Here is a 115,012-nt window from a genome sequence, read left to right as displayed (position 1 = left end):
GGGCTGATGTTTGCCGCCGTTTCATTCGAATTCGAGCAACCAACCGAACAATTTGGAGATTTTTTCATGGCTATTTTGCGTACTCGTCATTCGCGGATCGCCGCTGCGGTACTTGTCGTCGTCGCGGCCGGGCTTGGTGCGTTCGGCGCGATGCGCGTGAACGCAAGCAGTGCCGACAAAGCGCAGGCGCCGCTGACGGAAGTGGACGTGGCTGGGGTGCTGTCGAAGACGGTAACGGATTGGCAGAGCTATTCGGGGCGTCTGGAGGCGGTGGAGAAGGTGGAGATCCGGCCGCAGGTGTCGGGCACGATCGTGTCGGTGAATTTCAAGGACGGCGCGCTGGTGAAGAAGGGCGACGTGCTGTTCGTGATCGATCCGAGGCCGTATCAGGCGGAGGTCGACCGGGCGGCGGCGCAGCTGGCGGCGGCGCAGGCGCGCAACGGCTACGCGCAAAGCGATTGGCAGCGCGCGCAGAGGCTGATCACCGACAACGCGATCGCCAAGCGCGATTACGACGAGAAGCAGAACGGCGCGCGCGAGGCGATCGCGAACCTGAAGGCGGCGCAGGCGGCGCTGGAGGCGGCGCAGATCAATCTGGGCTACACGCGGATCGTCGCGCCGGTGTCGGGGCGGGTGTCGCGTGCGGAGATCACGGTGGGCAACGTGGTGTCGGCGGGGGCGTCGGCCGCGCCGCTGACGACGCTGGTGTCGGTGTCGCCGATCTACGCGTCGTTCGACGCGGACGAGCAGACGTATCTGCAATATATCGGCAGTGCGAAGGATGGGCGCAAGGTGCCGGTGGAGCTGGGGCTGGCGAACGAGAGCGGCTATTCGCGGCAGGGCGTGATCGACTCGGTGGACAACCGTCTGGATGCGTCGTCGGGGACGATCCGGGTGCGCGCGCGCTTCGACAATGCGGACGGGGTGCTGGTGCCGGGTTTGTACGCGCGGGTGAAGGTGGGCGGCAGCGCGCCGCATGCGGCGCTGCTGATCGATGATGCGGCGATCAACACGGACCAGGACAAGAAGTTCGTGTTCGTGGTGGATCAACAGGGGCGGGTGTCGTATCGCGAGGTGCAGTTGGGCGCGCAGCACGGCAATCAGCGGGTGATCGTTGGGGGATTGTCGGCGGGGGACCGGATCGTCGTGAACGGCACGCAGCGCGTGCGGCCCGGCGAGCGGGTGAAGGTGCATCTCGTGCCGATGACGGGCGGCGATGATGCGGCTGCGGCTGCGGCGGCTCCTGCGTCGGGTGCCGCGCAGCAACGTGCGCAGAACGCTCAGAGCAACGCGCGCGCATAACGCGCAGGCGCGCTCAATCAGATAGAGCTTCCCATGAATATCTCAAAATTCTTTATTGACCGGCCGATTTTTGCCGGGGTGCTGTCGGTCATCATTCTGCTTGCCGGGTTGATCGCGATGTTCATGCTGCCGATTTCCGAGTATCCGGAAGTCGTGCCGCCGTCGGTGGTCGTCCACGCGCAGTATCCGGGCGCGAACCCGAAGGTGATCGCCGAGACGGTTGCATCGCCGATCGAGGAGCAGATCAACGGCGTCGAGGACATGCTGTATATGCAGTCGCAGGCAAACAGCGACGGCAACATGACGATTACCGTCACGTTCAAGCTCGGCACCGATCCGGACAAGGCGACGCAGCTCGTGCAGAACCGCGTGAATCAGGCGTTGCCGCGCTTGCCGGAAGACGTGCAGCGGCTTGGGATCACGACGATCAAGAGTTCTCCGACGCTGACGATGGTCGTGCATTTGATCTCGCCGGACAACCGCTACGACATGACGTATCTGCGCAATTACGCGTTGATCAACGTGAAGGACCGGCTGTCGCGGATCCGGGGCGTCGGCCAGGTGCAGTTGTGGGGCGCGGGCGATTACGCGATGCGCGTATGGCTCGATCCGCAAAAGGTCGCGCAGCGCAATTTGACGGCCGACGACGTCGTGAAGGCGATTCGCGATCAGAACGTGCAGGTCGCGGCGGGCGTGATCGGCGCATCGCCGACGCTGCCGGGCACGCCGCTGCAATTGTCGGTGAACGCGCGCGGGCGGTTGCAGACCGAAGAGGAGTTCGGCGACATCGTCGTGAAGACCGCGCCGGATGGCGCCGTCACGCATTTGCGCGATATCGGGCGGATCGATCTCGATGCGTCCGAGTACGGGCTGCGTTCGCTGCTGGACAACAAGCCGGCCGTCGCGATCGCGATCAATCAGTCGCCGGGTGCGAACTCGTTGCAGATCTCCGACGAAGTGCGCAAGACGATGGCCGAGCTGAAGCAGGATTTTCCGGCAGGCGTCGACTACCGGATCGTCTACGATCCGACACAGTTCGTGCGTTCGTCGATCAAGGCGGTTGTCCATACGCTGCTCGAAGCGATCGCGCTCGTCGTGATCGTCGTGATCGTGTTCCTGCAGACGTGGCGTGCGTCGATCATTCCGCTGATCGCCGTGCCGGTGTCGATCGTCGGCACGTTCTCGCTGCTGCTGTTGTTCGGTTACTCGGTCAATGCGCTGTCGTTGTTCGGGATGGTGCTGGCGATCGGGATCGTCGTCGACGATGCGATCGTGGTCGTCGAGAACGTCGAGCGGAACATCGAGAGCGGACTGTCCGCGCGCGAGGCGACGTATCGCGCAATGCGCGAAGTGAGCGGACCGATCATCGCGATCGCGTTGACGCTCGTGGCGGTGTTCGTGCCGCTCGCGTTCATGTCGGGCCTGACAGGTCAGTTCTACAAACAGTTCGCGATGACGATCGCGATCTCCACGGTGATCTCGGCGTTCAACTCGCTGACGCTGTCGCCCGCGCTGTCGGCGATTCTGCTGAAAGGGCACGGCGACAAGGAGGACTGGCTCACGCGCGCGATGAACCGCGTGCTCGGCGGTTTCTTCCGGGGCTTCAACAAGGTGTTCCATCGCGGCGCGCAGAACTATGGGCGCGGCGTGCGCGGCGTGCTGTCGAGAAAGGCGGTGATGCTCGGCGTGTATCTCGTGCTGGTCGGCGCTACCGTGATGGTGTCGCGGATCGTGCCGGGCGGCTTCGTACCCGCGCAGGACAAGGAATACCTGATCGCGTTCGCGCAGCTGCCCAATGGCGCATCGCTCGATCGCACCGAGAAGGTGATTCGCCAGATGGGCGAGATTGCGCTGAAGCAGCCTGGCGTCGAGAGCGCGGTTTCGTTCCCGGGGCTGTCGGTAAACGGCTTCACGAACAGCTCGAGCGCGGGCATCGTGTTCGTCACGCTCAAGCCGTTCGACGAGCGGCATGGTAGCGCGCTGTCGGCCGGCGCGATCGCGGGGGCGCTGAATCAGCAATACGCGAACATCAAGGATTCGTTCGTTGCGGTGTTCCCGCCGCCGCCGGTGCTCGGTCTCGGCACGCTCGGCGGCTTCAAGATGCAGATCGAGGATCGCGGCTCGGTCGGTTACGCGAAGCTCGCGGATGCGACCAACGATTTCATCAAGCGCGCGCAGCAAGCGCCTGAACTCGGGCCGTTGTTTACGAGCTATCAGATCAACGTTCCGCAACTGAACGTGGATCTGGACCGTGTCAAGGCGAAGCAGCTCGGCGTGAACGTGACGGACGTGTTCGACACGATGCAGGTGTATCTGGGCTCGCTGTACGTGAACGATTTCAACCGGTTCGGCCGGGTGTACCAGGTGCGGGTGCAGGCGGACGCGCCGTTCCGCCAACGCCCGGACGACATCCTGCAATTGAAGACGCGCAACGCGGCGGGGGAGATGGTGCCGTTGTCGTCGCTGGTGACGGTGTCGCCGACGTTCGGCCCGGAGATGGTGGTGCGCTACAACGGCTACACGGCGGCGGACATCAACGGCGGGCCGGCGCCGGGCTTCTCGTCGGGGCAGGCGCAGGCGGCGGTGGAGCGGATCGCGGCCGAGACGCTGCCGCGCGGGGTGAAGTTCGAGTGGACGGATCTGACGTATCAGCAGATTCTGGCGGGCGACTCGGCGTTCTGGGTGTTTCCGATCAGCGTGCTGCTGGTGTTCCTGGTGCTGGCGGCGCTGTACGAGAGCCTGACGCTGCCGCTGGCGGTGATCCTGATCGTGCCGATGAGCATCTTGTCGGCCCTGACGGGGGTGTGGCTGACGCAGGGGGACAACAACATTTTCACGCAGATCGGGCTGATGGTGCTGGTGGGGCTGTCGGCGAAGAACGCGATTCTGATCGTGGAGTTCGCGCGCGAGCTGGAGCATGACGGCAAGACGCCGCTGGAGGCGGCGATCGAGGCGAGCCGGCTGCGCCTGCGGCCGATTCTGATGACGTCGATCGCGTTCATCATGGGGGTGGTGCCGCTGGTGCTGTCGACGGGGGCGGGCGCGGAGATGCGGCACGCGATGGGGGTGGCGGTGTTCTTCGGGATGCTGGGCGTGACGGGCTTCGGGCTGATGCTGACGCCGGTGTTCTACGTGGTGCTGCGCACGCTGGCGGGGGGCAAGATCCACGTGGCGGGCAAGGATGCGGCGGGCTACGGCGTGCCGGCCCCGGATGCTTGAGGACAAGAAGATGATGCAAGGCAACAAGGACAAGACTGGGCAGACCCGCGTGGCGGGCATGGCGAAGCTGGCGGCGGCGAGCGGGCTGCTGGCGGGGCTGCTGGCGGGCTGCGCGGTGGGGCCGGATTACCAGCGGCCGGAGGTGCAAACGCCGGCGGCGTTCAAGGAAGCGCCGGCGCTCGAGCCGGGCGAGCAGGCGGGCACGTGGAAGGAGGCGGAGCCGGCCGACGGGGCGCATCGGGGCGAGTGGTGGACGGTGTTTGGGGACCCGGTGCTCAACGCGCTGGAGACGCAGGCGCTGGCGGCGAACCAGAACCTGAAGGCGGCGGCGGCGCGGGTGGAACAGGCGCGCGCGGCCACGCGCGCGGCGCGCTCGCAATGGTTCCCGCAGGTGGGGGTGGGCTTTGGGCCGGTGCGCGAGGGGCTGTCGTCGGCGTCGCAGTTTCAGCCGTCGGGGACGGGCCCGCTGACGACGACGCTGTGGCGGGCACAGGGCACGGTGTCATACGAGGCGGATCTGTTCGGGCGGGTGAGCCGCGACGTGGAGGCGTCGCGGGCGGATGCGGCGCAAAGCGAGGCGCTGTTCCGCTCGGTGCAGCTTGCGCTGCAGGCGGACGTGGCGCAGAACTACTTCGAGCTGCGGCGGCTGGATGCGGACCAGGATCTGTACCGGCGCACGGTGGAGCTGCGGGAGGAGGCGCTGAAGCTGGCGCAGCGGCGCTTCACGGAGGGCGATATCAGCGAGCTGGACGTATCGCGGGCGAAGAACGAGCTGTCGACGGCGCAGGCCGACGCGGTGGGGGTGGCGCGGCGGCGGGCGGCGTCGGAGCACGCGCTGGCGATTCTGCTGGGCAAGGCGCCGGCGGATTTCGCGTTCGTGCAGACGCCGCTGGTGCCGGTGACGGTGCGGGTTCCGGCGGGGTTGCCGTCGGCGCTGCTGGAGCGGCGTCCGGACATTGCGGCGGCCGAGCGTGCGATGGCGGCGGCCAATGCGCGGGTGGGGCTGGCGAAGTCGGCGTACTTCCCGAAGCTGGATATCACGGGCGCGTTCGGCTATGAGGCGGCGACGCTGGGGAATTTGTTCATGTGGTCGAGCCGGACGTTCCTGCTGGGGCCGTTTGCGGGGACGGTGCTGACGCTGCCGGTCTTCGACGGAGGCCGTCGCAGCGCGGGGGTGCAGCAGGCGCGTGCGCGGTACGACGAGCAGGTGGCGGCGTACCGGCAGCAGGTGCTGGTGGCGTTCCGGGAGGTGGAGGACAATCTGTCGGATCTGCGGTTGCTGGATGAGCAAATTCGCGCGCAGAGCGACGCGGTGAATGCGTCGCGGCGGGCGGCGAAGCTGTCGCGCACGCAGTACGAGGAAGGGCAGGTGAGCTATCTGGAGGTGATCGACAGCGAGCGCTCGGTGCTGGAGTCGCAGTTGCAGGCCAATCAGTTGACGGGCGCGCAGGCCGTCTCGACGGTCAATCTGATTCGTGCGTTGGGCGGCGGGTGGGGCGAACCGGCCAAGATCGGCGCCGACGGCGTGAAGCAGCCGCAGGTGGCGGCGCGTTGAATCCGCAACGACGGTGAGCGTCCGGCCGATATCGAATGCGCCGGGCGCGGCGCGCGATGACGTGTTTCGTCATCGCGCGTCCGAAGCAAAGATAAAAGCGCGGCAAACGTGGCCGAAAACCGCGATCCTCGAATTGGTGATCGTGACGGTGTGGCAGAGGACGCGGCGATTTCGTCGGAGACCAAACCGCCGAGCGGAGAGCCTGATCGCCGCTACCGGCGGAGCCGAGGCCGATTCAGCCTGGCTCGGGTAGAGACGATCGAATAAAAAAAGCAGTCCCCGCGTGGGGCACGGAGACTGCTTAACCGTCTGCATCCGAGGGCCAAAAAACTTCGCAGACGGGATTGCAACCGCGCGAGCGATGCTCGAATGTACGATTGCCGCAGCAGTTGAACCTGCGCGACACATGCATCTATCAAGCAATGATGGCAACGCTCGCAAGAATTTCACCGCTTGAGCCATGCCCGGTACGCTTGCGCCGGGCACGGCTCATTTCAAGCATTTTATGCATCCGGCAGCACGCTGCATCTTGTCGAAGCCGGTTTTGATCCGCATACGGTATCTTGCTGCAGTACGTACCGTTTTGTACAGCTTAGTTCATGCGCGCGATGTGCGTGCCGTATCGGAAAGTATGGACGTTTCGCCGGATACGCGGCTCGCAAGCGTCGTGGCGGCCGTGCTCGCATAGACGTTCAGCGCCGTTCTGCCCATATCGAAGAACGCGTCGACGCCGAGAATCAGCAACACCGCGTCGGCCGGCAGCCCGATTGCCGCCAGGATAGCCGTGATCGCGACGATCGCGCCCGACGGGACGTTCGCCGCACCGTCGATCGTGATGATCGTCAGGACTGCGATCGTGATCATCAGCGGCCAGCTCCAGGCGAGGTGATACGCGTCCGCGAGGTAGCAGACCGCGAGCACGGTATAGAGCACCGCGCCGTCCCGGTTGAAAATATAGGACAGCGGCAATACGGTCGATGCGACCGCCGGCGGCACGCCCATTTCCGTCAGCTTTTTCAGATGTACCGGAAACGTGATTTCGGACGAGCGCGTCGTAAACGCCAGAATCAATGGTTCGCTGACCTGACGGATCACGGCGCGCGGCGACCGTCCGCCGAGTTTGATGACGGCCGTAAGCCCGATCGCGAGCAACGCCATTCCCAAATACGCAATGCCGAGCAGCTTCGCGAGCGGCGCCATCGCCGAGAGCCCTTTCGATGCGAGAAGCCCGGCGATCGCGGCGAAGATGGCGATCGGCGACAGCGATACGACCCATTCCGTCAGCTTGAAGAACGCGGCGAGCATCGATTCGCAGACGGCGACGAACGGCCCCGCGCGATCTTCGACGGCCGCGAGCGCGGAGCCGAGCAACACGCCGAACACGAGCACCGGCAGCGAGTTGCCGGCCGCGAGCGCGCCGACGATATTTTGCGGGATCAGATCGGTCAGGAACTTCATCCAGTCGATGCCGGAGGCGAGGTTTGCCGGCATCGATGCCGTTTGCGCGAGGCTTGCGCCCAGGCCGGGCCTGAACGCCGCGTTGAGCGCGACGCCCAGCGCGGCGGCGAGTGCCGTCATCGCGATGAAGAACACGAGGCTGAGCGCGGTGGTCCGGCCGAGCCGGCCGCGCTGTGTACCCGCGCGAAACGCGCCGAGCGTCACCGACAGCAGGATCAACGGCAGCACGACCATCTTGATTGCATGGCCGAACAGCGTCGAGAGAAACGAAAGATCCTTGCTGGCGGCCGGTGCGAGCAGGCCGAAAACGGCGCCGAGCACGAGGCCCAGGATCATTTGCAGCGGCAGCGGAACGATTTTACTGGGCATTATGGTCGTTTTGAGCGCGTATCAGTCGGATTCTATCTGGCGTGCCGTCGATCACGTGTTGCCACATCAGGCGACGAGCGGCTTCGGCATCGCGTGCATGGATGGCGATGTAGATCTCCAGATGCTCGCGCGTGCCGCGCCGCACGGTTGTCGAATCGTCGCGCGGCAGTTCGTTGAGCGCATGGGTTTGCGCGCGCAGCAGGCGGTAAGTCGACCACAGCCGGTCGTTGCGTGCGGCCTTGAAAATCTCGTCGTGAAAGACCCAGCCGACTTTCTGCTCGGTCATGATATCGGCATTGTTTTCGTCGATGAAGCGCCGCATCTGCTCGGATGCGCGCGTCATTCGCTCGGTCGGCCCGTTCTGTGCGGCGAGATACGTGGCCGTGCTTTCGAGCGCGAGACGGAATTCGTAAATTTCGCGAAGATCGTCGCGCGTTGGTTCGTTGATGTACGTGCCGCTCTTGTCGATGATATTGACGAGCCCCTCCGACGCGAGCAATTGCAACGCACTGCGTACCGGCATTTGGCCGACGCCAAGTTCGTGCGCGAGACCGCGGTGGGAGATTTTCTGCCCCGGCGAGAGTCGGCCGTCGAATATTCTCGACCGGATTGCGTCGTAGGCGCTGCCCGTATCAGAAGAGATTTTCTCCATCATCATTATCTGTGATCGCAGTTTATATGGTTGGATTCAAAACGCGAGCTGCATGGAGTTAGATTAGCTGTATCCTCAGAAGTGAACAACAACTATTTTTTTGCGGACAAATCGTTTTACCGAATTAAAATGAGCGCGTTCTATTTTCTAGATGTCGCTGATGTCCTCTGACCTATCTCGCCATTCTCTCGCCGCGGTATCCGCCGAATCGGTATGGCCGCTCAGGGCCAAGGTTCTTTTGGATGGGGACGAGAACGCGAGCCGCTTTGCCGCCGATAGCGACAACGCGACGTTGCATCTTGCAATCAGCGTGTCCGGTGAGATCGTCGCGGTTTCGACGATCTGCCGCGAAGCTTTCCACGACATTGGTTCAGACCGTGCATGGCGGCTGCGAGGCGTTGCAGTCGAGTCCGCTTGGCAGGGGCACGGTTTCGGCAAACGCTTGATGAACGCGTGCATCGATCATGCCCGCCGGAATGGCGGCAAGGTCGTTTGGTGTACCGCCCGTGAATCGGCACGCGGGTTTTATGAGTCGCTCGGTTTTGTTGCATCGGAACAATCGTTGATGATCGCGGCGCGGCCGGACATGGCGTTTTACGAAATGCGTCTGCTGTTGCCCCAAGCCGGGCGCCTCGACGCGGCCCGGTAGACTCTTTTTCCGTCTTCTATATCGTCTGCCGCGATTTACTTTGCGAAATCGCTTCGTAGACCGTCCCCGCATGCGGTTCTATTATCGACCGCAGTTCATCTCCGCATGAAGCCGCCGCACTGGCGCGCGTTCCCCGGCACCGTTCGTTTGCGAATCCCGAAAGAGAGCACTCCATACCATGCTGTTTTGCCTGTCATTTGCGCGCGCTGCCCGGCGCGCTTCGCGTGTTTTCGCGGCTATGTTCGCGACCGTCGTGTTCGCCGCACCACTTGCACACGGTGAGACCGCGACGCTGAAAGTCGGCACCGCGACGAGTCCGCAGATCGAAGCGTTGAAGATTGCCGCGCGGGAGGCGAAAGCGCAGGGGCTCGACGTGAAAATCATCGAATTCACCGATTGGAACACACCGAACGCCGCGCTCGCGAACGGGGACATCGACGTCAATTACTTCCAGCACATCCCATTTCTCGAGAACGCGAAGAAGCAAGGCGGCTACGACTTCGTCGCGATCGCGCCGGGCACGATCATGAAAATCGGCCTCTATTCGAAGAAAGTCAAAAGCTTCGACCAGCTAAAGGATGGTGCGACGGTTGCGATTGCGAACGATCCCGTCAACGGCGGCCGCGGTCTGTTGCTGCTGCAACGCGCGGGCCTTATCAAGCTGACGCCGGGCGTTGATTATCGTGCAACGACGCGCGATATCGTTTCTAATCCGAAACATCTGAAAATTGTTCAACTCGAGGCGTCGCAGCTTGCGCGCTCGCTCGACGACGTCGATCTCGCGCAAGGCTATCCGAGCTTCATCAAACTCGCGGGCACCGCCGATCCGAACAGCGCACTGTTGTTCGACGGCCTGGAGAACAAACTGTTCGCGCTCCAATGGGTGGTTCGGGCGCAGAGCGTCAACGATCCGCGCATCCGCAAGTTCATCTCCATCTATCAGCATTCGCAAGCAGTCCGCAAGGCACTCGACAATGCATTCGGCACGCTATACGCCGTTGCGTGGTGACGCGGGAGCGTGCAATGACGAAGAAAATTCTGCTGAACGCGTTCAACATGAATTGCGTCGGCCATATCAATCATGGCCTGTGGACGCATCCCCGCGACCGCTCCGCGCACTATACCGATCTCGATTACTGGGCCGACCTCGCGCGCACGCTCGAGCGCGGCAAGTTCGACGGGATTTTTCTTGCGGATATCGTCGGCGTGTACGACGTGTACGGAGGCAGCCCCGGTATTTCGTTGCGCGAATCGATCCAGGTGCCTGTCAACGATCCGATGCTGCTCGTGCCGGCGATGGCGCAGGTCACGCAGCATCTCGGCTTCGGCGTGACCGCGAATCTCACTTATGAGCCGCCATACCTGTTCGCGCGGCGGATGTCGACGCTCGATCATCTGACGAAGGGGCGCGTCGGCTGGAATATCGTCACCGGCTATCTTGACAGCGCGGCGCGCGGGATGGGGCTCGCGAAGCAGATCGAGCACGACGATCGTTATGCGCGTGCCGACGATTACATGGATGTCGTCTATAAGCTATGGGAGCAGAGCTGGGACGACGATGCGGTGATCCGCGACGCGCGCTCGCGTGTGTTCGCGCAGCCGAACAAGGTGCGGCGTGTGCGCCACGACGGACCGTACTATTCGATCGATGCGATTCATCTGAGCGAGCCGTCGATGCAGCGGACGCCAGTGCTGTATCAGGCGGGCGCGTCGGCGCGCGGCGTCGAATTTGCCGCGAAGCATGCCGAATGCGTATTCGTGAACGGGCAGAGCAAGGCAACCGCGCGCTCGGCCGTGGCGGACATTCGCACGGCAGCCGAGCGGATCGGCCGGGACCCGGCATCGATCAAGATCTTCGCGGGGATTTCCGTCGTCACGGCCGAGAACGAGCGGCTCGCCCGCGAGAAATTCGATGAATATCGGCGCTATGCGAATCCGGAAGCGGGGCTCGCGCATTTCGCCAGTTCGACCGGCATCGATTTTGCGCGCTACGGCCTCGATGAGCCGATCGCACATATGAAGACCGATTCGATTCAATCGGCGCTCGACGCGATCTCGAAGAAGAGCGCCACCGGGGCGTGGACCGTGCGGCGCATGCTCGATCAAATGTCGATCGGCGGACGCTATCACCCGGTCGTCGGCTCGCCGTCGCAGGTTGCGGACGAGCTGGCCGCGTGGATCGACGAGACGGGTATCGACGGCTTCAATCTGACGCGCACGGTGATGCCCGAATCGTTCGAGGATTTCGTCAATTGGGTTGTGCCGGAACTGCAGAATCGCGGACTGTATAAAGAGGACTACGACGCTTGCGCGCCGACGCTGCGCGGCAAGCTGTTCGGCTCGGGCGCGCGGCTGCCGGACTGGCATGCGGGCGCGCGGCATCGGCCCGGCCGCGCATATGCGGCCGAAAGAGCGTAATGCATCCAGGAGGTGAGCCGATGCCACAACTGATCGATTCGCTAGGCTTCATCGAACGTTCGGCGGCCGCGCGATACGATGCGGCGCCTGCCGCAGTGGGCGCGGGCACGTTGCTGCCGGGGGCGGCCGTGTCGTTCGAACACGCGAGCAAAGTATTCCAGGGCGCGCAAGGGCCGGCGGCGGCGCTGCGCGACGTCACGCTCGAGGTCGCGCGAGGCAGCGTGTTCGGGGTGATCGGCCGAAGCGGCGCGGGTAAATCGACGCTGCTGCGCCTCATCAACGGCCTCGAGCGGCCGTCGTCGGGTGCGGTGCATGTGAGTGGCGTCGATGTCGGGGCGCTCGATGAGCGCGGGCTCGTCGCGTTGCGGCGCCGGATCGGCATGGTGTTTCAGCACTTCAACTTGTTGTCTGCGAAAACAGTTGCCGAGAACATCGGATTGCCATTGAAGATCGCAGGCGTGCCGAGGGCGCAGCGGGCGCGCAAGGTCGACGAGCTGCTCGACCTGGTCGGCCTCGCGGCGAAGCGCGACGCTTATCCGGCAAGCCTGTCGGGCGGCCAGAAGCAGCGCGTGGGGATCGCTCGCGCGCTCGTGCACGATCCGGATCTGCTGTTGTGCGATGAGGCGACGTCCGCGCTCGATCCCGAGACCACGCAGTCGATTCTCGCGCTGTTGGCAAGCATCAATCGCCGGCTCGGACTTACGATCGTATTGATCACGCACGAGATGGAAGTGATTCGCGCGATATGCGATACGGTCGCGGTGATCGAGCACGGCGAACTGGTCGAGACGGGGCCGGTATGGCGGGTGTTCGGTGATCCTCAACATGGCGCGACGCGCGCGCTGCTGCGCACGGTCGTACACGATCTGCCGGCCGATCTTGCCGCGCGCGTGCGTCCTCTCGCGCTTGGCGCGGCGCTGCCGCAGGGCGCGCAGCTTCTGCTCGACGTCCGTTACACGGGCGCGGACGGCGGCGAGCCGGATCTCGGGGCGCTGACGAGCGCGCTGGCCGCCGGCGCGCAACAGGCCGTGCGTTTCGTGCATGGCGGGCTCGATCGGATTCAGGGGCGCGCGCAAGGACGGCTCGTGATCGCCGCATCGCTGGCCGCGGATGGTGCGGTGGGGCCGGAGCGGATCGCGGCCGCGCTGGCCGGAGCACGGCGGCACGCGAGCCGCGTGGAGGTGCTGGGCTATGTCTGAACTTTGGTTTCCTGAACTTGGAGATGCGATTCGCGACACGCTCTGGATGGTCGGAGCGTCGGCATTTGTCGCCGCGCTGATTGGCGTGCCGCTCGCGCTCGTGCTGGTCACGAGCGCGCCGGGCGGCATCTATGAGCGGCGTGCGTTGAACGCAGCGCTCGGTTCGCTCGTCAACGCGTTTCGTTCAACTCCGTTCATCATTTTGCTCGTGGCGCTGCTGCCTTTTACGCGTTGGGTGATCGGCACGACGATCGGCGTTTGGGCGGCGATCGTCCCACTGTCGATCGCGGCGATTCCGTTTTTCGCGCGGATTGCCGAAGTGAGCCTGCGCGAAGTCGATAAGGGGCTGGTCGAGGCCGCGCAGGCGATGGGCGCCGAGCGGCGCCATATCGTTTGGCACGTATTGCTGCCGGAAGCGCTGCCGGGGATCATCGGCGGCTTCACGATCACGGTCGTCGCGTTGATCGGCTCGACGGCGATGGCGGGCGCGGTCGGCGCGGGCGGGCTTGGCGATCTGGCGATCCGCTATGGCTATCAGCGTTTCGATACGACCGTGATGACAACGGTCATCGTCATCTTGATCGCGCTCGTCACCGCAGTGCAATTCACGGGCGACCGGATCGTGCGGCGGCTGACCACGCGCAGGTGAATGCGAGACCAAGTGGAGATGTTGCATGCCGCCGGCGTTTGCGAGGATGCGTAAGGCCAGGTTGGGCGACATCGGAGAGATCCCGAAAAAGCTCACCATCGGGAAGGGTGGATTGCATCGGACCCGCGAGATTGGCCGCGGGTTCGCGTCAGCCGCAGCCTGCCGGATGTATCCGGATACGGCCGTGCACATATCGTGCGTCGCACGGCGCAGCAGGTAGCAGTTTCGCGCCGCCGTGCCGTTCGCTGGCACTCCGTTCGTTACCGGCGACAGCCTGCTCCTTACCACGGAAACTTCCGTATGAATGATCCAAGAAGTCTGTCTGCTTTTTTCACCGGAACGCAAACCGCGCCGCGCACGGTGGCCGAATTGGCCGACATGCTGCGCGCAAGCGCACCTGAACGTGACCGCGCGGGCGGCCATGCCGCGCGCGAAAAGCGTTGGATTGCCGATGCGGGGTTGCTCACGCTCGCGGTGCCGCGCGAATTCGGTGGTCAGGAGGCCGAATGGCCGCTGATCTATCAAACGATTCGCGCGCTCGCTCGCGCGGACAGCGCGCTTGCCCACTTGCTCGGCTTTCAATATCTGCAGATCGTCAGCGTCGATGTCTGGGGCAATGCCGCACAGCGCGAGCGCTATTTGCGCGGCACGGTCGAACATAACTGGTGGTGGGGCAATGCGGTCAACCCCCTCGATACGCGGCTTGCCGCGCACGCAGCTAGCGACGGCGGCTATTGGCTCGATGGCGTCAAAGGCTTTTGCTCGGGTACGCGCGGCTCGCAGCAGATGACGGTGTCTGCGCACGATCCGTCAACGGGCAAGCCGATCTTCGCGGTCGTGCCGACCGATCGGGACGGAATTGTGGTGCACGACGATTGGGATCCGATCGGCCAGCGGCAGACCGATAGCGGCAGTGTGTCGTTCGAGCGGGTGCGGGTCGAGCCGCAAGAAGTGTTGCATCGATCCGAAGCGCCGCCGACGCCGCGGGCGACGTTGCGCACGCTCGTATCGCAACTCGTATTGACGAATCTTTTCGTCGGCATCGCGCAGGGCGCGCTTGCCGAGGGGCGCGATTACGTGCAGCGGGCCGGGCGGCCATGGGTGCAGTCCGGTGTGGAAAGGGCGGTCGATGATCCTTACACGCTGCAGCGTTTTGGCGATATGCGGGTGCACGCGGTGAGCGCCGAGGCACTGGCCGATCGCGCTGCGCAGGCGTTACAGGCCGCATGGGCGCTCAAGGATGCATTGACGGCCGAAGGCCGCGCGCAAACGGCGCTGGCGATATCGGAGGCGAAGATCGTCGCCCAGCGTGCCGCGCTCGAGGTCGGCGAGGCTTTATTCGATGCGTGCGGTGCGCGCGCGAGCGCCGCGTCACTTGCGTTCGATCGTTTCTGGCGCAATGCGCGCACGCATACGTTGCATGATCCGCTCGACTACCGGCTGCGCGACGTCGGCCGTTATGCGTTGACGGGAGCACTGCCGGAGGCGTCGCTTTATACGTGAGCGTAACCGTGATCGAGGCCAGCGAGCTACGTGCCGCGGTTCGAAGCAAGCGGGCCGGTACAGCGTGCCGGCGTGTCAGGTATGCGCTTGCGCGCCGCTCTGCCGGGGCGGTGCTCGGGTCGACGCCGGCTGACGCATGGGCGCGGGTTCATTCGACCGAGCGGCTCGTTACGAAGCGTGACGCGAATGCTTCGAACGCATCGACGTCCGCGCCCGGTATGGGGGCCGGCGTATCGTTCGGGCTGGCGGCGCCCATCTGAACCAATTGGCAGTCGATCAGATGCCGTGCGCTCGGAAACTTAGACATCCTGGGCATGCGGTAGCGCAGCCTGAACAGCCTGGGCAGCACGCCGGGCGGTTTGCGCAGATCGTCGATTTTCTGTACCGTCGCATCGAACCAGAAACGCGACCACGCCGCTTGCTTGTCGCTGCGCGGCGCGGCGATGAACTCCGCCAGCACGAGCAGAATGTATGGAATGTCGCGCTGCGCGAGCGTCGGCCATGCCCATAGCTTCAATACGTCCGCATGCTCGATCGCGTGCGTGAAGCGCGCGATGCCGAAAGCCGAGGCTGTTTGCCGAATCGTGTGCAGATGCCGTTGCCACGACTGGAAAAAGGTCGCGCGCTGACGCCGGCCGCGTTCGTCGAGCGGCGGGCCGACCTGGGCGGCAAGCGGATTCGGTAGCGTGACATTGACGAGCGGGCAGCGCGCATGATTGCCGGTCAGGTGCGCGAAGCGGCGTGTGTGCGAACGGCCGCGCAATTGCACGATGTAGACTGCCTCCAGGCAGAGCGGACAGCGCGCCCACCCGTGCGGGACGGGATCCATTCGACAGAAATCGTCGATATGGATCAAGCGATCCTCGACCGGGTGCAGCGCATATTCGAGCATCGGCCGTGCTTTCATATCGGTGCCGGTTGGACCGGTGCGCGGCGCGGCGCGTCAACGCACGCGCCGCCGATCGGCCGCGACGATCAACGGGTTATCAACGGGATCAGCCAAGGTCGGTAGTATCCCTAATCAGACACGCGCTATATGACAGCTTGATGTGCATGAGCTGACGTTTCGTTTTCGCGGCACGGCGCGCCGCCGACGAATGCCGCCAATTCAGCGATCGGCGCCGAGTGACGCGCGCAGCGTATCCATGAGCCGCTGATAACGCGCTCGGATTTCGTCGCACGATGCGATGTTCTCGCTCGAGAATCGCTCGGACCACGCGGGCTGCCACGGATGTGTGCCGTGGCTGATCCGGTCGCCGTCGGCGCTCGTGATCGTCGATTTGATCCGCGCGTCGCGGCCTGCGCCGGAATGCGTGTCGAACAGCGCGTCGAGATAGGCTTGATACGCGCGGTAGACGTCATCGCCAAACAGATGGCGGTAGACGTGGATCGTTTGATCCAGTTCGCGCTTCGTGCGGATCACTTCGTCGGGCGTGATGTCCTTCCACGGGCCGACCCACGTGTAGAAACATAGCAGGCGATTGAGGCGCGGCGCGATGGTATCGTAGATCGCGAGCCGTTTTTCGATCAGCTTTTGATTCGTCCACTGAACGAATTCGAGCTGTTTGAGCCGGCGGCTGATGACCCAGCCGAGCGCGGTGACGGACAACGGCGTCAGGATCTCGACGCCCAGCTTGAGGACTTCCAGCGAATTCCATGGATTGTCCGGTGTCGGCATGCGTGCTCCTGGTCGAAAGGCCCACTATAGTCGATTCGGATTGGCCGTTGCGATGCGGTTTTTACGGCGGCTGAATCCCGCGCATCTTCTGATGCCCCGAGCGATAAACGGGCCGCGTCGCCCGTCATGTGTTGTGGCCGCGGGCTCATGTGCGTCTGTCGTTCAATGGACCGTTGCGGCAAGCGGATACGCCCGCCCATCATCAGATCGGCCGTTCAATCGATTGGCATAGCTGGCCGAGCATTGAATCTGCCCGCCGATAAGTTAAATGCCGGATTGCGTCGGCTGTGCGCGCGTATGGGAAAATCCCGAGCCGTGCCCTTTTTATGGTTCCACCATGCTGACCCCTGCCCGTACACCCGCCAGGAAGCGCGCCTCGCGCGGCACGCTCGGCAAGGAAGACTGGATTGCTGCCGCGACCGATCTGCTGATCGATGGGAGTGTGGAGGCGATACGGGTCGAATCCTTGGCCAAGCGGCTGCGCATTACCACCGGCAGCTTTTACTATCATTTCAAGGATCGCGACGACCTGCTGGCACAAGTGCTCGAGAATTGGCGCGAATGGGCGACTGCCCAGACCATTCGTCAACTGCAAGTAGGGCAGGCCGATCCTCGCCGAGTCATCGAGAACATGCTCGAATTGCCGTTTCATGGTTCGTCCGCGCGGCGTGCATCGATGATCGAACTTTCGGTGCGGATTTGGGCGAGGCAGGACGAAAGCGTTCAGCGCGTCGTCGACGCTGTCGACAAACAGCGCTTGGCTTACGCGCAGCGGTGTTTCATGGCATTGGGGTTGACGCCGTCGAAGGCGCGAGGCAAGGCATTCGCAACGTACAGTTATTTGATTTCACAGTCGATGCTGTGGCATGTCGGCGACGCGGCATATAAGAAAAAGATGCGCGAGTACATGCGTGAGGTCCTGCTCGGCGACATTTGACGGCTGAGCCCGGTAGGGCGGCGGTGTGGTGCCGTCTGTTGCAAGGCGAGGAGAAACTTGTCGAGATGAGCAACGGCGGCATTTGCGGCGCCTTTCACGAGTGCGAAGTGCGAGTATCGATTGATCGAGGCCTGGCGGCTCGCGTTCGCAGATCGGCTCGGTTATTTCGCGCCCGTTGAAGCAGCGCCAACATGATCGTGATGGCGCGCAACTCGTTCGAGGTTGCGCCGAGCGCTCAACCGCGTCACGGTTTTGATGCACGCAACCGGCGCATTGACCTGAAGAATTTCGAGTTCGCCGGCGATCGCTCGCTCGCTGCGCTGTTCGTGAACATCGAGCGGCACGAGTACGAGCAGCCGCTTCTTTTTGCCGTGCGTCGACCCATCGATAGCAGCGCCGGCCGAGCCGCGCCCGCAAGCGGGCGCGATAGCCGGCGCACTTCGGTATGGGCGCGGGTGTAACGCGTTGATATGAAAGAGGTTTGGCTCCGGGTGCAAAGTTTTGCTACAACCTTTTGCTTGGAGTGGCCGCCAAGACCTCCTATTCTGGCGCATTTACGAGATAACGGGCCGCCACGCCAATGCGCGGCTGCATCGATTGGCTACGAGGAGGTCACGCATGACGCGTTCCGTCGATTCCGGCATCATTTTTGTCGCGCGTTTGTTGCTTGCGTTGCTGTTTCTGTGGGGCGGCGCGACGAAACTGCTGGGCTATGGCGAGTTCGCCGGTTATTTGCGGGGGCTTGGCGTGCCGTATGGGCAGATCGTCGCGCCTGCGGTCGTCGCGCTCGAGGGGCTGTCCGGGCTGCTGCTCGTCGTGGGCTACAAGGTGAAGCCGCTGGCGCTGGTGCTGGCGTTCTACACGATCGCGACCGCATTGGTTGCGCACAATTTCTGGGATGCGACCGATCCTGTGCTGCAACACGACATGGTCATCCACTTCTGGAAGAACGTCGCGATTGCCGGCGGCTTCCTGCTGCTGTTCGTGACGGGCGCGGGCGGTGCGAGTATCGACGGCTTGCGGCGGCCGTCGTCGCCTTATGGCCATTTAAGGTAATGCGCCCGATCCGGGGGCGGGCGATTGGGATGGGCGGCGCGCGCCGTGGCGAATGCGAGCCTGGTGCGGCGCGCGGGCGGCGCAAGCAGGGTGCAACGCATCGTTGAATCTCCTGATTGGCGCGGTGGCTTCGCGCGCTGCCGCATCGAACGTCAATCTTCAAATTGGAAAACGGCCGGCGGTTAATGGCCGACGCGCTCGTGCTTAGAACGCGATGTTGGTGCGCAGTCCGACGACGAACGTGTTGCGCAGCGGCTGCGCAGGATCGGCCGGGTTCTGGCCCGCGCCCGCGTTGAACGTGTATTGCGCATCCACCTGCAATTGCCACCACGGCGCGAGTTGATACTGATACGTCGCCTCGAGCGCCGTTTCGCTCGTGCGCACGCCGTAAGGGCCGCCGGTGAAGCGCCGAAAGTCCTGATCGAGCGCGCTCGCGTGCGAGCCGACCTTGATGTACGTGACGGCGAGTCCGGCGCTGTCGTTATCGCGGCCTTCGAACGGCGCTTTCAGCACGATGCCCGCGTTGGCGGCCACGCTGACGAGGTTGCGCTCGCCGGGCGCGGCCATCACGCGCGCGAATACGCCGAGGCTTTTCGCGCCGGCGGGATCGGGGCGCCATATCATCTGGTCGGCGACCGCGTAGACGCTGTAATTGCCGTGATGCGGGCGCGCTACGCCTGTGGATGCCGGGTCCGCAAGCGACAGGCCGGCGTTGTCGGTCTGCTGGTCGGCGAAGCGGCCGTTGTGATACCAAACCCCGATCTTGTACGTGCCCGGCAGCCCGCCCGGTTTGCCGGTGTCCATTTCGCCGTCGGCCGGCTGGTTCAGCGCATATTGCAACTCGCCGATGAACAGCGTGCCGTTGTGCAGGTTGAAGTTCGTGCCGCTCAGGTTGTTCGGGTTGTTGCCGAGCGGATCGCCGTCGAACACGCCCGCGAGCGCGGTGAGCGACGGCGTGATCTTGCCGCGCAAGCGCACGCCGAGCGCCGACAGCGGATATGCGGGGCCGCCGTTGGGCATGTCGTATGACGGCAGCGCGGGCCAGCCGAACATCGTGTTGACGAACGTCTGCGCGTACTGGCTGACGATGAATTCCTGATCGAGACTTTGCTGGCCGATCTTCACGTCGACGCGCTGGCCGAGAAACGATTGCTGATACCACAGTTCCCAGAGGCGCGTCGTGTCCTGCGCCTCGATGCCGCTCGCGGTGTTCAGCGTGCCGAGGTTGGATTGGCTGAGGTTGCGGCCGTGAATTTGCAGCGCGCTCGCGTTGAACGTGCCGCCGGGCAGGCCGAACGCCTTTTGCGTATCCACGGTGAAGGTCGCGGTCGTGAGGCCGTCGTAGGTGCCGCCGCGGTGCAGGCCGCCACGCAGGTTCGCCAGATATTCGCTGGTTTCCTGCAGGCCCAGCGTGATCCCGTATTTGCCGAGCCAGGGGCGCAGCCCGCCGATGTCGCCGAGCAGCGTCTGGCGCGTCCATATGCTCGTCCATTGGGCCGCCGGCTTCGCGCTGATCGCCAGATTGGCCTCGGGCGCTTCGGGCTGCGCGTCCGGCGACGTGGCGGCAAACGCGGCCGAGCTGAACAGCCATGCGCACACGGCGGCCGCGCGGCGAGCGGTTGAGCGGGGGCGATGGTGCGTGAAGCGCCCGGCGGGCAACGCGAATAGCATGACGTTTCTTCCTCTTCGTCCTTTTGATCGTGCGAGCGGAGCGCGGCCGCGCGATGCGCGACGCAGGGTCGGCAATACGCGGAAAACGGCCGTGGTGCGCGCGCATCGTATGCAGGGTCGATATTGATGTCAATAAAAATGAGAATGATTCTCGTACATATTGCGTTCGGCAATGATATTTCTTACAAATCAAATACTTGACAGTCGAAATCGAAGGGAAAATGAAATATTAGAAGTAACAAAAGGGGCGGTGAGGCGGAATGATGCGTTCGACGAAACAAGCGCGGCCGGTTCAGCGGCGACGCGAATCGTTTCGAATGCGGTGATCGCGGTGGCGCCACGCCGCATTGCGCCACTGCGCCGCTGGAGCGGATGCCGGCTCGCGCCGATGCCCGCCGGCCGGGCGCGCATCCCGTCTCCGGATCGGCGCTGCGACATTGTCAGCCCGTCGCCGCGATTCGGCGGCAAGTGGGTGCTATGAGGCCGCTTCAGACGCTGGCCACGGCAGTACCTGAGAAAATGGGCGGTTGGTTGTCCGAAAGTGATCCCAGTAGAATCGGCGCGGTGGGTTCAACCCGCATTGGCAACCGAATACGGCTTTTCACTGTGATCACCACTCTCGAGCAACTGCAGGCTGGGCAACTGTTGGGTACGAGGCGGCTCAAGCTCGCTTGCGGCCTGACCGAATTTCCGCGCGAGATATTCGATCTTGCCGACACGCTGGAGATCCTCGATCTATCCGGCAATGCGTTGTCGACCCTGCCCGACGATTTGCCCCGGCTGCGCAAATTGCGCATCCTCTTTGCGTCCGACAACCGGTTCACGGCGTTGCCCGACGTACTCGGCGCATGCACGCAGTTGAGCATGATCGGATTCAAGGCGAATCGCATCCGCGAAGTCTCGGGTCGAGCGCTTGCGCGCCAGCTTCGCTGGCTGATCCTCACGGACAACGAACTGGAAGCGCTGCCAGCGGAAATCGGCCACTGTGCGTTGCTGCAGAAATTGATGCTCGCAGGTAACCGGTTGCGCGAATTGCCGGACGAGATGTCCGCATGCACGCGGCTCGAACTCGTGCGCCTGTCCGCTAACCGGCTAAACGCGCTGCCTGAATGGCTGATGCGCTTGCCGCGTCTCGCGTGGCTCGCGTATGCGGGCAATCCGCTTGGTCAGGCGCTGGAAACGGCGGCGTCGCACGATGCGTCGATTGCCGATATCCATTGGAATGCGCTGACGCTGGAGCAGAAGCTGGGTGAAGGCGCGTCGGGCGTCATTTACCGGGCGACGCTGCTGCATGGCGGCGGCGCAGCGCCGCGGCCGGTCGCGGTCAAGCTTTTCAAGGGCGCGGTGACGAGCGACGGCCTGCCGGATTGCGAAATGGCCGCTTGTATGCGCGCCGGCAGTCATCCGCATCTGATTCCGGTGATCGGCAAGGTAAAAGGCCATCCAGCCGATGCGCACGGCTTGGTGATGGAGCTGATCGATCCGGCATTCGCCAATCTTGCCGCGCCGCCGAGCCTGGAATCCTGCACGCGGGATCTTTATGCGGCCGACGTGCGATTCGATCCGGCCACGGTGTTCGAGATCGCGCACGGCATTGCTTCGGCCGCCTGCCATCTGCATCGGCGAGGCATCATGCATGGCGACCTGTATGCGCACAACATCCTGCATGGCGGCGCGGGGCGTGCGCTATTGGGCGATTTCGGCGCGGCGTCCTTTTATGACGCCGATGACCGGGAACTCGGGCTGGCGCTGCAACGGCTGGAGGTTCGGGCGTTCGGCTATCTGCTCGACGAACTGATCGAGCGGTGCGATGCCGTCCATGCGGGCGACATGGGCGAACTCGACGCACTCGTTGCGGCGTGCTTGAACGAAGACGCGCAGCGCCGGCCGCCGTTCGATGCGATCGTGCGTGCGTTGCTGGATTGGAAGAACGCGCGGTTGCCGGCGCGCAGCAACGGCCGCGCTGACGCGGCCGCGCGCCCGCAGCCGCGATGAAGTCATGGCGCGACGGCGTTCGCGTGGCCGCGCTTACTTCGATTTCATCTCATTTCTCGCACTGCACGTCCTGTTTGCGCACGGCGATGATCGCCGGGTATGTGCCGTGGTCGAGATCGACACGCGCGACCACGGCGATCGTATCGTTGTCGATCACGTCGTACACGCTGACGCGTTCGCGCCGAAAGGTCGTAATGCCGGTGCAGGCCGACGCGCGGCCTTCGTCGGAAACCCGGCATTGGAGCGGATTGTCCGCCAGGTAGCGATATTGATCCTTGAAGCGGCTCGCGAAGTATTCGTGAACGCTTCGCGCGGCGCCGCCGACGCCGGTGACATAACCGATCGCGCACGGCAGCTCGGCGGTGCTGTCGCCGGAAGTATCGGCCAGCGCGGTTGCGCTGGCGGTTGCGATGGCGGTTGCGATGGCGGTGGCAAATATCGAAACGAGGAAGGATTTCATGACGCGATTACGGTTGTCGTGGCGCAGTGCTGGATTGTAGGGGATCTGGTGGATCGACGAGCGCCGCATTGGGGCGAGGCCGGGCGCTTGTCGCGGCTCGTCGGCGGGCTTTCGGCATGCCGTATCGGCATTGCTTGCGGGCGGCGGATGAAGCTCGATAGTTATGCCGTATTCAAACAGGCGGATATTTTTGTCGAATGAACTATTCGACCGGATTGAATAAGTCGCAAACATCAGCGTGAGCTATGATCCATTTTGCTTGAGCGATGAGTGGGGCCGGGCTCGGGATCTGCGGTAGAAAATGTTCTTTTTTGCGTCTAATTATTTTGCGTGCGATGAAAAATAAAATATACGAATGGGCCGATATCCGTGATGACTTCAAGGAAATTTTGATCGTCGGGAATGGGGGAAGCATTGCCGTTCACGAGGGGTTTCGTTATTCGTCGCTATTCGAGACGGCAAAAAAACATGGGTATATATCGGAAGGCGTGCGTGATGTGTTTAATCATTTCGAAACGAACGATTTCGAATTTGTGCTCAGGCGTCTTTGGCATGCGAAGCTCGTCAGCGATGCGCTCAAATTGGAGAGCGAAAGAATATCGGAGGCTTATGAACTCGTTCGCGGCACACTGATCAAGACGATCGCGCATGTTCATGTCGCTTATGAGGATGCCGAACCTCATCTCGGCGCCATTGCGCGCTTCATGTCCGGCTTCCGGACTGTCGCGTCGTTGAATTACGATCTGATCGTATATTGGGCAGCGATGGTCGGAAACGACGAGATCGCCGGGCATCAATTCAAGGACGGCTTTGTCGAACACGATGGCACGGCGTTCACGTCCAATTGGCGGCGCTTGCAAGTGCCGCGCGGCGGACGGAATACAACGATGTTTTTCTATCCGCATGGCAATCTCGTTTTGAGCCGGCGATCGCGCGACGAGGAGCGGAAGATTCGCGCGCGAGCCGGGAAAGATCTGCTCAACTCGGTATTGACCGCATGGGAGACGGGGCAGGGCACGCCTCTTTTCGTTTGCGAAGGCGTAAGCGAGCACAAGATGCGCGCTATTTCCGCTTCGGTCTATCTCCAACAAGTGTTCCGCGAAGTGCTATATCAGCCGGAGGCCGTGGTGGCAATTTACGGCTGGAGCATGAATAAGCAAGAGGAACACATCATCAGGCAACTGGACGCGTGCAAGCCGGTCAGGGTTGCGGTTTCGGTGCGCAACGGCAATCAACAGTACATTCAACACGCCTATGAAATCTTCTCGAAAATGGGCGTGGTCGATATTCGATTTTTTGATTCGGCGAGCGCCGGTGCGTGGAATGTTCCCGAGCAATCCTAGGATAACGATGGCCGGGCGCGCCCGGCCGATGTGGTGCGTTGCGTCGGCTGGCGGCGTAACGCAATAAGCGGGCGCCGGGCGGTGCGCCAGCCGGCCGAACCCGAAGATGGCGGCGTGAGGCGCGCGCGCGTGGCACTGCGGCGGCGTGCAGCCGCCTTCCGCCATTTCACACGTCTATTGCGCGTCTTTCGCGAACAACACGGCTGCCGCGCCGAGCACGCAGATCGCCGCGACATACCACGCGGGCGCGAGCGGATTCGACTTCATCAGCAGCGACACGATGACGGGCGTCATGCCGCCGAACACCGCATACGAGACGTTGTACGAGAACGATATGCCGGAGAACCGCACGACCGCCGGGAAACTCTTCACCATCACGAACGGCACCGCGCCGATCGTGCCGACGACGAAGCCCACGAGCGCATAGAACGGCACGAGCCGCGTCGCATCGGCCGCGAGCTGGCCGAACAGCGCGTAATAGCAGAAGGCGAGCGCGAGACCGCCGGTCGACAGCACCGCCTTCGCGCCGAACCGGTCGGCGAGCGAGCCTGCGCTAACGCAGCCGGCCACCAGACACAGCGTCGCGACGCTGCTGGCGAACAGCGCATCCGCGGGCGCAATGTGAAACTGCTTTTGAATGAGCGTCGGCGTCATCAGAATCACGACGACGATTGCCGCGGACAGCATCCACGTCAGCAGCATCGACACGATCACCGCGCGGCCGTGATCGCGCAGCACCGCCTTCAGCGGAATCTCGGCCGCGAGCGTCTTTCTGGCCTTCATCTCGGCAAACACCGGCGTTTCGTGCAGCCAGCGGCGCAGATAGACGGAGAAGAGGCCGAACACGCCGCCGAGCAGGAACGGCACACGCCATGCGAACGCGCTGACTTCGGCCGGCGAGAAGTGGCGGTTGACGGTGGTGGCAACGAGCGAGCCGAGCAGAATGCCGGCGGTCAGGCCGGAAGTGAGCGTGCCGCACGCGTAGCCGATCCGCTGCGGCGGCACGTGTTCGGAGACGAACACCCACGCGCCCGGCACTTCGCCGCCGACGGCCGCGCCTTGCAACAAGCGGAACAACAGCAGCGCGAGCGGCGCGGCCAGACCGATGCTGTCGTAGGTCGGCAGCAGGCCCATCAGCAGGGTCGGCACCGACATCAACAGCACGCTCAGCGTGAACATCCGCTTGCGGCCGACGAGATCGCCGAAGTGCGCCATCACGACGCCGCCGAGCGGCCGCGCGAGATAGCCGGCGGCGAAGATGCCGAACGTCTGCAACTGGCGCAGCCAATCGGGGATGTCGTGTGGAAAGAAGAGCTGGCCGATCGTGGGCGCGAAGAACACGAAGATGATGAAATCGTAGAACTCGAGTGCGCCGCCCAGTGCGGCGAGGCTCAGGGTTTTATAGTCGCTGCGCGTGAGGGCACGCGGGGCGGCGCTCGAAACGGCGCTCAGGTCGGATGCAGGCATGGTTGGGCGATCAGGATTCGAATGATTGTGTACCGCGCGGACCGCAGCCCGGCGGCGGGTCTTGTCGTCGGACAGACAGTGCAACGCGCGGGATGGCGCACGGGACACGAACCGCGCGACGCCGGATGGGCGCCGCGCGGAGACGAACTGACGCAATGCCGGCGATTCTACAGGACGGCGGCGCGTGCGAATGCGGCGGTGCGGCAAATGCGGTGTGCCCGCGTCCCTACCGCTTCGATTCGACATCGGTGGAGAGTCTTTCCGGTGCGAATGCGCTCACTTGGCTGACGAAAGGCGAGAGCAAACGATCGGTGGCCCAGTTGCCAGCGGCGGCGGCGCTACGATCGTTCGCTTGCGGCGGGCGTCATCGGGGATCGTAGCCACTCTCGCCGCGGAGTGAGCATGGGAACCGCGGCGCTGATGGGTTGTTCATCCGGTGCCTGGAACAATAGCAGCCGGACGGCATTGCGCCGGCGCACGAGCGCTAACGAAACACGACGCGTCGGCCAGCGCTGTGAACTCGCCGTCCGGATGCGCGCCGAACGCGGCCGGGACGCCGGCATCGTTGTCGTGCGGCGCAGGACGGGGAAGCGTCATATCGCGGCCAGTCTGCATCCATTACCGCCGCCGTGCGACAAGCCGATGCACCCGCTTGCCGGAAGACCGGTTGACTGCTTCGGCATCGAGCAGGAATTCGGCATCGCCAAGGCCCTCCCTGACCCGCGCCGCGTCGAACTTCGCATAGAGGCGGCCAGCGGCATCGCGGGTGGAAGCCGACTCCGCGACTCGCCAGCTCAGATACAGCGTCCCCGCTGGCCTGAGCAGTTCGAACAGACGCGCACAGGCCCCGGCAACCTCCTCAGGCGGCAAATGCATGAGCACGGTTTCGCACAGCACGTTGTCATACTTGTCTTCGCCGATGGCCTCCAGCGCGGGCAGCGCGGCGCGCTTGAAAACCAGCGACGGGAAGGCGTTCGCGGCTTGCGCCAGCAGCCCTTCGGCTGCGTCGTAGCCTACCGCGGGAAAGCCGTGATCGTTTAGCCACGCGACGTCGCGGCCGGTGCCGCAACCGATGTCCGCCGTTTTGCCGCCTGGGGTGAAATAGCGCTGCAGGAGCGCGTACATGTCAGCCGGCGGCGGCTGGTCGCGCCACTCGGCCGCGAATCGGCTCGCGCCGCTCGAATAGGCTTCGATGGTCTGTTCGTCCATAGCCAATGCCTCCGATCAACAGGTGACGATGCCGGCCCGGTACGCGGTTGGATGCGGGATGGCGCGCTCGGCCGCATGGCCGTGATCATGGCGGTCGCCGCGTTGGGATGCAGCAGTAGTAATTTAGGCGCATGCCGTCCGGCGGGGAAGGCAAGTCGTTATCCCGGTATGGCTTATGACAGGTTTTGATTCGGCTGTCGCAGCAACCGTCGTAGCCCAGGCCGCCGGCCATGACGGAGCGCGTGCCGGCGCCGGGCCGATTGGGCACGGGCAGGGTTCTGTCCGTCTTTTTATCGGGATCGCACGCACACGGGCAGCCGGCAGCCGCGATGCGAACCGCCGGCGTTGCGATGCTCCGGCGTGATGGCGCGGTCAATGGCGCGTGCATGCGCGCCGGACCGCCCGTGATGCCCGAGCGCGCATGCCGCCGCATGTGACGATGATCTTTGACGGGCGCAGCCGGGTGCACGCACCTAACTCGCTGCGTTCGCTTCCCGTGTCTGCCGCGGTTCGGCGGCGCCGTCGAGCCGGCGCGGCACGTTCAGCGGATTGCCGTCGCGCAGCGCGTCGGGCAGCAGCGCATCCGGCACGTTCTGATACGAAACGGGGCGCAGGAAGCGCTCGATCGCACGTGCGCCGACCGACGTCGTGCGCACGTCCGACGTCGCCGGAAACGGGCCGCCGTGCACCATCGCGTGGCCAACCTCGACGCCCGTGCCGAAGCCGTCGATGAGGATGCGCCCCGCCTTGCGTTCGAGCGTTGGCCGCAACGTGCGGAACAGCGGCGCGTCGCCGTCGCCGAGATGCGCGGCGATCGTCAGCTGGCCTTCGAGCGAGCGCAGCGTGCGATGCAGCGTGTCGAGATCCGCGCAGCGGACGATCAACGACGCCGGACCGAATACTTCGTCGCGCAGTTCGGCGTGCGACGCGAACGCCTGCGCCGACGTCGCGAACAGCGCCGCGCGTGCCTGATGCCGGTCCCCCGCGATGCCTTCGCCAAGCTGTTCGAGCGCATCGTGCGATGCCAGCCGCGCGACGCCTTCGACGTAGCTCGCGTGAATGTGCGGCGTCAGCATCGTCGCGGGCGCGGCGGCGGCAACCGCGCGGGCCGCCGCGCGCTCGAACGCGCGCAGCGCCGGGCCGTCGATACCGAGCACGAGGCCGGGGTTCGTGCAGAACTGGCCCGCGCCGAGCGTCAGCGACGCAACGAACTGCTGCGCGATCGCATCGTGCCGCGCTGCGAGCGCGCCCGGCAGCAGCAGCACCGGATTGATCGCGCTCATTTCCGCATAGACGGGGATCGGCTCGTTGCGCGCCGCCGCGATGTGCATCAGCGCGAGGCCGCCGCGCCGCGAGCCGGTGAAGCCGACCGCCTTGATGCGCGGATCGGCGACGAGCGCCTGGCCGATCTCGTAGGATGAGTCGAACAGCAGCGAGAACACGCCGTCGGGCATCCCGGATTCGCGCGCGGCCGCCTGGATCGCGCGGCCGACCAGCTCCGACGTGCCCGGATGCGCGCCATGGGCCTTGACGATCACCGGGCAGCCGGCCGCGAACGCGGCTGCGGTGTCGCCGCCCGCGACCGAGAACGCGAGCGGAAAATTCGATGCGCCGAACACCGCAACCGGCCCGATTGCGATATTGCGCAGCCGCAAATCGGCGCGCGGCTGAGGCTGACGGTCGGGGCGGGCGGGATCGATCCGCACGTCGAGAAAGCCGCCGTCGCGCACGAGTTGCGCGAACAGCGCGAGTTGACCGACCGTGCGTGCGCGTTCGCCTTCGAGGCGCGCGCGCGCCAGCCCTGTTTCGGCGGCGCAGCGCTCGATCAGCGCATCGCCGAGCGCGACGATTTGACGGCCGATCGCATCGAGGAACGCCGCGCGGGCTTCGAGCGGCGTTTCGCGATAGGCGTCGAATGCATCGTCGGCAAGCGCGCAAGCGCGGTTCAGATCGCGCAGGCTCGCGCCGCCGAATGCGGGCTCGATCGGCTCGCCGGTGGCGGCATGGATGGCGCGAAACGAGCCGTTGTGTCCGGGCACCGCGGATTGACCGATCAAAAGCTGGCCTGTGAGTCGCATGGTTTTCCTCGAAAAAGGGCCGGCCGGGTATCGTCTGCCCGGCCGTCAAACAAAAAACGGTGAATCGGCAGGAGAGCCGCGTATCAGTGCTCGTCGTCCTCGAGCTGCAACTTCGCGCGCGGCACCCCGGTATGCGCGCCCCAGTAATAGATGACGAGCGCGATCACCGCGACGGCGCCCGTGTCGTAAGGGTGCGCGAGACGGCCGGTGCCGCCGAATCCGCCGAGATACGATACCGCGATCATCAGCGCGTAGAACGCGATCAGCCACAGCGACGAGCGCACCTGTTCGGCCAGGCTCAACTGCTGGGTGGGCACCCAGCGGCGGCACGCAAGGTAGATCGCGTACATCGCGATCTGCAGGCCGAGCAGCCACGACACCGTGCTCCAGCCCGACCAGTAGACGATCAGCGCGGCAATCACGAACGATGCCGGGCCGGTGAGCGCGAACGCGCTCGCGCGGAACGGCCGCGGCAGGTCCGGCGCGGTGCGGCGCAGCGCGGCGACCGATACCGGCGCGAGCGCATAGCTCAGCACGAGCGCGGCTGATACGGTGTTGATCAGCGCTTCCCATGAGGGGAACGGCAGCGTCCAGAAGATCGCGAGGCCGAACGTGAGCCACAGCCCGGCGCGCGGAATGCCGGAGGCTTCATCGACGCGCGTGAAGACCTTGAAGAACGTGCCCGTCTTCGCCCAGCCGTAGACTACGCGCGGCGTCGCGTTCATATAGATGTTGCCGCAGCCGGACGGCGAAATCATCGCATCGGCGACAACCATGTACGCGAGCCAGCCGACGCCGAGCGCAAGCGCGATGTCGCGGTACGGCAGCGAGAACGCGTGGCTTACATCGCGCCAGCCGTGCGCGAGCGCCGCGGCCGGGATGCTGCCGACGAACGCGAGCTGCAACAGCACGTAGATCAGCGTCGACAGCACGATCGACAGAATCAGCGCGATCGGAATCGTGCGCTGCGGGTTGCGCACCTCGCTCGCGACCGACACGATCGGCGTAAGCCCGAGATACGCGAAAATGATGCCGCCCGCCGACACCGCCATTTCGATGCCTTGCAGGCCGAACGGGGCGAAGCCGTGCGCGGTCAGATTCGCGGGCCGGAAGAACGTGAACAGCACCGCGATCACCGAGAGCGGCACGATGAACTTGAAGATGCTGATCACGTTGTTCGCCTTCGCGAACGTCTTCACGCTCGAATAGTTCAGGTAGAAGAAGAAACAGAGCAGCGCGGCCTGCACGAGCCAGCCGAGCGTCGTCGGGTTGCTCGATCCTTCGGCGGTGAGCCCCGCAAACCACGCGGCCGCATACTGGCGCGCCGCGACGACTTCGATCGCGATCAGGCTCGAGAACGCGATCAGTGTGATCGCGCCCATCAGGTAGCCGAGCAGCGGGCCGTGCGAGAACACCGGATAGCGAACCACGCCGCCCGCGCGCGGCAGCGCGGCGCCCAGTTCGCAGTAGACAATGCCCAGCAGCAGCACCGCGAAGCCGCCGATCAGCCAGGACAGGATGCCTGCCGGCCCCGCGATCGTCGATACGTGGCTCGCGGCGAACAGCCATCCCGATCCGAAGATCGCGCCCAGCCCGATGAACGTGAGATCGGTCAGCGAAAGCTGCTTCTTGAATTGGCCTCGGCTCGCGCCGGACGGCGCGGCAGGGGAAAGCGGTATGGATGGTTGCGCGTTGCCTTGGCTTGGCATGGGCTTGTCTCCTGATGTCTTCGTTTTGATGCGTGCGGCGGCTGCCGCTGGCGCGCGCCGGCTGGCGGACGAATCGGCGAGCGGGCGCGTGCTGACGCAATGCCGGCGCGAGCGGCAAACGCGTCGCTGCGCTCGCGCGGCGGCCGCCCGCGCCGGCCCGGCCGGCTCACCGCCGAGCGGCTCACCGTCTCGGGCAGGCCCGGCTGCTGCGGCGCGCCATTACATGCAGACGACTTCGCGCGGTAACGGGCCGGCGGCCAGCAACCGGCGTTCGCCGCTCAAAGACCGACGTCCGGCAGCGCCGGGCGATTCGCGAGCGCCTGCGCGACGATCGCCTTGACCTCGTCGAGCGCTTGGCCTTGCAGCGCGAGGCGCGGCGGGCGCGTGAGCGCGCTGCCGCGGCCCATCAGCTCTTCGCACAGCTTGATGCACTGGACGAGATCCGGCCGCGCATCGAGGTGCAGCAGCGGCATGAACCACCGGTACAGCGCGAGCGCCTCCTCGAAGCGCTTCTGCTTGGCAAGGCGAAACAGCGTCTCGCCCTCTTTCGGAAACGCGTTCGACATCCCCGATACCCAGCCTTGCGCGCCGAGCGCAATGCTTTCGAGCACCACGTCGTCGAGCCCGGCGAACAGCACGAAGCGATCGCCGAGCGCGTTGCGCAGATCGATGAAGCGGCGCGTGTCGCCCGACGAATCCTTGAAGCAGACGATGTTGTCGCAATCCTGAAGCGCGATCAGCACGTCGGGCGTCACGTCGTTCTTGTAGACCGGCGGGTTGTTGTAGACCATCACCGGCAAATCGGTGCTGGCCGCGACCGCGCGGAAGTGCGCGGCCGTCTCGCGCGGCGTGGCCGAATAGACGAGCGCGGGCATCACCATCACGCCGTCGACGCCGGCGCGCGCCGCCTCGCGCACCGTGTCGCAGGCGAACTGCGTCGTGAATTCGGCGATGCCGGCGACCACCGGCACCTTGCCGCCCGCGGCATCGCGCGCCGCTTCGATCACCGCGCGTTTTTCCGACGTGCTCAGCGACGTGTTCTCGCCGACCGTGCCGCAGACGACGAGGCCCGACACGCCGTCGTTCACCAGGTTTTTCACGACGCGGTGCGTCGCGTCGACGTCCAGTGAAAAGTCCGGCTTGAACTGGGTGCTGACGGCGGGGAACACCCCGCTCCATTGAATGGCATGACCGCTCACTGAAAATCTCCTGAGTTCGAATGGAATGGCCGACGCAAACCGTCGGTGAGGCATCCAGTATTGCCGTCGAAAAGCCGTGGCGCTTGAGGCTTTTCCAACCGTGAAAAGATGAAATCGGCACAGCCGCCCGCTTGTGCCGATTTCGTCGCGCGCATCATCGAAAACCCACAAGCGGCCGGACGTCCGACGCGGGAAGCTATGCATCTTTCTACCTCGAATCGACGCAATATGAAGCGCATCCACATCATCGATTCGCATACGGGCGGCGAGCCCACGCGCGTTGTCGTAGACGGTTTTCCGGCGCTGGGCGACGTGCCGATGGCCGAGCGTCTCGCGACGCTCGCGCGCGAGCACGACCGCTATCGCACCGCGTGCATCGTCGAGCCGCGCGGCAGCGACGTGCTGGTCGGCGCGCTGTTGTGCGAGCCGGTCTCGGCCAGCGCCGCGGCGGGCGTGATCTTCTTCAATAACGCCGGTTATCTCGGCATGTGCGGGCATGGGACGATCGGCGTCGTGCGCACGCTGCATCATCTGGGCCGTATCGCGCCGGGCGTGCACCGGATCGAGACGCCCGTGGGCGACGTCGAAGCGACGCTGCACGACGATCTGTCGGTCAGCGTGCGCAACGTGCGCGCGTACCGGTACCGGCAGGGCGTCGTCATCGACGTGCCGGGGCACGGCACGGTGACGGGCGATATCGCATGGGGCGGCAACTGGTTTTTCCTCGTCAACGACCACGGCCAGCGCGTCGCGGCAGACAACGTCGCGGCGCTGAGCGCCTACGCGTCGGCGCTGCGTGCGAGCCTCGAGCGCGCGGGCGTGAGCGGCGAGGGCGGCGCGTTAATCGACCACATCGAACTGTTTGCCGACGACCCCGAGCACGACAGCCGCAGCTTTGTGCTATGCCCGGGCCTCGCTTACGACCGCTCGCCGTGCGGCACCGGCACGAGCGCGAAGCTCGCGTGCCTAGCCGCGGACGGCAAGCTCGCGCCCGGCGCGACATGGCGGCAGGCGAGCGTGATCGGCAGCGTGTTCTCGGCGAGCTACGCGCCCGCCGAAGGCGGCGTCGTACCGACCATCCGCGGCCGCGCGCATCTGAGCGCCGAGGCGACGCTCTTGATCGAGGACGACGACCCGTTCGGCTGGGGCATCGTTTCGTGAACCTCGCGCATGATTCGCAGGCCGATGTCGTGGTGATCGGCGCGGGCATCGTCGGTGCCGCGTGCGCGCACGAATTCGCGCTGCGCGGGCTGCGCGTGCTGGTCGTCGACGACGGCCGGGGCGGCGCGACCGGCGCGGGGATGGGCCACCTCGTTGCGATGGACGGCAGCGCCGCCGAACTGGCGCTCGCGCATTACTCGATCGGGCTGTGGAACGCGCTGCGCGATGCGATGCCCGAGGCGTGCGCATACCGCAATTGCGGCACGCTGTGGCTTGCAGCCGATGCGCACGAAATGGATCTCGCGCGCGCGAAGCAAGCCGCGCTTGCCGAGCACGGCGTGGCGGGCGAGCTGATCGGGCGCGCTGCGCTCGCCGCGCTCGAACCGATGCTGCGCGCGGATCTCGGCGGCGCGCTGAGGATTGCCGGCGACGGCATCCTGTACGCGCCCGCCGCCGCGCAATGGCTGTTGTCCCGGCTGCCGGGCGTGACGGTGTGTCGCGCGAAGGCGGTGGCCGTCGAAGGCCCAAGCGTGACGCTCGACGGCGGCCGCACGCTGCGCGCGGCGCACGTCGTCGTCGCGAACGGCGTTGCCGCGCGCGAGTTGCTGCCCGAGCTGCCGCTCGTGCCGAAGAAGGGGCATCTGGTGATCACCGACCGCTATCCGGCGCGGGTGTCGCATCAACTCGTCGAGCTGGGTTATGCGGCGAGCGCGCACGCAAGCGGCGGCACGTCGGTCGCATTCAATGTGCAGCCCAGACCCACCGGTCAGCTGTTGATCGGTTCGTCGCGGCAGTTCGGCACCGACGAGCCGGGCGTCGAGATGCCCGTGCTCGGACGGATGCTGCGCCGCGCGATCCATTATTTGCCCGCACTCGCCGATCTCAATGGCATCCGCGCATGGACGGGCTTTCGCTCGGCCAGCCCCGACGGCTTGCCGCTGCTCGGCGAGCATCCGTCGCAGCCCGGCCTGTGGCTCGCGCTCGGGCACGAGGGGCTCGGTGTGACCACCGCGCCCGGCAGCGCGCGCGTGCTGGCCGCGCGAATGTTCGGCGAGCGCGCGGCGATCGACGTCGAGCCGTTTTCGCCGGGGCGTTTCCTGCCGACGCCGGGCATCGCGGCAAGCGGAGCGTTGCAATGATCATTTATCTGGACCGTCGCGCGCTGGCCGTGGCCGACGGCATGACCGTCGCGGCCGCGATTGCGCTGAGCGGCGACGATACGGCCCGCACATCCTGCAGCGGCGCTGCGCGCGCGCCTTTTTGCGGGATGGGGATTTGCCACGAATGCCGGGTGACGGTCGATGGGCGGCGCATGCTCGCCTGTCAGACGCTTTGCCGCGAAGGCATGCAGGTGGAGCGAACGAGATGACGAACGAACATCGCAGCGTCGATGTGGCGATTATCGGCGCGGGGCCGGCGGGGCTGGCGGCGGCGCGGGCTGCCGTGCGCGGCGGCCGCACGGTCGCGGTCATCGACGACAATCCGCGCGCGGGCGGGCAGATCTGGCGGCAAGGGCCCGCCGCCGTGCTGCCGGCGCGGGCCGCCGCCGCGTTCGGCGTGTTGAGCGAGCCGGGTGTGCATTATCTCGCGCTCACGCGCGTCGTTGCCGCGCCTCGGCCCGGTGCGTTGTTGCTGGAGGACGCGCAGCGCGCGCTGCTGCTCGACTACCGGGCGCTGATTCTGTGCTGCGGCGCGCGCGAACTGCTGCTGCCGTTTCCCGGCTGGACGCTGCCCGGCGTGACGGGCGCGGGCGGCTTGCAGGCGCTGATCAAGGGCGGCTTGCCGGTGCGCGGCGAGCGCATCGTGATCGCGGGCAGCGGGCCGTTGCTGCTCGCGTCGCTCGCGACGGCGCGGACGGCGGGCGCGCAGGTGGTCGCGCTCGTCGAACAGGCGCCGCGCGCCGCGCTTGCGCGCTTTGCGCTGTCGCTCGCGGCGGCGCCGGCGAAGCTGGTGCAGGCCGTGCATTTGTCGCGCGGCTTCGTCGGCACGCGCTACCTGACGGGCAGCGTCGTAGGCGCCGCACATGGCGACGCTCGCGTGCGCGCGGTCACGATCGAGCGCGGCGGTGCGCGCGAAACGCTCGATTGCGACCGGCTCGCATGCGGCTACGGCCTGGTGCCGAATGTCGCGCTCGCGCGCGCGCTCGGCTGCGATGTGCGCGATGGCGCGATCGCGACGCACGGCGCGCAGCGCACGTCGGTCGAGCGTATCTATGCGGCGGGCGAATGTACGGGAGTGGGTGGCGTCGAGCTTGCGCAGATCGAAGGGGAACTGGCCGGGCTTGCCGCAAGCGGTGCGGATGCGACGCCCGCCGGCCGCCGGCGGGCCGCCGCGCTGCTGCGCCGCCGCGATGCGTGGCGGCGTTTCGCGGCCCGCGTCGCCGATACGTTTGCGCTTGGCGCTGCCGCCCGCGCGCTGCCGCCTGACGACACGCTGTTGTGCCGCTGCGAGGATGTGACGATCGGCGCGGTGCGCGCGCATGCATCGGCGCGTGACGCGAAGCTGGTGACGCGCTGCGGGATGGGCGCGTGCCAGGGGCGGGTTTGCGGCGCGGCAGCGCACGCGTATTTCGGCTGGGACGACGCGACGCCGCGCGAGCCGTTCTCGCCGGCGCGAATCGGCAGCCTGGCTTGCGATGACGCCCGCGCCGAAGCTTGACGCCGGCCGGCTGCGTCGCGTCGAAATGCCGTGCGCAGCCGCAAGCGGATCACGGCCGGAGGCGGCTGCTTCGGTCGCCGCTTCATCGCTGCTGTGACGGCTCCTATAATCGACGCCATCCGTGTCCCGATACACGAGTCTTCCATGATGACCTTGCTTGCCGTGCCGCCTGCAACCTCGTCCGCCATCCGGCCGGACGACACATCGGACAATACGAGCGACGACGGCTTCGCCGCGCTGCTTGCGCACTTTACGCAGCTCGAACCGGTGTTCGATGCGCTTCCCGACGTCGCGTTCTTCGTCAAGGACGCGCATGCGCGCTATGCGCTGGTGAACCGCACGCTCGCGCAACGCTGCGGCTACAAGGACAAACGCGCGTTATACGGCAAGACCGCCGCCGAGGTCTTTCCGATCCGCTTCGGGCGCAGCTATGCAGAGCAGGACCGCGCGATCATCGGCGGCGGCCGGCCGCTTGCCGACCAGCTCGAATTGCATCTGTACGCGGGCCGAGAGCCTGGCTGGTGCCTGACCTGCAAGGAGCCGCTGCGCGATGCGCGGGGGCGCATCGTCGGCATCGCCGGGCTGTCGCGCGATCTGCGCGCGCACGAGAGTTCGCACCCGGCCTACAGCCGCATCGCCGACGTGGTGCGCCATATCCACGAGCATTACGCCCAGCCGCCGAACCTCAAGCATCTTGCGCAAATGGCGGGGATGTCGGTCGCGCAGCTCGAACGCTATTTCCACAAGGTATTTCATCTGACCCCGCGGCAGATGCTGCTGAAAGCGCGCCTCGATGCCGCGACGGCGTTTCTCGTCACGCACGACAAGGTCACGGACGTCGCGGCGCTATGCGGCTATACCGATCACAGCGCATTCACGCGGCAGTTCAAGGCGACGGTGGGGGTGACGCCGACCGAGTATCGGCTTGCATTGCAGGAGGGCGGCGCGTAGGCGGGCGCATTTCAGGAGGGCAGCGCGTAAGCGGGCGCATTTGTTCCGCGCGCCGGGCTTCGGGCCGGTGTGCGCGGCGATGCGGGAATTCAGATTCGACGGGCGCCGCCGCAGGCCGGAAAGATCAGCGGTAGCCGAGGCCCTTGAGCACGGCCGTGCCGTTTTCCGTCAGACGAAAAGCGGGCGACGAATCGGCATCGGAACTGATTCGTTCGACGAGACCGGCTTCCTGCAGCGCAGGCAGCTCGGGTTTGGCGTTTGCGCCGATGGGCGCGTGCAGCATGATCAGCAGCGTCGCGATTTCGTGATGGCTCAGCAGGCGGCGCAGCATGGTTTTCGATTTGGCGGGGGGCGCGGTGGTTTGGCCCGCGGCAGACGTATTGTCGACAGGGGTCATTCCATTCTCCTATGCGAACATTGGGACGGATGATGCCGTGGCTTTCTTAAGCGATGCTTAAAGCGCCCGTGAAAGGGCGGGGCTGTGCCAAACCGCGTGCTCTGACCAAAGCGAATTCGGGTTGCACCGAGGCTGGCGCGTCGGCGCCTGCTGTGCCGCGGGTGCTGTCTCGGGCCGGCCGCACGCACCATCGACGCAAGCGGGGCCGGGGTGTGCGGTGCAGTACGGTTTCAGCCCGAACGGCCGTGTCGAAATCGTAGGACGAAAGTGAGGCGAAGCCGGATGCGTCGCGTAGCATTTCGCGTCCAGCGTCCAGCGTCCAGCGTCCAGCGTCCAACGCCAACGCCAACGCCAACGCCAACGCCAACGCCAACGCCAACGCCAACGCCAACGCCAACGCCAACGCTCAGCACCCAACGTTCAACACCGGCACGCCCTACGCGCACCGCCAGCGCCCCCCGTCCGTAGCAGGCCGGCTCGACAGCGAAGGTGCCGCCAGACGCGGCACTCATTGCCCATGCCGCGCCCGCGACTGGCTCACTTCCTGCGCTGGGCCTGCGCGGCAAGCCGCACCGCCGCGTTTGCCGCGCCGTAGCCGTCGTAGCCGCCGCGCCGCTCGACAAGCTCGAACGAAAAGCGGTTATCGACCAGCTCGGTATAGGCATGCAGAAATTCGCCCCCCGTCTCGTCGCGGTCGTACAGCAAATTGTGCCGGCTCAAATGTTCGATCGTGTCGTCGGGCAGCGCGTAGCGCGCCGCGAGATCGTCGTAGTAATTGCGCGGAATCCTGAGGAACGGCACGCCGTCGGCCGCGAATTCGGCGATGGCCGTGGCGATGTCGTCGGTGCGGAACGCGACGTGATTGAGCCCCGAACCTCGATAGCGATGCAGCGATTCGACGAGCGCCGTGTGCCGGTCCACCGACGCGTTGAGCGCGATGCGCACCGAGCCGTCCGCGTTGCGCACCGCGCGGCTTCTGACGAGCCCGTAAGGGTCCGGCACCAGCCAGTTGCGTTCAGCCTCGAAGCCGAACACGGTCTTGAAGAACAGCACCCAGGCGTCGAGCGCGTCGGCGGGCAGCGCGAGGCAGACGTGATCGATGCCGATGATCGGGCCGACTTCGCTGGGGCCGTCGATGTCGGTCAGCACGAAATCCGATTCGTAAAGCGTCGGCGCGCCGGGCGTTTCGTCGACGAAATATTCAAGGCTGCCGTCCGGCGCGCGCACGCCCGGCACGACGCGCTCGTTTGGGCCGACGCGGCCCGAGAACGGCGCATAGCCGTAGCCCGCCGCGCGTTCGAGCGCGCGCCGCGCATCGTCGACGCGAAACGCCGCCGCGCATAGCGATAGTCCGTGCGCCTGGAAGAACGCGTCGGCGAACGAATCGCGCTCGGCGTTCAGCACGATCGACGCCGCGCCATGCCGATACAGCATCACGTCCTTCGACCGATGGCGCCCCGCGAGACGAAAGCGCAGCTTGTCGAGCCAGCCGGCCACGTTGCTGGCGGCGGCCGCGTCGACCGCGAATTCGATGAACTGCACGCTGCTATGCGCGGGCGCGGGCGGCGGCGCGAACAGCGGCGGCAAGTCCGTTTGCTTTGATGTTCGTTCTGATGTTCGTGAATGCGCCGGGGCGTGCGGCGAGGCCTGCGCTGCCGCTGCCGCCGCCGATGCGTTCAACGATGATGCGTCGGGCGCCGGTCTGCCCGCTTCGGCATTCGATTCCCGAATCAACCGCGCGCGCGTCATCTCCTCGAGATAGAGTAGCGACCGGTAGCCGTCGGATGCCGTCGCGGCGGTCGGCGCCGCGCGAAATCCGTCGTTGAAGATTTCGAGCGACAGCGGCCCGTCGTAACCCGATTCGATCACGCGGGCGGTGAAGCCGGCGACGTCGAAATCGCCCTGGCCCGGAAACGACCGGTAGTGACGGCTCCATTCGAGCACGTCCATCGCGAGCCGCGGCGCATCGGCAATCTGGACGAACGCGATCCGTTCGCCCGGAATCTGCGCGATGCCGTCGGGCGAATCGTCGAGCGCGAGCGTGTGGAAGCTGTCGAGCGCGAGGCCGAGGTGCGGATGATCGACCGCGTCGATGAGCTGCCAGGCGTGTGCGTAGGTCTTCACGGTACGCGCCCAGGCGAGCGCTTCATAAGCCACGACGACACCCGCCTGTTGCGCGGCGATGGCGAGTGCGCCCAACTGGTCGACGAGCAGCGCGTGGTCGTCGAGCGTGTCCGGCGACACGCTGCTGCACAGCAGGATGCGATCCGTTCCCAATTCATGCATCAGATCGAATTTGCGCTTCGCGCGCTCGAGATTGCGCACGAGCCGCTCGGGCGTCACCCCTTCGAAATCGCGCAGCGGCTGAAACAGCACGATCGACAGGCCGAGATCGGCGGCGATGCTGCGCACGTCGGCGGGCGAGCCGTCGAAGTACAGCAAGTCGTTCTCGAAAATTTCGACGCCGTCGAAGCCCGCCGCGCGAATTGCGCTGAGTTTCTCGACGAGCGTGCCGGACAAAGAGACGGTGGCGATCGAACGTTGCATGGTTGGATTTCCTGCTGGCAAATGACGAAGCGTGCCCGCGCCGGGGCCAGGTTACGATTATAGGAACTAACTAGATGGTACAAATTATAGAAAACCCGGACAGACGCTGCACGCGTATGCGTGCACACTGACGTCCAATGCCGAGGACGCGGCTCGGGCCGAGCGCCGCGGCTGATATACATACGTTGCTGTTTTTGCCGGAGAGTCATACATGAGCAAGCCGAAGGTGCTGGTTCTAAACGGGCCAAACCTGAACCTGCTGGGAACGCGCGAGCCGCATATATACGGCTCGCAAACATTGCAGGACGTCGAGCGGCTTTGCGCGGACGTCGCGCATACGCTGGGCCTCGCGCTGGAATTCCGGCAGTCGAATGCCGAGCATCAGTTGATCGACTGGTTGCACGAAGCGCGCGAGCGCGTGCAGGGCATCGTGATCAATCCGGCCGCGTACACGCATACGTCGGTCGCGCTTGCCGACGCGCTCACGGCGCTCGGCAAGCCAGTTATCGAAGTGCATATCTCGAACGTCCACCAGCGCGAAACGTTCCGGCACCATTCGTTCGTGTCGGCAGTCGCGCACGGGGTGATCTGCGGCTGCGGTACGCAAGGCTACGCGTTCGCGCTGCAGCGGCTCGCGACGCTGCTCGTCCGGGAGACCGCGCAATGACTGCACGCTCGTTTTTGATCGGGCTGATCGGCTCGGGGATCGGCGCGTCGTTGTCGCCCGCGATGCATGAGGAGGAAGGGCGCCGGCAGGGCTTCAATTACGTCTACCGCCGCATCGATCTCGACGCGCTGCGCTTGTCGGCCGATGCGTTGCCAGATCTGTTGACGGCCGCCGAGCGGATGGGCTTCGACGGCCTGAACATCACGCATCCGTGCAAGCAGCGCGTGATCGGCTGTCTCGACGAACTGTCGGCCGACGCGGACGCACTCGGCGCGGTCAATACGGTGCGCTTTGCCGACGGACGGCGCATAGGCTACAACACCGACTGGTCGGGCTTTGCGAAGGCATTCGCGAGCGGGCTGCCGGGCGCGTCGCTCGAGCGCGTCGTGCAGCTTGGCGCGGGCGGCGCGGGCGCGGCGGTGGCGCACGCGGCGCTGACGATGGGCGCGGCGGCGCTCACGCTGTTCGACATCGATACCACGCGTGCGCAGCAACTCGCCGGGCAGTTGCAGGCGCGTTTTCCGCACGCACAGGTCAGCGCGGGCGATTCGCTCGGCCACGCGCTTGCCGCCGCGAGCGGCCTGATCCACGCGACGCCGACCGGCATGCTCAAGCATCCGGGGCTGCCGCTGCCCGCCGGGCTGCTGCGCGGCGAGCTGTGGGTGGCCGATATCGTCTATTTTCCGCTCGAAACCGAATTGATCCGCACCGCGCGGGCGCTCGGTTGCCGCACGTTGCCGGGCGGCGGCATGGCGGTGTACCAGGCGGTCGATGCATTCGAGATTTTCACGGGCCGTGCGCCGGATGCGGCGCGGATGCTCGAGCATTTTCAGGCGCTCGTGCGCCGCTGAAAATCCGCCGCCGGACAGCGGACTCAGAGATCAGGCCGCTTGCAGGCTTGCTGAGGACGCAAGCCGCGCCGGGACAGGCGGGCTTTCCGGTGTGCGTCCGGCGGCCGCCCGGCGGCAACCGATGTTGCATTCAATCGAAGATATAAGGAGACACTGATGCCGCAGCCAATCCACCCCGACGTCACATCTGCCTCATCCGCCCGCGCCGGTGCGAGTGCGGTGCAGCCGCGCTCGAACGCGCGCTATCGGATTCTCGCGCTGCTTGCGATCGGCACGATGATCAATTATCTCGATCGCACGGTGCTGGGCGTGGCGGCGCCGGGGCTGACGAAGGAGCTCGGGATCGGCGCTGCTGCGATGGGCGTGATGTTTTCCGCCTTCTCGTGGACCTATGTGCTGTCGCAGGTGCCGGGAGGGCTGCTGCTCGACCGCTTCGGCAGCAAGCTCACCTATTACTGGTCGATGACGCTATGGTCCGCGTGCACGCTCGCGCAAGGTTTCGTGCATGGCGTCGCGCCGCTCCTCGCGTGCCGGCTTGGCCTCGGCGTGACCGAGGCGCCGTGTTTCCCGACCAACAGCCGGGTCGTCGCGACGTGGTTTCCGCAGCAGGAGCGCGCGATGGCCACCGGCACTTATACGGTCGGCGAGTACGTCGGCCTGGCGTTCCTGAGCCCCGTGCTGTTTGCGTTGATGGGCGCGTTCGGCTGGCGCTCGCTGTTTTGGGCGGTCGGCGGCGTCGGCATCGCGTTCGGCCTCGTTTGGTGGAAGTGCTATCACGAGCCGCGCGATCATCCGCGCGCGAACGCAGCCGAGCTTGCTTATATCGATGCGGGCGGCGGCCTGGCGCAGCAGCCGGCATCGCGCGCGCAGCAGCCGTTCAGTTGGCGCACGGTCCGGCAACTGCTCGGCAAGCGGCAGCTCGCGGGCATCTGCATCGGTCAGTTCGCTGGCAACTCGACGCTCGTGTTCTTTCTCACGTGGTTTCCGACCTATTTGGCCACCGAGCGCCACCTGGGCTGGCTGAAAATCGGCTTTTTCGCGGTGCTGCCGTTCATCGCGGCCTCGGTTGGCGTGATGTTCGGCGGCATGCTGTCGGATTGGCTGTTGCGCCGGGGAAAATCGGCGAATGTCGCGCGCAAGCTGCCGATCATCGCAGGGCTGCTGCTTGCGTCGACGATCGTGCTCGCGAACTACGTGAAGAGCAATGAAGCGGTGATCGCGATCATGTCCGTTGCGTTTTTCGCGCAGGGAATGGCGGCGCTCGGCTGGACGCTCGTATCCGATATCGCGCCGCAAGGGCTGCTTGGCGTCACCGGCGGCGTGTTCAATCTCGCGGCCAATCTCGCGGGCATCGTCACGCCGCTCGTGGTCGGCTTTATCGTCGCGGCGACTGGGTCGTTCGTGGGGGCGCTTGCGTTCATCGGCGTGGTGGCGCTGATTGGCGCGCTGTCATACATCTTCGTCGTCGGCGAGATCAAGCGGATCGTGCTGTAATCCGCGTCGTCGAGCGCCGGCCGCGGTGCCTCGCGGCCGGCGCTCGACATGACACGCCCGCGCGCATGCAATTCAGACGAGCCGGCCCTGCATCAACGCAGCCTGATCCCAAGCGTATCCAACGCCCGTCCGATCGCCGCCACCGCGTCACGAACCTCCTGCACGCCGATTGCGCCAATGCACGCGACGCGAAACGTATCGGCCGTCGTCAACCGGCCCGGATACAGCAAATAGCCGGCTTCGCGCACCGCCTTGTATAACTCGTGGAACGAGTAAGCGTGATCGCGCGGCGCGTGAAACGTCGCGATCACCGGGCCTTGCGCGCGCGCGTCGAGAAACGGCTCGAAGCCGAGTCCGCGCATGCCGTCGATCAACACGTGGCAGTTCTGCGCATAGCGCGCACCGCGCGCCGGTTGCCCGCCCTCGGCGAAGAACTGATCGAGCGCCGCGCGCAATGCGGCCAGCACGTGCGTCGGCGGTGTAAAGCGCCACTGCGACGTGACGCGCATATACGTGTACTGATCGTGCAAATCCAACGCAAGCGACGGCGAGCGTCCCTCGCAGCTTCTCAACAGCGTGCGCCTCACGATCGCGAAACCGATGCCGGGCACTCCCTCGACACACTTGCCGCTCGCCGAGATCACCGCGTCGATCGGGCTGTCCGCGAGCGCGATCGGCAGCGCGCCGAACGAGCTCATCGCGTCGACAATCAAATGCTTGCGATGTCGCCCGCATATGGCGGCGATTTCGTCGAGCGGATTGACGATGCCCGCACTCGTCTCCAGATGCACGAGCGCAACGTGCGTGATCGACGGATCGCGCGCGAGCGCCTCGTCGAGCGCTTGCGCGCACACCGGCTCGTGCTCCGCGAACGCCAGCTCGACGTGCGCAATGCCAAGCCGGGTCAGGATGCGTGCGATCCGGGCGCAATACGCGCCGTTGTTCGGCACCAGCACGCGGCCGTCGCGTGGCACGAGCGTGCCGAGCGTCGCCTCGACCGCGAATGTGCCGCTGCCTTGCAGCGGCACGCAGACGAATTCGTCCTGTCCCTGCGCGATCCGGACGAGATCCGCGCAGACGCTGCGGGTCATCTGGGTGAAATCGACGCCCCATGCATCCCAATCTCGCAACATCGCCTCGCGCGTGGCGTGCGACGTCGTCAGCGGGCCTGGAGTCAGCAAAATGGGATCGGATGCATGCATTGCCGGGTGGTTCCTTGTTCGATAAAAGGGGCAGCAGAATCGGTCGGGGCTTGTGCGGTATCGCGGGAAAACGTGCGGCCGTTCTGAATTTGAAGTGCCTTCACGGGGCTGTCATCGAACGTTGTGATGCTTACGTTTTTTGCGAAAACCGCAGCCTTTGGCTGTTTGCGGATCACCCTACAGAGAGGCGGAGATGACGCATTCGAATTCCCCGTGCCGCGGCGCTTGGCGCCGCCTCGTGCTGGCAGCCGGCGCGGCGATGGTGTTGCAGGGTGTCGCGGTAAAGGCGCAGGCGGCCGCGGTCGTGCTGTATACGGCCGACGGTCTCGAGAACCTGTATCGCGACGTGCTGCCCGCGTTTGAAAAACAGGCGGGCGTGAAAGTCAACATCGTCACGGCGGGCAGCGGCGAGGTGGTGAACCGCGCGAACGTCGAAAAAGGCTCGCCGAAGGCCGACGTGATCGTCACGCTGCCGCCTTTCATTCAGCAGGCGGGCCAGCTGGGCCTATTGCAACCGTACCAGAGTGTGAATTACAAGAATGTGCCCCAGATCGCAAAAGCGGAAGACGGCACCTGGGCAACGTTCGTCAACAACTATTTTTCGTTCGCGATCAACCCGGCCGTCGTGAAAAGCCAGCCGAAGACGTTCGCCGATCTGCTACATCCCGATTACAGCGGCAAGCTCGCGTATTCGAACCCGGCGACGGCGGGCGACGGAATGGCCGTGATCATTCTGACGAGCGCGCTGATGGGCGAGGACAAGGCATTCGACTATCTCGCGAAGCTCGAGCGCGGCGTGAAGTTCCACACCAAGGGAACGGGTTATCTGAACGTGCTGCTGTCGCGTAACGAGATCGCGGTGGCCAACGGCGATCTGCAGATGGATCTCGACGACGCCGAGCACGGCGGCCTGTCGATCAAGCCGGTCTTCATCGCCGCGAAGGAAGGCGAGCCGCCGACGACGTTCCAGCTGCCTTACGCGATTGGTCTGATCAAGAGCGGCCCGAACCAGGACGCCGGCAAGAAACTGATCGACTACCTGATGTCGGCCGACGTGCAGGCCAAGGTGCCGGACATGTTCGGCATCCCGGGCCGTACCGACGTGCCGCTCGCCGGCAAGAACGGCGAAGCGGTCAAGCGCGCGATCGCCGGCGTGAAGCTGATTCCGGTCGACTGGAACGCCGTGATGGCGAAAAAGCCGGTTTGGACCGAGCGCTGGAAGAAGGAAGTGATCGGCGATTCGGGCAAGCAGACCGAAGTCGTCAAGCCGAAATAAGCGGCGGCCAAGCCGAAGGACGAATACCGGTGGATACTGCGAGCTTTTCGCCTCCCGGCGCGTTCGGCGCGACGCAGCCTCAGGCAGCGCCGCGCACGGGCGCGCCGGGCGGCGTGCATATCGGGCACCTGAGCGTGCGCTACGGCGCGCGCACGGTGCTCGACGATCTATCGCTCGATATCGGCGCGGGCGAACTGCTCGCGGTGCTCGGTCAAAGCGGTTGCGGCAAGACCACCTTGTTGCGTTTCATCGCAGGCTTCGTGAAGGCGGATGGCCTGAGCGGCACGCTGAGCGTCGCCGGCCGCGATCTGACGCACGCGCCGCCGCATAAGCGCAATCTCGGCCTGTTGTTCCAGAACTATGCGCTGTTTCCGCATCTGTCGGTGTTCGAGAACGTCGCGTTCGGGCTGCGCGCGCGACGCATGGCGTCCGGCGAGATCGCGCGGCGCGTGACAGATGCGTTGAAGCTCGTGCAATTGGGCGATGCCGGACATCATTTGCCCGCGCAGTTGTCGGGCGGCATGCAGCAGCGGGTGGCGCTTGCGCGCGCGCTCGTCATCGAGCCCGATGTGCTGCTGCTCGACGAGCCGCTGTCGGCGCTCGATGCGAACCTGCGCGCATCGGTGCGCAGCGAATTGAAGGCGCTGCACGAGCGGCTGCCGAACTTGACCGTCGTGTGCGTGACGCACGATCGCGACGATGCGCTCGTACTTGCCGACCGCGTGTTGCTGATGCGCGAAGGGCGGATCGCGCAACTCGGCACGCCGCAGCAGCTCTACGACACGCCGGCCGACGGGTTTGTCGCACGTTATCTCGGCGCGGCGAATCTGCTGCCGCCGAGCGTCGTGTTCGCGCTCGGCGATGCTCGCCACGACATGCGTGACAAGGTCGCATGCGTGCGGCCCGAGCGGCTGACCGTGCGCCCGTTGGGCGAAGGGCGGCTGCACGGGACGATCGCATCGGTCGAATGGCATGGCGCGGCGTTGTCGCTGAGCGTCGTGCTCGATGCCGCATGCGACGAGCCCGTGCTCGTCATGCAACAGCGCGGCCGCGGCCATCCGCCCGAGCGCGGCGCGCGCGTGTCGCTCGATTGCGAGGCGGACGATGTCGTCCTTATCGCACCCTGAATCGCACGCGGCGCGCGCCGCCGTAGGCGAGCGCGCCGATGCTGGCCGCCTGCGCGCGTCGGCCGCCGAACACGATGCGGCGGCGCGGCGCCGCGAGCGCCGCGCGAACCTGCGCGTCGTCGCGCTCGCGGCGCTCGTGCTCGGACCGCTCGTGCTGTATCCGCTCGTGCGTCTGGTACTGCTGAGCATGATCGACTCACACGGGCCGACGCTCGCCGCCTATCGCACGTTCTTCTCGAACCATGACGTCCGCGACGTGCTTGGCACGACGCTGTGGGTGCTGTTCCTGAGCGCGGGCACGGCGTCGGTGACGGGCGTGCTGCTCGCGACGCTGCTGTTTTTTCGGCCGTTTCCCGGCGCATCGATTGTGACGCGCTTTCTGGAGCTGTATGTCGCGTTTCCGTCGTTTCTCGTCGCGTTCACGATGATTTTTCTGTACGGCTCGCAGGGCTCCGTCAGCATTGCGCTACAGCGTCTGTTCGGCCTCGACGCGCCCGCGCTCGATTTTCTGTTCGGCACGGGCGGCGTGATTCTCGCGCAGACGGTGTTCTACACGCCGTTCGTCGTGCGTCCGGCGCTCGCGTCGTTCGCGACGCTCGATCCACGGCTCGTCGAGGCGGCGGCGAGCCTGGGTGCGAACGGATGGATGCAGGCCCGGCGCGTCGTGCTGCCGCTTGCGTGGCCCGGAATCGCAGCGGGGGTGATCCTGTGTTTTTTGCTGACGTTGAACGAATTCGGCATTCTGCTCGTGCTGGGCAGCGCGAAACTCGTGACGCTGCCGGTGGCGATCTACAGCAGCGCGACGGTCGATCTCGATCTGCCGGCAGCGGCGGCCGGCTCGGTCGTGATGCTGGCGATCTCGCTGACGCTTTATGCGTTGTACCGGCGGATGAGCCGGCGCGCGAATGAAGGCGGGCGCCATGCGGAGTGACGAACGTGCCCGCGCGGCGGTATTGGGCGACGGCAGCGTGACGGCCGAAAATCGTGCGTTCAGCGCCGTGATTTCGCGGGGCCATTGCGCGATGTCGTCGGCAGTCCGCGCGGATATCCCCGCGGCATCCCCAAGATGGCGGCAACCGCCGATGTTTGTCCCGCCGCCGCCATGTCGCGGCGGGAATCCGTTATTTGCTGAAGCACGCGCCCGAGGCGGCGTGGCCGTGCCGAGAGAGGAGCGAGATGCCGGCTGAGTTTTCGTCGCGCCGCATCGCGGTGCCGCGCCGAGAGCCACGCTGGACCGATGCGGCGGCGCGTCTTGCGTCGCGTGCGCTCGTCATATTTGCCGCCATTGCCTGCTGCTGGCTGTTCGTGCTGCCCGTTGTCGTCGTTGCGCTGTCGAGCGTGGCCGCGCAATGGTCGGGCACGATACTGCCCGCCGGCTATAGCTTGCGCTGGTATGAGCGCCTCGGCCGGCCCGAATTCGACGCGCTTGTCGCGAGCCTGGAAATCGGGCTTGGTGTGGCCGTGCTCGGCACGGCGCTCGGGATCGCGCTTGCGCTCGCGCTCGAAGCACGCGGCCGGCGCGGGATCGGCGCGTTCGTCGACGCGCTCGTGATGTTGCCGAACGGCGTGCCGAGCGTCGTGCTCGGGCTCGCGGTGCTGATCGCGTATCACACGAAACCTGTCGATTTGTCGAGTTCGCCCGCGATCGTCGTGCTCGTGCAGCTTGCGCTGGTACTGCCGTTTTGTTACCGATGCGCGGCGGCGGCGCTGCGTCCGGAATTGACGGTGTTGCGCGAGGCGGCGGCAAGCCTGGGCGCACCGCCCGCGATGGTGTTGTTGCGCGTGCTGTTGCCGCAACTCGTGCCCGCGATCCGCGCGAGCCTCGCGTTGGGTTTCGCGCTGTCGCTCGGTGAGCTTGGCGCGACGCTCACTGTCTATCCGCCTGGATTCGCGACCGTGCCGATCGTCGTGATCGGCGATGTCGAGCGTGGTTACTACCTGCCCGCATCGGCGTTGTCGCTGCTGCTGCTCGGCACGTCGCTCGTCGCTCTTATCGCGATCGCGGCGCGCGCGCCGCGATCGCGGCGTTGAGACGCGAAGGATGTATCGAAAGAAGTCCGCCCGGAAGGCGCGGGAAATACAAGAAGCGATCGGCGCCCAGGCCTGCCTGTCATCAAACCTGAACCGATGGCATGACGGCCGGCGATCGCGCCGATGTTCGATCGCGTGCCTTCACGCCGAGTCGATGGCAGCAAGCCGACGACGGGCTTCGCGAGCGTGTCGTCAATGAGTCGCGCACAGAAAGAGAAAGGGCCGCTGCGAGGGCGCATGCGGGCGGCGAGCCAAATTCGCTGAGCGGCGTGCGAAGCGAGCCGCGGCGGGGCTTGCACGCGTCGCCCGCACGAACTGCGATAGCTATGTGTGATGTGCGGCTGCCATTGACAGCCCATGCCGGCGCGGCGGGGCCGGCGGGGCGAACCCTCGCCCAATCCAATGCGTCGACGGGCTCGCCATCGTCAATATGACGAGCCGCCGCGCTCCGCCTGTTTCGCCGTCCGGGCGGAACAGACGGGCGGAAGATGCCTTAATGGAAGTGCGGCTGCGACGCAGACGCATCTTCCGGCATCTCCGCATGGACGATCTCGCCGAGCGGATCGGCATACAGCGGCACGCCGCAGTCGTCGCAGTATTCGGGCTCGAACCGGCCTGGGTGGCGGCGGATATCGGTGATGCCCGCTTCCTTCAGCAGCGTCACGATTTCCTCGAGCGGCCCGTCGACAGGCGCTTCGGACTCGAGCGTCGCGTCGTCGGCGGCCGCGTCGCCGTTCTCCCTGCCATACAACGGCCAGACGACGCCATAAATCACATCGTTGCTGCCGCGCCGGGTGAAGGCAACCCGATATTCGTCGATCCGGCGCTCGCCAAAGCCGGCGATCACGGCGCGCAAGTCCTGCGGCGTGGCGCCTGTCGTATCGAATAGATAGCGGATCGCCGTGCGCACGGTATGCGGGCGGATCCGCTCGTCGGCATCGCGGCAGGCGGAATAATAGGCATCGGGTAGCAGGCACTCGAATTCACAGCCGGGCAGCGCCGCCGTCAAATTCGCACCGCCTTGCGCCGACCATTGCTCGAGGCACTGGCCACGCTCGAGGCGCGTGCCGTGTTCTTCTTCCTGCCAGCGAAAGAGCGGTGCGCCGACGGGTGCGGCCGCCACGGCAAGCAGGAAGCGCGGATCGGCGAGAATCGGCGAGGTTTCAGGCAAGTCGCCGAAGTTGAGCTTGACCGGGTGATTGCCGAGCGCCGCATGAGCGAGTTGCTGCGCGAGTCGATAGGTTTCGACGTGGTGACGGGGCAACTGGTCGATGCTGTAAAGAAACGGGGCCATGGCGACGAGCGTGCCCTGCGCGAGCACGTGTGCTTGCAGATGAGTACGCAATAGGTCGGCGATCTCGGCCTTCAACGCGCCCGACGGAATCATATAGCGAGTCCACGCGAGCACGGGAATGGCAACGAGAAGCGCCTCGTATGGCTTGCCGTCGACCTCGACGGCAAGCGATTCACTATGCGTCTCTGCCATGTCGGCGAGCGCGCCGTAGGCGTCCGGATGATTCTGCTGAAGGTGGTCGAGCGCGGCGTCGAGGGTGGTCTGGTTGCCGTTGCGCACGATCTTCGCGAGCAGAGCGTCGAGCTTGGCTTCCCAGAAGCGATCTTCGACGCGGCTACCGGACGCGAACAGCGCGAGCGACAAGCCGACCAATTTGTCGGCATCGGGGGGGAGGCGTTTAGCGGTTCGCTGGCGCATAGATAGACATAATTGGATGCGAGGAACCTGTCATTTTAGTCTGTTCCGTGAGGGTGCTGCGGTTTACGACTTTCTGGCCGAAGCGTCACATGGGGGGCGGTGACTGGATTGCCTGAGAGAAAAAAATTTCGAGATACGCTTGCATGTAATGAATCTTATGACTAGAATCACGCCTCTTTCGCTGAAACGGAAACGGACAGCGGGGGAGAGAGAAGGAAGCGCAGCCGACTGCTAGAGAGGGAGTTGAAGCGGTAGGCGTAGCGAGTCAGGAAGCGGGACCCGGGTTTGCGACGACGAGATGGATAAAAAGTTGTTGACGGACGAAGAAAAGGGGTTCATAATTTCGCTTCTCTGCTGCTGACAACGCAGCGCTGCTGAGCGGGCAGGAAAGCTTGGCAGAAAATGCTCTTTAACAATGAACAGCCGATAAGTGTGGGCGCTTGATGGAAGCGGACCTGGTTTTACCGGGATAAGCAAAAGTATCAAGAGTCTCACACTAAAGTAAGTCAGGTTAATGAAGAGATTCATAACCTGTCAGCTTTGAGTGAGCGACCGGTTCTACGGAACCGAAAACAGTAACAGGCATTGAACTGAAGAGTTTGATCCTGGCTCAGATTGAACGCTGGCGGCATGCCTTACACATGCAAGTCGAACGGCAGCACGGGCTTCGGCCTGGTGGCGAGTGGCGAACGGGTGAGTAATACATCGGAACATATCCTGTAGTGGGGGATAGCCCGGCGAAAGCCGGATTAATACCGCATACGATCTACGGATGAAAGCGGGGGACCTTCGGGCCTCGCGCTATAGGGGTGGCCGATGGCTGATTAGCTAGTTGGTGGGGTAAAGGCCTACCAAGGCGACGATCAGTAGCTGGTCTGAGAGGACGACCAGCCACACTGGGACTGAGACACGGCCCAGACTCCTACGGGAGGCAGCAGTGGGGAATTTTGGACAATGGGGGCAACCCTGATCCAGCAATGCCGCGTGTGTGAAGAAGGCCTTCGGGTTGTAAAGCACTTTTGTCCGGAAAGAAAACCTAATGGCTAATAACCGTTGGGGATGACGGTACCGGAAGAATAAGCACCGGCTAACTACGTGCCAGCAGCCGCGGTAATACGTAGGGTGCGAGCGTTAATCGGAATTACTGGGCGTAAAGCGTGCGCAGGCGGTTTGCTAAGACCGATGTGAAATCCCCGGGCTCAACCTGGGAACTGCATTGGTGACTGGCAGGCTAGAGTATGGCAGAGGGGGGTAGAATTCCACGTGTAGCAGTGAAATGCGTAGAGATGTGGAGGAATACCGATGGCGAAGGCAGCCCCCTGGGCCAATACTGACGCTCATGCACGAAAGCGTGGGGAGCAAACAGGATTAGATACCCTGGTAGTCCACGCCCTAAACGATGTCAACTAGTTGTTGGGGATTCATTTCCTTAGTAACGTAGCTAACGCGTGAAGTTGACCGCCTGGGGAGTACGGTCGCAAGATTAAAACTCAAAGGAATTGACGGGGACCCGCACAAGCGGTGGATGATGTGGATTAATTCGATGCAACGCGAAAAACCTTACCTACCCTTGACATGGTCGGAAGCCCGATGAGAGTTGGGCGTGCTCGAAAGAGAACCGGCGCACAGGTGCTGCATGGCTGTCGTCAGCTCGTGTCGTGAGATGTTGGGTTAAGTCCCGCAACGAGCGCAACCCTTGTCCTTAGTTGCTACGCAAGAGCACTCTAGGGAGACTGCCGGTGACAAACCGGAGGAAGGTGGGGATGACGTCAAGTCCTCATGGCCCTTATGGGTAGGGCTTCACACGTCATACAATGGTCGGAACAGAGGGTCGCCAACCCGCGAGGGGGAGCCAATCCCAGAAAACCGATCGTAGTCCGGATTGCACTCTGCAACTCGAGTGCATGAAGCTGGAATCGCTAGTAATCGCGGATCAGCATGCCGCGGTGAATACGTTCCCGGGTCTTGTACACACCGCCCGTCACACCATGGGAGTGGGTTTTACCAGAAGTGGCTAGTCTAACCGCAAGGAGGACGGTCACCACGGTAGGATTCATGACTGGGGTGAAGTCGTAACAAGGTAGCCGTATCGGAAGGTGCGGCTGGATCACCTCCTTTCTCGAGCTTACCGCGAAGTGAAGCGCTCACGCTTATCGGCTGTTGATTAAGACAGACTCAGGGGTCTGTAGCTCAGTCGGTTAGAGCACCGTCTTGATAAGGCGGGGGTCGTTGGTTCGAATCCAACCAGACCCACCAAGTTGTCTGGACAAGGAAGCCTGAGAGGTCTCTGTATGGGGGCATAGCTCAGCTGGGAGAGCACCTGCTTTGCAAGCAGGGGGTCGTCGGTTCGATCCCGTCTGCCTCCACCAATCCTCAATGCCAAGGGTTTGCTGAACCGATCAGCGAATGCTTCGCATTGGCGATTGAGCCAGTCAGAGTGATGCAGGCAACTGTATCGGCTGTCGTTCTTTAACAATCAGGAAGAAGTAAGTAATTTGGATAGCGGAAGCGTCTTATGAGATGGACGTGGAAACTATCCGGGTTGTGATTGTATCGATGTATCTCAAGATGATTCGAACTTCATTGTTCGGCTCAATTTGGAATACGGCACAACGCGAGAACTCAACCTGTAACGAGACAGACTCGTTATAGGGTCAAGCGAACAAGTGCATGTGGTGGATGCCTTGGCGATCACAGGCGATGAAGGACGCGGTAGCCTGCGAAAAGCCCCGGGGAGCTGGCAAACAAGCTTTGATCCGGGGATGTCCGAATGGGGAAACCCACTCCTGATGGAGTATCCATGACTGAATCCATAGGTCATGTGAGGCGAACGCGGTGAACTGAAACATCTAAGTAACCGCAGGAAAAGAAATCAACCGAGATTCCCAAAGTAGTGGCGAGCGAAATGGGAAGAGCCTGTACTCTTTATTTGTATTGTTAGCCGAACGCTCTGGAAAGTGCGGCCATAGCAGGTGATAGCCCTGTAGGCGAAAACAGTATGAAAGAACTAGGTGTACGACAAGTAGGGCGGGACACGTGAAATCCTGTCTGAAGATGGGGGGACCATCCTCCAAGGCTAAATACTCGTGATCGACCGATAGTGAACCAGTACCGTGAGGGAAAGGCGAAAAGAACCCCGGGAGGGGAGTGAAATAGATCCTGAAACCGCATGCATACAAACAGTCGGAGCCTCGTAAGGGGTGACGGCGTACCTTTTGTATAATGGGTCAGCGACTTACGTTCAGTAGCAAGCTTAACCGAATAGGGCAGGCGTAGCGAAAGCGAGTCCGAATAGGGCGTTCAGTTGCTGGGCGTAGACCCGAAACCAGGTGATCTATCCATGGCCAGGATGAAGGTGCGGTAACACGTACTGGAGGTCCGAACCCACTAACGTTGAAAAGTTAGGGGATGAGCTGTGGATAGGGGTGAAAGGCTAAACAAACCTGGAAATAGCTGGTTCTCTCCGAAAACTATTTAGGTAGTGCCTCGTGTCTCACCTTCGGGGGTAGAGCACTGTCATGGTTGGGGGGTCTATTGCAGATTACCCCGCCATAGCAAACTCCGAATACCGAAGAGTGCAATCACGGGAGACAGACATCGGGTGCTAACGTCCGGTGTCAAGAGGGAAACAACCCAGACCGCCAGCTAAGGTCCCCAAATATGGCTAAGTGGGAAACGAAGTGGGAAGGCTAAAACAGTCAGGAGGTTGGCTTAGAAGCAGCCACCCTTTAAAGAAAGCGTAATAGCTCACTGATCGAGTCGTCCTGCGCGGAAGATGTAACGGGGCTAAGCCATATACCGAAGCTGCGGATGCGAGCTTGCTCGCATGGTAGGAGAGCGTTCCGTAAGCCTGCGAAGGTGCCTTGTAAAGGGTGCTGGAGGTATCGGAAGTGCGAATGCTGACATGAGTAGCGATAAAGGGGGTGAAAGGCCCCCTCGCCGTAAGCCCAAGGTTTCCTACGCAACGTTCATCGGCGTAGGGTGAGTCGGCCCCTAAGGCGAGGCAGAAATGCGTAGCTGATGGGAAGCAGGTCAATATTCCTGCACCGTCGTTAGATGCGATGGGGGGACGGATCGCGGAAGGTTGTCCGGGTGTTGGACGTCCCGGTCGCTGCATTGGAGAAGGCGCTTAGGCAAATCCGGGCGCAGGATTCAAGGGTGTGGCGCGAGCGACTTCGGTCGCGAAGCAATTGGAAGTGGTTCCAAGAAAAGCCTCTAAGCTTCAGTCTAACGATGACCGTACCGCAAACCGACACAGGTGGGCGAGATGAGTATTCTAAGGCGCTTGAGAGAACTCGGGAGAAGGAACTCGGCAAATTGGTACCGTAACTTCGGGATAAGGTACGCCCTGGTAGCTTGACTGGCCTGCGCCAGAAGGGTGAAGGGGTTGCAATAAACTGGTGGCTGCGACTGTTTAATAAAAACACAGCACTCTGCAAACACGAAAGTGGACGTATAGGGTGTGACGCCTGCCCGGTGCCGGAAGATTAAATGATGGGGTGCAAGCTCTTGATTGAAGTCCCGGTAAACGGCGGCCGTAACTATAACGGTCCTAAGGTAGCGAAATTCCTTGTCGGGTAAGTTCCGACCTGCACGAATGGCGTAACGATGGCCACACTGTCTCCTCCCGAGACTCAGCGAAGTTGAAGTGTTTGTGATGATGCAATCTACCCGCGGCTAGACGGAAAGACCCCATGAACCTTTACTGTAGCTTTGCATTGGACTTTGAACCGATCTGTGTAGGATAGGTGGGAGGCTATGAAACCGGAACGCTAGTTTCGGTGGAGCCGTCCTTGAAATACCACCCTGGTTTGTTTGAGGTTCTAACCTTGGCCCGTGATCCGGGTCGGGGACAGTGCATGGTAGGCAGTTTGACTGGGGCGGTCTCCTCCCAAAGCGTAACGGAGGAGTACGAAGGTACGCTAGGTACGGTCGGAAATCGTGCTGATAGTGCAATGGCATAAGCGTGCTTAACTGCGAGACCGACAAGTCGAGCAGGTGCGAAAGCAGGTCATAGTGATCCGGTGGTTCTGTATGGAAGGGCCATCGCTCAACGGATAAAAGGTACTCTGGGGATAACAGGCTGATACCGCCCAAGAGTTCATATCGACGGCGGTGTTTGGCACCTCGATGTCGGCTCATCTCATCCTGGGGCTGTAGCCGGTCCCAAGGGTATGGCTGTTCGCCATTTAAAGAGGTACGTGAGCTGGGTTTAAAACGTCGTGAGACAGTTTGGTCCCTATCTGCCGTGGGCGTTGGATATTTGAAGGGGGCTGCTCCTAGTACGAGAGGACCGGAGTGGACGAACCTCTGGTGTACCGGTTGTCACGCCAGTGGCATCGCCGGGTAGCTATGTTCGGAAGAGATAACCGCTGAAAGCATCTAAGCGGGAAACTCGCCTTAAGATGAGATATCCCCGGGGACTTGATCCCCTTGAAGGGTCGTTCGAGACCAGGACGTTGATAGGTCGGGTGTGTACGCGCAGTAATGCGTTCAGCTAACCGATACTAATTGCCCGTAAGGCTTGATCCTATAACAAGTCTGTCTTACAGAACTTGTTGATTCTCGTGTGCGATACGCACAACCCAAGATTACTGCTTCTTCCAAGATTGGTTGCGCTGCGAAGCAACGCAACAACCCGCTTTGCCTGATGACCATAGCGAGTCGGTCCCACCCCTTCCCATCCCGAACAGGACCGTGAAACGACTCCACGCCGATGATAGTGCGGATCCCCGTGTGAAAGTAGGTAATCGTCAGGCTCCCCCTTAAAAAACCCCCGCCTACCCAGCGGGGGTTTTTGCTTTTACGCCCTCAAACTCTTCAAGCTCCACAAACCCCCCCTCATCGCCCCAGCGCTCCGGCTCCGCTCCGCGCGAGGCGATATGGCGTCTTTAGCGTTAACATTGAGCCATCGATTTTGTCGGGGACAATCAGTGAACATTGGGGAAGCGGCGAAAGTATCCGGCGTCAGTGCGAAGATGATTCGCTATTACGAAAGTGTGGGGCTTCTCACTCCCGCGAAGCGAACCGACGCCGGGTATCGCGTTTACCACGACGAAGATATTCATTCGCTTCGCTTTATTCGGCAGGCAAGACGTCTTGGTTTTCTAGTCGATGACATTAGAAGGTTGCTTGCACTTTGGCAAGACCGATCGAGGGCGAGCGCTGAAGTCAAGGCAATCGCGCTCGAGCACGTAGCCGAACTGGACGAGCGGATTTCCGAGCTGACCGACATGCGCAATACGCTTGCTAACCTCGCCGTCCATTGCCACGGGGACGAGCGTCCTGAATGCCCTATTTTGGAGCGCTTGGCAGATTCATGTTGTGCACCGAAATAGCACATCCGATGTCGTGTCTGCCTATCCTGGAAGTAAAAATATATAAAAATCATATACTTGGAAGGCATGGCCCTGAGCTATTCCAAATCGGCATGCTCTGTATTCGAGCATTTCACTGGTAAGTTGGTGCATCCAAGCTATAATCGGGTTAACCCTATACGGGATATCCCTGATCTCGATTTCCAGGGATCTCACTCTTCCTTGGAGAACCGACATGTTTGCCTACATCATTGAAAAACTGAGCAACTGGTTTGAAACCGCGGAACGCGAGCGTCGCGAGGCCTACTTGGCTTCGTCGAGTGATATCGTTCAGCTCGAGCAACGTATCCGCTCGCTGGAAACCAACGGTTACTCGATTCTGTAATTCCGCGCGGCAGCGCTATCGCGATCGTGCTCGATGAAGGCCCCGAACGGATTGACTCGGGGCTTTATCTTTTTGTAGGCTGAAATCTCGCGTTATAAATCTGGGGATTACCTGATGAGATTCGCCCATCGATTCCTTCGCATTGCGCTATGCGGCCTCGCGACGTCACCGGCTTTTGCCGGAGCGAGCGGTAGCGCGCCTTTGATCCTCGATACGCAAAGCGGAATTCATGACGGCCGGAGCGGTGTCGTGTCGCGAAATGTGCCGCTGTCTAGCGCTCCGATCGTGGAGCCGATCCGGCCAGCCTCGATGATGGCGCTGCCATCAGCAGCGACAGCGCCGATGGTCATCATTCCGTATATCGAAGTGCCGGGGGCTCCAGCGCCATACACCGCACCGGCGGCGCAGCCGCGCGACTAGCTATAACTCCACCATGCCGGTGGCTCAATTGCCGCGATGTTCGATCCTGAAGGTGGCGTCTGCGTCCTGTCCCAGTACCTCAACCAGATAGGGCAGCGCTTCTTTCATCGTATTGATCAGCGTATATGGCGGGTTCAGTACGAACATGCCGCTGCCGAAAAGTCCGTAGCCGTCCGTTGGCGGGCGGCTCACGGTCAGGCTCAGATGCAGCCAGTTGCTTGTCTGCAGACGCTTCAGCTGATCGGGCAAACGCTGTGATTCGGTGCGGCTTACCTGCGGATACCAGATCGCATAGCAGCCCGTCGCGAATCGCTTCAGGCTTTCCTCGACGCACACGAGCGTTTTTGCATAATCGCGTTTGTCCTCGTATGACGGATCGATAAGCACCAGTGCGCGGCGTGGCGGCGGAGGCAGCAACGCTTTGATGCCGTCGAAGCCGTCGCCTGAGTAAATCATTGCGCGCCGTCCAGCGTCCCGGAAATTGTGACGTAGTACATCGATTTCGGTACTGTGCAGCTCGAACAGACGCATCCGGTCCTGCTCTCGCATCAGCCGCCATGCGAGATAGGGTGAGCCGGGGTAGTAGCGCATCTCGCCATCGCTGTTCAGTGCCCGGACTTCGTCGACATAGTCGGCGAGCGCATCAGGCAGATCCGTCGCGTTCCAGATTTTCTCGATGCCCGTGCTGAATTCGGTGGTTTTTGCCGCATAGCCGTCGGTTAGCGAGTAGACGCCCGCTCCGGCATGCGTATCGATGTACCAATACGATTTGTCTTTCTTGTTCAAATGACGCAGCAATTGAACGACGACGGCGTGCTTGAGGACGTCCGCATGATTGCCGGCGTGAAAACCGTGGCGATAGCTGAGCATGACGAAAAGATTCCGATGAAAAAACGCGCTCTCAAAGGAGCGCGTTTTTGTTTCAGCCCAAGGCGGCCGCGATGAGGTAACGGTATGGCGGCTGCCTGGCCGATTTACTTCAGGACGGCCGCGATTGCGTTGGCGACGACGTCGATATTGCGCGTGTTCAGCGCGGCGACGCAAATGCGGCCGGTGCTGACCGCATAGATGCCGAACTCTTCGCGCAGACGGTCCACCTGCGCGGCCGTCAGCCCCGAATACGAGAACATCCCGCGTTGCGCGTTGATGAAGCTGAAATCGCGGTCGACGTTCGCCGACTTCAGCCGTTCGACAAGGCCGTTGCGCATCGCGCGGATACGGTCGCGCATCTCGCCCAGTTCTTCCAGCCACGCAGCGCGCAATTCGGGCGATGCAAACACTGCCGAGACGAGCGCGGCACCATGAGTCGGCGGGTTCGAATAGTTGGTGCGGATGACGCGCTTCAATTGCGACAGCACGCGAGCGGATTCGTCGTTGCTGCCGGTAATGATCGACAGCGCCCCGATGCGCTCGCCATACAGCGAAAACGACTTCGAGAACGACGACGACACGAACACGTTCAGATCCGCCTGCGCGAAGAGGCGTACTGCGGCTGCGTCGGCGTCCACGTTCTCGCCAAAGCCTTGGTAAGCGATGTCGAGGAACGGCACGAGCTGGCGGGTCTTCACGGCTTCGACCACCTGCGCCCACTGCACGTCGCTCAGGTCAACGCCGGTGGGATTGTGGCAGCACGCGTGCAGCACGACGATCGTGCCCGGCGCGTAGCTGTTCAGTGCGGACAGCATGCCGTCGAAGTTGACGCCGTTGGTTTTCGCGTCGTAGTACGGATAGGCGACGACTTCAAAACCCGCCGTTTCGAACAGGGCGCGATGATTTTCCCAGCTCGGATCGCTGATGGCGACCTTGGCTTTCGGGTTCAGCGTGCGCAGGAAATCCGCGCCGATCTTCAGCGCTCCGGTGCCGCCGAGCGCCTGGGCCGTTACGACGCGGCCGGCCGCGATGACGGGGGAGTTGTCGCCGAGCAGCAGCTTCTGGACCGCGGCGTCATAAGCGGCGATTCCGTCGATCGGCAGATAGCCGCGCGGCAGGCCCGCTTCGACACGCGCCTTTTCCGCGTCGCGCACCGCGCGCAACAGCGGAATCTTGCCTTCCTCATTCGTGTAGACACCGACGCCCAGATTGACTTTGGTCGAGCGCGTATCGGCGTTGAAGGCTTCGTTCAGGCCGAGGATCGGGTCACGGGGGGCAAGGGCGACAGCGGAGAAGAGCGACATGATGGATTCGCAGCAGTTGTGAAAAGAGGGTCGGTTGTGCAGCGCCGGCGCGGGTGGGCAGACTTATCGCACCACCTGGCGGATGACGCGGCCGGCGCAAAAGGGATAAAGCGCGGCAACACATCATTGTAGCGAATTCGACGCCGTTATTTAGCCAATGTTGCGGGCGTGCACGCGATTTTTTGGCGCGCCGGCGGATGTTCGCGAGTGGCCGGAAGCGGAGCCGGCCTGACGTCGAAGCGCTAGAATGATCGTTTGCTTCGTTTCGGCCCGCTGCCCCCTGCTCCCATGTCCGAACATCATTCCGACACCCGCGACATTCTCGACGAATCGAAATTCGTGACGTTCGACGATTCACCGTTCCAGCTCTATCAACCCTACGCGCCGTCGGGCGATCAGCCGAGCGCGATCGCGACGCTGGTCGAAGGCATCGAGGACGGCCTGTCGTTCCAGACGCTGCTCGGTGTGACGGGTTCGGGCAAGACGTTCACGATGGCCAATACGATTGCGCGGCTCGGCCGCCCGGCGATCGTTTTCGCGCCGAACAAAACGCTTGCCGCGCAGCTCTACTCGGAGTTCCGCGAATTCTTCCCGCGCAACGCGGTCGAGTATTTCGTGTCGTACTACGATTATTACCAGCCGGAAGCGTATGTGCCGCAGCGTGACCTGTTCATCGAGAAGGATTCGTCGGTCAACGAGCACATCGAGCAGATGCGGCTGTCGGCGACGAAAAGCCTGATGGAGCGGCGCGACGTGGTGATCGTCGCGACGGTGTCGGCGATTTACGGTATCGGCAATCCGTCCGAATATCATCAGATGATCCTGACGTTGCGCACGGGCGACAGGATCGGCCAGCGCGACGTGATCGCGCGATTGATCGCGATGCAGTACACGCGCAACGAACAGGATTTCCAGCGCGGCACGTTCCGCGTGCGCGGCGACACGATCGATATTTTCCCGGCCGAGCACGCGGAAATGGCGGTGCGCGTCGAGCTGTTCGACGACGAGATCGACACGCTGAATCTGTTCGATCCGCTGACGGGCCGCGTGCGGCAGAAGATTGCGCGTTTTACGGTCTATCCGTCGTCGCATTACGTGACGCCGCGTGACACCGTGATGCGCGCGGTCGAGACGATCAAGGCCGAGTTGCGCGAGCGGCTCGAGTTCTTTCATCGGGAAAACAAGCTCGTCGAGGCGCAGCGGCTCGAGCAGCGAACCCGCTTCGATCTCGAGATGCTGCAGGAACTCGGCTTCTGCAAGGGCATCGAGAATTATTCGCGGCACTTTTCAGGGGCGGCGCCTGGCGAGCCGCCGCCGACGCTCGTCGATTACCTGCCGCCCGACGCGCTGATGTTCCTGGACGAATCGCATGTGCTGATCGGCCAGTTGAACGGAATGTACAACGGCGACCGCGCGCGCAAGGAAAATCTCGTCGATTACGGGTTCCGGCTGCCGTCCGCGCTCGACAACCGGCCGCTGAAGTTTCCCGAATTCGAGCGCAAGATGCGCCAGGTGGTATTCGTGTCGGCGACGCCGGCCGATTACGAGAAGCGCGTGTCGGGGCAGGTCGCCGAGCAGGTCGTGCGGCCGACCGGGCTGGTCGACCCGGAGATCGAGGTGCGGCCGGCGAGTTCGCAGGTCGACGATGTGCTCGCCGAGATCCATGCGCGCGTGAGCGCCGACGAGCGCGTGTTGATCACCGTCCTGACGAAGCGGATGGCCGAGCAGTTGACCGAATTTCTGGCCGATCACGGCGTCAAGGTCCGCTATCTGCACAGCGATATCGATACCGTCGAGCGGGTGGAGATCATTCGTGATCTGCGGCTCGGCACGTTCGACGTGCTGGTCGGGATCAACCTGCTGCGCGAAGGGCTCGATATTCCGGAAGTGTCGCTGGTCGCAATTCTCGATGCGGACAAGGAGGGCTTCTTGCGCGCGGAGCGTTCGCTGATCCAGACGATCGGCCGCGCGGCGCGCAACGTGAACGGCAAGGCGATCCTCTATGCGGACACGATTACCGATTCGATGCGCCGCGCGATCGACGAAACCGAGCGGCGCCGCGCCAAGCAGATCGCTTACAACGAAGAGCATGGCATTACGCCGCGCGGCGTGGTCAAGCGGATCAAGGACATCATCGACGGCGTCTATAACGCGGACGAAGCGCGTGCGGAGCTGAAGGAGGCGCAGCAGCGCGCGAAGCTCGAGGACATGTCCGACAAGCAGATCGCGAAGGAAATCAAGCGGCTCGAGAAGCAGATGGCCGATTACGCGAAAAACCTCGAGTTCGAGAAGGCCGCGCAGGCGCGCGATCAGCTTGCACTGCTGCGCGAGCGGGTGTTCGGCGCGAACGTCGGCGATCACGTGAACGGAACCGAATGACGTGCGGCGGTTTTGCGCCGCACGGCTGGATTTCTGCTGCCGGATTCCGTTTGTAAGCCTTGTCGTATCAAGGGTTTAGCCGCCTTTCAATTTGTTTCAACGCCGGTTCAGTGCTAAACTTGCAACATTAGTGAGAATGGTTCGCATTAACGTTCTTCATCGTCTTTTCGTCTTCCAACGAGATGGCGGCGGGCGGCGCAGAGCAGGTGTCACGATAAAAACAAGGAGTTTCAATGATGTTGCGTTCTTCGTTTATCCGCGGCGGTGTTGCGGTGGCGGCCGCGTGCGTCGCGCTGGGCGCGTCGGCGGCCGAGTATCCGATCGGCAAGCACCAGATTCAGGGCGGTATGGAGATCGGCGCGGTGTATCTGCAGCCGATCACGATGGACCCGGAAGGCATGATGCGCAAGGCGTCGGATTCGGACATCCATTTGGAAGCCGACATCCACGCGGTCAAGAACAACCCGACGGGTTTCGCCGAGGGCGACTGGATGCCGTATCTGCAAGTCACGTACAAGCTGACGAAGCAGGGCGACGCGAAATGGAAGTCGGAAGGCGATCTGATGGCGATGGTCGCGAGCGACGGGCCGCATTACGGCGACAACGTGAAGTTGAATGGTCCGGGCAAGTATCACCTGACGCTCGTCGTGAAGCCGCCGATGCAGACGGGCCACATGGCGTTCGGTCGCCACGTCGACAAGGAAACCGGCGTCGGCCCGTGGTTCAAGCCGATCACGCTGGAATACGATTTCCCGTTCGCCGGCATCGGCAAGAAGGGCGGGTACTGATAGCGGTCAATGCGGGCAGCAGGATGGCGCGCGGCGAGCGCGCCGTCTTTTAAGAGAAATACGATGAGATTCCCCACAGCATTCGCGTTCGCGGCTGCAATCGTTGTCGCGGGCGCCGCGCAAGCGGCCGATCTGCCGACCTTCAAGCTCGAGATGGCGGACGGCAAGCTCAATCCGGCGCGCATCGAGGTGCCGGCCGGCCAGCGCATCAAGATCGAAATTCGCAATACGGGCAAGAGCGCGGCCGAATTCGAGAGCGTTCAGCTACGCAAGGAGAAGGTGCTGGCGCCGGGCGGCGAATCGTTCGTCGTGATCGCGCCGCTGTCGCCGGGCGAATACAAGTTTTTCGACGATTTCCACCAGCAGGCGCAAGGCGTGATCGTCGCGAAGTGAAGTGATGTTTTAACGTCCGCCGTATGGGCAAGCCGTTCGGCGCACGGATGGAGGCAACAATGGGTCAGATCTTGTTCGTCGTCTGGCGGGAGAGCGTCGAGGCATTGCTCGTCGTCGGCATTCTCTACGCATGGCTGAAAAACAGCGGCGACGATGCGCGTCGCGGTTTGCCGTATCTATGGGCGGGCGTCGCCGCTGGCCTGCTGATGGCAGTGGGGCTTGGCGCCGCGCTCGTCGGTTTTACCGAGGTGCTGTCGGGTGATGCGCAGGACTATTTTCAGACGGCGATGGTGCTGATCGCGTGCGTGCTGATCGTACAGATGGTGCTGTGGATGAAGCAGCACGGGCGCACGTTGAAGCGCGATATGGAGCGCTCGCTGCAACAGAGCACGCAGAGCGCGAATTGGTGGGGCGTTGCCGTGCTCGTCGCGCTGGCGATCGGGCGCGAGGGAAGCGAGACGGCCATTTTCCTGTACGGGCTCGGCTTCGGCCAATCGGGGCATGTCGGCGCGAGCCAGATGCTTGCCGTGCTGATCGGCCTGGGGCTTGCGTTCCTGACGTTCTATTTGCTGCAATTGGGCGGCAAGTATTTTTCGTGGCGGCACTTTTTCCGCGTCACCGAGATCATGCTGTTGTTTCTCGGCGCGGGCCTGTTTCAGACGGGCATCGACAAGCTGATCGACAAGGAAATCCTGCCGCTCGGCGTCGCGCAACTGTGGGATACGTCCGCGATTCTCGATGATTCGAGCACGTTCGGCTCGCTCGTGGCGACGCTGACCGGTTATCGTGCGCATCCGGCGTTGACGAACGTGGCTGCTTACGCGCTCTATTGGCTGGTTGTCTATCTGTTGCTCAAGCGCGCGACCAAGCAACCGGCGGCAACGGCGGGGCGGCCGGCATGAGCGCCGTCATCGGCCCCCGCAGCGGCGGCCTGATCGCGCAAGCCGGCCACTGGATGCAGCGGCACGGCGCGCTGATTCGCGGCATCCAATGGGCCGTGGTGGCGGTTTACGCGTTCCTGATTCTGGTGCCGGCGTTTACGCCGCTGCCGGACGATACCGCGCACCTGTGGAGCAACCTGACGCTGGCTGCGCAATTCGTTTTCTGGGGCATCTGGTGGCCGTTCGTGCTGCTGTCGATGGTGATGCTCGGCCGTGTATGGTGCGGCGTGCTGTGCCCGGAAGGGGCGCTGGCGGAATTCGCGAGCAAGTTCGGCCGAGGCCGGGCGATTCCGCGCTGGATGCGCTGGGGCGGCTGGCCGTTCGTCGCGTTCGGGCTCACGACGATCTACGGTCAGATGGTGAGCGTCTATCAATATCCGCGCGCCGTGCTGCTCGTGCTCGGCGGCTCGACACTGGCCGCCATCGTGATCGGCTTGCTGTATGGGCGCGAGAAGCGCGTCTGGTGCCGCTATTTGTGCCCGGTCAACGGCGTGTTCGGCCTGCTCGCGCGTCTTGCGCCGCTGCGCTACCGGGTCGACGAGGATGCGTGGCGGCGTTCGTACAAGCAGGGCGAGCACGGCCACCGCGTGATCCCGATCAATTGCGCGCCGCTCGTGCCGTTGCGAAGCATGAAGGGCGCGGCGGCGTGCCATATGTGCGGCCGTTGCAGCGGTCATCGCGATGCGATCGAGCTGACGCTGCGCTCGTCGTCGGAAGAGATCGTCGCACTGGGCGACAAGCAGGCGAGCGGCTGGGATACGGCGCTCATTCTTTACGGCCTGCTCGGCATTGCCATCGGGGCGTTCCATTGGACCGTGAGCCCCTGGTTCGTGCAGATCAAGCAAGCCATTGCGAGCTGGCTGATCGACCGCGACGTGATGTGGCCGCTCGACACCAACGCGCCATGGTTCATCTTCACGCATTATCCCGAGCACAACGATGTGTTCTCGTGGCTCGATGGCTCGCTCGTGATCGCGTATATCGTCGGCACGGGGCTGGGGTATGGCACCGCGCTCGCGCTTTTGCTCGCCGGTGCGGTTGCAATGCTCGGCCGCTTCGAGCGCGTGCGGCTGCATCATCTCGCACAGGCGTTGATTCCGCTCGCTGGCGCGGGTGTGTTCCTCGGCCTGTCGGCGACGACGCTATCGTTGTTGCGCGCCGAGCATGTGCCGCTCGGTTGGGCGTCGGATGTTCGGATTGCGATCCTTGTCGGCGCGAATCTGTGGAGCGCGTGGCTTGCTTGGCAGGTGACGGGGCGCTATGCCGGCGTGGCGCGCAGGCTGTTCGCGATGCTGTGGTTTGCGGCGGCGCTTGCGGTGATCGACAGTGCGTGGTGGTTGATGTTCTGGGGATTTTGACGCGCTGGCGCACATTTTTCCCGGCTGCTGCGTCGACGTCTGGTTTTCGAAGCATGCAAAAAAAGCGACGCGCCATCGGCTGCGTCGCTTTTTTCTTTTGCGTGGTGAGAACCAAAAAAAGTGGCTTGGCTGACTGCGACGGCTGCTTGAATGGGTTTGCACGAAGGGGTCTAGACTCGCGTGCAAGCCGTCGTGGCTGGCTAATGCCGAACACCTCTCGAGGAGGTGGTCCCCACAATACTCGGTCGTTACTTCGTCAGGATCAGTTTGCCCAGGCGGGTCGCCCGGAGTTGGTACGTTTCGCCGTTGTGCGCGATGCTCACGTGGCTTTGGCCTTGCAGCAGCGAATCGCTGCTGACGATGCGCTGGCCGGCTTGAGCAGTCGCGGCCGGTTTAGCCTTTGCGGAATCCGCGGGCGATAGGGGGGCCGTTTGCGTGCGGCTGTCGGATCCGGCGCCGCCGGAGCGGCGCAACGTGAGCGTGTTTGGGCGCATGGCTTCGATCATTCAGTCAATCGGTCAGTTGCGATTCGATAGAATGAATTCTAAATGATAACCATTCCCATTTACAAATATCTTTATCGATTGAATATCGATTGCCGATAGGCTGCGACAAAGAAAAAGAACGAGAAGGGCGGCGCACGAGCGCCGCCCGGCGCAATCAGTGCAACGGATCGGGGTCCTTGCGGCCGTGCGCGAATTCGCGGATCAAACGAACCGTGTCGATATCGGACGCGCGATAAGCTTCCTTCACGATTTCCTGGGTTTGACGGGCATCTTCGCTATCGTTGCTGACGGTCAGCGTGGTTTGATACTCGAAGCGAAGGAACAGCTCCTGATCGTCGCGCTCCTCGATCGTCATCGTCAGCGAACCGCCGATTTCACCGTCGGCGGCATGGATGTCATAACGGACCTGCACGTTCGGTACCAGCGTCACGCGATCGCGGATCGTTGCTTTGCCGAAGTGAAGCTCACGCTCAAGCGTCGTTTCGGTTCGTTCGTGGACGATGCAGCGATCGAGTCCGATCACGAAAAGCTGCGGCTGCTCGGCGCGCAGCACAAGCCCTTCCCAAAGCTGGGCGCGGGTCAGCGTCGGCATATTGGGATTGCCGAAGGCGTTGATTTGGACGAGATGTTCGAAATTCAAAGCGGCGGATTCCTTTGGTGACGCGCCCCGTTGGCGGGGCGCAAAACTAGGGGCTTATTGTGACGCAAATCCGCCGTCAAGGCTTGATGCATGGTAGGTGCCGGGCCGAGCCGGTTTGATTGACCGATTCGGCGCGGCGGGGATGACCGTTGAGCGTCAGCCGGCGATATGGCCCATGCGGCCGCTCTGGTAATCGGCGACAGCCTGGCGGATTTCTTCCTCGGTGTTCATGACGAACGGGCCGTATCGGACGACCGGCTCGTTGAGCGGTACGCCGCCGATCAGCAGCAATTCGAGCGGCGCGTCGCCGGCGGCAAAGGTAACGGTGTCGCCATCTTCCGCATAGGCGATCATATGACGGGCGTCGATTACCGTCTTGTCCGGGCCGTACAGGCCAGTGCCCGAGATCGGGTACGCAAACACGCGGAAACCGGCCGGAATCGGCTGCTCGGCGACGGCGCCGGGCTCGAGCGTGAAGTGCTGATAGAGAATCGGCGTGCGCGTTTCGATCGCGGCGCGTGCGCCGAAGGCTTCGCCTGCGATGATCTTGACCCTCACGCGGCCATCGGCAGACGACGCGCATGGAATACGGGCGGCAGGCACGTCTTGGTAGCGCGGTGCAATCATCTTCTCCCGGCGCGGCAGATTGACCCATAGCTGAAAAACGTGCATGCGGCCGCCGGTGCGCGCGAATTCGGCGCTCGGCATCTCGCTGTGGATGACGCCCGCTCCCGCCGTCATCCATTGGACGTCGCCCGCGCCCAGCGTGCTTGTATGGCCGGTCGAATCGCGATGGACAAGCTGACCGTCAAGCACGTAGGTGACGGTTTCGAAGCCGCGATGCGGATGATCGGGAGCGCCTTTCGCATCGCCGGGCGCGTAGTCGATTGGTCCCATTTCGTCGAGCAGCAGGAACGGGTCGAAATCCGTCAACAAACGAGTGGGAAAGGGCCGATGCACCACGAAGCCGTCGCCTTCCGTCGTGCGAAGGGATGGGCAGGTGCGCTGAATTGTGCGTGCGACAGACATGGGAGTGCTCAATTGTTCGGTGAAATACCGTCATTTTTGAAACGTAGAGCTATTATATTGGGCGATTTGCCCCATAAATCTGCCGGATTCGCAATGGATCGTTGTGCAATTGGAACGATGAAATGAATATCGATGCGCATAACCTGAACGACTTGATGTACTTCTCTCAGGTAGTCGAGCATGGCGGCTTTTCGGCTGCCGAGCGCGTGCTTGGCATTTCGAAATCGCGCCTGTCGCGACGTTTGACCGAACTTGAAGCGACGCTCGGCGTGCGCTTGTTGCAGCGCTCGACGCGCAAGCTCGCGCTCACCGAAGCGGGCGAATTGTTTTACCAGCACTGCCAGGCCATGCTCGCGGAGGCGCAGGCTGCGATGAATGCGGTGCAGCAACTGCGCTCGGCGCCGCGCGGTACGGTGCGCGTGAGCGTGCCCGTCACGGTGTCGCTTACTGTACTGTCGCGTTTGTTGCCGGAATTTCTGCGCCGCTATCCTGAAGTGCGCGTGCAGATTCGCGTGACGAATCGCGTGATCGACCTGTTCGAGGATGCCGTCGATGTTGCGTTGCGCGTGCGCTCCGAGCCGCCGCAAAGCGCGAACATCATCGTGCGGCCGCTGTTGCGCACCGAGCAGATGCTGGTTGGTGCGCCAAGCCTGCTGCAACAGAATGCGCCGCCGCTTACGCCCGCCGATCTGGCGGGATTCGATACGCTCGATACTCCGTCTGGCGACGGCCGCCACGTGTTCAATCTAATTGCGCCGGACGGCTCGCGCCATCTCCATGAACACGAGCCGCGCCTCGTGACGGCGGACTTGATCTCGATCCGCGAAGCTGTGCTGGACGGGGTCGGGATTGCCGCGTTACCCGAATCGATGTACGGCAGCGCGCTGCATGCCGGTCAATTGTCGCCGGTGATGCCGGGATGGACGTTACCCGTTCCGCAGCTTTACGCGGTGTTCGTGTCGCGGCAGGGGATGCCGCCCGCCGTGCGGGCATTTGTCGATTATCTCGTCGAGAAGCTGGATAACAAGCAGTACGAAACAGAACCCTGCCCGACGCACTCCGCGAACGAGGCGGAAAAGAAGGCTATTTCGCTCTGACGAATTGGCCGGCAGCGTCAGCATCGGTTTTGTCATTGGATGGGCGCGATGCAATCGCTAGTTTCAATCGAGGATGGCTTGAATGCGCGCGCTGAGCGTCCTATATTGAAATCCCGATTTCGCGAGGGATCTGCCGAGCGAAACATGGTGGCTGCATATGTTGCGAGCCAGATAGGGCAGACTGCGCGAGTCCGTGCAGACCACGGCAAGTCGCATTGCGTTGCCGCGACGGGTAGTGCATACCGTCGGGCCCGCCGCCCGAAGGCGCCAGCGTGCGCATGAAAAAAGGCCTTCATCTGGCGATGAAGGCCTTTTACTTTATCGCTCCGCGATGCGTCGCACGAACGATGAAACGGCGCGCCGCCTTGCGCTATCGGCTTACTTCGATTTCGGCTCGGTAACGAAACCAAGCTTCGTCAAGCCTCCCGCCTGCGCCGCCGACATTACTTCCGCCACGCGCTCATAGGCGACCTTGCGATCCGCGCGCAAGTGCAACTCCGGTTGCGGAGTGGCCTGAGCGGCTTGCGCGATGCGTGTTTGCAGATCGGCCGGATTTACCGGGTGATCGTCCCATAGAACCGTACCGTCGCTTTCGATCGCGACGTCGATTGTTTGCGGCTTCACGTCGACCGGCTGGCTGCTCGCGCGCGGCAAATCGATTTTGACCGCATGGTGCATCGCCGGAATGGTGACGAGGAAAATGATCAGGAGTACGAGCATCACGTCGACGAGCGGCGTCATGTTGATCTCGTTCATCAGATCGTCGTCGTCGTCGTCGCCGAAGCTGGTGGAATTCATTGCCATCGGCCGTCTCCGCTCAGTTTGCGCGCGTCGCGAGGCGCAGCCCGTCGCGCGGCGACGACGAAGCAAGGCGCGCACCCGTCACGAAGTATGCGTGCAGGCCGTGCGCGAAGCGGCGCAGACGGCTCACGATCGCCTTGTTCGAGCGCGTGAGCGCATTGTAGCCGAGCACTGCGGGAATCGCGACGAACAGCCCGAATGCGGTCATGATCAACGATTCGCCGACTGGGCCTGCAACCTGATCGATCGACGTCTGGCCCGTCGCGCCGATGACGAGCAGCGCGTGGTAAATCCCCCAGACGGTGCCGAACAGACCGACGAACGGCGCCGTGCTGCCGATCGATGCGAGGATCGCGAGGCCGCTTTGCATTCGCGCGATGCCTTCGTCCATCGTGTCCTTCAGGCAGCGCGTGATCCAGTCGGATACGTCCATCCGGTCGTGCAGGTGCGGCTGCGTTTGATGATGATGGTCGGCGGCCTCCTTGCCCGACAGCGCGAGCGCGAGAAACGGATTGTCGTGCGGCGCCGACGTTACATGGCCGAGCTTCTTCACGCCTTCGTCGAAATCGTCCGAGTGCCAGAACGAGCGTTCGGCGTCCTTCGTGAGCCGCTTCAGGCGTACCACGTTCCAGCCTTTGATGACGATCACCATCCATGACAAGACCGACATCACGAGGAGCGCGATCGCGATGAAGCGCGTGACGAAATCTCCTTGCGCCCAGACGTGTGCGATACCGTAGCTTTGCATTGCTGTTCCTTGTTGTTGCTATTCCAGGAAGAATTGAAGTGGGTCAGTCGTCCAGCGTGAAGTTGTACGGCTGCGTATAGGCAGCGCGCATCGGCTGTCCGTTCTGCAGATACGGCTGGCAGGGCGACGACCGGATGGCTTCGAGCGCGGCGTCGTCGAGACGCGGAAAACCGCTGCTCTGGACGACTTGCGCACTCTCGATCTTGCCCGTCAGGCCGACTACGAAGCGGACCTTCACGACGCCCGTTTCGCCGCGCCGCCTCGACAGTGATGGATAGTCGGCCTGCGCGATTTGGCATGTCAGGTGCGCGCCTTCCTTTGGCGTCGCGATTTCCATCGTCGGGCGGGCGCTGGGAGCGGCTGCGGCGGGTGCTTCCTTTGCACTGGGTTCGGTGGGGGCTGCGGGGGCGGGCGATGCGGGTTGCGGCGCGGCGATCGCAGTCGGCGAGGGCTCGTGCGATACGGGTAAAGGCGTCGGGCTCGGCTTCACGACGGGACGTTCGGGAGCCGTCTTTGGCTTGCTTTTCTGCTCGGGCTTCTGGACAGGCTTCGGCGGTGCGGGCGTGGCGACCGATTGCACGCCGGCCGGCTGTGCGACGGGCGCGCTCACCAGTTCTGCCGTGATTGCTTTCGACTCGAGCGGCGGTTGTGGCATGTCGTTGCGCAGCAGCGCGCCGGTCAGCAGGATGGCATGTCCGGCGAGCACTGCCACGGCAGCAGCGACGACACGGCGGTTCATACGGGGCGCGGCCGGCTCGGATAAGGCCTGTATGGAATTCGAAGCCTGCATGTTAGCTTGTTAATGCGGTGGCGCGTGTGATACCGCGCCGCACGGTATACGGCTCTATTTGCGGAAGATCAGCAAAGAGATACATACGGTAGTCACGAATCCGATCAGCAATTCCATGACGGGCTCCTTCACAGGTAGACCGTTGGCTCGCGCGGAGAAAAGCTTGCTGACGGGCGGGTAAAACAGCAATGGGGCGGCAACACGCGCCGCGTGCGATCACGGCATCCGGCTCAAGCCGCCTTGCGTTCGTAAAACGTAACGGGCACGGCCGCGGGGCGATCGACTCCGCAGAGACTCGCGCAGACGCCTTGTTCCGCCATCAGATCGCGCACGGTTTCCTCGCACTTGCCACAGCAAGTGGCGACTCCGAGTTCGAACTGGAGTTCTTCGAAAGTACTCACGCCCTCCGCAAGGGATGCGCGAATCTTCCGGTCGGAAACAGACTTGCACACGCAGACGATCATGATGGAGCGCGATAGCTAACGTTAATGCGAATTATTATCATTATATTTGTGCGGGTTGGCAAGCGCGGCTTCCGCTTTTTTGTAACAAAACCAGGTGCTTGGCAGGGGTTTGGGCGGGCCGGGCCGCTTTCGCGGCCGGCCGATAAGTTGGTAAGGGCCGGCAAAGCAGGCCGCAGGCCGGCCGACGCAGCTTCAGGCCGGGTGCATGGCCAGCGCGGCCGCGTTTGGTGAAGAAATGGTGACGGATTCGACCGGCGTGTCGATTCCGAGCAGCGTTGCGGCTAGCGATTGCAACTGGCGGCCATCGCCCGTCGAGCAAAAGCGCGGCAGCGCGGCGGTTTGCCCGGAGGCCGGCGCGCGCAGCCCGCGTTCGTCAACGATCCGTTCAAGCTGGCGGGCGATCGCGTCGCCCGTATCGACGAGGCGCAGGCGATTCGCGGTGACGTCGCGAATCGCCGCGTTGAGGAAAGGGTAATGCGTACAGCCAAGCACGAGTGTGTCGGCGCCTGCGTCGACCATCGGCTGGAGATAGCCGGCGAGCAGCGCGCGCAGTTCGGGCGAGCCGGTATCGCCGCGTTCGACGGCCTCGACGAGGCCGTGGCCCGCTTGGCAGATAAAACGGCAGCCGGCCGAGTGACGTTCGAGCAGCGCGCGAAAGCGCGCGCTGCGCAGCGTCGCCTGGGTGGCGATCACGCCCGCGACGCGCGTTCTCGACTGGAGGGCCGCCGGCTTGATGCCGGGTTCGACGCCGACGAGCGGAATCGCCAGGTGCTCGCGAACGACCGCGATCGATTGCGCGGTTGCGGTATTGCACGCGACGACGAGCGCCTTGGCGCCCTGCGAGACGAGCCATTCGCCGATCGCGTGCGTGCGCTCGACGATGAACGCGTCGTCGCGCGGGCCATAGGGCGCATGGCGTGAATCCGCGACATAGACGAGCGTCTCGCCGGGCAGGCGTTCACGTACCGCGCGCAGCACCGACAGGCCGCCGAGCCCGGAATCGAAAATGCCGATCGGCGCGCGCGCGCGCGAAAGGCCGGAATCGGGCGTGATCGTCATGCGGGCGTTGGATGGGCGTGCAGGTTCGAGCGCGAGGCGCAGGGCGCGAAATTACGACGCCGCGTCCATCATCGACTGCTGGTAATTCTGCAGCCCGACCTTGCCAATCAGGTCGATTTGCGTTTCGAGCCAATCGATATGCTCTTCGGTATCGTCGAGGATCTTCTCGAAAATTTCGCGCGATACGTAATCACGTACCGATTCGCAATAAGCGATCGCTTCCTTGCAGGTGTTTTGCGAGATCTGTTCGAGCTTCAGGTCGCAGTTCAGGATCTCCTCGGTTTCCTCGCCGACGAGCAGCTTGTGCAGATCCTGCAGATTGGGCAATCCGTCGAGCATGAAGATGCGTTCGATCAGCCAGTCGGCATGCTTCATCTCGCCGATCGATTCGTCGTATTCGTGCTTGCCGAGTTTCTCGAGACCCCAGTGCTTGTACATCCGCGCATGCAGGAAATACTGATTGATCGCGGTGAGCTCGTTTTTCAACTGGGCGTTCAGATATTCGATGACTTTCTTATCGCCTTGCATGACGGTTCCTTATGATGCTGTGGGGCTGGAATTTCTGAACGATAAACGCTCGCTTACGAAATGCCAAGCGCGGATTCGTTTGATGTCCGAAGAAAACTGCGAATCCGCGAAATCAAAAAGGCCGGATTGAAATCCGGCCTGAAAATCATTCCTATTTACACCGTGGCGACAGGAATCTTGCCGATCTTCGCTTGCCATTCCTTCGGTCCGGTTTGATGAACCGACGTGCCTTGCGAGTCGACTGCGACCGTTACCGGCATGTCCTGCACGTCGAACTCGTAGATCGCCTCCATGCCGAGATCCTCGAATGCGAGCACCCTTGCATCGCGAATCGCCTTCGATACGAGATACGCGGCGCCGCCGACCGCCATCAGATACGCGGCGCGGTGCTTCTTGATCGCGTCGATCGCGACCGGGCCGCGCTCGGCTTTGCCGACCATCGAGATCAAGCCCGTTTGCGACAGCATCATTTCGGTGAACTTGTCCATGCGTGTGGCCGTCGTGGGGCCTGCCGGGCCCACCACTTCGTCGCGCACCGGATCGACCGGCCCGACGTAGTAGATCACGCGGTTCTTGAAATCGACGGGCAGCTTTTCGCCGGCGGCCAGCATGTCGGCGATCCGCTTGTGAGCGGCGTCGCGGCCCGTGAGCATCTTGCCGGACAGCAGCAGCGTCTGGCCCGGCTTCCACGAGGCGACCTCCTCCGGCGTCAGCGTGTTCAGATCGACGCGCTTGCTGGTTTCGGTGTTCGGCTCCCAGTGCACCTTCGGCCATGCGTCGAGCGACGGCGCTTCGAGCTTCGCCGCGCCGGAGCCGTCGAGCACGAAATGCGCGTGGCGCGTTGCCGCGCAGTTCGGAATCATCGCGACGGGCTTGGACGCCGCGTGCGTCGGCGCGGCCATGATTTTCACGTCGAGCACGGTTGCGAGGCCGCCCAGACCCTGCGCGCCGATGCCGAGCGCGTTGACTTTCTCGTGCAACTCGACGCGCAGTTCCTCGATCCAGTCCTTCGGGCCGCGCGCGATGATCTCCTGAATATCGATCGGCTCCATCAGCGATTCCTTGGCCATCAGCATCGCCTTTTCGGCCGTGCCGCCGATGCCGATGCCGAGCATCCCCGGCGGGCACCAGCCCGCGCCCATCGTCGGCACGGTCTTCAGCACCCAGTCGACGATCGAATCCGACGGATTCAGCATCACGAATTTCGATTTGTTCTCCGAGCCGCCACCTTTTGCCGCGACCTGCACGTCGACCTTGTCGCCCGGCACGATCTCGTAGTGGATCACGGCCGGCGTGTTGTCCTTCGTATTCTTGCGCGCGCCCTCGGGCGGATTCACGATCGACGCGCGCAGCACGTTGTCCGGATGCGTGTAGCCGCGGCGCACGCCTTCGTTGATCATGTCGGTGACGCTCATTGTCGCGCTGCCGGTTTCGCTGGCCCAGCGCACGTCCATGCCGACCTTCACGAAGATCGTGACGATGCCGGTGTCCTGGCAGATCGGGCGGCGGCCTTCCGCGCACATGCGGCTGTTCGTCAGGATTTGCGCGATCGCGTCCTTCGCGGCAGGGCTCTGCTCGAGTTCATACGCGCGGCCGAGCGCCTGGATGTAGTCGAGCGGATGGTAGTAGCTGATGTATTGCAGCGAATCCGCGATGCTCTGGATCAGGTCTTCCTGTTTGATGACGGTCATGGCTGGGACTCTATGGGGACTATGGGAATCGATTCAGGCCGGCTGGCCGCGGCTCATTGCGCCGGCTCGCGCAGCTGCACCGGATGCAACGCAGCATCCTCGTGGAAGTGCTGCGGATGCGTGTGCGTCGTCAGGCGGTCGACCCATGCCATCACGAGTGCCGACACGAGGAAGGCCGCATGGATCACCACTTGCCACATGATGGCGTGCTGGGTGTGCTGGTCCGGATTGATGAAGGTCTTCAGCAGATGGATCGACGAGATGCTGATGAGCGCCATCGACAGCTTCACCTTCAGCACGCCCGCATTCACGTGATCGAGCCATTCGGGCTCGTCCGGATGACCTTCGACGCCCAGGCGCGACACGAAAGTTTCATATCCGCCGACGATCACCATGATGAGCAGATTCGAGATCATCACGACGTCGATCAGGCCGAGCACGGCGAGCATCACGCTGACTTCGTCGAGCCCCGCCGCGTGCGTCAGCAGATGCCAGACTTCTTTCAGGAACAGGAACACATAGACGGCTTGCGCGACGATCAGGCCCAGATACAGCGGCACTTGCAGCCAGCGGCTCATGAAGATGAGGGCAGGCAGCGGGCGCATCTTGCGGGGCGAGTGGTTTGGAGCGGCAGACATGGTCGAGCGAAGCGGGGATATGAAGCGTTTTTGGAAAAAAGCGCGTTATTGTAACGCGTCGGCCGGCATCGAGGCGGCACGGCGCGTGTGGCGCGCGCCGCTGACGCGCGCCCGACCGGGATGGCTGCAACGGCGGCTCATGGCCGGTTCGGCGCGGGTTCGAACGGATTGCGCGCCGGTTCGACGCGGGGGGCGATGGGCGGCCGGGCAGCCGCTCAGGGCGACACGCGCGGCGAGCGCCTCACGCGCAGGCTCGCGAGCACGATGCCCGTCACGACGCACGCGAGCGCGAAGCCGTGCGCGAGCGTCGGGCGCTCGCCGAGGAATGCGATTCCGTAGACGGCGGCGGCGATCGGCAGTACCGCGCTGAACACGCCCGCGAGGCTGCCCGGCACGTAGCGGATGCCTTTCATCCACAGCCAGAACGAGAAGATGCTCGCGGACAGCCCGTACCAGACGACGAGCGCCCAGATGCCTGCCGGCACGCTGGCGTAATCGAAATGCCACAGCGCGCCGGCGCCGAGCGGCAGCATCAGCAGCAGGCCGAACAGGTGGGTGTATGCGCAGATGTCGATGGGCGCGAGCGTTTGCGTGAGGCGCCGCGACAGGATCACGTAGATCGATTCGCAGCAGACCGCGCCGAGCATCAGCAGATTGCCCGCGAGCGAGCCTGCGGGCGCGCCGCCTTCGGCCGCGCCGCTGTTGGCGACATTGATCGTCACCACGCCGACGATCGCGAGCGCGATCGACACGAGCGCGCGCCCATCCGGTTTTTCACGCAGGAACAGCCATGCGAACAGCGCGACGACCGCGGGGATCGTGCTCGTGATGACGCCTGCCGCGACCGCGCTCGTGCGTTGCACGCCGTTGAGCATCAGCAGCGTGAACATGAAGGTGCCGAAGAACGCTTGCAGAAAGAGGTTCAGCCATTCGCCGCGCTTGACGGTGCGCATTTTGACGGGGCTGAATAGCGGCCAGAGCACCGCGTTCGCAACCACGAAGCGCAGCGTGGCAAGAATGGCGACGGGAACGAATACGACGATCGATTTGCCGATGCCGACGTTGCTGCCGACCAGCAGCATCGACACGATGAGAAAGAGGGCGTAGCGATTCAATTGGAGTCCGGAGCGCAAATTCAGCTAGCATTGTGAAACGTGTGCAAGCCAGCGTAAAGCGTCGCCGACGCGCGCGTCGCGTAAGTGACGGGTAAGTTCGAGCGGCTATCGTGAGTACGGCCGGGCGGCGTGATGCAATGCAACATCGCGCCGCCCGGTAATCGCGGCGGGCATTGAGGAGACACGCGCATCATGCCGCAGCACGCATCAGCCAGCCGTGCACGGCGTGCTCAATCGCGCTGCACGTAGTGAGTGGGTCCATATCATCAAGGGGTAGTCGATGTCTGTGATTGAATCGGTTCTGCACGAACGCCGCCAGTTCGCGCCGCCCGCCGCCCTCGAGAAGGCTGCGGCCATTTCGGGGATGGCGGCTTATCGCGCGCTTGCCGAAGAGGCCGAGCGCGATTACGAAGGATTTTGGGCGCGTCTTGCGCGCGAGACGCTCGAATGGCATAAGCCGTTCAGCACGGTGCTCGACGAAACGAACGCACCGTTTTACCAATGGTTCGGCGACGCGGAGCTGAACGCATCGTACAACTGTCTCGATCGACATGTCGCCGCAGGGCGCGGCGATCGCGTCGCGGTGATCTTCGAGGCCGACGATGGCGCCGTCACGCGTGTCACGTATGCCGATTTGCTCGCGCGCGTTTGCCGTTTCGCGAACGCGCTGAAAAAGCGCGGCGTCGGCCGAGGCGACCGCGTCGTCATCTATATTCCGATGTCGGTCGAAGGCATCGTTGCGATGCAGGCGTGCGCGCGGATCGGCGCGACGCATTCGGTCGTGTTCGGCGGTTTTTCGGCGAAATCGCTGCACGAGCGCATCGTCGACGTCGGCGCGACCGCGCTCGTCACCGCCGACGAGCAACTGCGCGGCGGCAAGACGCTGCCGCTCAAGCACATCGCCGACGAGGCGCTGGCGATGGGCGGCTGCGACGCGGTGAAGAGCGTGATCGTCTATCGCCGCACGGGCGGCAAGGTCGATTGGCATGAAAGCCGCGACGTCTGGATGCACGAACTCGTCGCGAACGAATCCGACGCGTGCGAGCCCGAGTGGGTCGGCGCCGAGCATCCGCTCTTCATTCTGTATACGTCAGGCTCGACCGGCCGGCCCAAGGGCATTCAGCACAGCACCGCCGGCTATCTGCTGTGGGCCGCGCAGACGATGAAATGGACGTTCGACTGGAAGCCGGACGACGTGTTCTGGTGTACCGCCGATATCGGCTGGATCACCGGCCACTCGTATATCGCATACGGGCCGCTCGCGATCGGCGCGACGCAGGTCGTGTTCGAGGGCGTGCCGACCTATCCGGACAGCGGCCGCTTCTGGAAGATGATCGGCGAGCACAAAGTGAGCGTGTTCTATACCGCGCCGACCGCGATCCGTTCGCTGATCAAGGCGTCCGAAGCCGACGAGGCGGTGCATCCGAAGCGCTATGACTTGTCGAGCCTGCGGATCATCGGCACCGTCGGCGAGCCGATCAATCCGCAAGCGTGGATCTGGTATCACAAGCACGTCGGCGGCGAGCGCTGCCCGGTCGTCGATACCTGGTGGCAGACCGAGACCGGCGGCCACATGATCACGCCGCTGCCCGGCGCGACGCCGACCGTGCCCGGCTCGTGCACGCTGCCGCTGCCCGGCATCATGGCAGCCGTCGTCGACGAGACCGGCCAGGACGTGCCGAACGGCCAGGGCGGGATTCTCGTCGTCAAGCGGCCGTGGCCGTCGATGGCGCGCACGATCTGGGGCGACCCGGAGCGCTTTCGCAAGAGCTACTACCCCGACGAACTCGGCGGCAAGCTCTATCTCGCGGGCGACGGCACCGTGCGCGACAAGGACACCGGCTATTTCACGATCATGGGCCGCATCGACGACGTGCTGAACGTGTCGGGGCACAGGCTCGGCACGATGGAGATCGAATCGGCGCTCGTCTCGCACGAACTGGTGGCCGAGGCGGCGGTGGTCGGCCGGCCTGACGACACCACCGGCGAGGCGGTCGTCGCGTTCGTCGTGCTCAAGCGCGCGCGCCCGGTGGGCGACGAGGCGGCGGCGCTCGCGAAAGTGTTGCGCGACTGGGTCGGCAAGGAAATCGGACCGATCGCGAAGCCGAAGGACATCCGCTTCGGCGACAACCTGCCGAAGACCCGCTCGGGCAAGATCATGCGGCGTCTGTTGCGTTCGCTGGCGAAGGGCGAGGCGATCACGCAGGATACGTCGACGCTCGAGAACCCTGCGATCCTGGAGCAGCTTGCCGAGGTGCGTTGAGCCGCCTTTTCCGGCGTGACCGACGGCCGTATTGGTGCAGGCGGGCCCGGCACCGCCATTGACGGGCGCGCGGGACATCCGCGCCACCGCCGGAACAAGCCCCTGCGCGGCAATCCCGATTGTCCGCGCCGGGGCTTTTTGCTACACAAGCGCATGGCCGCTTCATCGTCCCCGACGCCTCCGCATCCCGCCGAGCCGCCGCTTGTACCCGAGCCGCTTGCGCGTGCGCATGCGCGCTACTGGCGCTTCAATGTCGCGCTGATCGCCGTGTTGAGCGCGACGGGTGCATTGGTCTCGTTTATCGTGCCGTTTTTCGCGACCGCGCTCGCGCACCTGCGCTTCGCGGGCTTTAGCCTGCCGTTCTATCTCGGCGCGCAAGGCGCGATTCTTGTCTATGTGGCGCTGATCGTCGTCTATATCGTGCTGATGCAGCGTGCCGACAAGACGCTGCGGCACGCTTACGACGCCTACGCGGCACGTCAGGAACGCGATGCCGCCGCGCCGACGGACCCCGGCCCATGCTGACGAACCGGCTCGTTCGCGCTTATGCGCTGTATAGCGCAGGCTTCATCGCGTTCGTGCTGCTGCTCGGGCGCATCGAGCGCGCGACAGGCTCCGGCGTTTGGATCGGCTATGTGTTCCTGTTCGTGCCGATTGCGGTTTATGCGGCGATCGGGCTGCTGTCGCGCACGTCGGATCTCGTCGAATACTACGTCGCCGGACGGCGCGTGCCGTCGATGTTCAATGGGATGGCGACCGCCGCCGATTGGCTGTCCGCCGCATCGTTCATCGGCCTGGCCGGCTCGCTGTACGCAACCGGCTACGACGCGCTCGCGTATCTGATGGGCTGGACGGGCGGCTTCTGCCTCGTCGCGTTCCTGCTTGCGCCATACGTGCGCAAGCTCGCGCGTTACACGATTCCCGACTTCCTCGGCACGCGCTATTCGAGCACGCTCGTACGCGCGCTCGCGGCGTTCGCGGCGATCCTGTGCTCGTTTGTCTACCTCGTCGCGCAGATACAGGGCATCGGCCTGATCGCCACGCGTTTCATCGGCGTGGATTTCGCAATCGGCATTTTCTGCGGGCTGGCGGGCATTCTCGTCTGCTCGTTTCTCGGTGGAATGCGCGCGGTCACTTGGACCCAGGTTGCGCAGTACGTCATTCTGATCGTCGCGATTCTGCTGCCGGTTTCGTTGATCGCGATGAAGCACGGGCTTGGCCCCGTGCCGCAATTCACCTATGGGCAGTTGATGTCGCGCGTCGAGGCGCTCGAGACGCAGGTGCGCGACGCGCCGCGCGAGCGGCAGGTACGCGACGCCTATCGGCAGCAGGCCGCCGAGATCCAGGCGCAGCTCGATCGGCTGCCGGCGTCGTATGACGACGCGCGTGCGCGGCTCGTTGGCGAGGTGGCGCAATTGCGCGAGCACAACGGGCCGCTGCGCGAGATCCGGCAGCGCGAGCGCTCGCTTGCCGAGTTTCCGCGCGATCCGGCGGCGGCGCGCGCCGCGTGGGAGCAGGCGCGCGACGATCTGCTCGCGCGCGCTGCCGATCCAGTGCCGATGCATCAGCCGTTCCCCGCCACCAATGACGCCGATCATCGGCTGCGCGAGCGGAATTTTCTGGCGTTGCTGCTTTGCTTGTCGATCGGCACGGCGAGCTTGCCGCACATTCTCACGCGCTACAACACGACGACATCGGTGGCATCCGCCCGGCGTTCGGTGGGCTGGACGCTGTTTTTCATCGCGCTGTTTTACCTGACGGTGCCGGTGCTGGCGGTGCTGATCAAATACGAGATCTTGTCGAATCTGGTCGGGCTGCCGTTCGCCGATCTGCCTGCGTGGGTCACGCAATGGCACCGCTTCGAGCCTGAGCTTGTCAGCATCACCGATCAGCTTCGCGATGGCGTCGTTCATTGGTCGGAGATACGGATGCAGCCCGATATCGTCGTGCTGGCGGCGCCCGAGATCGCGGGGCTGCCATACGTGATGTCGGGCTTGATCGCCGCGGGCGCGCTTGCCGCGGCGCTGTCGACGGCGGACGGATTGCTGCTGACGATCGCGAATGCGCTGTCGCACGACGTCTATTACTGCATGGTCGCGCCGGATGCGACGAGTCAGCGGCGCGTGACGATCTCGAAGGTGTTATTGCTGGGCGTTGCGCTGTTCGCTTCGTATGTTGCCTCGTTGAATACCGGGAAGATTTTGTTTCTAGTCGGCGCGGCGTTTTCTCTTGCTGCGTCGAGTTTTTTCCCGGTGCTGGTGCTCGGCGTGTTCTGGAAACGCACGACGACGCGCGGCGCGGTTGCGGCGATGGTGACGGGGCTGGCGGTGTGCGTTTATTACATTGTGTCGACGTACCCGCTATTCACGCAGATCACGGGCTTCGCAGGGCCGAGATGGTTCGGCATCGATCCGATCAGCTCAGGCGTGTTCGGCGTGCCGGCGGGCTTTGCGGTGGCGATCGCCGTCAGTTTGCTCGATCGGCGGCCGGATGCGTATGCGAATGCGCTGGTCGATTACATCCGGCATCCGTGAACCGCTGAGATTGCGGGCGGCGTGGGCGCCCATCCTCGCTCAGACTCGATGTTTGGCAGAAGGGCGGCGGAATTTGTTATACTCTCGGTCTTGCTGGAGAGATGGATGAGTGGTTTAAGTCGCACGCCTGGAAAGCGTGTATAGGTGAAAGCCTATCGGGGGTTCGAATCCCCCTCTCTCCGCCAAAAAAATCTTATAAATCAAGGCTGTCAAGGTTCCAGGCTGCGATTAATTATCGTAGTTTCCTGTCGATTCCGGTCCACAATCACACGAGAATCGCGGCATCAAAACAGGTCTAAATCTGGCCGTCATCAATCCCGTCGCTCCACCGGCTCTTTCGGCTCGCCTCCAACAAAATTCCGGTTGATGAGTGGCGGCTGAGCGTCTCCGGCTCCGCACCATCCGTTCGCTGACAAAATTTCCAGGTCGCCACAATGGCTTCGATACGTGCCTGATACTTGTCCATATCATGATCGCCGAACCGCCAGCCACTGGGCCATTGATTTCCGTTGGATAGCATTTGGAATGTCCCCAGGTCGCTACTAAGCCACATGGTCGCAACCGGCGCACAGACTTGCCATCCGTTTATCGAACCATGGCCATGGGCACCATCCATCGAAACCGGAAGCGACTGGGACCAGACGCTTATCGGGTTTTTCGGAATCGCCCGTACAGCAATCCGGGCTGTGATCTAACCCTGTTCCGAGCATCGTATTGTTAAAGAGCGTCCTGGATCGGAAGGAAGTTGAAAAAATGATCTTCCAGGATACCGAGAGCGGATGGTCGCCTAAAGCCGCCTGATTTTCGGCGTTCTCGACGGCGCAGCGGATGGTGGTGGACTTTCTGAATGACGTCGAACGCGAAAGGAGCGGGAAATGAGCAAGCTCAATGTGCGTGTTGGCGGTGCTCGGGACATGGGACGTCGTTTTGCGACGGCTTTTGAGCGGGCAGCGGCAGGTGAGGATTTCGAAGAAAGGCGCGTCACGTTTCTCTCTCTGGAAGAGATGATGGCGGCACTGACGCCGAAGCGTCTGGAATTGCTGCGACATCTGCACCGGGAGAGCGCGGACAGCGTAAAGATGTTGGCGACGTCGCTTGGCCGCGACTACAAGCGCGTGCATAGAGATGTTGCGGTGTTAGAGGGTGCGGGACTCGTCACTCGGGAAGAAGGTCGACTATGCGCGCCCTGGGACGCGCTTGTGGCCGAAGTGGCTTTGTAATTGGATTGACGCGGAAAATGGAGTAAAACCGTGATCGACATCATGAACATTGGCGGCCACAAGACCGTCATCTCATACGATCCCGAAATTGAGATGTTTCGGTCGAGTTCGTCGGATTGAACGGCGGCACCGACTTCCATGCGGCCGATGTTGCTGACCTGCATCGTGAAGGGAACTGTCGTTGAAGGTCTTTGTCGATCAGTGTTTTTGACGGATGAATTGCAAATGGACGACGTTATTCACGGAGTTTCCGCTTGCTCGCGATCGAGCTTATCTGGCCATTGCCAAATGCCTTCCGGATTCGTGTTACGTGAGCATGCAATTTTCTAGAGGGCAAGAAATGTCGGCATTGGTAAATTTGGATAATCGATCTGATTCTGTCAGAGGCGTATCGAATTCGGTGCTACATCAGCATGCGACGAGATTTTTTCCCCTGGAATTCTGATCATGATGAAGAAAATGCTGCTGTTTCCCACGATTCTGGCCATGCTGCCGGCTAGCGCAGAGGAAAACACAACTTCCGCATCCCCGTCTATCGCGGTGAAATTCGGTAAACCAACCATCGAGCAGAAGTTGTTCTATGAAAAGATGTACGAGAAAAAGCCTTTTCCTGACGCAACTTTGTATTACTACGATAACGGTGTCTACAAGATAATCTCGCCAGGCGAAGAGCATTACGGCGTCTATGTCGTGCGCGGCCATCTGACAGACGACGAATACGCGGTTCACTATATTTCGCTTCCGTCATCGGACTGGGGTGGAAAAACAGCTCACCATTATCTGAAATTTAACCGGAAGACCAACACGTTCACACAGCAGGCCACGTGGGAAGACGATCCGAACATCGCGCCGCAGAACGGACGCTTTTCTCAACGCGACAACACGATTGCCGATCCGCGCTCGATCACGTGGCAGACGCATGCGGACCCAGAGCAGAAAAGCCGGTGAGTCAGCACGGGCGTGCCGATTACCCGGCTTAAGTATTTTGTGGAACGGTTCGACGCGCGGCTGGCCGGATGATGGCCATTGCCGCGCAGAAGGGCCGATGCGGCTATCGCCGGATTCAGGTGCTGTTGCCGTGGGCGGCGCTGCGCCAACCACAAGCGCATCTGGCGCCTACAGCAACGCGGGACGGAGCGGGCGCCAGCAGCATCGCAACCGACGACGTGGAACCCGCGTTTGCCGAGATCGATTCCTAACGTGACCGAATTCATGGCAACCTCCATGGGTGGTACGCCACTGCGATAGAAAAAGCGGGGGGACCATACCATTAGTTTCAGACTGGCTGGCCTATGGTCGGCGGTTTCGATGCCTGAACATGGTCGACGACTACACGCGCGAGTGCTTGGCCATCGAGGCCGATACTTCGCTGCTGGGCCTACGAGTGCAGCAAGTGCTCGAGTGGCTCAATGAGGTGCGAGGCTTACCTGCAGCCATCACGGTCGACAACGGGCCGGAAGTTCGCTGGTAAGGCTGGATGCATGGGCCTACGAATCCGGTGTCATGCTGTCGTTCATTCGGCTGGCTGGTTCGCCATGATCCACATCGCGATGTGGCAGCCTATTGCCATGCAGGATAGTCCATCCGTGATCGTTGAAACGTGCTTGCGGCTTTACTTCGTGGGACACTGGCCGCGCTAATTTTCCATTTTCGCCTTCTCACTGAGAATTTCGTATATGCCGACGCATCTATCGGCAAATTCTTATTTAATTTAATATCGTTTGAATGAATGATTTTTATTCAGGTGAACGTGCAATTTTAAACTGCGGTGATGTTGTGAATTATTAAATATTCTTGGGTGGATGTCGATGCGCTGAAACCGAGCATTTATCCATAAATAAATGTATAGACCGCGAGCGAGTGCGGCGTTGGAGCGAAGGGTTGGCGAAGAAGAAAGTCGAATCATGGGAGATGGCCGATGCGCTCTGGCAGCGGGTGGAACTGCCGTCGTCGGGCACGGCATCTCTTAGCCGGATATCGTCACGGGGGCATAGCGGGTTCAATCACTTTCGCAAACTGCTCATCCATTACGTAAAGCTCGAATGCAGTTTCGTCACCTTAAATCATCTTGCTGCTGTCGGCATCGCTTTCCGAAAGGTGGCACCGAGTGACAATTAATTTGCCGATGGATTTTAAAAATAAGTTTGGGATTTTTGGATAATTGCCTGACTTAAAATAGGGTGAGAATGAAGGGAAATTATTCCGGTGTCAATCGAGAGTTAAATTCGTTATAAAGGATTTCTCGTCTATGGTTAGGAAAGTAACCGATGGAACATCTAAATGCCCTATATAAGACATAAGCATCAGCCCGTTCAACGCACGTTGGACGCGACGCTCGATCCATCACGAAAGAACCGTGATCGCCATGCCGCCTGGCTCGAGAGATCTCTGCGCGGCCGCGAAGCGGCCGTGGACAAAACGCCGCAGCGTTTTACACCACAACTAACGGATGCATATGCTCAGAACGTGATGGACGCCCATTTGCAAGGCCGGTATCCCGCGAATGCGCATCTTGTACCGTTACTCGGGCTGCCCGCGCCAACCGCGAAAGCGAAGGCGATCATGGCTGCCGCAACGTTTCTCTGTTCACTGCGCGTCCCCGATGAGGCTACGCGAATTGCCTCGGACAACCCGACGGCTCCACCGCCTCGCACTCATGACGTCTCCCCGACGTTCGGAGAACCGGGTGTCCCGCCTTCTGATGGCATGCACGCCCGGCTTCGCAGAGACCTCATTTCCGTGGAACCGAGAAATGCGCCCGGCATGGCTATGCAAACTGTCTGGACAGCCCGGCGGGTACCCCCTCCGCATCCGTCGGTACTGATCAACACGGTGCAACTGCACGAAATCGTCACCTCACACCGGAGACGCATTCAGCGAGAACGAGAAGAACGGCTACAAAAGAGCCTGTTTCTAGCGGGTAATCTGACGCACGGCGAGCGCGCCAGCAGTATTTATTTTGATGGCAACGCTCTTGTTCATGCGGCGCATAAAAGTGTCGACGATCTGGCTGACGATCCATCCCTGATGCGGTTGCCTGATTTCGCGAAGCTGCCGCAACCGGATCGCCGCAAGATGGTTGTCCAATGGCTGGATGCGCATGGCCAGGATACCCAGTACACGTTCGGCACGTTTGAACACTCGATGGCGTCGGTGCTAAAGACGGCTGCGTTGTCCCGAGGGCAGGCTGCGCCGCAACCGTATCCGTCCCATGATGCGCTGGGATCGGCGTTTGCCAGATTGACGCATGAGTGGCCATCGCCGAACAGCACCCTGATTGATCCGAGAATCCTGTTCGGGTTGCATCTGGTGAAGACTCACGGGATTGAGCTGCATGGCCCGTCGTCGCAACGGCTGAACGAGCTGGAAGACACCGTGGCCGACCTGCTTACCGACGTGGCCGGACCACCGGTCTTCGACAAGAAAGCCGCGGCACTGGACCTGCTCGCGGAGAAGACGGGACTTTCAAAGGATGAGCTGACCGCGTCGCACGGACGAAATCACCACAGCATCCTCGACCGGTTCATGCATTTCACGGAAGACCTGGCTATCTTCGAGCTTCCTCAGTCTCCCTATTATCCAGCTACTTTCGTCATCCGAACACCGAAGTCGGACGGCATGCCCCGTCATCAAATCGAACTCGATGCGAGGAGCCTGCTTGCAGAAGCCAGAGCCCGATTCAAGGCAGGCTTGCCAGACCATCCATGGTTTGCCGCGCGTGCCCGTCTGGAATTACGCCGGCAGAATGTGCCGCAAACCGCAAATACGGTTGCCGAGGAAATCGATGAGCTTGTGGCGCAGTACAGGATAGCGTTCGAAGGCCCGCCCGAGCTCAGGCATTGGCTGGACAATATGCCGATCATTTCGAACGTCATCGGATTCACGGAGGGAATTGCCCGTGGCGATGTGGACGAGATTATCAGCTCGGTGCCGGTAATCGCGAACCTATACAACGCGGTGGGAGGCGCCGTAACAGGAGATGGCAAGCGCACGGCAACGGCGCTGATCACACTGATACCGTATGTCGGCTCGGGCTACATCATTGCGGACGGGGTTTCAAACAACGACACGGCCGAGATCGTTGGCGGCACGATCGGCCTGGGAATGGATTTCATGACCGCTGGCGAAGGCCACCTGCTCACCCGCAGCCGTGCCAAGAGTCATTCAGCGCTGAGCAAGGGCGCAGCGGCGTCGCATGCTTTCTCCGGCCATGAAGTGCAAGTGCCGGCAGCAGTACGGTTGCAGGCCGAATATAGTCTTGGCGCACTGAGAGATCTCGGAGTTGAAGACCGTGCGTTGATGTTTATGGACAAGGCCGGAAAATACGAGGGCGTGCATGACGCGTATGAGCTGGTCAACAGGGACGAGGGGGCCCCTTTGAGCCCCGAGATGCAAAAACTTGTCGAGCGCCTCACGCCAGTACCTAAGGATAAGCGCCCTCCGGCAATGCGTCCTTCGGAAGGGGGGACTTGGCAGGATCCCGTCACGCTCGCCCATTACGCCAGGATTGGGGCCAATCTTTATCGGGTTGCGAAGGACGACGCAGCGTCGATGGCAGGGTATGCAGTATGGAACCCAACAGATTCCTATGGTCATGGGCAGGACCGAACGATTCGTCTGGTGTTCAGGGAGCGATGGCAGGAGGCTCGGGACGTTCCAGGTCTGAAGGGAGGCGCACCTCAGCAGATATTCAGAGTCGTCAACACCAATGCGGCGAAGCTCGTGGATCTGCCGGTTCCTCAGCCGTATGCGAATGCCAGCCCTGGCCGGCGATTCGCTTTGACCAACGAACCTTTGGCGGTGTCCGAAACGCAAACCGTTATCGAGGCGCGGAAGGTTCTGTCGGAGGACGCGAGGGACGTGACCCGGAGAGAAGATTTCGCGCAAGGATTCGATCAGTATTTCGCTGTGGCAGCACAGGCTTACGACGGAGAGCCGACTTCATCAGCGAAGGTACAGGAAGACATTAAGTCGTTCTTTACCAGTCTGTATGACGAATCCGAAACGTTCCGGAGTCTCTATAACTTTGCCGTGGACAGCTCGAGGATTGGGCCGAACCGAAAGTGGCGAGTAAGTATAGGCAGCCGGGAGGACCTCGGATATGTAGTCCAGCAGCATTCACGAATAATGAGTGTTCCCCATATCGACACTGTGATCGATCATCCGTTGAAATTTTTATCCAAAAACGGGGAACTCGTTAACATTAACTCCAAAGCGATACTGACGCACGAAATGGTCCATCTGCTCACTGGCCTGGAAGATCCCGACCAGTCGTTATGGGACCAGCCAGGCACGGTGGATATTGTGCGCACATACGGGTTGGGCGAACGCGGCGCGGTCGAGTATTTAGCCCAGAGAATAATGAGAGAGGCTAGCGTCGAAGTACCGCAGCGCCAAACTTATCTCGGTATGAGGCCGGAAATGAAGTCGGCCCTGGAGGAACACGGCGTCGCGAACTATGTCGACCTGGACACTTATGTATCACTTCAGGATCGTTACCTGGATATATTGTTTCCCAACACTGCCGAGCATCCGGCCTTTGGCAGCGCGAGCGCATATGAATCGGATCGATTGCAGGGGGTAAGCGACCCGGACAACAAATACTATTCAGGGCCCACCGGCGCCGGAACGTTCAACATGGATTCCATTTATTGGAAATCGAGCAGGTAGAGGATAAGCGGTTCATAAAAGAACGTTCGCCTGCCGGATGGCTGCAAGAAGCGGCTCGGGCCGGTCGGTTCACCGACTCGCCGGCGCGGCAGCGCAGCCTATACATGCTTTATTTTCCGTTTTCGAGACGCCACCAAGGAAGCGTATCGCGCCAGCCTTGCCGGGCTAATCAAGCAAGGGCGCGCGCGCTCAGACATGAAGTTTCGGTCGTTGCGCGTGCGACGCGATATTTTCAGGGGCAATTCAAGGCCGCGGCTTCCTGTAGCCCCGGAACGTCACGCTTTCAACGCATCAGCACCGTGTGAAATGCGCTGGCCGGTGTGCAGGATGATGCGGCGTTGATCGTTGTGGCTAGGGCCACGAAGCCGAACACGAAAAACAGTGCAGGTCGGGGATACTCCGCGCCCCCGCGAATCCTATGCCATCCGTCCGAGCGTGGCACGAAACCGGCTCAGCGAGACGACGAACAGCAGGGCGCCGATCCCCGCGAGAGCGACGAACGACGGCCAGACCGTGTCGAGGGCCGCTCCGCGATACAGAATCGCCTGACTGAGCGCGACGAAATGCGTGGTCGGCGCGGCGAGCATCATGTCCTGAACGAGTGCGGGCATGCTTTCGCGCGGGGTCAGGCTGCCCGATAGCAATTGCAGCGGCAGGATCGTCAGTACCATCAGCATGCCGAGCTGAGGCATGTTGCGCACCAGCGTCGCGAGCAGAATGCCGAGCGACGTCGTGGCGAACAGATGCAGCGCCATGCCGGCGACGAACAGCGGAAGCGAGCCACTGATCGGCACTTTCAACAACCCTTGCACGACGAAGATCAGCGACGCAATGGCCGCGACGATCACGACCGCGCTCATGGCCCAGATCTTCGCGAGCATGATTTGCGCCGGCGTGATCGGCATGACGAGCAGGTGTTCGACGGTGCCGTGCTCGCGCTCGCGGATCAGCGCCGCGCCGGTCAGGATCATCGACAGCAGCGTGACATTGTTGATCACTTCCATCAATGCGCCGAACCAGGTTTGCTCGAGGTTCGGATTGAAGCGCAGATGCAGCGCCAGATCCACCGGAGCGACCGGCTGTTGCCGGTGCCGCCGCACGAATTCGTCTACCTCGGCGGTCACGATTTGCTGGACGTAGCCGCTGCCGGTGAATGCCTGGGTCATGCGCGTCGCGTCGACGGTCAGGAGTATCTGAGCGGGCCGGCCGGCGAGGACGTCGCGTTGAAAATCCGGCGGAATGTCGAGTGCAAATGTGTAGGCGCCGGTATCGAGCCCATGATCAGCATCGCCGGGGCCGACGCGCGCGGGCCGCGTGAATTGCGGCGGAAAAAAAGCCGAAGTGATCCGCGCCGCGAGCGGCGAGCCGTCTTCGTCGACGATGGCGATCGGCGCTTTGTGCAGCGTATCGGGGCGTGCCGTTGCCGCGGAATAGATCGACGCGCTGAATGTGTAGACGATCAGGACGAGCAGGACGGGGTCGCGCGCGAGGCTCCACAGTTCCTTGACTCCGAGCCGGAAAACGACGAGAAGGAATGGCATGCTCACGCCTCCTGCTTCCTGAGCAGCAGCAGCGTCGCGCCAAGCACGACGGGCACGGCGGCGGCAAGCGGCCAGAACGCTGCCGACAGATCGGCGAAATGAAGCGCCTTGTTGAAAATGCCGCGGCTGATCGTCAGCATGTAGGTCGCCGGATAGATCGTGCCGATGAGCTTGCCGCTGCCTTCGAGCGACGACAGCGGTGTCAGGAGCCCGGAGAACTGCACGACCGGAATCAGCGTGCCGATGATCGTCATGACGATGGCCGCGACCTGGCTGCGCGTGAATGCGGAGGCGAGCATGCCGATGCCGGTGGCCACCACGCTATAGATGAGTACCGCTGCGGCGAGCGTCGCGAAACTGCCTTTCACCGGCACGCCGAATCCGAAATCGGCGAGCAGGCTCATCATCAGGAAGTTGAGCATCGCGAGCGCGATATACGGCGTTTGTTTGCCGATCACGAATTCGGCGCGCGTGACGGGCGTGACGTACAGGTTGATGATCGAGCCCAGTTCCCGTTCTCTGACGACGGCAAGTGCAGTCAGCATGGCCGGCAGCATCAGCAGCAACATCGGAATGATGGCGGGGATCATCGCGGGCAGGCTGCGCACGTCGGGGTTGTAGCGGTATCGCGTGACGACTTCGACGCGCGCCGCCGGTGCGAGGCCCAGCCGCTCGCGCGCCTGCCGGAGCAGCCACGTTTCGTGCATGCCGATCACGTAGCCGCGGATGGTCTCCGCGCGCAGCGGCATCGCGCCGTCGATCCACACGCCGATTTGCGCGCGCGCGCCGCGCTCGACGTCGCGCGCAAAGTGTGGCGGAATCTCGAGCGCCAGCGAAATGTCGCCGGCACGCATGCGGCGATCGAGGTCCGCGTAATCGGCAAGCGGCGTGCGGACGTCGAAATAGCGCGAACCGGACAGGTTCAGTGCATAGTCGCGGCTCAGCCCGGTCTGATCGCGATCGAGCACGGCGAAGCTCAGATGCTCGACGTCGAGGCTGATGCCGATGCTGATCACGCACATCAGGATGAGCGAGCCGAGCAACGCGAGCGTGGCGCGCACCGGATCGCGCCGCAATTCCAGCATTTCCCGCCACATGTAGCTGAGCGCGCGCTGCGGGCTGAATCGGCGGGTATCGGGGCGGGCGGGCGTCTGCGGCGGGGAGTCGGGCGGCGCAGGGCGGCGCGATGCGGGTGCGGCGTCGGCAACCGGTGCCGCCGCATTCGCCAGTAGTCCGGACGCCGGCCGCGCGGCCGGCGACACGTCGGCGGCGCTTGCGGCTGGGTCGGCATCGGCCGCGGCGTCGCGTAAATAGCCGATGAACGCTGCTTCGAGCGTTGCCGCGCCGCGTGCCTGAACCAGCGCATCGGGCGTGTCGCTCGCGAGCACGCGGCCCGCGTGCATCAGCGAGATGCGGTCGCAGCGTTGCGCCTCGTTCATGAAGTGCGTCGAGATAAAGATCGTCACGCCGTCGCGCCGCGACAAATCGATCATCAACTGCCAGAAATTGTCCCGTGCAATCGGATCGACGCCGGATGTCGGTTCGTCGAGGATCAGCAATTCCGGCGCATGCACCATCGCGACCGCGAGCGACAGCCGTTGCCGCACGCCGAGCGGCAGCCGCTCGGGCAACGCGTCGGGCACGCCGCCGAGGTCGAAGCGCGCGATCATTTCGTCTATGCGGGCGGCGATCGCCGCTTCGGGCAGACCGAACAGCCGCGCGTGCAGCACGAGGTTCTGGCGCACCGTCAGTTCGCTGTACAGCGAGAAGCCTTGCGACATGTAGCCGACGCGCCGGCGCGTGTCCAGATCGCTCGATTCGATGGCGCGCCCGAACAATTGCGCGCTGCCTTCGGTCGGCGGCAGCAGGCCGGTGAGCATTTTCATCGTCGTCGATTTTCCGCAGCCGTTAGAGCCGAGAAAACCGAAGATTTCGCCGCGGCGGATTCGGAAGCTGACGTGATCGACCGCGACGAAATCGCCAAAGCGCATCGTCAGGCCGCGCGCCTCGATTGCCGGCGTGGCGTCGTCGCCCGCGGGCAGCGGCGGGCGTTCGACGCGGCGGTGGCCGCGTCGGCGCGCCTCGGGCAGCAGCGCGACGAACGCGGCTTCCAGTTCGCGCGTGCCGGTGCGCGCGAGCAGTTCGGCCGGCGTGCCTTGCGCAAGCACGCGGCCGGCATCGAGCGCGATCAGCTGGTCGAAGCGTTGCGCCTCGTCCATGTATGCGGTGGCGGCGATCACGCTCATGCCGGGGCGGGCGGCGCGAATGCCGGCGATCAGCTCCCAGAATTGCGCGCGCGCGAGCGGATCGACGCCTGTTGTCGGTTCGTCGAGCAGCAGCAGATCCGGATCGTGGATCAATGCACAGCACAGCCCGAGCTTTTGTTTCATGCCGCCCGAGAGCTTGCCCGCCGGCCGGTCGAGGAACGGATGGAGGCCGGTGCTGCGCGTCAGCGCGTCGATCCGGCGACGCCGCTCGTCGGCCGCATGACCGAACAGCCGCGCAAAGAATTGCAGATTTTCCTCGATCGACAGCGTGGCGTATAAGTTGCGGCCGAGCCCTTGCGGCATGTACGCGATGCGCCGGCACGCGCGCCGGCGGTGCTCGATCGAGCGCATGTCGCCGCCGAGCGCCTGGACATCGCCGGTTTGCAGCGCGCGGGCGCCGGAGACGAGCGCAAGCAGGCTCGATTTGCCGACGCCGTCCGGGCCGATCAGACCGACCATGCACCCGGCGGGAACCTCGAGCGTCACCGCGTCGAGCGCGACGATTTTGCCGTAACGCAGGCTGACGTCGCGCAGACGGGCGGCAGGCGGCTGCCCGGCGTTCATTGCGCAACCTTGACGGCCAGCTCGGCCGGCCATGCGGCGGCGGGATCGACCTTGACCCAGGCGACGCCCGGCAATCCGGTTTTCACGAGTTTCAGATGGCGCAGCAGCAGCGCGCGGTCGATGCGCGCCTTCACGCGAAACATCAGCTTTTGCCGCTCATTCGCGGTTTCCACGGTTTTCGGCGTGAATTGCGCGGTGCTCGCGACGAACGAAACGGTTGCCGGGATCACGTAGCCGGGCGCGGCGTCGAGCACGATCCGCGCGTCGGCGCCGAGTGCGACGCGTCCGGCGACGGTTTCGGGCAGAAAGAACGTCATGTAGACGTCCGACAGATCGACGAGATTGAGCACCTTGCCGCCTGCCGGCAGCACCTCGCCGGCCTGCGCGATCCGGTACTGGATTCGCCCGTCGCGCGGCGCGACAAGCTCGGTATCGGCAAGATCGGCCTGCACGCGCACGACACTTGCCTGCGCGGCGGCCACCGCCGAGCGTGCGGCGGTCAACTGCGCGCCGGTCGCATCGATGGCCGCCTGGGCCGCATCGACCTGCGCCTGGGCGGCGGCGACGGTTGCAAGCGCGCCGCGCACGCGCGCGCGATCGTCATCGAGTTCCTGCATCGACGAGGCGCCTTCGCGAGACAGCGTGTCCGAGCGCGCGAGCCGCCGCTGCGCGGCATCGAGTTCGCTCTTGCGCTGCGCGACCATGGCGAGCGCGGCGGCTTTGTCGCTCTTGCGTTGCGCGACCTGCGCGGCGACGCCCGCCGCGGTATTGAGCGCCTGCTGCTGTTGCGCACGCGCCTCGTCGAGCTGGGCCTGCAATACCCGGATGTCCATCCGCGCGAGCGGTTGGCCGGCCTGCACGTAGTCGCCTTCGTCGACGAGCAGCGCCTCGATGCGGCCGGGCAGTTTGGTCGCGACGTCTACTTCAGTCGCCTCGATTCGGCCGTTGCCGCTCGCGAAGCCGGCGTGAGAGCCGTCGTCGTGCCATCGGCTCCACGCGTAATAACCGGTCAGCGCTGCGGCGAGCGTCACGGCGGCGCCGAGCATCAGGGTGCGATGGGAAGGCTTCATGGTCGGGTTCGGGTTGGGGTCAGGGAGGGCTCGCTGTCTTCGGCGTCGCCGCCGAGCGCTGCGTATAGTGCGATCCGGCTCGACAGCAGCCCTTGGCGCATCTGCACGAGCTGCTGCTGGGCGTTGAGCAGATCGCGTTGTGCGTCGAGCACTTCGAGGAACGGCGCGGCGCCGTTGTCGTAGCGCAGCTTCGCGAGGCGCGCGCGTTCGCTCTGCGCGGTGAGCGTGTCGCGCTGGATGGCGACCTGCTCGGTCAGCCACGCGCGGGCCGACAGTGCGTCTGCAACGTCGCGGAACGCGGATTGCACGGTCTTTTCGTATTGCGCGACGGCTTCGTTGCGGCGCGCGTGGGCGAGATCGAGATTCGCATGCAGGCGTCCGCCTTCGAAGATCGGAAGCGTGATGCGCGGAACGAAACTCCATGTCGCGCTGCCGGCCGCGAACAGATCGCCGAGCGCGGGGCTGACGGTGCCGAGCGTGCTCGTTAGCGTGATGCGCGGAAAGAACGCGGCGCGGGCCGCGCCGATGTCCGCGTTTGCCGCGCGCAGCCGATGTTCGGCGGCGATCACGTCGGGACGGTGGACCAGCAGGTCGGACGGCAGCCCCGGCGCGAGCCGCGCTTGCACGGCATCGTCGTCGAGCCGTGCGGGGGCGTGCGCCGGGCTGCTCGGCGCGCCGAGCAGCAGAGCCAGCGCGTGCTGCTGCGCATCGCGCGCCTGGTCGAGCTGAGCGGCGAGCGTCTCGGCCTGATGCAGCAGAATTTCGGATTGCTTCATGTCGAGCCGGGAGATCGCGCCTTCCTCGTAGCGGCGCCGGAAAATCCGCAGTGCGTCGCGCCGCGTGTCGAGCGTCGCACGCGCAAGCGCGATGCGTTCGTCGAGTGCGCGCAGCGCGAGATACGCGTTCGCGACGTCGGCGATCAGACTGAGGGTGACCGCGCGCTGCGCGGCTTCGCTTGCGAGGAAGTTTTCGAGCGCCGCGGCCTTCAGGCTGCGCACCCGTCCCCAGAAGTCGGCTTCCCAGCCCAGCTCGGCCAAGCCCACGTTGTACAAGCCTTTGACGCTCGCGTCGGGCGACACGAACCCGCCCGGTACGCGGGTGCGCAGCGCCGTTGCCGTGGCGTCGAGCGACGGCCACTGGTCGGCGCGGCGAATGCCGTAGTCCGCGCGCGCCGCTTCGACGCGTTGTGCCGCGATCCGCAAGTCCCGGTTGTTCGCGAGCGCCTGTTCGATCACCGCGCGCAGATCGGCGTCGGCGAAATAATCGCGCCAGCCGAGGTGGGCGTCGCAGTTCCCGGGATCGGCGGCGCCCGGCGGCTTCGCCGTGGCGGCGGCACTATCGCGCTCCGCCGCGCGAAGCGGCGGGCCCGCTTCGCACGACGTGCGCGCAAACGTATCTGGCACGGGCGTGGCTGGCCGCCGGTAGGCGGGCGCGAGCGACATGCAGCCGGCGAGCGCGGCCGCGAGTGTCAATCCGAGCGCGATGGCAGGCACGCCGCGACGAGGCCGTTCGAAAGGCGTCGGTGCCGCTCGTCGATTGTTTCGAAGCATGGGCCTCCTCGTCGGTTGTGTCGTTCGCGTCGCGAGCCCAAAGCAGCCGTCGCCGCGCCGGTGCATATCTGACAATTAATCGGGGCATGAAACGTTGATTTGGGTCATTCATGTCGCTCGGCCGGTGCGGTTGATCGACATCAAGGCGCGTGCCGCGCGTGCTGCGGATGATGGAGATGGGTGCATGAACGTGCGGCCGTGCACGGCGGCCGGCTCTCGATCCAGCGAGGGGGTATGCATGAGAGCACATTGGCCGCGCGCAGCGGCAACGTCGTGGCGCGCTTTGTCTTTGTGCATGGGCCGAGCGAGTGGTGTGATGCTGCTGGTTCGCGGCCGCGCGCTGGAATGCGCGAGCGGCCGAAACAAATGAATGCCCTGACATCGGACGAAAACCATGCAGATTTCGTTTCCCGCCGATTTGCCCGAATATCGCGCGCGCGATTGGACGATCGCGTTTACGGCACTCGTCGACAACGTTCGCGTGCCATGTGCGATTACGGCCGAAGCTCTCGAGGATCATTTTGGCGCGCCATCGATCGGCGAACGCGATTTGACCGACGCGTTCGAACGCCATCGCACCGAGATCGAGCGTGCGGCACGCTGGATGCTGGAGGCGGTCGGCGGGCGTCCGGTCGTGTTGCACAGCGGGTTGTTCCGGTTCGAGCGTTGCCGCTCTTGATGAGCGTGTGTGCCCATCCCCCGGCACTGCCAGTGCGCGTTTGCGTGCATCGCGCCGCAGTCGAGCGCTTTGCAGGCGGGCGCGATTGACCTGGGTCATCGGTGCGTGCCGACCGATATGCGAAGCTGGCTTCGACAAATGGCGACGCGCGTTTCGCGACGGATCGCCGAGTCCACTGGAGGATATCCGATGAAAACCGATCGGCAATTGAAGCAGGATGTGCAGGACGAACTCGCGTCGGACCCGGCTGTCGACACGGCGCTGATCGACGTCGAGGTGGCGGAGCGCATCGTCAAGCTGTCCGGGCACCCGACAAGCTATGCGCAAAAGTTGGCCGTCGAGCGTGCGGCGAACCGGGTGGCGGGTGTTCGAGCGGTGGTTGTCGAAATGACCGTGCGTTTGCCGCAAGACGATGCGCGCACGGATTGGGACATCGCGGACATGGCGCGCTCGATTTTGCGCTGGACTGTGGGGTTGCGCGAAGAGGCGGTCAAGGTGCAGGTGGAGCGGGGTTGGGTCACGTTGTCCGGCAAGGTCGATTGGGCATATCAGCGTCATGTCGAGGTGCGAGCGATTTCGCAGATGCGAGGCGTGACGGGTGTCACGGATCATATCGACGTGCTCGGCAGCGTGGGCGCCGAGGCGATCGGCGAAAACGTCAAGCGCGCGATGTTGCGGCACGCCGCGCGCGAGGCGACGCATATCGGGGTCGACGTGCGCGACGGAATGGTTACGCTGTCGGGCAAGGTCGATTCCTACGCGGAACGTGAAGTCGCGCGCGGCGCGGCGTGGTCCGTGCGAGGCGTGCGCGCGGTGATCGACAATCTCGTCGTCGGATGAGCGGCGCTTGCTTGGGGTGCCGGGCTGTTGCGCGACGCGCGGGCAGGATGTCACGCGTCGCGCGTGGTTACTTCATGGAACCCATGGGTATTTCTTTTTCCATGCAAGTCGTTATGTTGCTGGCGCCCACGAGAAACGGGCAGCGGCCGCCCGTTGCCCGGCGGTGGCTCGCTCGTCAGTATGCGGCGGCGTGCGGCACCGCGAGAGTGTGAAGCAAAAACGCGCGACAGATGAGTGCGGAAGAGGCGAAACGGAAATGCAACGCATGCGGCCATAGCCACATTTGAATGACGAGTTGAACTCGGCGTACCGTTTCGCCCCCCGGCCATATCGATATTGACCGGAAAGCCGACGAATCGCCCGTTCGCCGCTTGAGGCGGTCGATCATGCATGGCCATGCGGCAGCAGCGTCCGGTCTGGCGGTACGCTGCCCGATGACGCGCGCCGCCCGATGGCGACATGCGCCGTTGCTACGGAGAGCCGGTTGAACGGATCGGCGCACATGCAATCGACGGATTCGTCATGGCGGTTTTCGTTGCGCCGAATTCGGGTCGACTTGCCATTGCGAACGACGGCAACGGAACGGCGCTTAGCCACAGCGCGAACACGAAGCCGGGCGGCGAGCGCGCAACCCGTGGCGTCTCGGCGTTGAGCGCGCGCTTGCATACATGTACGCAGTTTCGATGCCGACGGCCCCGAGCGGCGATCGGCATCGCGTTTTCGACTCGATTAAGCAGGCCTGACGAGGAAGATTGCTCGGGCGTTCGGCCGTGAAGCGCGAGCAGGGAGCGCTAACCTGGCGGCGGCGATGAAGCGAATGAGCGGCATGATCGCTGCGACCGCCGCAATCGCATTGGATGAGGCGGCGCCGCACACGGGGCCCGCGCATGCATGGCCCGACAGAGGGCCGCCGTCGATCGTCGCACGGGCGGCCGCGGCTGCCGCGCGGAAGCTCGACGCTCGATCATGGCGCCGGGACGACGCCGGGCTGGCGTGCGCGCCACGCATGCGCGGGCTTTGGCGTGCGATCGTTGCACTGGTTGACGCGCATCAGATGCGTGGTCCGCGCTTGCCGGGATCATGAGACGTAAGAAGCCGCGTTCGACACCTATGCGCCGAGCCGACATGAGAGGCGCTCGTAGCAAGCCGATGCGATGCGTATTGGAAGGAGGGCGTGATGGGCTTGGGCATGCAGATTGCCTATTTGGGTTTTGCCGGATCGGCACGGATCGAATCGGAGGCGGGTGCGCAGCTTGTGCGGCTGGGGCGTTTCAACGATCGGCTCGCGGGCTGCCAACTCGCGCTCGAGGCGTTGCGCCAGCCGGACGGCCGCGTGATGTATGACGCACGGCTCGATCTGATGACGCGCGAGCACGAATTGACGCCGGTCAGACGTTGCACGCACGCCGATCCGCTGGTGGCGATCCGCCATGCGTTCGACGCGGCTGAATCGATGCTCGACGCATGATCGGCGCCACGTGGCGATGCCGCGCGGACCGTTTCCCGCCGCCGGCGAATAGTGGGTTGACTCAGGTCAAGCGCTGCGGCGTCAGGCGCGGCGACGAGTTCGCCGTTCGCCTAATCTGAAGACTCAAGGCCGCCACTCGCAGCGGAGGCGATCGATGCGTCACGACGGATTACGCACCTCGTTTTACGGCACGGTTTGCACAGTGTCGATCCTGAAATGGGCATCGCGGCGTTTGCTCGGCGCGAAAGCCTGCCGTTTTGAGGAATGCGCGCGCGGTTCCGAAGGCATCGGCGCGCGGGCGGGGCGCGGCCTGCGCGAGCGGCCGGGTGCCGCGCAGGAGCGTTAGCATGCGTGCGATGGTGTTCGACGGCGCGACGAACCGGCTGTGCGACGCACGGCTGCCAGATCCCGTGCCTGGCCCCGGCCAATTGCTGATCGACGTACAGGCGTGCGGCGTGTGCCGGACCGATCTGCATGTCATCGACGGCGAATTGCCGCTGTTGAAGCGGCCGCTGATTCCGGGGCACGAGATCGTCGGCACGGTCGCTGCGTTGGGCGAAGGGGCGTCCGGCTTCGAAATAGGCGAGCGGGTCGGCGTGCCATGGCTCGGCGGCACGTGCGGGCATTGCACGTATTGCTCGAACGGCCACGAGAACCTGTGCGATGCGCCCACATTCACCGGCTATACGATCGACGGCGGTTACGCACAGCGCACCGTTGCCGACAGCCGTTTTTGCGTGCGGATTCCGGCCCGCTATACCGATTTGCAGGCCGCGCCGCTGCTATGCGCGGGGCTGATCGGTTACCGGACGCTGCGCAAGGCGGGCGCGGCGCGGCGGATCGGACTCTACGGCTTCGGCGCGGCCGCGCACATCGTCGCGCAAGTCGCGCGCCGCGAAGGCCGGACGGTTTTCGCGTTCACCCGGCCGGGCGATGCCGCGGCACAGCAGCTCGCGCGGCGGCTTGGGGCAGTCTGGGCTGGCGGCAGCGATGAGCGCGCGCCGGAGCCGCTCGACGCCGCGCTGATCTTCGCCCCCATCGGCGCGCTGGTGCCGGCCGCATTGGGGGCGCTCGACAAAGGCGGCATCGTCGTTTGCGGCGGAATACACATGACCGACATTCCGTCGTTCCCTTATGCAGCGCTGTGGGGGGAGCGCCGGATCGAGTCGGTCGCGAATCTGACGCGTGCGGACGCCGCCGCGTTCATGTGGCTTGCTGCCGAAATGCCGCTCGAAATCGAGACGAGCGCCTATGCGCTGACCGACGCGAATCGCGCACTTGACGATTTGCGTGCCGGGCGCGTGTCGGGCGCGGCCGTTTTGACGATTCGTGGCTAAGGCTTCGCATCGAGCTTTGTCGACGCATGCATGCATCGCGGCACCATGCACGCTTGAGATGAGGCGATAGAAAGGGCAATCAAAAAAGGGCGGCGATGACGAACACCATGTCAGGCTCGAACGACCGTTATTCCGCATGGAGGCGGGTCGCGGGAGCGCTCGTCGCGAGCGCCGCGCTTGCCGCTGCCGTGACGTGGCTGGGTGCGGCTTACGATCAACCGATCGACGCGGCCGTCATCGCAGGCATGCGCTCGCCGCATTGCCAAGCGGTGCGCGACATGCCGCCCGGCTCGCTGTTGATCGCGGCCCAGCCGGAAGACGGAGTATGTCGGGCGTTTTTCCTGTATCGCGGCGCGATCGTGAACGAGGCCGCCGACGAGCGCGGCTACAAGGACGCTGTGCAGGCCGGCCGGCTGCGAAAGTTCGAGCAACTCGTCGGCTATGTGTTCGTGCTGGTCTCGGCAGTAACGCTGAGCGCGATCGCAATGGCGGCTGTGGTGCGCACGTTGTGGCGCCGGCTGCGCATGGTGGGCGAGTCTTTCAGCCGCTGACGTGGATCAAGTCCGGCGGCCGCCGCCGGGTTATCGTGAATACCGTCGCGCGCGCTGGTTTGCAGTTGCCGCGCATTGCGATTCGGCGGCAGAGCGCAAAGGCGACGCTATCGGTATGCGTGCGCTCATGCAGAGCGGGCAGGTGCAGCGAGCGCGCGGCCGGCCTGCGCACCAATCGGTCGCGGTCAATACGGCCGGTGTGCGCAATGCCGCCGGCTGATTGAATTCGAGCGGCTGTTGGCGCGGCCAGCCACCGTCGCTGCGCGCATTCCCGCGAACATCGTTAAGGAACACTCATCGGTGTCGAGCGTGCCGGGCTGCGGATGCATGGGATCGGCGCGACAAAGGAGCACGTATGGACGACAAACCGATTGTCGTGGAAGTGGTGCAGCTCGAGCATTTCCGGTTTCGGGTCGATTTTCCCGGCATTGACGCACCGCCGGTTCTGACCGACGAGATGCCGCCGCTCGGCGACGGCGGGGCACCGAATCCCGTCCGGTTGCTGGCGGCGGGCGTCGCGAACTGCCTTGCCGCCAGTTTGCTCTATGCATTGCAGCGATACCGTAACGATCCGTATCCGGTTACGGCGCGCGTGGACGTCGATCTGAACCGCGACACGGCGGGACGGCTGCGCGTCGCCGGGATGGCGGTCCGATTGCGTGTGGGTGCACGCTGGCCGGCGCTCCACCATGCAACGCGCGCTCTCGCTCAGTTCGAGGCGTTTTGCACGGTGACCGAGAGTGTACGCCGCGGTATTCCCGTAACGGTCGATGTCAGGGACGCGTGCGACGATCCGCTCAACGCCGAGGCGGCGTCATAGCGATTGCAGGGGGACGCGCGCCACGGCCGCTCGCGCGTGCGCGGTTTCCTCCGGCCGCAGGAGGCCGCGAGTGCCGCTCATGCCCCGGCGCGCGCATTCGATGCGTGCGCGACCAGCACGGCCACCGCGCAGCTTGCCAGACGCGTGCGCTCGCTGTCGGCGCGGCTGGTGAGAATGATCGGCACGCGCGCGCCGAGTACGACGCCCGCCGCGTCGGCGTTCGCGAGAAACGTCAGTTCTTTCGCGAGCATGTTGCCGGCTTCGAGATCGGGCGTGAGCAGGATGTCGGCATGACCGGCGACGTTCGAGCCGAGATGCTTGATGCGAGCGGCCTCCGGATTGATCGCATTGTCGAACGCGAGCGGGCCATCCAACTGCGCGCCGGTGATCTGGCCGCGTTCGGCCATCTTGCAGAGCGCCGCGGCGTCGAGCGTCGACGGCAGTTTCGACGTAACGGTTTCCACTGCCGACAGGATCGCGACTTTCGGCGTGTCGACGCCGAGCGTGTGCGCAAGGTCGATCGCATTTTGGACAATTTCCGCCTTGTGTTCCAGCGTGGGACGGATGTTGACCGCCGCGTCGGTGATGAAGAGGGGTTTGGGGTAGGTCGGCACGTCCATGACGAACACATGGCTCAGCCTGCGTCCGGTGCGAAGACCCGAATCGGGCGAAACGACGGCGGCGAGCAACTCGTCCGTATGTAAGCTGCCTTTCATCAGCGCTTGCGCGTCACCCGAGCGGACCAGCTCGACGGCAAGCGCTGCTGCAGCGTGACTATGCGGTGCGTCGACACGCCGGTAACGCGATAGATCGATGCCGAGCGTGGCCGCCAGCGCGTCGATGCGTGCGGCCGGTCCAATCAGTACGGGTTCGATGAGGCCGGCGCGGGCCGCGTCGATCGCGGCGCGCAGCGACGTTTCATCGCACGGATGCGCGACGGCGACAGTCGCGGCCGGGTGTGCCTGGCAGCGGGCGATCAACGCGTCATATTTGCGATGGACGGTTGCTGCGGGCCGCGTGGACTGCGACGGAATGTGCATGGCGTTTCCTCTGGGGCTATGCAGGACAGTGAGTCGATTGTCGGCAAATTCCCCGCGTGCCGTGTGATTTGAATCAAATGCCGCGGCTTACGTGCGGATAGCCTGGATTCATGCGCACGGCTATCCGGAGAAAAGTGGCAAACCGGGGGGATATGACGCGGCAGGCGGGGCCGCCCGCGTGTCGGGTTTATGAAGCGCTGTTTCGAGCGGAGCGGGAAATGGCAGGGAAAACGCAATTGGGCGGGGCGTTGCAGGCACCTTGCCGACTCGCTGGTGGACGTGATGTCCTTACCGTTGCGAATCGATGTCCTCAGTATCGAACAGGTGCGCGATGCGGGTGACGCACGCTTGGTCGCCGTACCGGGCGAGAGCGGTGATCTTGGCATTTATCCGTTGCATACTCCGCTTTTCGCGTACCGAGCGCCGTGGGCGTTGGATGGATGCGATTGCGTTTGCACGCGCCGCCCGTGCAAGTTTGCTGTCGTCGAGTTATTCCTCGTCCGAATCGTCGACCAGCTTATGTCGTATCGCGTAGCGAATGAGCGCGGCTTCGTGCGGCATGTGCATTTTCTCGAGAATCCGGGTTTTGTAGGTGCTGATCGTTTTCGCACTGACACACAGGGCTTGCGCGATCTCGGCAATCGACTCGCCTGCGGCGATACGCCGGAACACTTCGAATTCGCGATCCGACAAGCGCTGATGCGGCAGTGTGCCGGCGGGCTCGTTCAGGCTCTGCGCCAGTTGCTCGGCCATCGCGAGGCTCACGTAGACCCCGCCTGCCGCAACCTTCGTCACCGCGCCGATGAGTTCGGCGCTCGCGCTTTCCTTCGTCATATAGCCGGATGCGCCCGCTCGGAATGCGCGCACTGCGTATTGCTGTTCCGCGTGCATGGTGAGCACGAGAATATGCAACGCGGGCCTTTCGTCCTTGATCTGCTTGATCAGTTCGACGCCGGTTCGCCCAGGCATCGACAGATCGAGCACGAGCACTTGCGCGTCAGTGCCGCGCACGAGCGCGATCGTCGATGCGCCATCCCACGCCTGGCCGGCCACTTCGAAGCCGCTGGCGTTATGCAGGATGTGGCGCAGGCCGTCGCGAACCAGCGTGTGATCGTCGGCAATGAGCACTTTGATCATGGCAGCGGTCCTCGCGGCTGGACGTCTGACCACTGCGGCGCGGCCGCAGTCGGGCATGCCGGGCTGACGCACGCAACGCTGGCGGTCGATGTGACTGCTGCGGGAAGTGGCGACGCGACGAAGCGGTAGAGGTGGGGCCGCACGCATGCGCGAACGGCGTCTTGCACGCGGCTTCGCGCGGCAGCGGGCGTTCGCAACACACGCAGTCGTGCCGGGCAGGAAAATCGGCTACGCAATCGGCAGCGCGCTGCCTGACGCAGGGAGCACGGCGCCGGCGCGGCGTTGGGGGAGGGCGCGCTGGCAGTCATGAGGTGTTTTCGGGCCGTTCGCCCGATTTTATGGCGTGTGTATAAGCGCCGCGCATGAGGCGCGCACGCTCGATGTTGCTATGCGATTGTGCATGGGTTGAGACATTTCTCCAAATAACGTTGCGCCGGCGTATCGGGCAATGCGTCGTTTGCGTATGCCGCAAGCCACGTGCAATTGATTGACGTCAAGCTGTCATGGCGTGGCAGCGTCAGACTGACAGCGGATGATGCCGCGGTTGCGGTGAACGAATCGATGATCGGGGGAGGAGAGATGTACCAGCGGATTTTTGTAGCGTTCGACGGCAGCCGTTGCGCCAGCCTCGCGTTGGAAGAAGCAGTGCGTATCGCTGCGGCGTCGGGCGGCTCGGTGATGGCTGCGTGCGTCGTCGAGCGCGCGCCGCGGCTTGTCGATGTCGGTAGCGGTTTCGTCGACGAACCGACGCGGGAGGACGCACTCGCCGTTGCGGCCGCGACAGCGGCGCTCGAAGCGGCGAAGCTGGCGTTTCAGCAGCGTAGTGTGTGCGGCGCGGTGCGCGCGATCGACGCGGACGGCGACAGCGTGCCCGAGGTACTGACGCGGACGGCGGCGCAATACGACGCCGATCTGATTGTCATGGGAACGCACGGGCGGCGCGGGATGGCACGCATGTGGGTCGGCAGCGTTGCCGAATCGGTGTTGCGGATGGCCGACCGCCCGGTGCTGATGGTGCGCGAATCGGTGCGTGAATCGTCAGACGAGAAACCGTCGCGGCGGTAGCGCACACGGGGCCGCGCTGATTCGATGTTCGTGCGTGCCGCTGTCCGGTGCTGCCTATGCTGGATGGCGTGGCGGGTCCGGAGCGGCCGCGAGGCGTTTTATGCATGTTCGCGTCAACGTGATGATGCCTGTTTTCGATTTGCATGGCGGCGCGGCTGGCGCAGGCGGTTCGCCCGCCAAACGCACGCCCTTGTCACCGTTATCAGTGCGACATCAGCACCGGCACGGTCATCGTTTCAAGCATCGTATGCGTTGCGCCTCCGAGTACGCGTTCGTATATACGCGCATGGCCGTAGGCGCCGGCTACAAGCAAATCGGCATGCAAATCGCTTACGCGATTGAGCAGCGTCGCGCCGACGCCGCCCGCATCGCATGGCGTTGTCGAGAACGACGCGCGAATGCCGTGATGCGCAAGGTATGCTGAGACATCGATGCCGGCAGGCGCGGCTTCGGGTTCGTGCCGCCTGCCTGGCCGCACTGTCTCGACCGTAACGAAACGGGCGTGTATCAGCAGCGGCAGCGCATCGGTGACGGCACGGCTCGCTTCGCGGCTGCCGTCCCAGCCGATCAGCACGGTTTCCCCGCAATTGGCATGTGCGGCAGCGTGTGGCAGCACGATCGCGGGGCGGCCGCTTGCCATCAGCATGTCGGCTGCAAAATGGCGCGGGGCGGTGTCGGCCGCGCGATCGTCCGGGTCGGGCTGGCCAAGCACCAGCAAGTCGGCATGCCTGGCGTGCAGCGGTGCGACTTCGGTAATAGGCCCGACAGGCGCACGCCATTCGACGCTGCGGCCGGCGCGTTCGGCCGCCGCCAGAAATGCGTGCTTGGCCTCGTCTCGCCGGGCCGCGCGTTGCCGTTGATCCTCGGCAAGCGGCGCCTTGTCGGGGCGATACAGCAGCTCGAACGGGTTGTTGCCCGCCGCATACAAGCCGATCAGATGCGCGTCGAAACGCTGGGCGAGTTCGAGCGCGAACGCGGCGCGTCTCGCGCAGTGTCGGCCATTGTCCAAATGAACAAGCAAGGTTTTGTAGCTCATGGCAGTTCCTGTTCAGAAGTCGTTCGCGTGACAGCGCCCGCTGCGCGGCGTAGTAACCGCAATGCGTTGCGCGCGGCAATCCAGGCTTCGTCGGTCGGCTCGACAACGATTGTCACGGCGCTGCCGTCGCGCGAGACGACAGGTGCATTCGCTGCATTGGCCGGGGGATCGAGTGCGACGCCGAGCCAACCAAGCGCCGCGCATACCCGCTCGCGCACGGGCGCGCAATGCTCGCCGACGCCGGCGGTGAACACCAGCATGTCGAGGCCGCCGAGCACGGCCGCGAGCGCGCCGATTTCGCGAACGATGCGATGCACGTACAGCGCGAGCGCGTCGCGCGCGCGAACGTCGTCGGTTTCGTGCGCGAGCAGCACGCGCGGATCGGCGGACAAGCCGGATAGCCCCTTGAGCCCCGCGTCGTGATAGAGCAACTGGCCGAGCGCGCGATGCGACAGCTGTTCGACATCGAGCAAGTGCAGCACCGCGCCGGGATCGAGCGAACCGCAGCGGGTGCCCATCATCAAGCCGTCGAGCGCGGAGAAGCCCATCGTGGTGGCGACGCTGCGCAATTCGCGCAATGCGCACAGGCTTGCGCCGCTGCCGAGATGCGCGGCGATCACGCGGCCCCGCGCGCGCGTTCCGAAGGCTTCGTCGAGCGCGACCGTCAGGTATTCGTAGGACAAGCCATGAAAGCCGTAGCGCCGCACGCCTTTGTCGAACCATGCGTGAGGGAGCGGCAACAATTGTTCGACGCGCGGCAGCGTGTGATGAAAGGCCGTATCGAACACGGCAACTTGCGGCACGCCAGGCAGCACGCGTTGCAAGGCGTCGATTGCGTCGAGATTGTGCGGCTGGTGCAACGGGGCGAGCGGAATCAATTTGCGTAGCGCGCCGATCGTCGCGTCGTCGGCGATGACCGGCGCGACGTAGTGCGCGCCGCCGTGCACGACGCGATGCGCGACGGCAGCCACGTCCAGATTGGGCAGCCGTTCGTCGAGCCACGCGATGATCGGCGCAAGTGCGGCCTGATACGGATCGCCGGCGGCCGCCGCGAGCATGCGGGGCGGTTCGCTGTCGACGCGCAGCGATGCGTGGCCGCCGATGTCTTGCACCTCGCCCTCGTGCAGCGGCCGGCGGGCCGGATCGCCGTGCGGCGGGTACGCGTACAGCGCGAACTTGATGCTCGACGAGCCGGCATTCAGCACGAGCAGGGTGCGGATCCGCATTGCCGTGCTCAATGCGACATCAGCACGGGAAGCGTCATCGACGCGAGCACCGTGCGGGTCGTGCCGCCCATCAACAGTTCGCGCCAGCGCGCGTGACCATATGCGCCCATGACCATCAAGTCTGCGCCGGATTCATACGCGCGCGACAGCAGCGCGTCGCCAACCGATACGCCGGGGCCGCCGGCAATGTCGACCACATCCACGTCCGGTGCATGGCGTGCAAGCATGAGCGCCGCGTCCGCGCCGGGTATGCGTTCGCCGAACGGCTCGCTGCGCGCTTTGTCAGCCACCGTCGCGATCAGCGTGCGCTTGGCGCGCGCGAGAAACGGCAGCGCATCGTGCGCGGCGCGCGTCGCCTCGCGGCTGCCGTCCCACGCGACGAGCACACGTTCGCCGACAATCGGAAACGAGCCCGTGCGCGGAATGACCAGCACCGGCTTGCCCGCAGCCAGCACCAACCGTTCGGGGAAGTGCTCGTCGATAAAGGTCTCGGGATCGTCCGGGTTGCTTTGGCCGATGATTGTCAGATCCGCGCAGCGCACGTATGGCAGTGCCGCCTGATTGGCGTGCCCGCCGATCGCCACCCAGCGGCTGCTGACGCGAGCGCGCAGTGTTTCCGCATGGAACAGCCGCTCGATCGCGCCGCGCCGCTCGTTGCGCAGGCGCGCGTGTTCGGCGAAGTACTCGGCCGAACCGGCCATCACGTAGAACGAGCCGGGATCGGGCGTGAAAGTCGCGAACAGGCCCGTCAAATGGGCGTCGAAACGGCGGGCGATGCGCAATGCGAGATCGAGCCGCAAGGGCGCGCGTTCGCTGGTGTCGAGATGTACAACCAGGCTTTTGTAGCTCATCGCCCATGCTCCGTGAGAGGGGTTGGCGTCGATGCGATTCAGTCTAGGAGGCGCCCGCCCGGCTTCGCTTGATGCAGGTCAACGGTATGGGTGCCGGAAGCCGCCCGCCGCCCGCTTGCCGTTCGCTTGATGCAGGTCAAGCGGCGCCGGCATGCCGGGCCGCACAGTGATGGGGCCGCCGGGCAGCGGCCGGGCGGTGCGTGGCGGATCGCGCATCCGTTGCCTCGATCGATGAGGGTGAAGATGACGACTGACATCATCGCGGTGTCGCTCGACGGTTACCGCGCCGGCTGCGATGCCGGGTTGGGGATGCTATCAAGCATGCACGATTGGAGGCTCGAATGGCTGCGGCTGCAGGCGCGCGCAATCGAGCGGGACTGCGCGGCCACGCGCAGCGTGCGCGCGGCGCTCGCGACGGCGGCGGATTGGCGGGCTTTCGTCGAAGCGAACCAGAAGACGTTGCACGATTATTTGAATGCCAGCGCGGCGATTTGGCAGCAGGCGAGCGAAATGAGCGTGCGCATGCAGCACGATTGGGCCGCTGCGGTGCGCGACTGGACGCAGAACGCGCAGGCCGACGGGCTGCGCCGTTGGAGCAGTGCGTTCGAGCGTCCGGCGGCCGAAGCCGCCGTTGCGATCGACGCCGCGCCGGCCGAGCTGTTGCCGCCGCTCGCGCCGCTCGCGCGGGCGGGTCGGCGCGCCGACCGAGGAGAGGCCCATGCACACTGAACGGGTGGCTTTCGTGACCGGCGGGATGGGCGGCCTCGGGACCGCGGTCAGCCGCCGGCTGTTGGCGGCCGGAATGACGGTCGTCGTTTCCCACACCGAGCGCAACGATCATGTTGCGACATGGCTGGCGCGCGAGCGCGACGCCGGACGCGTGTTCCACGCGCTCGAAGTCGACGTGTCGGACTTCGATTCGTGTGCGCAATGCGCGCGGCGCGCGCTCGACGAATTCGGTCGCGTGGACGTGCTTGTGAACAATGCGGGCGTGACATCCGACGCCAGCTTCATGAAGATGACGAAGCGTCAGTGGGATACGGTGTTGCGCACCGACATCGACGGATTGTTCAACATGACCAAGCCGTTCGTGCCGGGAATGATCGAGCGCGGTTTTGGCCGTATCGTCAATATCGGCTCCATCAACGGCGAGCAGGGAGCTTACGGGCAGACCAATTACTCGGCCGCGAAGGCGGCCGTGCATGGCTTCACGATGGCGCTCGCGCGGGAACTCGCGCGTTACGGGGTGACGGTCAATACGGTGTCGCCGGGCTATCTCGCGACATCGATGGTGGAGGCGGTGCCGGCGGAGATACTGGAAAAGCGCATTCTGCCGCAGATTCCGGTCGGCCGGCTCGGCCGGCCCGACGAGATTGCCGCGCTCGTTGCGTATCTCTGTTCCGATGACGCCGGGTTTGCGACCGGCGCGGATTTCGCGATCAACGGCGGCATGCATATGCAATGAAGACGCCGCGTTCCAAACGAAGCGCGTGCGCGCCGGTTGACGCCGACGGCGTGTTGCCGCCGCGCACCGCGCGCGGCGGCGAAGCGCCGCTTGCCGCCGACGAATGCGCGCATTTGCCCGAACAACCGTCCGACGAATGGAATCGCGCGACGCGGGCCGCTGTCGCGGCGATGACATTCGGATTGTCGCCGGCGTCGCTCGCGCTTGCCGTGCTCGACTGGTCGATGCATCTCGCGGTTTCGCCGGGAAAATGCTTCGATCTCGCGATGCAGGTGGGGCGCGCGGCTTGCGGATTGGCGCCGCCCGAACCGCATGTCGACGCCCTCGACGAAACGCGCATGGCCGTGCACGAAGGGCCGGGCGATCCGCGCTTTACCGCACCCGGCTGGGCCCATTGGCCGTTCTCCTGTTATCGCGATGCATTTCTCGCCGCTCAGCGCTGGTGGTGCGACGCGACGACCGGTGTGCCCGGCGTCGAACGTCATCACGAAGCGCTCGTGCGCTTCGTTGCACGGCAGTGCCTCGACGCGTGTTCGCCGGGCAATTTCGCGGCGACCAACCCGGTCGTGATCGATGCGGCGTTGCACAGCGGCGGCGCGAATTTTGCAGCGGGCGCGCTGCACTGGCTGGACGATCGGAGCGAGCTTTGCGACCGCCTGCGCGGCGCGCGAACTTATCGCATGTCCACGTATCGGCCCGGCCAGGAGGTTGCCGTGACGCCGGGGCGCGTCGTGTGGCGCAATGCGCTATGCGAACTGTTGCAATATGCGCCGGCAACCGACAAGGTCGCGCGCGAGCCGTCGCTGATCGTACCGTCGTGGATCATGAAGTACTACATCCTCGACTTGCAGCCGCACGACTCGCTGATCCGTTTTCTCGTCGAGTCGGGGCACACCGTGTTCGTGATTTCATGGCGCAATCCCGGTGCCGAAGCGCGCGACCTCGGGCTCGACGATTATCTGTACGACGGACTGTTTGCCGCGCTCGACGAAGTGCGCACGCGTTGCGGTGAAGCAGTGCATACGATTGGCTATTGCCTGGGCGGCACGCTGCTTGCGATCGGAGCGGCGGCGCTTGCGCGTGACGGCCGCGGCGACACGCTTCGCACCGTGACGCTGCTCGCCGCGCTGACGGACTTCAGCGAGCCCGGCGAGCTGGGACTTTTTATCGACGCGAGCGAAATTGCCGCGCTCGATGCATTGATGTGGCGGCAGGGTTATCTCGACGGGGCACAAATGGCAGCAGCGTTCCAACTGCTGAACGCACGCGATCTCATCTGGTCGAGGATGATGAGCGAATATTTACTCGGCCGCCGCTCGAAGCCGAATGATCTGATGGCGTGGAACGCAGATACGACGCGCATGCCATATCGGATGCACACCGAATATCTGAGACGTTTGTTTCTCGATAACGATCTGGCGGCAGGACGCTACTGCGTCGCCGGGCGGCCGATCGCGTTGTCCGACATCAATGCGCCGATGTTCGTCGTCGGCACCGAGCGCGATCATGTGTCGCCGTGGCGCTCCGTCTATAAACTGCACCTGCTGACGCACAATGCGCTGACCTTCGTTTTGACATCAGGCGGCCACAATGCCGGCATCGTATCCGAGCCGGGGCATCCTGGGCGTCACTATCGTTGCGCGACCCGCGAGCCGGGCGCGCCGTATCGAAGCCGGCACGAGTTCGTGCGGGACGTTGCGGCCATTCAGGGTTCATGGTGGGTGTGCTGGCGCGACTGGTTGCGCGGGCATTCGACCGGCGACGTTCGGGCGCGCGAGCCGGACCCAGGATGGGGGGCGGCGCCGGGCGTTTATGTACTCGATAGCTGAACGCGCCGAGTTGCATTGCGCGGCGTGCTTCGGCATTCGCAGGCGCGCATGAAACCCGTGCGGCCAACGGCGGCGGCTTCGTGCAGCGGGACGCCTTGCGGTTCACGGCGTGTGCTATGCGCGAGGCGCGTGATTGCCCTGCGTTTGCCTGTTACCGGTTCGAGCTGGGCCGTTATCCTTGCTGATTGCGTTCGAGAAGAGAAACAGCAGCGAACGAGGAATTCGACTGGCTGACGCAATACGACCTTCGACGAATCGGTACTAGGGCGCTGCCGGTCCGCTAATCCGGGAGTCCTTATTAATTTATTTCACTCTCGACGGCAGTCAATCATTTATAACGGCGCACTGCACGGCGCCGAGTACGCGTTGTCGCAGTGATGACCATGCCAATGCGCAGCGAAAATTTTTCCATGCGCTGAAAAAGAACGAATCAAACGGCGAGCCTATCCAATCAGGCGGCGGCAACCATGAGCGTACTCAATGGCAATTGAGTACGCTCATGCAATGGCACGGTTTAGCTGGCGCTTGTTAACCGTAAGATTTGAGCGGCGCTATAAGCTAAACGGTTTGTGAATGGTCATGAAACTTTGGTCGCCTTATTTTCTTCTTTGAAAACGAACTTTGCCAGATGCATGCGCGCTTGCCTGCTAAGCACGGTAACCCTTTTCTACGCCGGCCTCGATCGCCACAGCGCATCCATGTTACCCTTCGCGTGGGCGATAAGCGCGACACGCCAGTTTTATCCTTTGAGGGGGCAGACCCGAGGGATAACTGTTTGGTCGCGGCAAATCATATTCTAAAGTTGTGTGATTAAATTAAATATTTTTTGATAAATTTGGCTTGGCGTGAGATTCGGTGATTAAGGTAATTCATGAGCCCATTTAAGGTTTTTGCCCCGCTGCGATTATACCGCTCTCTCCTCTGGGAAATGACGAAGCGTGATTTGTCAGCCCGTTATAAAGGGTCATATTTTGGGATATTTTGGGCGTTTTTGATGCCGCTTGCAATGCTCGGAATTTATTCCTATGTATTCGGTGTCGTGTTCGCATCCCGTTGGAATGCGGAAGGGCAGCAAAGTGTCGCGTTTCCGATTGTGCTGTTTGCCGGTTTGATCGTATTTAATTTCCTGGCGGAGTGCATCAATCGGGCGCCGTCGCTGGTGACGGCCTCGCCGAATCTGGTTAAGAAATCGATTTTTCCGTTGGTCATTCTGCCGTGGATGGCCGTTTTTACCGCAACCATTAATGCGTTCATCAGTGTCGCGATATTACTTGTCGGGGAATGGGCGCTGGTCGGACATATTCCGCCTACTGCTGTGCTGTTCCCGCTGGTCCTGATTCCGGTTGCATTGGTGGCGCTCGGCATCGGTTGGTTTCTGGCGTCGCTCGGCGTATACGTGCGGGATATCGCACAATTGGTCGGATTGGTGACGACCGCGTTGTTGTTCTTGACGCCGATTTTTTACCCGCCTCAGAATGCTCCCGGCGCGATCCGCACGCTATCTCAGTTCAATCCGTTGGCTGCGCAAGTACAGTCGATGCGCGAAGTGTTGCTCTGGGGAGCCGTTCCAAGCCTCGTCATGTATTTCGTCTCCATCGTTGTAGGTTGGCTCGTCGCTTGGCTGGGATTAATTTGGTTCACGAGAACGTCCGAGGGTTTTGCCGATGTCCTCTGATTACATAGTGCGCGTCGACGGCGTCAGCAAAAAATTTAATGTCTATAGCAATCCGTCCGACCGGTTGCGCCAGTATGGGCAACGCTGGTTGATGCGTGCGTTACCGCATGCGTTGCAGCGGCGTTTGCCGAATGCGATCGTAGATCGCAAGTTTCATCGGGAATTCTGGGCGCTGCGCGATATCTCGTTCGACCTCAAGCGCGGTGAGAGCGTTGGCATCCTGGGGATGAACGGCGCAGGCAAGTCCACGCTGCTTCAAGTGGTGGCCAAGATTCTGAAGCCGACTGTCGGCAGGGTCGAGACCGTCGGACGTCTCGCGGGCCTGTTTGAACTCGGCTCAGGTTTCAACCCGGAGTTTACGGGGCGGGACAACGTCTATCTCAATGCCGCGATGCTCGGTTTCTCGCGAAATGAGATCAACGAGCGCTTCGACAGCATCGAGCGTTTCGCGGGCATCGGAACGTTCATCGATCAACCGGTCAAGACCTATTCGAGCGGCATGATGGTCCGGCTGGCATTTGCCGTTCAGGTTCAACTTGAGCCGGACATCCTTATCGTCGACGAGGCATTGGCAGTCGGCGATGCGCTTTTTCAGAAGCGTTGCTACGAGCGTATCGAACGGTTCCTCTCCGACGGCGGCAGCTTGCTATTTGTTTCGCACGATCAGGAGTCGGTGCGAACGCTCACTGATCGCGCGCTGCTGCTGAAGGACGGCGGTATCGTATGCTCGGGCTCGTCGTCGGAAGTGGTGCTCGAATATCGCCGCCTGCTACACGAAGCGGAAAATGCGCAGGCGCGCGACGTGCTCGAATATCTGTCGTCGGCGCGTCAATCGCTGGCGCTTGCTCAAGTGCCGGCGCTTGCCGAGGCCGAGCCGGGCGACGATCAGCCAGCAGCGCCGGACGATGATGCGGCGGCCGACGATGCCGGAATGCCGCGGCGCAATCGCACGGCGGATATGTCGTTCGGCGATCTCGATGTCGAGATCCTCGAAGTCGCCACGCTGGATGAGCATGGAGCCGCGTGCCAGTTGTTCTATCCCGGTGGTCTCATCGACGTCAGATTGCGTTTTCGCGTCAACCGGACGATCAATCATCTCAATCTTGGCATCCGCCTGCGTAACAAAGAGGGCGTCAAGGTCTATTCGGGCGGCACCTTCAATCAGGATATCGTCAATCGACATGCCGCCGCGGCAGCCGAATCGACATGGGAGCGGGTATTCCACGCAGGCGAGATCATCGAATTGTCCGAACGTTTCGAATGCCGGCTGGGCGAGGGATATTACGAAATCCAGTCGTATGCCGCTGAAGAAAAGGTGATGACGCCGGGCCACCAACGCATGTTGCACTGGATGGATGAAAGTGCATTCTTCCGCGTGTCGATGAATCGGTTCGAACGCTGGTATGGCGGCGTGTCGGATATTTGCCCGGTTTGCAGCGTGCGGGTGCTGGAAAACGGGGCGGCCCAAATGTCTGGAGAGCGTGTTGCGTGACATGGATATTGCGCGCCGGCTGTTGACGGCATTCGGCGTGGCGCGATTCGTCGTGTGCGGCGAAATGCCGGTCGCGAGCCGAAATATGCTGTATGACGCAGGCTGCGAAGTGCGGGAGCAGCTCGATGACGATCCGGCTTGTCTCGTCTGTGTCGGTCTGGCCGAGGGCGAGCTGTGGCGTCTGCTGGAGCAAGTCAAGCGCAGGCGGATCGCGGGCGTCTACATCGAGCGTCAGGCGGATGACGAAATCGGTACGCGAGACGAACTGGAGAAGCGATGTTTTTCGCTCGATTACCGAAAGCATCCGTACTACCACCGGGTGTTCGGCTATGCGGATCTCGAGCGGGCCGATGCGTTGCTCGCGACACTTCTCGAGCCGATCGACGCGCAAGCCGCAGTGCTGTATCCGCTGCCCCGGCTTCTTGAAGAGCGCGATCTCCACATGGACATGCTGCGCGAGGCCGGCCGCCGTTCCGATGCGCACGTGATTCGCTATGAATGGGCGTCGCAGTTCATACGCCCGAACGATGCGGTGCTCGATGCCGCATGCGGCCTCGGCTACGGCACCCATGTCATGCGGCACTTGTCGCTCGGAGCGACGTTCGTTGGAATCGATGGCAGCGACTGGGCGATTGATTATGCGAACCGGTGTTTCGGCGGCGGAAATGTGCGCTATGTGGCTGGCTATTTGCCAGACGCTTTGAGCGGTTATGGCGATGCGTCGTTCGATGTGGTCGTCTCGTTTGAGACATTGGAGCATGTCGCTGAACCGCGGCGCTTGCTGAGCGAATTTGCGCGAATCCTGCGGCCGGGCGGACGGGTCGTGACGAGCGTGCCGAACGACTGGAGCGACGAGACTGGCGCGGACCCCAATCCGCATCATTTTCATGTGTATACGTGGGAGAGGCTGCGTAACGAGATTGCCGAGCACTTCATCGTTGAATCGGCGACACGCCAGATCGCGAGCGGCTGCAAGCGGCTTGATGTGGCATGCGAATGGGTGCCGAGGCCGCGGTTGCTCGAGTCCGTCCCGCTCGAATCGGCTGGCCTTGTGGAGGCGGAGTGGTGGCTGGCCGTCGGGATGAAAGCGCCGCAACTCGGCCACGGCGTCGTGTATCGGGAGACCGTGCATGAGACGTTCAACGGCCGAACGCATCTCGTGGATTTCGCCGAGCATTACGAGAATCCATGGCTGGTTCACGGCATGGTCGAAATTCCTTATCGCCTGCAGCACCGAGACGGGCTGATGGACATCGCCGACGACGTCCTGTCCCGTCATGACAGAAAGACACCTGATTACGGCGCGGCGCTCGCGGTCAAGGGCTATGGTTTGCTCGAGCGACTGCCGGCCGGCACCCGGCCACCCGCGCTGGTGCAGTGGGATGCCGGCGTGTGTGCTTATCTCGAGATCGGCTCGTCCAATCCGCATGTCAGGCGTTGGCATGTGTCGTTGACTTTTCTGCGTGCGCGCTTGGACATGCGCAGCGGTGATCGCCTTCGCGCAAAAGCGGGTTTCGAGCAGATTGCAAGCGCAGATGTCGCGGACATCACGCCGACGCTGGGAACGAAGGTGGTGGAAGCGGCGTTGCGTTTGGGCTTGTTGTGCTGGCATGACGGCGAAACCGAGCGCGCGCGCGCCGCGTGGCTGAGCGGGCTGACTGCTGCTGGCCGGCTCTTTCAATGCGATTGGATGGAGTTTTACGGCAATACGCG

General features: G+C 63.4%; 95 protein-coding genes, 3 tRNA genes, 3 rRNA genes and 3 pseudogenes (2 of these 104 cut by a window edge). 64 read left to right on the top strand and 40 right to left on the bottom strand.

Going from position 1 to position 115,012, the window contains the following annotated elements; genetic code table 11:
• The 4 genes in view from AQ611_RS23495 to AQ611_RS23480 are tightly spaced (at most 59 nt apart) and all read left to right on the top strand, a layout consistent with a single transcriptional unit that may run on beyond the window.
• Positions 1 to 7, top strand: the end of a protein-coding gene (locus AQ611_RS23495) for an alpha/beta hydrolase (RefSeq protein ID WP_069236489.1). It extends 848 nt beyond the left edge of the window; 7 of the gene's 855 nt are visible here — the last part of the coding sequence; its start codon lies off the left edge, out of view; its stop codon occupies positions 5 to 7.
• A gap of 59 nt (positions 8 to 66) precedes the next feature.
• Entirely contained in the window at positions 67 to 1,302 is a 1,236-nt protein-coding gene (locus AQ611_RS23490; protein WP_069236488.1) for an efflux RND transporter periplasmic adaptor subunit, read from the top strand.
• Between the two features lie 33 nt (positions 1,303 to 1,335).
• Positions 1,336 to 4,521 (top strand): efflux RND transporter permease subunit, encoded by a 3,186-nt coding sequence (locus tag AQ611_RS23485; protein WP_069236246.1) that lies wholly within the window; start codon positions 1,336 to 1,338, stop codon positions 4,519 to 4,521.
• 13 nt (positions 4,522 to 4,534) lie between these two features.
• Positions 4,535 to 6,076: an efflux transporter outer membrane subunit gene (locus AQ611_RS23480; protein ID WP_069236487.1), complete on the top strand. Its 1,542-nt coding sequence runs from the start codon at positions 4,535 to 4,537 to the stop codon at positions 6,074 to 6,076.
• A gap of 597 nt (positions 6,077 to 6,673) precedes the next feature.
• Here the strand turns inward: AQ611_RS23480 and AQ611_RS23475 are convergent.
• Together AQ611_RS23475 and AQ611_RS23470 are read right to left on the bottom strand one after the other, a co-directional pair.
• Positions 6,674 to 7,870 (bottom strand): dicarboxylate/amino acid:cation symporter, encoded by a 1,197-nt coding sequence (locus AQ611_RS23475; RefSeq protein WP_069236245.1) that lies wholly within the window; start codon positions 7,868 to 7,870, stop codon positions 6,674 to 6,676.
• 22 nt (positions 7,871 to 7,892) lie between these two features.
• Positions 7,893 to 8,555: a GntR family transcriptional regulator gene (locus tag AQ611_RS23470; RefSeq protein ID WP_059520737.1), complete on the bottom strand. Its 663-nt coding sequence runs from the start codon at positions 8,553 to 8,555 to the stop codon at positions 7,893 to 7,895.
• Between the two features lie 160 nt (positions 8,556 to 8,715).
• Between AQ611_RS23470 and AQ611_RS23465 the strand changes: the two genes are divergently transcribed.
• The 6 genes from AQ611_RS23465 (at position 8,716) to AQ611_RS23435 (ending at position 14,973) form a co-directional block, all read left to right on the top strand.
• Positions 8,716 to 9,204: a GNAT family N-acetyltransferase gene (locus tag AQ611_RS23465; RefSeq protein WP_069236486.1), complete on the top strand. Its 489-nt coding sequence runs from the start codon at positions 8,716 to 8,718 to the stop codon at positions 9,202 to 9,204.
• Positions 9,205 to 9,382: 178 nt separating this feature from the next.
• The gene (locus AQ611_RS23460) at positions 9,383 to 10,213 is read left to right on the top strand and encodes a MetQ/NlpA family ABC transporter substrate-binding protein (protein ID WP_059520705.1); all 831 of its coding nucleotides are present in this window, start codon (positions 9,383 to 9,385) and stop codon (positions 10,211 to 10,213) included.
• A gap of 14 nt (positions 10,214 to 10,227) precedes the next feature.
• Positions 10,228 to 11,622, top strand: a complete 1,395-nt coding sequence (locus AQ611_RS23455; RefSeq protein ID WP_069236485.1) for an LLM class flavin-dependent oxidoreductase — start codon at positions 10,228 to 10,230, stop codon at positions 11,620 to 11,622.
• A gap of 20 nt (positions 11,623 to 11,642) precedes the next feature.
• Complete coding sequence (locus AQ611_RS23450) at positions 11,643 to 12,821, top strand: methionine ABC transporter ATP-binding protein (protein ID WP_069236244.1); 1,179 nt, start codon at positions 11,643 to 11,645, stop codon at positions 12,819 to 12,821.
• Positions 12,814 to 13,470, top strand: coding sequence for a methionine ABC transporter permease (locus AQ611_RS23445; protein WP_059520707.1), 657 nt, complete (start codon positions 12,814 to 12,816; stop codon positions 13,468 to 13,470). The genes AQ611_RS23450 and AQ611_RS23445 overlap by 8 nt, the downstream gene beginning before the upstream one ends.
• A gap of 300 nt (positions 13,471 to 13,770) precedes the next feature.
• On the top strand, positions 13,771 to 14,973 hold the full coding sequence (locus AQ611_RS23435) for an acyl-CoA dehydrogenase family protein (RefSeq protein WP_069236242.1): 1,203 nt from the start codon (positions 13,771 to 13,773) through the stop codon (positions 14,971 to 14,973).
• Positions 14,974 to 15,121: 148 nt separating this feature from the next.
• On the opposite strand, the gene AQ611_RS23430 is transcribed toward AQ611_RS23435, so the two are convergent.
• Together AQ611_RS23430 and AQ611_RS23425 are read right to left on the bottom strand one after the other, a co-directional pair.
• Entirely contained in the window at positions 15,122 to 15,865 is a 744-nt protein-coding gene (locus AQ611_RS23430; RefSeq protein WP_069236241.1) for a hypothetical protein, read from the bottom strand.
• A gap of 216 nt (positions 15,866 to 16,081) precedes the next feature.
• Positions 16,082 to 16,651 carry a hypothetical protein gene (locus tag AQ611_RS23425; protein WP_069236240.1) on the bottom strand — a complete coding sequence of 190 codons (570 nt, stop codon included), beginning with the start codon at positions 16,649 to 16,651 and terminating at the stop codon, positions 16,082 to 16,084.
• Positions 16,652 to 16,919: 268 nt separating this feature from the next.
• Between AQ611_RS23425 and AQ611_RS23420 the strand changes: the two genes are divergently transcribed.
• The 3 genes from AQ611_RS23420 to AQ611_RS23410 all read left to right on the top strand — a co-directional run bounded on the left by AQ611_RS23420 (position 16,920) and on the right by AQ611_RS23410 (position 18,644).
• Positions 16,920 to 17,588: a TetR/AcrR family transcriptional regulator gene (locus AQ611_RS23420; RefSeq protein WP_083237529.1), complete on the top strand. Its 669-nt coding sequence runs from the start codon at positions 16,920 to 16,922 to the stop codon at positions 17,586 to 17,588.
• Positions 17,589 to 17,779: 191 nt separating this feature from the next.
• Positions 17,780 to 18,049, top strand: coding sequence for a hypothetical protein (locus AQ611_RS23415; protein WP_069236238.1), 270 nt, complete (start codon positions 17,780 to 17,782; stop codon positions 18,047 to 18,049).
• A gap of 157 nt (positions 18,050 to 18,206) precedes the next feature.
• Complete coding sequence (locus tag AQ611_RS23410) at positions 18,207 to 18,644, top strand: DoxX family protein (protein WP_059520712.1); 438 nt, start codon at positions 18,207 to 18,209, stop codon at positions 18,642 to 18,644.
• A gap of 204 nt (positions 18,645 to 18,848) precedes the next feature.
• On the opposite strand, the gene AQ611_RS23405 is transcribed toward AQ611_RS23410, so the two are convergent.
• Positions 18,849 to 20,315 carry a carbohydrate porin gene (locus AQ611_RS23405; protein ID WP_069236237.1) on the bottom strand — a complete coding sequence of 489 codons (1,467 nt, stop codon included), beginning with the start codon at positions 20,313 to 20,315 and terminating at the stop codon, positions 18,849 to 18,851.
• Between the two features lie 606 nt (positions 20,316 to 20,921).
• On the opposite strand from AQ611_RS23405, the gene AQ611_RS23395 reads away from it, so the two are divergent.
• A complete protein-coding gene (locus AQ611_RS23395; RefSeq protein ID WP_083237528.1) occupies positions 20,922 to 22,310 on the top strand; it encodes a protein kinase in 1,389 nt (462 codons plus the stop codon).
• 49 nt (positions 22,311 to 22,359) lie between these two features.
• Here the strand turns inward: AQ611_RS23395 and AQ611_RS23390 are convergent, their stop codons facing one another.
• Positions 22,360 to 22,770: a hypothetical protein gene (locus AQ611_RS23390; RefSeq protein WP_069236235.1), complete on the bottom strand. Its 411-nt coding sequence runs from the start codon at positions 22,768 to 22,770 to the stop codon at positions 22,360 to 22,362.
• Positions 22,771 to 23,105: 335 nt separating this feature from the next.
• Between AQ611_RS23390 and AQ611_RS23385 the strand changes: the two genes are divergently transcribed.
• Positions 23,106 to 24,113 carry a DUF4917 family protein gene (locus tag AQ611_RS23385; protein ID WP_069236234.1) on the top strand — a complete coding sequence of 336 codons (1,008 nt, stop codon included), beginning with the start codon at positions 23,106 to 23,108 and terminating at the stop codon, positions 24,111 to 24,113.
• 174 nt (positions 24,114 to 24,287) lie between these two features.
• Here the strand turns inward: AQ611_RS23385 and AQ611_RS23380 are convergent, their stop codons facing one another.
• The 5 genes from AQ611_RS23380 to AQ611_RS23360 form a co-directional block, all read right to left on the bottom strand.
• Entirely contained in the window at positions 24,288 to 25,580 is a 1,293-nt protein-coding gene (locus tag AQ611_RS23380) for an MFS transporter (protein ID WP_069236233.1), read from the bottom strand.
• A gap of 618 nt (positions 25,581 to 26,198) precedes the next feature.
• Positions 26,199 to 26,789: a class I SAM-dependent methyltransferase gene (locus tag AQ611_RS23375; protein ID WP_069236232.1), complete on the bottom strand. Its 591-nt coding sequence runs from the start codon at positions 26,787 to 26,789 to the stop codon at positions 26,199 to 26,201.
• Between the two features lie 473 nt (positions 26,790 to 27,262).
• Positions 27,263 to 28,867: an aldehyde dehydrogenase (NADP(+)) gene (locus AQ611_RS23370; RefSeq protein WP_069236231.1), complete on the bottom strand. Its 1,605-nt coding sequence runs from the start codon at positions 28,865 to 28,867 to the stop codon at positions 27,263 to 27,265.
• 83 nt (positions 28,868 to 28,950) lie between these two features.
• Complete coding sequence (locus AQ611_RS23365; RefSeq protein ID WP_069236230.1) at positions 28,951 to 30,576, bottom strand: APC family permease; 1,626 nt, start codon at positions 30,574 to 30,576, stop codon at positions 28,951 to 28,953.
• A 278-nt stretch (positions 30,577 to 30,854) separates the two neighbouring features.
• Complete coding sequence (locus AQ611_RS23360; RefSeq protein ID WP_069236229.1) at positions 30,855 to 31,775, bottom strand: dihydrodipicolinate synthase family protein; 921 nt, start codon at positions 31,773 to 31,775, stop codon at positions 30,855 to 30,857.
• A gap of 228 nt (positions 31,776 to 32,003) precedes the next feature.
• On the opposite strand from AQ611_RS23360, the gene AQ611_RS23355 reads away from it, so the two are divergent.
• From AQ611_RS23355 to AQ611_RS23335, 5 genes are all read left to right on the top strand, one after another.
• Positions 32,004 to 32,936, top strand: coding sequence for a 4-hydroxyproline epimerase (locus tag AQ611_RS23355; RefSeq protein ID WP_069236228.1), 933 nt, complete (start codon positions 32,004 to 32,006; stop codon positions 32,934 to 32,936).
• Positions 32,933 to 34,075, top strand: a complete 1,143-nt coding sequence (locus AQ611_RS23350; RefSeq protein ID WP_069236227.1) for an NAD(P)/FAD-dependent oxidoreductase — start codon at positions 32,933 to 32,935, stop codon at positions 34,073 to 34,075. Before AQ611_RS23355 ends, AQ611_RS23350 begins: the two co-directional genes overlap by 4 nt.
• On the top strand, positions 34,072 to 34,305 hold the full coding sequence (locus AQ611_RS23345) for a 2Fe-2S iron-sulfur cluster-binding protein (RefSeq protein WP_059520723.1): 234 nt from the start codon (positions 34,072 to 34,074) through the stop codon (positions 34,303 to 34,305). Before AQ611_RS23350 ends, AQ611_RS23345 begins: the two co-directional genes overlap by 4 nt.
• Positions 34,302 to 35,594, top strand: coding sequence for an NAD(P)/FAD-dependent oxidoreductase (locus AQ611_RS23340; RefSeq protein ID WP_069236226.1), 1,293 nt, complete (start codon positions 34,302 to 34,304; stop codon positions 35,592 to 35,594). Before AQ611_RS23345 ends, AQ611_RS23340 begins: the two co-directional genes overlap by 4 nt.
• 144 nt (positions 35,595 to 35,738) lie before the next feature.
• On the top strand, positions 35,739 to 36,545 hold the full coding sequence (locus AQ611_RS23335; protein ID WP_059520725.1) for an AraC family transcriptional regulator: 807 nt from the start codon (positions 35,739 to 35,741) through the stop codon (positions 36,543 to 36,545).
• A 124-nt stretch (positions 36,546 to 36,669) separates the two neighbouring features.
• Here the strand turns inward: AQ611_RS23335 and AQ611_RS23330 are convergent, their stop codons facing one another.
• The 3 genes and pseudogenes from AQ611_RS23330 to AQ611_RS26815 all read right to left on the bottom strand — a co-directional run.
• Positions 36,670 to 36,942: a hypothetical protein gene (locus AQ611_RS23330; RefSeq protein WP_069236225.1), complete on the bottom strand. Its 273-nt coding sequence runs from the start codon at positions 36,940 to 36,942 to the stop codon at positions 36,670 to 36,672.
• A 537-nt stretch (positions 36,943 to 37,479) separates the two neighbouring features.
• Positions 37,480 to 38,529, bottom strand: a pseudogene (locus AQ611_RS26820) (4-hydroxyphenylpyruvate dioxygenase family protein); the annotation flags it as partial.
• A 144-nt stretch (positions 38,530 to 38,673) separates the two neighbouring features.
• Positions 38,674 to 39,489 (bottom strand): annotated as a pseudogene (locus AQ611_RS26815) (sugar phosphate isomerase/epimerase family protein); the annotation flags it as partial.
• A 211-nt stretch (positions 39,490 to 39,700) separates the two neighbouring features.
• Here AQ611_RS26815 and aroQ point away from each other — a divergent pair.
• From aroQ to AQ611_RS23310, 3 genes are all read left to right on the top strand, one after another.
• Entirely contained in the window at positions 39,701 to 40,156 is a 456-nt protein-coding gene (gene aroQ / locus AQ611_RS23320; protein WP_059520728.1) for a type II 3-dehydroquinate dehydratase, read from the top strand.
• Entirely contained in the window at positions 40,153 to 41,007 is an 855-nt protein-coding gene (locus AQ611_RS23315; protein WP_069236223.1) for a shikimate dehydrogenase, read from the top strand. Before aroQ ends, AQ611_RS23315 begins: the two co-directional genes overlap by 4 nt.
• Before the next feature lie 156 nt (positions 41,008 to 41,163).
• Positions 41,164 to 42,501 carry an MFS transporter gene (locus AQ611_RS23310; RefSeq protein WP_069236222.1) on the top strand — a complete coding sequence of 446 codons (1,338 nt, stop codon included), beginning with the start codon at positions 41,164 to 41,166 and terminating at the stop codon, positions 42,499 to 42,501.
• 92 nt (positions 42,502 to 42,593) lie between these two features.
• Here AQ611_RS23310 and AQ611_RS23305 read toward each other — a convergent pair whose 3' ends face one another.
• Positions 42,594 to 43,703 (bottom strand): 2-aminoethylphosphonate--pyruvate transaminase, encoded by a 1,110-nt coding sequence (locus AQ611_RS23305; protein WP_069236221.1) that lies wholly within the window; start codon positions 43,701 to 43,703, stop codon positions 42,594 to 42,596.
• A 193-nt stretch (positions 43,704 to 43,896) separates the two neighbouring features.
• On the opposite strand from AQ611_RS23305, the gene phnS reads away from it, so the two are divergent.
• From phnS to phnV, 4 genes are all read left to right on the top strand, one after another.
• Positions 43,897 to 44,979 carry a 2-aminoethylphosphonate ABC transporter substrate-binding protein gene (gene phnS / locus AQ611_RS23300; protein ID WP_059520732.1) on the top strand — a complete coding sequence of 361 codons (1,083 nt, stop codon included), beginning with the start codon at positions 43,897 to 43,899 and terminating at the stop codon, positions 44,977 to 44,979.
• A gap of 29 nt (positions 44,980 to 45,008) precedes the next feature.
• Positions 45,009 to 46,106: a 2-aminoethylphosphonate ABC transport system ATP-binding subunit PhnT gene (phnT, locus tag AQ611_RS23295; protein WP_069236220.1), complete on the top strand. Its 1,098-nt coding sequence runs from the start codon at positions 45,009 to 45,011 to the stop codon at positions 46,104 to 46,106.
• Positions 46,084 to 47,037, top strand: a complete 954-nt coding sequence (gene phnU / locus AQ611_RS23290) for a 2-aminoethylphosphonate ABC transporter permease subunit (RefSeq protein ID WP_069236219.1) — start codon at positions 46,084 to 46,086, stop codon at positions 47,035 to 47,037. Before phnT ends, phnU begins: the two co-directional genes overlap by 23 nt.
• Before the next feature lie 245 nt (positions 47,038 to 47,282).
• Positions 47,283 to 48,137: a 2-aminoethylphosphonate ABC transport system, membrane component PhnV gene (gene phnV, locus AQ611_RS23285; RefSeq protein WP_069236484.1), complete on the top strand. Its 855-nt coding sequence runs from the start codon at positions 47,283 to 47,285 to the stop codon at positions 48,135 to 48,137.
• Positions 48,138 to 48,630: 493 nt separating this feature from the next.
• Here the strand turns inward: phnV and AQ611_RS23280 are convergent, their stop codons facing one another.
• A complete protein-coding gene (locus tag AQ611_RS23280) occupies positions 48,631 to 49,848 on the bottom strand; it encodes a DUF2863 family protein (protein ID WP_059520736.1) in 1,218 nt (405 codons plus the stop codon).
• Positions 49,849 to 50,435: 587 nt separating this feature from the next.
• Between AQ611_RS23280 and AQ611_RS23275 the strand changes: the two genes are divergently transcribed.
• The 8 genes from AQ611_RS23275 (at position 50,436) to AQ611_RS26530 (ending at position 56,970) form a co-directional block, all read left to right on the top strand.
• Positions 50,436 to 51,966, top strand: a 16S ribosomal RNA gene (locus AQ611_RS23275).
• Positions 51,967 to 52,027: 61 nt separating this feature from the next.
• A tRNA-Ile gene (locus AQ611_RS23270) sits at positions 52,028 to 52,104 on the top strand.
• Between the two features lie 37 nt (positions 52,105 to 52,141).
• Positions 52,142 to 52,217: transfer RNA gene (locus AQ611_RS23265), tRNA-Ala, on the top strand.
• Positions 52,218 to 52,500: 283 nt separating this feature from the next.
• Positions 52,501 to 55,380 (top strand): 23S ribosomal RNA (locus tag AQ611_RS23260).
• A gap of 114 nt (positions 55,381 to 55,494) precedes the next feature.
• Positions 55,495 to 55,607, top strand: a 5S ribosomal RNA gene (gene rrf, locus AQ611_RS23255).
• Together the 16S, 23S and 5S rRNA genes with 2 tRNA genes alongside form the textbook arrangement of a ribosomal RNA operon.
• 174 nt (positions 55,608 to 55,781) lie before the next feature.
• A complete protein-coding gene (cueR, locus tag AQ611_RS23250; protein ID WP_069236218.1) occupies positions 55,782 to 56,186 on the top strand; it encodes a Cu(I)-responsive transcriptional regulator in 405 nt (134 codons plus the stop codon).
• Positions 56,187 to 56,400: 214 nt separating this feature from the next.
• A complete protein-coding gene (locus tag AQ611_RS25210) occupies positions 56,401 to 56,550 on the top strand; it encodes a DUF3563 family protein (RefSeq protein ID WP_082710165.1) in 150 nt (49 codons plus the stop codon).
• A gap of 114 nt (positions 56,551 to 56,664) precedes the next feature.
• Positions 56,665 to 56,970, top strand: coding sequence for a hypothetical protein (locus AQ611_RS26530; RefSeq protein ID WP_069236217.1), 306 nt, complete (start codon positions 56,665 to 56,667; stop codon positions 56,968 to 56,970).
• Between the two features lie 24 nt (positions 56,971 to 56,994).
• Here the strand turns inward: AQ611_RS26530 and AQ611_RS23240 are convergent, their stop codons facing one another.
• Together AQ611_RS23240 and AQ611_RS23235 are read right to left on the bottom strand one after the other, a co-directional pair.
• Positions 56,995 to 57,840, bottom strand: a complete 846-nt coding sequence (locus AQ611_RS23240; protein ID WP_069236216.1) for a 23S rRNA (adenine(2030)-N(6))-methyltransferase RlmJ — start codon at positions 57,838 to 57,840, stop codon at positions 56,995 to 56,997.
• Between the two features lie 104 nt (positions 57,841 to 57,944).
• Positions 57,945 to 59,144 carry an amino acid aminotransferase gene (locus tag AQ611_RS23235; protein WP_059518678.1) on the bottom strand — a complete coding sequence of 400 codons (1,200 nt, stop codon included), beginning with the start codon at positions 59,142 to 59,144 and terminating at the stop codon, positions 57,945 to 57,947.
• Between the two features lie 288 nt (positions 59,145 to 59,432).
• Here AQ611_RS23235 and uvrB point away from each other — a divergent pair, with 288 nt between their 5' ends.
• The 5 genes from uvrB (at position 59,433) to AQ611_RS23210 (ending at position 65,003) form a co-directional block, all read left to right on the top strand.
• Positions 59,433 to 61,523: an excinuclease ABC subunit UvrB gene (gene uvrB / locus AQ611_RS23230; protein WP_069236215.1), complete on the top strand. Its 2,091-nt coding sequence runs from the start codon at positions 59,433 to 59,435 to the stop codon at positions 61,521 to 61,523.
• Between the two features lie 236 nt (positions 61,524 to 61,759).
• Entirely contained in the window at positions 61,760 to 62,311 is a 552-nt protein-coding gene (locus AQ611_RS23225; RefSeq protein WP_059518929.1) for an iron transporter, read from the top strand.
• 63 nt (positions 62,312 to 62,374) lie between these two features.
• On the top strand, positions 62,375 to 62,704 hold the full coding sequence (locus tag AQ611_RS23220; protein WP_069236214.1) for a cupredoxin domain-containing protein: 330 nt from the start codon (positions 62,375 to 62,377) through the stop codon (positions 62,702 to 62,704).
• Positions 62,705 to 62,763: 59 nt separating this feature from the next.
• On the top strand, positions 62,764 to 63,606 hold the full coding sequence (locus AQ611_RS23215; RefSeq protein WP_069236483.1) for an FTR1 family iron permease: 843 nt from the start codon (positions 62,764 to 62,766) through the stop codon (positions 63,604 to 63,606).
• On the top strand, positions 63,603 to 65,003 hold the full coding sequence (locus tag AQ611_RS23210) for a 4Fe-4S binding protein (RefSeq protein WP_069236213.1): 1,401 nt from the start codon (positions 63,603 to 63,605) through the stop codon (positions 65,001 to 65,003). Before AQ611_RS23215 ends, AQ611_RS23210 begins: the two co-directional genes overlap by 4 nt.
• Positions 65,004 to 65,251: 248 nt before the next feature.
• On the opposite strand, the gene hemP is transcribed toward AQ611_RS23210, so the two are convergent.
• The 3 genes from hemP to AQ611_RS23195 form a co-directional block, all read right to left on the bottom strand.
• Positions 65,252 to 65,509, bottom strand: a complete 258-nt coding sequence (gene hemP, locus AQ611_RS23205) for a hemin uptake protein HemP (RefSeq protein ID WP_059518686.1) — start codon at positions 65,507 to 65,509, stop codon at positions 65,252 to 65,254.
• A gap of 154 nt (positions 65,510 to 65,663) precedes the next feature.
• Positions 65,664 to 66,149, bottom strand: coding sequence for an SRPBCC family protein (locus AQ611_RS23200; protein WP_059518688.1), 486 nt, complete (start codon positions 66,147 to 66,149; stop codon positions 65,664 to 65,666).
• Between the two features lie 156 nt (positions 66,150 to 66,305).
• A complete protein-coding gene (locus AQ611_RS23195; protein WP_069236212.1) occupies positions 66,306 to 67,178 on the bottom strand; it encodes a pirin family protein in 873 nt (290 codons plus the stop codon).
• Between the two features lie 122 nt (positions 67,179 to 67,300).
• On the opposite strand from AQ611_RS23195, the gene AQ611_RS23190 reads away from it, so the two are divergent.
• Positions 67,301 to 68,275 carry a LysR family transcriptional regulator gene (locus tag AQ611_RS23190; RefSeq protein ID WP_059518692.1) on the top strand — a complete coding sequence of 325 codons (975 nt, stop codon included), beginning with the start codon at positions 67,301 to 67,303 and terminating at the stop codon, positions 68,273 to 68,275.
• 378 nt (positions 68,276 to 68,653) lie between these two features.
• On the opposite strand, the gene AQ611_RS23185 is transcribed toward AQ611_RS23190, so the two are convergent.
• The 9 genes from AQ611_RS23185 to AQ611_RS23145 form a co-directional block, all read right to left on the bottom strand.
• On the bottom strand, positions 68,654 to 69,079 hold the full coding sequence (locus AQ611_RS23185; RefSeq protein ID WP_059518694.1) for an ExbD/TolR family protein: 426 nt from the start codon (positions 69,077 to 69,079) through the stop codon (positions 68,654 to 68,656).
• Between the two features lie 13 nt (positions 69,080 to 69,092).
• On the bottom strand, positions 69,093 to 69,824 hold the full coding sequence (locus tag AQ611_RS23180; RefSeq protein WP_059518696.1) for a MotA/TolQ/ExbB proton channel family protein: 732 nt from the start codon (positions 69,822 to 69,824) through the stop codon (positions 69,093 to 69,095).
• A 43-nt stretch (positions 69,825 to 69,867) separates the two neighbouring features.
• Entirely contained in the window at positions 69,868 to 70,614 is a 747-nt protein-coding gene (locus AQ611_RS23175; RefSeq protein ID WP_069236211.1) for an energy transducer TonB, read from the bottom strand.
• Between the two features lie 230 nt (positions 70,615 to 70,844).
• Complete coding sequence (locus AQ611_RS23170; protein WP_059518700.1) at positions 70,845 to 71,078, bottom strand: (2Fe-2S)-binding protein; 234 nt, start codon at positions 71,076 to 71,078, stop codon at positions 70,845 to 70,847.
• 192 nt (positions 71,079 to 71,270) lie between these two features.
• The gene (gene murI / locus AQ611_RS23165; RefSeq protein ID WP_069236210.1) at positions 71,271 to 72,137 is read right to left on the bottom strand and encodes a glutamate racemase; all 867 of its coding nucleotides are present in this window, start codon (positions 72,135 to 72,137) and stop codon (positions 71,271 to 71,273) included.
• 51 nt (positions 72,138 to 72,188) lie between these two features.
• Positions 72,189 to 72,665 carry a bacterioferritin gene (gene bfr / locus AQ611_RS23160; protein WP_059518704.1) on the bottom strand — a complete coding sequence of 159 codons (477 nt, stop codon included), beginning with the start codon at positions 72,663 to 72,665 and terminating at the stop codon, positions 72,189 to 72,191.
• Between the two features lie 155 nt (positions 72,666 to 72,820).
• A complete protein-coding gene (locus AQ611_RS23155; RefSeq protein WP_069236209.1) occupies positions 72,821 to 74,356 on the bottom strand; it encodes a fumarate hydratase in 1,536 nt (511 codons plus the stop codon).
• A 53-nt stretch (positions 74,357 to 74,409) separates the two neighbouring features.
• Entirely contained in the window at positions 74,410 to 74,994 is a 585-nt protein-coding gene (locus AQ611_RS23150) for a TIGR00645 family protein (protein WP_059518707.1), read from the bottom strand.
• A gap of 215 nt (positions 74,995 to 75,209) precedes the next feature.
• On the bottom strand, positions 75,210 to 76,109 hold the full coding sequence (locus AQ611_RS23145) for a DMT family transporter (protein WP_059518709.1): 900 nt from the start codon (positions 76,107 to 76,109) through the stop codon (positions 75,210 to 75,212).
• A 280-nt stretch (positions 76,110 to 76,389) separates the two neighbouring features.
• Between AQ611_RS23145 and acs the strand changes: the two genes are divergently transcribed.
• The 4 genes from acs (at position 76,390) to AQ611_RS23125 (ending at position 81,091) form a co-directional block, all read left to right on the top strand.
• Positions 76,390 to 78,372, top strand: coding sequence for an acetate--CoA ligase (acs, locus tag AQ611_RS23140; protein ID WP_069236208.1), 1,983 nt, complete (start codon positions 76,390 to 76,392; stop codon positions 78,370 to 78,372).
• Positions 78,373 to 78,525: 153 nt separating this feature from the next.
• Positions 78,526 to 78,897: a DUF4212 domain-containing protein gene (locus AQ611_RS23135; protein WP_059518713.1), complete on the top strand. Its 372-nt coding sequence runs from the start codon at positions 78,526 to 78,528 to the stop codon at positions 78,895 to 78,897.
• Positions 78,891 to 80,906: a sodium:solute symporter family protein gene (locus AQ611_RS23130; RefSeq protein WP_069236207.1), complete on the top strand. Its 2,016-nt coding sequence runs from the start codon at positions 78,891 to 78,893 to the stop codon at positions 80,904 to 80,906. The genes AQ611_RS23135 and AQ611_RS23130 overlap by 7 nt, the downstream gene beginning before the upstream one ends.
• Before the next feature lie 95 nt (positions 80,907 to 81,001).
• Positions 81,002 to 81,091, top strand: a tRNA-Ser gene (locus AQ611_RS23125).
• Between the two features lie 110 nt (positions 81,092 to 81,201).
• Here AQ611_RS23125 and AQ611_RS25965 read toward each other — a convergent pair.
• A complete protein-coding gene (locus tag AQ611_RS25965; protein ID WP_156789240.1) occupies positions 81,202 to 81,372 on the bottom strand; it encodes a hypothetical protein in 171 nt (56 codons plus the stop codon).
• A gap of 409 nt (positions 81,373 to 81,781) precedes the next feature.
• Here AQ611_RS25965 and AQ611_RS23120 point away from each other — a divergent pair, with 409 nt between their 5' ends.
• From AQ611_RS23120 to AQ611_RS23100, 6 genes and pseudogenes are all read left to right on the top strand, one after another.
• Positions 81,782 to 82,126 (top strand): HVO_A0114 family putative DNA-binding protein, encoded by a 345-nt coding sequence (locus tag AQ611_RS23120; RefSeq protein ID WP_069236206.1) that lies wholly within the window; start codon positions 81,782 to 81,784, stop codon positions 82,124 to 82,126.
• A 447-nt stretch (positions 82,127 to 82,573) separates the two neighbouring features.
• The gene (locus AQ611_RS23110; protein WP_197517143.1) at positions 82,574 to 83,074 is read left to right on the top strand and encodes a hypothetical protein; all 501 of its coding nucleotides are present in this window, start codon (positions 82,574 to 82,576) and stop codon (positions 83,072 to 83,074) included.
• Positions 83,075 to 83,142: 68 nt separating this feature from the next.
• Positions 83,143 to 83,325, top strand: coding sequence for a hypothetical protein (locus AQ611_RS23105; protein ID WP_102720240.1), 183 nt, complete (start codon positions 83,143 to 83,145; stop codon positions 83,323 to 83,325).
• Positions 83,326 to 83,411: 86 nt separating this feature from the next.
• Positions 83,412 to 83,588, top strand: a pseudogene (locus AQ611_RS25195) (integrase catalytic domain-containing protein); the annotation flags it as partial.
• 419 nt (positions 83,589 to 84,007) lie between these two features.
• Positions 84,008 to 84,244, top strand: a complete 237-nt coding sequence (locus AQ611_RS25190) for a hypothetical protein (protein WP_146011843.1) — start codon at positions 84,008 to 84,010, stop codon at positions 84,242 to 84,244.
• 204 nt (positions 84,245 to 84,448) lie between these two features.
• Positions 84,449 to 87,796, top strand: a complete 3,348-nt coding sequence (locus AQ611_RS23100) for a hypothetical protein (protein ID WP_146011844.1) — start codon at positions 84,449 to 84,451, stop codon at positions 87,794 to 87,796.
• A gap of 416 nt (positions 87,797 to 88,212) precedes the next feature.
• Here the strand turns inward: AQ611_RS23100 and AQ611_RS23095 are convergent, their stop codons facing one another.
• From AQ611_RS23095 to AQ611_RS23080, 4 genes are read right to left on the bottom strand one after another with little or no spacing between them, the layout of a single operon-like run.
• Positions 88,213 to 89,337 carry an ABC transporter permease gene (locus AQ611_RS23095; protein WP_069236203.1) on the bottom strand — a complete coding sequence of 375 codons (1,125 nt, stop codon included), beginning with the start codon at positions 89,335 to 89,337 and terminating at the stop codon, positions 88,213 to 88,215.
• 2 nt (positions 89,338 to 89,339) lie between these two features.
• On the bottom strand, positions 89,340 to 92,168 hold the full coding sequence (rbbA, locus tag AQ611_RS23090; protein ID WP_069236202.1) for a ribosome-associated ATPase/putative transporter RbbA: 2,829 nt from the start codon (positions 92,166 to 92,168) through the stop codon (positions 89,340 to 89,342).
• The gene (locus AQ611_RS23085; RefSeq protein WP_059518737.1) at positions 92,165 to 93,238 is read right to left on the bottom strand and encodes an HlyD family secretion protein; all 1,074 of its coding nucleotides are present in this window, start codon (positions 93,236 to 93,238) and stop codon (positions 92,165 to 92,167) included. Before AQ611_RS23085 ends, rbbA begins: the two co-directional genes overlap by 4 nt.
• On the bottom strand, positions 93,235 to 94,680 hold the full coding sequence (locus AQ611_RS23080) for an efflux transporter outer membrane subunit (RefSeq protein ID WP_231936094.1): 1,446 nt from the start codon (positions 94,678 to 94,680) through the stop codon (positions 93,235 to 93,237). Before AQ611_RS23080 ends, AQ611_RS23085 begins: the two co-directional genes overlap by 4 nt.
• Positions 94,681 to 95,182: 502 nt before the next feature.
• On the opposite strand from AQ611_RS23080, the gene AQ611_RS23075 reads away from it, so the two are divergent.
• From AQ611_RS23075 to AQ611_RS23035, 6 genes are all read left to right on the top strand, one after another.
• Positions 95,183 to 95,467 carry a DUF1488 family protein gene (locus AQ611_RS23075; RefSeq protein ID WP_059518742.1) on the top strand — a complete coding sequence of 95 codons (285 nt, stop codon included), beginning with the start codon at positions 95,183 to 95,185 and terminating at the stop codon, positions 95,465 to 95,467.
• A 189-nt stretch (positions 95,468 to 95,656) separates the two neighbouring features.
• Positions 95,657 to 96,307, top strand: coding sequence for a BON domain-containing protein (locus AQ611_RS23070; RefSeq protein WP_069236201.1), 651 nt, complete (start codon positions 95,657 to 95,659; stop codon positions 96,305 to 96,307).
• Between the two features lie 1,177 nt (positions 96,308 to 97,484).
• Positions 97,485 to 97,775, top strand: a complete 291-nt coding sequence (locus AQ611_RS23055; protein ID WP_069236198.1) for a hypothetical protein — start codon at positions 97,485 to 97,487, stop codon at positions 97,773 to 97,775.
• A gap of 347 nt (positions 97,776 to 98,122) precedes the next feature.
• Positions 98,123 to 99,112: a zinc-dependent alcohol dehydrogenase family protein gene (locus AQ611_RS23050; RefSeq protein WP_069236197.1), complete on the top strand. Its 990-nt coding sequence runs from the start codon at positions 98,123 to 98,125 to the stop codon at positions 99,110 to 99,112.
• A gap of 95 nt (positions 99,113 to 99,207) precedes the next feature.
• Positions 99,208 to 99,663, top strand: a complete 456-nt coding sequence (locus AQ611_RS23045; protein WP_069236196.1) for a hypothetical protein — start codon at positions 99,208 to 99,210, stop codon at positions 99,661 to 99,663.
• 355 nt (positions 99,664 to 100,018) lie between these two features.
• Positions 100,019 to 100,483, top strand: coding sequence for an OsmC family protein (locus tag AQ611_RS23035; RefSeq protein ID WP_069236194.1), 465 nt, complete (start codon positions 100,019 to 100,021; stop codon positions 100,481 to 100,483).
• 77 nt (positions 100,484 to 100,560) lie between these two features.
• Here AQ611_RS23035 and AQ611_RS23030 read toward each other — a convergent pair whose 3' ends face one another.
• Positions 100,561 to 101,523, bottom strand: a complete 963-nt coding sequence (locus AQ611_RS23030) for a phosphate acetyltransferase (RefSeq protein ID WP_069236193.1) — start codon at positions 101,521 to 101,523, stop codon at positions 100,561 to 100,563.
• Positions 101,524 to 102,012: 489 nt separating this feature from the next.
• Complete coding sequence (locus tag AQ611_RS23025; protein WP_069236192.1) at positions 102,013 to 102,660, bottom strand: response regulator; 648 nt, start codon at positions 102,658 to 102,660, stop codon at positions 102,013 to 102,015.
• 579 nt (positions 102,661 to 103,239) lie between these two features.
• On the opposite strand from AQ611_RS23025, the gene AQ611_RS23020 reads away from it, so the two are divergent.
• Positions 103,240 to 103,725 (top strand): universal stress protein, encoded by a 486-nt coding sequence (locus AQ611_RS23020; RefSeq protein WP_069236480.1) that lies wholly within the window; start codon positions 103,240 to 103,242, stop codon positions 103,723 to 103,725.
• A 202-nt stretch (positions 103,726 to 103,927) separates the two neighbouring features.
• Here AQ611_RS23020 and AQ611_RS23015 read toward each other — a convergent pair whose 3' ends face one another.
• Genes AQ611_RS23015 through AQ611_RS23005 form a run of 3 tightly spaced genes read right to left on the bottom strand, consistent with a single transcriptional unit; the run spans position 103,928 to position 106,838 of the window.
• Complete coding sequence (locus AQ611_RS23015; protein WP_069236191.1) at positions 103,928 to 104,761, bottom strand: universal stress protein; 834 nt, start codon at positions 104,759 to 104,761, stop codon at positions 103,928 to 103,930.
• The gene (locus tag AQ611_RS23010) at positions 104,758 to 105,987 is read right to left on the bottom strand and encodes an acetate/propionate family kinase (protein ID WP_069236190.1); all 1,230 of its coding nucleotides are present in this window, start codon (positions 105,985 to 105,987) and stop codon (positions 104,758 to 104,760) included. Before AQ611_RS23010 ends, AQ611_RS23015 begins: the two co-directional genes overlap by 4 nt.
• Positions 105,988 to 105,995: 8 nt before the next feature.
• Positions 105,996 to 106,838, bottom strand: coding sequence for a universal stress protein (locus AQ611_RS23005; protein WP_069236189.1), 843 nt, complete (start codon positions 106,836 to 106,838; stop codon positions 105,996 to 105,998).
• A 243-nt stretch (positions 106,839 to 107,081) separates the two neighbouring features.
• Here AQ611_RS23005 and AQ611_RS23000 point away from each other — a divergent pair, with 243 nt between their 5' ends.
• From AQ611_RS23000 to AQ611_RS22975, 6 genes are all read left to right on the top strand, one after another.
• Positions 107,082 to 107,567 (top strand): hypothetical protein, encoded by a 486-nt coding sequence (locus AQ611_RS23000; protein ID WP_069236188.1) that lies wholly within the window; start codon positions 107,082 to 107,084, stop codon positions 107,565 to 107,567.
• Positions 107,557 to 108,303, top strand: coding sequence for an acetoacetyl-CoA reductase (gene phbB, locus AQ611_RS22995; protein WP_059518772.1), 747 nt, complete (start codon positions 107,557 to 107,559; stop codon positions 108,301 to 108,303). The genes AQ611_RS23000 and phbB overlap by 11 nt, the downstream gene beginning before the upstream one ends.
• Entirely contained in the window at positions 108,300 to 110,132 is a 1,833-nt protein-coding gene (locus AQ611_RS22990; RefSeq protein ID WP_083237523.1) for a PHA/PHB synthase family protein, read from the top strand. The genes phbB and AQ611_RS22990 overlap by 4 nt, the downstream gene beginning before the upstream one ends.
• An 871-nt stretch (positions 110,133 to 111,003) precedes the next feature.
• The gene (locus AQ611_RS22985) at positions 111,004 to 111,807 is read left to right on the top strand and encodes an ABC transporter permease (protein WP_069236187.1); all 804 of its coding nucleotides are present in this window, start codon (positions 111,004 to 111,006) and stop codon (positions 111,805 to 111,807) included.
• Between the two features lie 7 nt (positions 111,808 to 111,814).
• A complete protein-coding gene (locus AQ611_RS22980) occupies positions 111,815 to 113,299 on the top strand; it encodes an ABC transporter ATP-binding protein (protein WP_197517142.1) in 1,485 nt (494 codons plus the stop codon).
• A 1-nt stretch (position 113,300) separates the two neighbouring features.
• On the top strand, positions 113,301 to 115,012 hold the 5' portion of the coding sequence (locus AQ611_RS22975; RefSeq protein ID WP_069236185.1) for a methyltransferase domain-containing protein. The gene runs 1,066 nt beyond the window's last position; only the first 1,712 of its 2,778 coding nucleotides appear in the window; it begins with the start codon at positions 113,301 to 113,303; its stop codon lies beyond the right edge, outside the window.

The organism is Burkholderia singularis (assembly GCF_001718875.1).
Classification (GTDB): domain Bacteria; phylum Pseudomonadota; class Gammaproteobacteria; order Burkholderiales; family Burkholderiaceae; genus Burkholderia; species Burkholderia singularis.
Note: the sequence above shows the minus strand (reverse complement) of the source record. Positions and strands in the feature narration are given on the sequence as shown.

What these genes read in the sequence shown, in the direction of transcription:
- AQ611_RS23180 (WP_059518696.1), bottom strand. Translation starts at nt 69,824, where the DNA reads ATGCAAAGCTACGGTATCGCACACGTCTGGGCGCAAGGAGATTTCGTC.
- AQ611_RS26530 (WP_069236217.1), top strand. Translation starts at nt 56,665, where the DNA reads ATGAGATTCGCCCATCGATTCCTTCGCATTGCGCTATGCGGCCTCGCG.
- AQ611_RS23210 (WP_069236213.1), top strand. Translation starts at nt 63,603, where the DNA reads ATGAGCGCCGTCATCGGCCCCCGCAGCGGCGGCCTGATCGCGCAAGCC.
- AQ611_RS23410 (WP_059520712.1), top strand. Translation starts at nt 18,207, where the DNA reads ATGACGCGTTCCGTCGATTCCGGCATCATTTTTGTCGCGCGTTTGTTG.
- phnV (WP_069236484.1), top strand. Translation starts at nt 47,283, where the DNA reads ATGCCGGCTGAGTTTTCGTCGCGCCGCATCGCGGTGCCGCGCCGAGAG.
- AQ611_RS23015 (WP_069236191.1), bottom strand. Translation starts at nt 104,761, where the DNA reads ATGAGCTACAAAACCTTGCTTGTTCATTTGGACAATGGCCGACACTGC.
- AQ611_RS23190 (WP_059518692.1), top strand. Translation starts at nt 67,301, where the DNA reads ATGAATATCGATGCGCATAACCTGAACGACTTGATGTACTTCTCTCAG.
- AQ611_RS23385 (WP_069236234.1), top strand. Translation starts at nt 23,106, where the DNA reads ATGAAAAATAAAATATACGAATGGGCCGATATCCGTGATGACTTCAAG.
- AQ611_RS23025 (WP_069236192.1), bottom strand. Translation starts at nt 102,660, where the DNA reads ATGATCAAAGTGCTCATTGCCGACGATCACACGCTGGTTCGCGACGGC.
- AQ611_RS23130 (WP_069236207.1), top strand. Translation starts at nt 78,891, where the DNA reads ATGCTGACGAACCGGCTCGTTCGCGCTTATGCGCTGTATAGCGCAGGC.
- AQ611_RS23010 (WP_069236190.1), bottom strand. Translation starts at nt 105,987, where the DNA reads ATGCGGATCCGCACCCTGCTCGTGCTGAATGCCGGCTCGTCGAGCATC.
- AQ611_RS23450 (WP_069236244.1), top strand. Translation starts at nt 11,643, where the DNA reads ATGCCACAACTGATCGATTCGCTAGGCTTCATCGAACGTTCGGCGGCC.
- AQ611_RS23335 (WP_059520725.1), top strand. Translation starts at nt 35,739, where the DNA reads ATGATGACCTTGCTTGCCGTGCCGCCTGCAACCTCGTCCGCCATCCGG.
- AQ611_RS23220 (WP_069236214.1), top strand. Translation starts at nt 62,375, where the DNA reads ATGAGATTCCCCACAGCATTCGCGTTCGCGGCTGCAATCGTTGTCGCG.
- AQ611_RS23105 (WP_102720240.1), top strand. Translation starts at nt 83,143, where the DNA reads ATGATGGCCATTGCCGCGCAGAAGGGCCGATGCGGCTATCGCCGGATT.
- aroQ (WP_059520728.1), top strand. Translation starts at nt 39,701, where the DNA reads ATGAGCAAGCCGAAGGTGCTGGTTCTAAACGGGCCAAACCTGAACCTG.
- AQ611_RS23225 (WP_059518929.1), top strand. Translation starts at nt 61,760, where the DNA reads ATGTTGCGTTCTTCGTTTATCCGCGGCGGTGTTGCGGTGGCGGCCGCG.
- AQ611_RS23110 (WP_197517143.1), top strand. Translation starts at nt 82,574, where the DNA reads ATGATGAAGAAAATGCTGCTGTTTCCCACGATTCTGGCCATGCTGCCG.
- AQ611_RS23430 (WP_069236241.1), bottom strand. Translation starts at nt 15,865, where the DNA reads ATGCTCGAATATGCGCTGCACCCGGTCGAGGATCGCTTGATCCATATC.
- bfr (WP_059518704.1), bottom strand. Translation starts at nt 72,665, where the DNA reads ATGCAAGGCGATAAGAAAGTCATCGAATATCTGAACGCCCAGTTGAAA.
- AQ611_RS23370 (WP_069236231.1), bottom strand. Translation starts at nt 28,867, where the DNA reads ATGCGACTCACAGGCCAGCTTTTGATCGGTCAATCCGCGGTGCCCGGA.
- AQ611_RS23480 (WP_069236487.1), top strand. Translation starts at nt 4,535, where the DNA reads ATGCAAGGCAACAAGGACAAGACTGGGCAGACCCGCGTGGCGGGCATG.
- AQ611_RS23420 (WP_083237529.1), top strand. Translation starts at nt 16,920, where the DNA reads ATGCCGGATTGCGTCGGCTGTGCGCGCGTATGGGAAAATCCCGAGCCG.
- AQ611_RS23415 (WP_069236238.1), top strand. Translation starts at nt 17,780, where the DNA reads ATGATCGTGATGGCGCGCAACTCGTTCGAGGTTGCGCCGAGCGCTCAA.
- AQ611_RS23005 (WP_069236189.1), bottom strand. Translation starts at nt 106,838, where the DNA reads ATGAGCTACAAAAGCCTGGTTGTACATCTCGACACCAGCGAACGCGCG.
- AQ611_RS23390 (WP_069236235.1), bottom strand. Translation starts at nt 22,770, where the DNA reads ATGAAATCCTTCCTCGTTTCGATATTTGCCACCGCCATCGCAACCGCC.
- AQ611_RS23455 (WP_069236485.1), top strand. Translation starts at nt 10,228, where the DNA reads ATGACGAAGAAAATTCTGCTGAACGCGTTCAACATGAATTGCGTCGGC.
- AQ611_RS23000 (WP_069236188.1), top strand. Translation starts at nt 107,082, where the DNA reads ATGACGACTGACATCATCGCGGTGTCGCTCGACGGTTACCGCGCCGGC.
- AQ611_RS23330 (WP_069236225.1), bottom strand. Translation starts at nt 36,942, where the DNA reads ATGACCCCTGTCGACAATACGTCTGCCGCGGGCCAAACCACCGCGCCC.
- AQ611_RS23085 (WP_059518737.1), bottom strand. Translation starts at nt 93,238, where the DNA reads ATGAAGCCTTCCCATCGCACCCTGATGCTCGGCGCCGCCGTGACGCTC.
- AQ611_RS23475 (WP_069236245.1), bottom strand. Translation starts at nt 7,870, where the DNA reads ATGATCCTGGGCCTCGTGCTCGGCGCCGTTTTCGGCCTGCTCGCACCG.
- AQ611_RS25965 (WP_156789240.1), bottom strand. Translation starts at nt 81,372, where the DNA reads ATGGACAAGTATCAGGCACGTATCGAAGCCATTGTGGCGACCTGGAAA.
- AQ611_RS23150 (WP_059518707.1), bottom strand. Translation starts at nt 74,994, where the DNA reads ATGTCTGCCGCTCCAAACCACTCGCCCCGCAAGATGCGCCCGCTGCCT.
- AQ611_RS23315 (WP_069236223.1), top strand. Translation starts at nt 40,153, where the DNA reads ATGACTGCACGCTCGTTTTTGATCGGGCTGATCGGCTCGGGGATCGGC.
- AQ611_RS22985 (WP_069236187.1), top strand. Translation starts at nt 111,004, where the DNA reads ATGAGCCCATTTAAGGTTTTTGCCCCGCTGCGATTATACCGCTCTCTC.
- AQ611_RS23485 (WP_069236246.1), top strand. Translation starts at nt 1,336, where the DNA reads ATGAATATCTCAAAATTCTTTATTGACCGGCCGATTTTTGCCGGGGTG.
- uvrB (WP_069236215.1), top strand. Translation starts at nt 59,433, where the DNA reads ATGTCCGAACATCATTCCGACACCCGCGACATTCTCGACGAATCGAAA.
- AQ611_RS23075 (WP_059518742.1), top strand. Translation starts at nt 95,183, where the DNA reads ATGCAGATTTCGTTTCCCGCCGATTTGCCCGAATATCGCGCGCGCGAT.
- AQ611_RS23305 (WP_069236221.1), bottom strand. Translation starts at nt 43,703, where the DNA reads ATGCATGCATCCGATCCCATTTTGCTGACTCCAGGCCCGCTGACGACG.
- AQ611_RS23310 (WP_069236222.1), top strand. Translation starts at nt 41,164, where the DNA reads ATGCCGCAGCCAATCCACCCCGACGTCACATCTGCCTCATCCGCCCGC.
- AQ611_RS23375 (WP_069236232.1), bottom strand. Translation starts at nt 26,789, where the DNA reads ATGGACGAACAGACCATCGAAGCCTATTCGAGCGGCGCGAGCCGATTC.
- AQ611_RS23175 (WP_069236211.1), bottom strand. Translation starts at nt 70,614, where the DNA reads ATGCAGGCTTCGAATTCCATACAGGCCTTATCCGAGCCGGCCGCGCCC.
- AQ611_RS23050 (WP_069236197.1), top strand. Translation starts at nt 98,123, where the DNA reads ATGCGTGCGATGGTGTTCGACGGCGCGACGAACCGGCTGTGCGACGCA.
- AQ611_RS23465 (WP_069236486.1), top strand. Translation starts at nt 8,716, where the DNA reads ATGTCCTCTGACCTATCTCGCCATTCTCTCGCCGCGGTATCCGCCGAA.
- AQ611_RS23490 (WP_069236488.1), top strand. Translation starts at nt 67, where the DNA reads ATGGCTATTTTGCGTACTCGTCATTCGCGGATCGCCGCTGCGGTACTT.
- phnU (WP_069236219.1), top strand. Translation starts at nt 46,084, where the DNA reads ATGTCGTCCTTATCGCACCCTGAATCGCACGCGGCGCGCGCCGCCGTA.
- AQ611_RS23240 (WP_069236216.1), bottom strand. Translation starts at nt 57,840, where the DNA reads ATGCTCAGCTATCGCCACGGTTTTCACGCCGGCAATCATGCGGACGTC.
- AQ611_RS23080 (WP_231936094.1), bottom strand. Translation starts at nt 94,680, where the DNA reads ATGTCGCTCGCGCCCGCCTACCGGCGGCCAGCCACGCCCGTGCCAGAT.
- AQ611_RS23435 (WP_069236242.1), top strand. Translation starts at nt 13,771, where the DNA reads ATGAATGATCCAAGAAGTCTGTCTGCTTTTTTCACCGGAACGCAAACC.
- AQ611_RS23280 (WP_059520736.1), bottom strand. Translation starts at nt 49,848, where the DNA reads ATGCGCCAGCGAACCGCTAAACGCCTCCCCCCCGATGCCGACAAATTG.
- hemP (WP_059518686.1), bottom strand. Translation starts at nt 65,509, where the DNA reads ATGATCGAAGCCATGCGCCCAAACACGCTCACGTTGCGCCGCTCCGGC.
- AQ611_RS23020 (WP_069236480.1), top strand. Translation starts at nt 103,240, where the DNA reads ATGTACCAGCGGATTTTTGTAGCGTTCGACGGCAGCCGTTGCGCCAGC.
- AQ611_RS23035 (WP_069236194.1), top strand. Translation starts at nt 100,019, where the DNA reads ATGGACGACAAACCGATTGTCGTGGAAGTGGTGCAGCTCGAGCATTTC.
- AQ611_RS23470 (WP_059520737.1), bottom strand. Translation starts at nt 8,555, where the DNA reads ATGGAGAAAATCTCTTCTGATACGGGCAGCGCCTACGACGCAATCCGG.
- AQ611_RS23185 (WP_059518694.1), bottom strand. Translation starts at nt 69,079, where the DNA reads ATGGCAATGAATTCCACCAGCTTCGGCGACGACGACGACGACGATCTG.
- AQ611_RS23380 (WP_069236233.1), bottom strand. Translation starts at nt 25,580, where the DNA reads ATGCCTGCATCCGACCTGAGCGCCGTTTCGAGCGCCGCCCCGCGTGCC.
- AQ611_RS23030 (WP_069236193.1), bottom strand. Translation starts at nt 101,523, where the DNA reads ATGCACATTCCGTCGCAGTCCACGCGGCCCGCAGCAACCGTCCATCGC.
- AQ611_RS23445 (WP_059520707.1), top strand. Translation starts at nt 12,814, where the DNA reads ATGTCTGAACTTTGGTTTCCTGAACTTGGAGATGCGATTCGCGACACG.
- AQ611_RS23070 (WP_069236201.1), top strand. Translation starts at nt 95,657, where the DNA reads ATGAAAACCGATCGGCAATTGAAGCAGGATGTGCAGGACGAACTCGCG.
- AQ611_RS23045 (WP_069236196.1), top strand. Translation starts at nt 99,208, where the DNA reads ATGACGAACACCATGTCAGGCTCGAACGACCGTTATTCCGCATGGAGG.
- AQ611_RS23235 (WP_059518678.1), bottom strand. Translation starts at nt 59,144, where the DNA reads ATGTCGCTCTTCTCCGCTGTCGCCCTTGCCCCCCGTGACCCGATCCTC.
- AQ611_RS23425 (WP_069236240.1), bottom strand. Translation starts at nt 16,651, where the DNA reads ATGCCGACACCGGACAATCCATGGAATTCGCTGGAAGTCCTCAAGCTG.
- AQ611_RS23340 (WP_069236226.1), top strand. Translation starts at nt 34,302, where the DNA reads ATGACGAACGAACATCGCAGCGTCGATGTGGCGATTATCGGCGCGGGG.
- AQ611_RS23215 (WP_069236483.1), top strand. Translation starts at nt 62,764, where the DNA reads ATGGGTCAGATCTTGTTCGTCGTCTGGCGGGAGAGCGTCGAGGCATTG.
- AQ611_RS23405 (WP_069236237.1), bottom strand. Translation starts at nt 20,315, where the DNA reads ATGCTATTCGCGTTGCCCGCCGGGCGCTTCACGCACCATCGCCCCCGC.
- rbbA (WP_069236202.1), bottom strand. Translation starts at nt 92,168, where the DNA reads ATGAACGCCGGGCAGCCGCCTGCCGCCCGTCTGCGCGACGTCAGCCTG.
- AQ611_RS23055 (WP_069236198.1), top strand. Translation starts at nt 97,485, where the DNA reads ATGGGCTTGGGCATGCAGATTGCCTATTTGGGTTTTGCCGGATCGGCA.
- AQ611_RS22990 (WP_083237523.1), top strand. Translation starts at nt 108,300, where the DNA reads ATGAAGACGCCGCGTTCCAAACGAAGCGCGTGCGCGCCGGTTGACGCC.
- AQ611_RS23155 (WP_069236209.1), bottom strand. Translation starts at nt 74,356, where the DNA reads ATGACCGTCATCAAACAGGAAGACCTGATCCAGAGCATCGCGGATTCG.
- phbB (WP_059518772.1), top strand. Translation starts at nt 107,557, where the DNA reads ATGCACACTGAACGGGTGGCTTTCGTGACCGGCGGGATGGGCGGCCTC.
- AQ611_RS23195 (WP_069236212.1), bottom strand. Translation starts at nt 67,178, where the DNA reads ATGTCTGTCGCACGCACAATTCAGCGCACCTGCCCATCCCTTCGCACG.
- AQ611_RS23355 (WP_069236228.1), top strand. Translation starts at nt 32,004, where the DNA reads ATGAAGCGCATCCACATCATCGATTCGCATACGGGCGGCGAGCCCACG.
- murI (WP_069236210.1), bottom strand. Translation starts at nt 72,137, where the DNA reads ATGACGATCACGCCCGATTCCGGCCTTTCGCGCGCGCGCGCGCCGATC.
- AQ611_RS23135 (WP_059518713.1), top strand. Translation starts at nt 78,526, where the DNA reads ATGGCCGCTTCATCGTCCCCGACGCCTCCGCATCCCGCCGAGCCGCCG.
- AQ611_RS23095 (WP_069236203.1), bottom strand. Translation starts at nt 89,337, where the DNA reads ATGCCATTCCTTCTCGTCGTTTTCCGGCTCGGAGTCAAGGAACTGTGG.
- acs (WP_069236208.1), top strand. Translation starts at nt 76,390, where the DNA reads ATGTCTGTGATTGAATCGGTTCTGCACGAACGCCGCCAGTTCGCGCCG.
- AQ611_RS23365 (WP_069236230.1), bottom strand. Translation starts at nt 30,576, where the DNA reads ATGCCAAGCCAAGGCAACGCGCAACCATCCATACCGCTTTCCCCTGCC.
- AQ611_RS23120 (WP_069236206.1), top strand. Translation starts at nt 81,782, where the DNA reads ATGAGCAAGCTCAATGTGCGTGTTGGCGGTGCTCGGGACATGGGACGT.
- AQ611_RS25210 (WP_082710165.1), top strand. Translation starts at nt 56,401, where the DNA reads ATGTTTGCCTACATCATTGAAAAACTGAGCAACTGGTTTGAAACCGCG.
- AQ611_RS23345 (WP_059520723.1), top strand. Translation starts at nt 34,072, where the DNA reads ATGATCATTTATCTGGACCGTCGCGCGCTGGCCGTGGCCGACGGCATG.
- AQ611_RS23460 (WP_059520705.1), top strand. Translation starts at nt 9,383, where the DNA reads ATGCTGTTTTGCCTGTCATTTGCGCGCGCTGCCCGGCGCGCTTCGCGT.
- AQ611_RS23170 (WP_059518700.1), bottom strand. Translation starts at nt 71,078, where the DNA reads ATGATCGTCTGCGTGTGCAAGTCTGTTTCCGACCGGAAGATTCGCGCA.
- phnS (WP_059520732.1), top strand. Translation starts at nt 43,897, where the DNA reads ATGACGCATTCGAATTCCCCGTGCCGCGGCGCTTGGCGCCGCCTCGTG.